Annotated in this window: 117 protein-coding genes, 3 tRNA genes, 1 other RNA gene and 1 riboswitch (2 of these 122 cut by a window edge); of the genes, 82 read left to right on the plus strand and 39 right to left on the minus strand. The window is 62.2% G+C overall.

From position 1 onward, the window contains the following. Window positions 1-283: the beginning of a nitrite/sulfite reductase gene (locus GN300_RS27245; RefSeq protein ID WP_063316224.1), read on the minus strand. Its footprint begins 1,445 nt before the window's first position; 283 of the gene's 1,728 nt are visible here — the first part of the coding sequence; the start codon lies at window positions 281-283; its stop codon lies off the left edge, out of view. Window positions 284-785: 502 nt separating this feature from the next. Here GN300_RS27245 and hemW point away from each other — a divergent pair. Continuing rightward, entirely contained in the window at window positions 786-2,012 is a 1,227-nt protein-coding gene (gene hemW / locus GN300_RS27250) for a radical SAM family heme chaperone HemW (protein WP_042450186.1), read from the plus strand. A gap of 35 nt (window positions 2,013-2,047) precedes the next feature. Beyond that, entirely contained in the window at window positions 2,048-2,668 is a 621-nt protein-coding gene (locus tag GN300_RS27255; protein WP_054187696.1) for a hypothetical protein, read from the plus strand. A gap of 26 nt (window positions 2,669-2,694) precedes the next feature. Here GN300_RS27255 and GN300_RS27260 read toward each other — a convergent pair whose 3' ends face one another. Further along, window positions 2,695-3,018, minus strand: coding sequence for a type II toxin-antitoxin system VapB family antitoxin (locus GN300_RS27260; RefSeq protein ID WP_003944521.1), 324 nt, complete (start codon window positions 3,016-3,018; stop codon window positions 2,695-2,697). A gap of 157 nt (window positions 3,019-3,175) precedes the next feature. On the opposite strand from GN300_RS27260, the gene hrcA reads away from it, so the two are divergent. The 5 genes from hrcA to GN300_RS27285 all read left to right on the plus strand — a co-directional run bounded on the left by hrcA (window position 3,176) and on the right by GN300_RS27285 (window position 8,368). Then, window positions 3,176-4,219, plus strand: coding sequence for a heat-inducible transcriptional repressor HrcA (gene hrcA / locus GN300_RS27265; RefSeq protein ID WP_003944583.1), 1,044 nt, complete (start codon window positions 3,176-3,178; stop codon window positions 4,217-4,219). Window positions 4,220-4,299: 80 nt separating this feature from the next. Continuing rightward, window positions 4,300-5,451, plus strand: coding sequence for a molecular chaperone DnaJ (gene dnaJ, locus GN300_RS27270; protein WP_003944460.1), 1,152 nt, complete (start codon window positions 4,300-4,302; stop codon window positions 5,449-5,451). Between the two features lie 2 nt (window positions 5,452-5,453). Continuing rightward, window positions 5,454-6,215, plus strand: coding sequence for a 16S rRNA (uracil(1498)-N(3))-methyltransferase (locus GN300_RS27275; protein ID WP_003944495.1), 762 nt, complete (start codon window positions 5,454-5,456; stop codon window positions 6,213-6,215). A 123-nt stretch (window positions 6,216-6,338) separates the two neighbouring features. Beyond that, window positions 6,339-7,577 carry an Ig-like domain-containing protein gene (locus tag GN300_RS27280; protein ID WP_003944568.1) on the plus strand — a complete coding sequence of 413 codons (1,239 nt, stop codon included), beginning with the start codon at window positions 6,339-6,341 and terminating at the stop codon, window positions 7,575-7,577. A gap of 14 nt (window positions 7,578-7,591) precedes the next feature. Beyond that, window positions 7,592-8,368: a S9 family peptidase gene (locus GN300_RS27285; RefSeq protein WP_063316223.1), complete on the plus strand. Its 777-nt coding sequence runs from the start codon at window positions 7,592-7,594 to the stop codon at window positions 8,366-8,368. On the opposite strand, the gene GN300_RS27290 is transcribed toward GN300_RS27285, so the two are convergent. Next, window positions 8,360-9,964: an MFS transporter gene (locus GN300_RS27290; protein WP_063316222.1), complete on the minus strand. Its 1,605-nt coding sequence runs from the start codon at window positions 9,962-9,964 to the stop codon at window positions 8,360-8,362. The two genes, GN300_RS27285 and GN300_RS27290, sit on opposite strands and share 9 nt — an antisense overlap. Before the next feature lie 128 nt (window positions 9,965-10,092). Between GN300_RS27290 and GN300_RS27295 the strand changes: the two genes are divergently transcribed. The 5 genes from GN300_RS27295 (at window position 10,093) to era (ending at window position 14,848) form a co-directional block, all read left to right on the plus strand. Continuing rightward, window positions 10,093-10,788, plus strand: a complete 696-nt coding sequence (locus tag GN300_RS27295; protein WP_007731067.1) for a TetR/AcrR family transcriptional regulator — start codon at window positions 10,093-10,095, stop codon at window positions 10,786-10,788. 112 nt (window positions 10,789-10,900) lie between these two features. After that, entirely contained in the window at window positions 10,901-11,989 is a 1,089-nt protein-coding gene (locus GN300_RS27300) for a PhoH family protein (RefSeq protein ID WP_003944580.1), read from the plus strand. Between the two features lie 48 nt (window positions 11,990-12,037). Next, window positions 12,038-12,580, plus strand: coding sequence for an rRNA maturation RNase YbeY (ybeY, locus tag GN300_RS27305; RefSeq protein WP_003944525.1), 543 nt, complete (start codon window positions 12,038-12,040; stop codon window positions 12,578-12,580). A gap of 21 nt (window positions 12,581-12,601) precedes the next feature. Continuing rightward, window positions 12,602-13,906, plus strand: a complete 1,305-nt coding sequence (locus GN300_RS27310) for a hemolysin family protein (RefSeq protein WP_003944509.1) — start codon at window positions 12,602-12,604, stop codon at window positions 13,904-13,906. 24 nt (window positions 13,907-13,930) lie between these two features. Further along, a complete protein-coding gene (era, locus tag GN300_RS27315) occupies window positions 13,931-14,848 on the plus strand; it encodes a GTPase Era (RefSeq protein ID WP_003944451.1) in 918 nt (305 codons plus the stop codon). On the opposite strand, the gene GN300_RS27320 is transcribed toward era, so the two are convergent. Next, complete coding sequence (locus tag GN300_RS27320; protein WP_030536607.1) at window positions 14,845-15,396, minus strand: TetR/AcrR family transcriptional regulator; 552 nt, start codon at window positions 15,394-15,396, stop codon at window positions 14,845-14,847. The genes era and GN300_RS27320 overlap by 4 nt on opposite strands. 4 nt (window positions 15,397-15,400) lie before the next feature. Next, window positions 15,401-16,819 (minus strand): amidase, encoded by a 1,419-nt coding sequence (locus GN300_RS27325; RefSeq protein WP_063316221.1) that lies wholly within the window; start codon window positions 16,817-16,819, stop codon window positions 15,401-15,403. A 329-nt stretch (window positions 16,820-17,148) separates the two neighbouring features. Between GN300_RS27325 and kdpF the strand changes: the two genes are divergently transcribed. From kdpF to GN300_RS27355, 6 genes are read left to right on the plus strand one after another with little or no spacing between them, the layout of a single operon-like run. Beyond that, a complete protein-coding gene (gene kdpF, locus GN300_RS27330; RefSeq protein ID WP_007731078.1) occupies window positions 17,149-17,247 on the plus strand; it encodes a K(+)-transporting ATPase subunit F in 99 nt (32 codons plus the stop codon). Further along, the gene (kdpA, locus tag GN300_RS27335) at window positions 17,247-18,932 is read left to right on the plus strand and encodes a potassium-transporting ATPase subunit KdpA (protein WP_063316220.1); all 1,686 of its coding nucleotides are present in this window, start codon (window positions 17,247-17,249) and stop codon (window positions 18,930-18,932) included. The genes kdpF and kdpA overlap by 1 nt, the downstream gene beginning before the upstream one ends. Next, complete coding sequence (gene kdpB, locus GN300_RS27340; protein ID WP_063316219.1) at window positions 18,929-21,034, plus strand: potassium-transporting ATPase subunit KdpB; 2,106 nt, start codon at window positions 18,929-18,931, stop codon at window positions 21,032-21,034. Before kdpA ends, kdpB begins: the two co-directional genes overlap by 4 nt. A gap of 6 nt (window positions 21,035-21,040) precedes the next feature. After that, window positions 21,041-21,691, plus strand: coding sequence for a potassium-transporting ATPase subunit C (locus tag GN300_RS27345; protein ID WP_063316218.1), 651 nt, complete (start codon window positions 21,041-21,043; stop codon window positions 21,689-21,691). Between the two features lie 7 nt (window positions 21,692-21,698). After that, complete coding sequence (locus GN300_RS27350; protein ID WP_063316293.1) at window positions 21,699-24,239, plus strand: sensor histidine kinase KdpD; 2,541 nt, start codon at window positions 21,699-21,701, stop codon at window positions 24,237-24,239. After that, the gene (locus tag GN300_RS27355; protein WP_003944545.1) at window positions 24,236-24,916 is read left to right on the plus strand and encodes a response regulator; all 681 of its coding nucleotides are present in this window, start codon (window positions 24,236-24,238) and stop codon (window positions 24,914-24,916) included. The genes GN300_RS27350 and GN300_RS27355 overlap by 4 nt, the downstream gene beginning before the upstream one ends. Before the next feature lie 9 nt (window positions 24,917-24,925). Here the strand turns inward: GN300_RS27355 and GN300_RS27360 are convergent, their stop codons facing one another. After that, window positions 24,926-25,906, minus strand: coding sequence for a zinc-binding alcohol dehydrogenase family protein (locus GN300_RS27360; protein ID WP_063316217.1), 981 nt, complete (start codon window positions 25,904-25,906; stop codon window positions 24,926-24,928). Continuing rightward, window positions 25,903-26,364, minus strand: coding sequence for a MarR family winged helix-turn-helix transcriptional regulator (locus GN300_RS27365; RefSeq protein ID WP_063316216.1), 462 nt, complete (start codon window positions 26,362-26,364; stop codon window positions 25,903-25,905). The genes GN300_RS27360 and GN300_RS27365 overlap by 4 nt, the downstream gene beginning before the upstream one ends. Before the next feature lie 121 nt (window positions 26,365-26,485). On the opposite strand from GN300_RS27365, the gene dinB reads away from it, so the two are divergent. After that, window positions 26,486-27,784, plus strand: a complete 1,299-nt coding sequence (dinB, locus tag GN300_RS27370; RefSeq protein WP_007731083.1) for a DNA polymerase IV — start codon at window positions 26,486-26,488, stop codon at window positions 27,782-27,784. On the opposite strand, the gene GN300_RS27375 is transcribed toward dinB, so the two are convergent. Both GN300_RS27375 and GN300_RS27380 read right to left on the minus strand, forming a co-directional pair. Further along, on the minus strand, window positions 27,781-29,061 hold the full coding sequence (locus GN300_RS27375; protein WP_058039414.1) for an LLM class flavin-dependent oxidoreductase: 1,281 nt from the start codon (window positions 29,059-29,061) through the stop codon (window positions 27,781-27,783). The genes dinB and GN300_RS27375 overlap by 4 nt on opposite strands. Further along, window positions 29,061-29,852: a 3-oxoacyl-ACP reductase gene (locus GN300_RS27380; protein WP_063316292.1), complete on the minus strand. Its 792-nt coding sequence runs from the start codon at window positions 29,850-29,852 to the stop codon at window positions 29,061-29,063. The genes GN300_RS27375 and GN300_RS27380 overlap by 1 nt, the downstream gene beginning before the upstream one ends. Further along, window positions 29,843-29,936, minus strand: a riboswitch (TPP riboswitch). Its footprint overlaps the gene before it by 10 nt. 138 nt (window positions 29,937-30,074) lie before the next feature. Here GN300_RS27380 and GN300_RS27385 point away from each other — a divergent pair. Next, window positions 30,075-30,515 carry a DoxX family protein gene (locus GN300_RS27385; RefSeq protein WP_003944516.1) on the plus strand — a complete coding sequence of 147 codons (441 nt, stop codon included), beginning with the start codon at window positions 30,075-30,077 and terminating at the stop codon, window positions 30,513-30,515. Window positions 30,516-30,618: 103 nt separating this feature from the next. Then, complete coding sequence (locus GN300_RS27390; RefSeq protein ID WP_003944493.1) at window positions 30,619-31,608, plus strand: diiron oxygenase; 990 nt, start codon at window positions 30,619-30,621, stop codon at window positions 31,606-31,608. On the opposite strand, the gene GN300_RS27395 is transcribed toward GN300_RS27390, so the two are convergent. Beyond that, on the minus strand, window positions 31,605-32,354 hold the full coding sequence (locus GN300_RS27395) for a TetR/AcrR family transcriptional regulator (protein WP_007731095.1): 750 nt from the start codon (window positions 32,352-32,354) through the stop codon (window positions 31,605-31,607). The two genes, GN300_RS27390 and GN300_RS27395, sit on opposite strands and share 4 nt — an antisense overlap. 97 nt (window positions 32,355-32,451) lie before the next feature. Between GN300_RS27395 and recO the strand changes: the two genes are divergently transcribed. The 3 genes from recO to GN300_RS27410 are packed head-to-tail and all read left to right on the plus strand — an operon-like array spanning window position 32,452 to window position 34,461. After that, the gene (gene recO / locus GN300_RS27400; protein WP_029255636.1) at window positions 32,452-33,267 is read left to right on the plus strand and encodes a DNA repair protein RecO; all 816 of its coding nucleotides are present in this window, start codon (window positions 32,452-32,454) and stop codon (window positions 33,265-33,267) included. Continuing rightward, a complete protein-coding gene (locus tag GN300_RS27405; protein WP_003944543.1) occupies window positions 33,224-34,042 on the plus strand; it encodes an isoprenyl transferase in 819 nt (272 codons plus the stop codon). Before recO ends, GN300_RS27405 begins: the two co-directional genes overlap by 44 nt. After that, window positions 34,039-34,461 (plus strand): YbjN domain-containing protein, encoded by a 423-nt coding sequence (locus GN300_RS27410; protein WP_019749000.1) that lies wholly within the window; start codon window positions 34,039-34,041, stop codon window positions 34,459-34,461. The genes GN300_RS27405 and GN300_RS27410 overlap by 4 nt, the downstream gene beginning before the upstream one ends. Before the next feature lie 5 nt (window positions 34,462-34,466). Here the strand turns inward: GN300_RS27410 and GN300_RS27415 are convergent, their stop codons facing one another. Continuing rightward, window positions 34,467-34,898 (minus strand): Fur family transcriptional regulator, encoded by a 432-nt coding sequence (locus tag GN300_RS27415; RefSeq protein ID WP_003944514.1) that lies wholly within the window; start codon window positions 34,896-34,898, stop codon window positions 34,467-34,469. 11 nt (window positions 34,899-34,909) lie between these two features. Next, window positions 34,910-35,293: a metalloregulator ArsR/SmtB family transcription factor gene (locus tag GN300_RS27420; protein ID WP_003944457.1), complete on the minus strand. Its 384-nt coding sequence runs from the start codon at window positions 35,291-35,293 to the stop codon at window positions 34,910-34,912. Between the two features lie 198 nt (window positions 35,294-35,491). On the opposite strand from GN300_RS27420, the gene GN300_RS27425 reads away from it, so the two are divergent. Together GN300_RS27425 and GN300_RS27430 are read left to right on the plus strand one after the other, a co-directional pair. Beyond that, on the plus strand, window positions 35,492-36,883 hold the full coding sequence (locus tag GN300_RS27425; protein ID WP_003944491.1) for a glycine--tRNA ligase: 1,392 nt from the start codon (window positions 35,492-35,494) through the stop codon (window positions 36,881-36,883). Window positions 36,884-36,977: 94 nt separating this feature from the next. Further along, the gene (locus GN300_RS27430; RefSeq protein WP_030536596.1) at window positions 36,978-37,559 is read left to right on the plus strand and encodes a dihydrofolate reductase family protein; all 582 of its coding nucleotides are present in this window, start codon (window positions 36,978-36,980) and stop codon (window positions 37,557-37,559) included. Here GN300_RS27430 and GN300_RS27435 read toward each other — a convergent pair. Together GN300_RS27435 and GN300_RS27440 are read right to left on the minus strand one after the other, a co-directional pair. Beyond that, window positions 37,534-38,025: a MepB family protein gene (locus GN300_RS27435; protein ID WP_054187671.1), complete on the minus strand. Its 492-nt coding sequence runs from the start codon at window positions 38,023-38,025 to the stop codon at window positions 37,534-37,536. The genes GN300_RS27430 and GN300_RS27435 overlap by 26 nt on opposite strands. A gap of 48 nt (window positions 38,026-38,073) precedes the next feature. After that, window positions 38,074-38,439 (minus strand): nuclear transport factor 2 family protein, encoded by a 366-nt coding sequence (locus GN300_RS27440; protein WP_054781579.1) that lies wholly within the window; start codon window positions 38,437-38,439, stop codon window positions 38,074-38,076. Window positions 38,440-38,577: 138 nt separating this feature from the next. Between GN300_RS27440 and GN300_RS27445 the strand changes: the two genes are divergently transcribed. Next, window positions 38,578-39,384, plus strand: coding sequence for a helix-turn-helix domain-containing protein (locus tag GN300_RS27445; protein ID WP_042924110.1), 807 nt, complete (start codon window positions 38,578-38,580; stop codon window positions 39,382-39,384). Here GN300_RS27445 and GN300_RS27450 read toward each other — a convergent pair. Both GN300_RS27450 and GN300_RS27455 read right to left on the minus strand, forming a co-directional pair. Further along, on the minus strand, window positions 39,359-40,096 hold the full coding sequence (locus tag GN300_RS27450) for a polyprenol monophosphomannose synthase (protein WP_003944487.1): 738 nt from the start codon (window positions 40,094-40,096) through the stop codon (window positions 39,359-39,361). The two genes, GN300_RS27445 and GN300_RS27450, sit on opposite strands and share 26 nt — an antisense overlap. A 99-nt stretch (window positions 40,097-40,195) precedes the next feature. Then, on the minus strand, window positions 40,196-42,262 hold the full coding sequence (locus GN300_RS27455; RefSeq protein WP_063316215.1) for a TPM domain-containing protein: 2,067 nt from the start codon (window positions 42,260-42,262) through the stop codon (window positions 40,196-40,198). A gap of 180 nt (window positions 42,263-42,442) precedes the next feature. On the opposite strand from GN300_RS27455, the gene GN300_RS27460 reads away from it, so the two are divergent. Next, window positions 42,443-43,021, plus strand: a complete 579-nt coding sequence (locus GN300_RS27460; RefSeq protein ID WP_128638009.1) for a YdcF family protein — start codon at window positions 42,443-42,445, stop codon at window positions 43,019-43,021. 5 nt (window positions 43,022-43,026) lie between these two features. After that, entirely contained in the window at window positions 43,027-44,325 is a 1,299-nt protein-coding gene (locus tag GN300_RS27465) for a deoxyguanosinetriphosphate triphosphohydrolase (protein ID WP_063316214.1), read from the plus strand. Between the two features lie 13 nt (window positions 44,326-44,338). Here the strand turns inward: GN300_RS27465 and GN300_RS27470 are convergent, their stop codons facing one another. Next, complete coding sequence (locus GN300_RS27470; protein ID WP_063316213.1) at window positions 44,339-45,889, minus strand: serine/threonine-protein kinase; 1,551 nt, start codon at window positions 45,887-45,889, stop codon at window positions 44,339-44,341. A 72-nt stretch (window positions 45,890-45,961) separates the two neighbouring features. On the opposite strand from GN300_RS27470, the gene dnaG reads away from it, so the two are divergent. After that, window positions 45,962-47,881, plus strand: a complete 1,920-nt coding sequence (dnaG, locus tag GN300_RS27475; RefSeq protein ID WP_030536590.1) for a DNA primase — start codon at window positions 45,962-45,964, stop codon at window positions 47,879-47,881. A 1-nt stretch (window position 47,882) separates the two neighbouring features. On the opposite strand, the gene GN300_RS27480 is transcribed toward dnaG, so the two are convergent. After that, entirely contained in the window at window positions 47,883-48,134 is a 252-nt protein-coding gene (locus GN300_RS27480; protein ID WP_003941570.1) for a hypothetical protein, read from the minus strand. A gap of 136 nt (window positions 48,135-48,270) precedes the next feature. Between GN300_RS27480 and GN300_RS27485 the strand changes: the two genes are divergently transcribed. Continuing rightward, a tRNA-Asn gene (locus GN300_RS27485) sits at window positions 48,271-48,343 on the plus strand. Window positions 48,344-48,447: 104 nt separating this feature from the next. On the opposite strand, the gene GN300_RS27490 is transcribed toward GN300_RS27485, so the two are convergent. Next, the gene (locus tag GN300_RS27490; RefSeq protein ID WP_233405712.1) at window positions 48,448-49,071 is read right to left on the minus strand and encodes an HAD-IA family hydrolase; all 624 of its coding nucleotides are present in this window, start codon (window positions 49,069-49,071) and stop codon (window positions 48,448-48,450) included. 131 nt (window positions 49,072-49,202) lie between these two features. Then, a complete protein-coding gene (locus GN300_RS27495) occupies window positions 49,203-49,400 on the minus strand; it encodes a hypothetical protein (protein WP_223304512.1) in 198 nt (65 codons plus the stop codon). 177 nt (window positions 49,401-49,577) lie between these two features. Between GN300_RS27495 and GN300_RS27500 the strand changes: the two genes are divergently transcribed. Next, window positions 49,578-49,651 (plus strand) — tRNA-Ile (locus GN300_RS27500). Between the two features lie 44 nt (window positions 49,652-49,695). Here the strand turns inward: GN300_RS27500 and GN300_RS27505 are convergent. Together GN300_RS27505 and GN300_RS27510 are read right to left on the minus strand one after the other, a co-directional pair. Continuing rightward, the gene (locus GN300_RS27505) at window positions 49,696-50,871 is read right to left on the minus strand and encodes a site-specific integrase (RefSeq protein WP_063316211.1); all 1,176 of its coding nucleotides are present in this window, start codon (window positions 50,869-50,871) and stop codon (window positions 49,696-49,698) included. Window positions 50,872-50,880: 9 nt separating this feature from the next. After that, on the minus strand, window positions 50,881-51,522 hold the full coding sequence (locus GN300_RS27510; RefSeq protein ID WP_156511748.1) for a hypothetical protein: 642 nt from the start codon (window positions 51,520-51,522) through the stop codon (window positions 50,881-50,883). A gap of 64 nt (window positions 51,523-51,586) precedes the next feature. Here GN300_RS27510 and GN300_RS27515 point away from each other — a divergent pair, with 64 nt between their 5' ends. The 16 genes from GN300_RS27515 to GN300_RS27590 all read left to right on the plus strand — a co-directional run bounded on the left by GN300_RS27515 (window position 51,587) and on the right by GN300_RS27590 (window position 63,846). Beyond that, complete coding sequence (locus tag GN300_RS27515; protein WP_063316209.1) at window positions 51,587-51,793, plus strand: AlpA family transcriptional regulator; 207 nt, start codon at window positions 51,587-51,589, stop codon at window positions 51,791-51,793. Further along, window positions 51,786-52,136 (plus strand): hypothetical protein, encoded by a 351-nt coding sequence (locus GN300_RS27520; RefSeq protein WP_156511747.1) that lies wholly within the window; start codon window positions 51,786-51,788, stop codon window positions 52,134-52,136. The genes GN300_RS27515 and GN300_RS27520 overlap by 8 nt, the downstream gene beginning before the upstream one ends. Then, window positions 52,136-52,465 carry a hypothetical protein gene (locus tag GN300_RS27525; RefSeq protein WP_063316208.1) on the plus strand — a complete coding sequence of 110 codons (330 nt, stop codon included), beginning with the start codon at window positions 52,136-52,138 and terminating at the stop codon, window positions 52,463-52,465. The genes GN300_RS27520 and GN300_RS27525 overlap by 1 nt, the downstream gene beginning before the upstream one ends. Then, window positions 52,462-52,827 (plus strand): hypothetical protein, encoded by a 366-nt coding sequence (locus GN300_RS27530; RefSeq protein WP_063316207.1) that lies wholly within the window; start codon window positions 52,462-52,464, stop codon window positions 52,825-52,827. The genes GN300_RS27525 and GN300_RS27530 overlap by 4 nt, the downstream gene beginning before the upstream one ends. Window positions 52,828-52,970: 143 nt before the next feature. Then, window positions 52,971-53,291 carry a hypothetical protein gene (locus GN300_RS27535; RefSeq protein ID WP_156511746.1) on the plus strand — a complete coding sequence of 107 codons (321 nt, stop codon included), beginning with the start codon at window positions 52,971-52,973 and terminating at the stop codon, window positions 53,289-53,291. Next, entirely contained in the window at window positions 53,288-53,788 is a 501-nt protein-coding gene (locus tag GN300_RS27540) for a DnaB-like helicase N-terminal domain-containing protein (protein WP_082845761.1), read from the plus strand. The genes GN300_RS27535 and GN300_RS27540 overlap by 4 nt, the downstream gene beginning before the upstream one ends. After that, window positions 53,785-55,545: a hypothetical protein gene (locus GN300_RS27545; protein WP_063316204.1), complete on the plus strand. Its 1,761-nt coding sequence runs from the start codon at window positions 53,785-53,787 to the stop codon at window positions 55,543-55,545. The genes GN300_RS27540 and GN300_RS27545 overlap by 4 nt, the downstream gene beginning before the upstream one ends. Window positions 55,546-55,811: 266 nt before the next feature. Next, window positions 55,812-55,997 carry a hypothetical protein gene (locus tag GN300_RS27550; RefSeq protein WP_063316202.1) on the plus strand — a complete coding sequence of 62 codons (186 nt, stop codon included), beginning with the start codon at window positions 55,812-55,814 and terminating at the stop codon, window positions 55,995-55,997. Next, the gene (locus tag GN300_RS27555) at window positions 55,990-56,367 is read left to right on the plus strand and encodes a hypothetical protein (RefSeq protein WP_063316201.1); all 378 of its coding nucleotides are present in this window, start codon (window positions 55,990-55,992) and stop codon (window positions 56,365-56,367) included. The genes GN300_RS27550 and GN300_RS27555 overlap by 8 nt, the downstream gene beginning before the upstream one ends. Next, window positions 56,364-56,798 (plus strand): helix-turn-helix domain-containing protein, encoded by a 435-nt coding sequence (locus GN300_RS27560; RefSeq protein WP_063316200.1) that lies wholly within the window; start codon window positions 56,364-56,366, stop codon window positions 56,796-56,798. The genes GN300_RS27555 and GN300_RS27560 overlap by 4 nt, the downstream gene beginning before the upstream one ends. Then, window positions 56,798-57,055 (plus strand): hypothetical protein, encoded by a 258-nt coding sequence (locus GN300_RS27565; protein WP_063316199.1) that lies wholly within the window; start codon window positions 56,798-56,800, stop codon window positions 57,053-57,055. The genes GN300_RS27560 and GN300_RS27565 overlap by 1 nt, the downstream gene beginning before the upstream one ends. Before the next feature lie 17 nt (window positions 57,056-57,072). After that, window positions 57,073-57,582 carry a hypothetical protein gene (locus tag GN300_RS27570; RefSeq protein ID WP_063316198.1) on the plus strand — a complete coding sequence of 170 codons (510 nt, stop codon included), beginning with the start codon at window positions 57,073-57,075 and terminating at the stop codon, window positions 57,580-57,582. Between the two features lie 47 nt (window positions 57,583-57,629). Next, a complete protein-coding gene (locus GN300_RS27575) occupies window positions 57,630-62,354 on the plus strand; it encodes a phage tail tape measure protein (RefSeq protein ID WP_063316197.1) in 4,725 nt (1,574 codons plus the stop codon). Window positions 62,355-62,793: 439 nt separating this feature from the next. Continuing rightward, window positions 62,794-63,177: a hypothetical protein gene (locus GN300_RS27580; protein WP_197487730.1), complete on the plus strand. Its 384-nt coding sequence runs from the start codon at window positions 62,794-62,796 to the stop codon at window positions 63,175-63,177. Next, complete coding sequence (locus tag GN300_RS27585) at window positions 63,174-63,515, plus strand: hypothetical protein (protein ID WP_063316196.1); 342 nt, start codon at window positions 63,174-63,176, stop codon at window positions 63,513-63,515. Before GN300_RS27580 ends, GN300_RS27585 begins: the two co-directional genes overlap by 4 nt. 151 nt (window positions 63,516-63,666) lie before the next feature. Beyond that, window positions 63,667-63,846, plus strand: coding sequence for a hypothetical protein (locus GN300_RS27590; RefSeq protein WP_156511745.1), 180 nt, complete (start codon window positions 63,667-63,669; stop codon window positions 63,844-63,846). A 299-nt stretch (window positions 63,847-64,145) separates the two neighbouring features. Here GN300_RS27590 and GN300_RS27595 read toward each other — a convergent pair whose 3' ends face one another. Further along, window positions 64,146-64,313 (minus strand): hypothetical protein, encoded by a 168-nt coding sequence (locus GN300_RS27595; protein WP_156511744.1) that lies wholly within the window; start codon window positions 64,311-64,313, stop codon window positions 64,146-64,148. Between the two features lie 168 nt (window positions 64,314-64,481). Here GN300_RS27595 and GN300_RS27600 point away from each other — a divergent pair, with 168 nt between their 5' ends. From GN300_RS27600 to GN300_RS27635, 8 genes are all read left to right on the plus strand, one after another. Beyond that, window positions 64,482-64,664, plus strand: a complete 183-nt coding sequence (locus GN300_RS27600) for a hypothetical protein (protein WP_063316193.1) — start codon at window positions 64,482-64,484, stop codon at window positions 64,662-64,664. Between the two features lie 430 nt (window positions 64,665-65,094). Further along, complete coding sequence (locus tag GN300_RS27605) at window positions 65,095-65,949, plus strand: hypothetical protein (RefSeq protein ID WP_063316192.1); 855 nt, start codon at window positions 65,095-65,097, stop codon at window positions 65,947-65,949. 113 nt (window positions 65,950-66,062) lie between these two features. Continuing rightward, on the plus strand, window positions 66,063-66,239 hold the full coding sequence (locus GN300_RS27610) for a hypothetical protein (RefSeq protein ID WP_156511743.1): 177 nt from the start codon (window positions 66,063-66,065) through the stop codon (window positions 66,237-66,239). Between the two features lie 39 nt (window positions 66,240-66,278). After that, window positions 66,279-66,470 (plus strand): helix-turn-helix domain-containing protein, encoded by a 192-nt coding sequence (locus GN300_RS27615; protein ID WP_063316190.1) that lies wholly within the window; start codon window positions 66,279-66,281, stop codon window positions 66,468-66,470. A gap of 348 nt (window positions 66,471-66,818) precedes the next feature. After that, entirely contained in the window at window positions 66,819-67,064 is a 246-nt protein-coding gene (locus tag GN300_RS27620) for a hypothetical protein (RefSeq protein ID WP_156511742.1), read from the plus strand. Window positions 67,065-68,261: 1,197 nt separating this feature from the next. Further along, complete coding sequence (locus GN300_RS27625) at window positions 68,262-68,675, plus strand: DUF732 domain-containing protein (protein WP_063316188.1); 414 nt, start codon at window positions 68,262-68,264, stop codon at window positions 68,673-68,675. Between the two features lie 1,108 nt (window positions 68,676-69,783). Continuing rightward, complete coding sequence (locus tag GN300_RS27630) at window positions 69,784-70,188, plus strand: hypothetical protein (protein WP_233405713.1); 405 nt, start codon at window positions 69,784-69,786, stop codon at window positions 70,186-70,188. A gap of 710 nt (window positions 70,189-70,898) precedes the next feature. Next, a complete protein-coding gene (locus GN300_RS27635) occupies window positions 70,899-71,417 on the plus strand; it encodes a DinB family protein (RefSeq protein WP_063316290.1) in 519 nt (172 codons plus the stop codon). Here GN300_RS27635 and GN300_RS27640 read toward each other — a convergent pair whose 3' ends face one another. Both GN300_RS27640 and GN300_RS27645 read right to left on the minus strand, forming a co-directional pair. Further along, complete coding sequence (locus GN300_RS27640; protein ID WP_063316185.1) at window positions 71,418-72,890, minus strand: mannitol dehydrogenase family protein; 1,473 nt, start codon at window positions 72,888-72,890, stop codon at window positions 71,418-71,420. It abuts the gene before it with no gap. Between the two features lie 7 nt (window positions 72,891-72,897). Next, window positions 72,898-73,908: an NAD(P)-dependent alcohol dehydrogenase gene (locus tag GN300_RS27645; protein WP_063316289.1), complete on the minus strand. Its 1,011-nt coding sequence runs from the start codon at window positions 73,906-73,908 to the stop codon at window positions 72,898-72,900. 139 nt (window positions 73,909-74,047) lie between these two features. Here GN300_RS27645 and GN300_RS27650 point away from each other — a divergent pair, with 139 nt between their 5' ends. From GN300_RS27650 to GN300_RS27710, 13 genes are all read left to right on the plus strand, one after another. Then, window positions 74,048-75,046, plus strand: a complete 999-nt coding sequence (locus GN300_RS27650) for a sugar-binding transcriptional regulator (protein WP_054827191.1) — start codon at window positions 74,048-74,050, stop codon at window positions 75,044-75,046. Between the two features lie 63 nt (window positions 75,047-75,109). Continuing rightward, a complete protein-coding gene (locus tag GN300_RS27655; RefSeq protein ID WP_058227204.1) occupies window positions 75,110-76,462 on the plus strand; it encodes a sugar ABC transporter substrate-binding protein in 1,353 nt (450 codons plus the stop codon). Then, the gene (locus GN300_RS27660; protein WP_058227205.1) at window positions 76,459-77,409 is read left to right on the plus strand and encodes a carbohydrate ABC transporter permease; all 951 of its coding nucleotides are present in this window, start codon (window positions 76,459-76,461) and stop codon (window positions 77,407-77,409) included. The genes GN300_RS27655 and GN300_RS27660 overlap by 4 nt, the downstream gene beginning before the upstream one ends. Further along, a complete protein-coding gene (locus GN300_RS27665) occupies window positions 77,409-78,275 on the plus strand; it encodes a carbohydrate ABC transporter permease (protein WP_050657016.1) in 867 nt (288 codons plus the stop codon). Before GN300_RS27660 ends, GN300_RS27665 begins: the two co-directional genes overlap by 1 nt. A gap of 27 nt (window positions 78,276-78,302) precedes the next feature. After that, window positions 78,303-79,397 (plus strand): ABC transporter ATP-binding protein, encoded by a 1,095-nt coding sequence (locus GN300_RS27670; protein ID WP_063316184.1) that lies wholly within the window; start codon window positions 78,303-78,305, stop codon window positions 79,395-79,397. A 47-nt stretch (window positions 79,398-79,444) separates the two neighbouring features. Then, window positions 79,445-80,362: a carbohydrate kinase gene (locus tag GN300_RS27675; RefSeq protein WP_007731141.1), complete on the plus strand. Its 918-nt coding sequence runs from the start codon at window positions 79,445-79,447 to the stop codon at window positions 80,360-80,362. Window positions 80,363-80,457: 95 nt separating this feature from the next. Continuing rightward, window positions 80,458-82,674 carry an MMPL family transporter gene (locus GN300_RS27680; RefSeq protein WP_063316183.1) on the plus strand — a complete coding sequence of 739 codons (2,217 nt, stop codon included), beginning with the start codon at window positions 80,458-80,460 and terminating at the stop codon, window positions 82,672-82,674. Between the two features lie 18 nt (window positions 82,675-82,692). Further along, window positions 82,693-83,898, plus strand: a complete 1,206-nt coding sequence (locus GN300_RS27685) for a sensor histidine kinase (RefSeq protein ID WP_063316182.1) — start codon at window positions 82,693-82,695, stop codon at window positions 83,896-83,898. Next, window positions 83,895-84,569 carry a response regulator transcription factor gene (locus tag GN300_RS27690; RefSeq protein WP_063316181.1) on the plus strand — a complete coding sequence of 225 codons (675 nt, stop codon included), beginning with the start codon at window positions 83,895-83,897 and terminating at the stop codon, window positions 84,567-84,569. Before GN300_RS27685 ends, GN300_RS27690 begins: the two co-directional genes overlap by 4 nt. A 66-nt stretch (window positions 84,570-84,635) precedes the next feature. Continuing rightward, complete coding sequence (locus GN300_RS27695) at window positions 84,636-85,952, plus strand: HNH endonuclease signature motif containing protein (RefSeq protein WP_063316180.1); 1,317 nt, start codon at window positions 84,636-84,638, stop codon at window positions 85,950-85,952. A gap of 308 nt (window positions 85,953-86,260) precedes the next feature. Beyond that, the gene (locus tag GN300_RS27700; protein WP_003941638.1) at window positions 86,261-87,388 is read left to right on the plus strand and encodes an NDMA-dependent alcohol dehydrogenase; all 1,128 of its coding nucleotides are present in this window, start codon (window positions 86,261-86,263) and stop codon (window positions 87,386-87,388) included. Window positions 87,389-87,424: 36 nt separating this feature from the next. After that, the gene (locus GN300_RS27705) at window positions 87,425-88,264 is read left to right on the plus strand and encodes a serine hydrolase (protein WP_007735479.1); all 840 of its coding nucleotides are present in this window, start codon (window positions 87,425-87,427) and stop codon (window positions 88,262-88,264) included. Window positions 88,265-88,392: 128 nt separating this feature from the next. Next, complete coding sequence (locus tag GN300_RS27710) at window positions 88,393-88,902, plus strand: DUF3145 domain-containing protein (RefSeq protein WP_042445731.1); 510 nt, start codon at window positions 88,393-88,395, stop codon at window positions 88,900-88,902. A 110-nt stretch (window positions 88,903-89,012) separates the two neighbouring features. On the opposite strand, the gene GN300_RS27715 is transcribed toward GN300_RS27710, so the two are convergent. The 6 genes from GN300_RS27715 to aceE all read right to left on the minus strand — a co-directional run bounded on the left by GN300_RS27715 (window position 89,013) and on the right by aceE (window position 97,493). Then, complete coding sequence (locus tag GN300_RS27715; protein ID WP_003941597.1) at window positions 89,013-90,446, minus strand: acyl-CoA carboxylase subunit beta; 1,434 nt, start codon at window positions 90,444-90,446, stop codon at window positions 89,013-89,015. Window positions 90,447-90,554: 108 nt separating this feature from the next. Next, window positions 90,555-91,805 carry a KasA/KasB family beta-ketoacyl-ACP synthase gene (locus tag GN300_RS27720; RefSeq protein ID WP_063316179.1) on the minus strand — a complete coding sequence of 417 codons (1,251 nt, stop codon included), beginning with the start codon at window positions 91,803-91,805 and terminating at the stop codon, window positions 90,555-90,557. 7 nt (window positions 91,806-91,812) lie between these two features. After that, a complete protein-coding gene (gene acpM / locus GN300_RS27725; protein WP_003941649.1) occupies window positions 91,813-92,088 on the minus strand; it encodes a meromycolate extension acyl carrier protein AcpM in 276 nt (91 codons plus the stop codon). A gap of 85 nt (window positions 92,089-92,173) precedes the next feature. Next, entirely contained in the window at window positions 92,174-93,082 is a 909-nt protein-coding gene (locus GN300_RS27730) for an ACP S-malonyltransferase (RefSeq protein ID WP_082845760.1), read from the minus strand. Between the two features lie 127 nt (window positions 93,083-93,209). Continuing rightward, on the minus strand, window positions 93,210-94,538 hold the full coding sequence (locus tag GN300_RS27735; RefSeq protein ID WP_003941635.1) for a CdaR family transcriptional regulator: 1,329 nt from the start codon (window positions 94,536-94,538) through the stop codon (window positions 93,210-93,212). 99 nt (window positions 94,539-94,637) lie between these two features. Further along, window positions 94,638-97,493, minus strand: coding sequence for a pyruvate dehydrogenase (acetyl-transferring), homodimeric type (gene aceE / locus GN300_RS27740; protein ID WP_063316177.1), 2,856 nt, complete (start codon window positions 97,491-97,493; stop codon window positions 94,638-94,640). 311 nt (window positions 97,494-97,804) lie between these two features. On the opposite strand from aceE, the gene GN300_RS27745 reads away from it, so the two are divergent. The 6 genes from GN300_RS27745 (at window position 97,805) to GN300_RS27770 (ending at window position 100,895) form a co-directional block, all read left to right on the plus strand. Next, window positions 97,805-98,287 carry a hypothetical protein gene (locus GN300_RS27745; RefSeq protein WP_233405714.1) on the plus strand — a complete coding sequence of 161 codons (483 nt, stop codon included), beginning with the start codon at window positions 97,805-97,807 and terminating at the stop codon, window positions 98,285-98,287. 177 nt (window positions 98,288-98,464) lie between these two features. Next, a complete protein-coding gene (locus tag GN300_RS27750; protein WP_003941575.1) occupies window positions 98,465-98,890 on the plus strand; it encodes a DUF3052 domain-containing protein in 426 nt (141 codons plus the stop codon). A 35-nt stretch (window positions 98,891-98,925) separates the two neighbouring features. Further along, a complete protein-coding gene (locus tag GN300_RS27755) occupies window positions 98,926-99,390 on the plus strand; it encodes a peroxiredoxin (protein ID WP_003941619.1) in 465 nt (154 codons plus the stop codon). A gap of 32 nt (window positions 99,391-99,422) precedes the next feature. Further along, window positions 99,423-99,494, plus strand: a tRNA-Val gene (locus tag GN300_RS27760). Window positions 99,495-99,585: 91 nt separating this feature from the next. Next, window positions 99,586-99,810 (plus strand): hypothetical protein, encoded by a 225-nt coding sequence (locus GN300_RS27765; RefSeq protein WP_050656439.1) that lies wholly within the window; start codon window positions 99,586-99,588, stop codon window positions 99,808-99,810. Window positions 99,811-99,875: 65 nt separating this feature from the next. Next, the gene (locus GN300_RS27770; RefSeq protein ID WP_082845769.1) at window positions 99,876-100,895 is read left to right on the plus strand and encodes a cobalamin biosynthesis protein; all 1,020 of its coding nucleotides are present in this window, start codon (window positions 99,876-99,878) and stop codon (window positions 100,893-100,895) included. Here GN300_RS27770 and GN300_RS27775 read toward each other — a convergent pair. From GN300_RS27775 to GN300_RS27785, 3 genes are read right to left on the minus strand one after another with little or no spacing between them, the layout of a single operon-like run. Beyond that, complete coding sequence (locus GN300_RS27775) at window positions 100,836-101,774, minus strand: SURF1 family protein (RefSeq protein ID WP_042445745.1); 939 nt, start codon at window positions 101,772-101,774, stop codon at window positions 100,836-100,838. The two genes, GN300_RS27770 and GN300_RS27775, sit on opposite strands and share 60 nt — an antisense overlap. 48 nt (window positions 101,775-101,822) lie before the next feature. Then, window positions 101,823-102,314 (minus strand): low molecular weight protein-tyrosine-phosphatase, encoded by a 492-nt coding sequence (locus GN300_RS27780; protein ID WP_007735468.1) that lies wholly within the window; start codon window positions 102,312-102,314, stop codon window positions 101,823-101,825. Then, window positions 102,301-102,996: an HAD hydrolase-like protein gene (locus GN300_RS27785; protein ID WP_042445748.1), complete on the minus strand. Its 696-nt coding sequence runs from the start codon at window positions 102,994-102,996 to the stop codon at window positions 102,301-102,303. The genes GN300_RS27780 and GN300_RS27785 overlap by 14 nt, the downstream gene beginning before the upstream one ends. Before the next feature lie 56 nt (window positions 102,997-103,052). Between GN300_RS27785 and cobC the strand changes: the two genes are divergently transcribed. From cobC to GN300_RS27805, 4 genes are all read left to right on the plus strand, one after another. Continuing rightward, the gene (cobC, locus tag GN300_RS27790; protein ID WP_063316176.1) at window positions 103,053-104,087 is read left to right on the plus strand and encodes an Rv2231c family pyridoxal phosphate-dependent protein CobC; all 1,035 of its coding nucleotides are present in this window, start codon (window positions 103,053-103,055) and stop codon (window positions 104,085-104,087) included. Continuing rightward, the gene (locus tag GN300_RS27795; protein ID WP_030537562.1) at window positions 104,084-105,217 is read left to right on the plus strand and encodes a Nif3-like dinuclear metal center hexameric protein; all 1,134 of its coding nucleotides are present in this window, start codon (window positions 104,084-104,086) and stop codon (window positions 105,215-105,217) included. Before cobC ends, GN300_RS27795 begins: the two co-directional genes overlap by 4 nt. A 108-nt stretch (window positions 105,218-105,325) precedes the next feature. Continuing rightward, on the plus strand, window positions 105,326-106,063 hold the full coding sequence (locus GN300_RS27800) for a zinc ribbon domain-containing protein (RefSeq protein WP_019748955.1): 738 nt from the start codon (window positions 105,326-105,328) through the stop codon (window positions 106,061-106,063). After that, window positions 106,060-107,199: a bifunctional RNase H/acid phosphatase gene (locus GN300_RS27805; protein WP_030537561.1), complete on the plus strand. Its 1,140-nt coding sequence runs from the start codon at window positions 106,060-106,062 to the stop codon at window positions 107,197-107,199. The genes GN300_RS27800 and GN300_RS27805 overlap by 4 nt, the downstream gene beginning before the upstream one ends. Window positions 107,200-107,228: 29 nt before the next feature. Here the strand turns inward: GN300_RS27805 and GN300_RS27810 are convergent, their stop codons facing one another. Both GN300_RS27810 and GN300_RS27815 read right to left on the minus strand, forming a co-directional pair. Further along, complete coding sequence (locus GN300_RS27810) at window positions 107,229-108,464, minus strand: SLC13 family permease (protein ID WP_007735459.1); 1,236 nt, start codon at window positions 108,462-108,464, stop codon at window positions 107,229-107,231. Between the two features lie 28 nt (window positions 108,465-108,492). Continuing rightward, entirely contained in the window at window positions 108,493-109,020 is a 528-nt protein-coding gene (locus GN300_RS27815; protein ID WP_007735458.1) for a DUF1697 domain-containing protein, read from the minus strand. A gap of 54 nt (window positions 109,021-109,074) precedes the next feature. Here GN300_RS27815 and rnpB point away from each other — a divergent pair. From rnpB to GN300_RS27830, 3 genes are all read left to right on the plus strand, one after another. After that, window positions 109,075-109,489, plus strand: an RNA gene (rnpB, locus tag GN300_RS27820) — RNase P RNA component class A. Window positions 109,490-109,809: 320 nt separating this feature from the next. After that, entirely contained in the window at window positions 109,810-109,995 is a 186-nt protein-coding gene (locus tag GN300_RS27825) for a hypothetical protein (protein WP_007735457.1), read from the plus strand. 108 nt (window positions 109,996-110,103) lie between these two features. Next, window positions 110,104-111,513, plus strand: a complete 1,410-nt coding sequence (locus GN300_RS27830; protein WP_007735456.1) for an RNB domain-containing ribonuclease — start codon at window positions 110,104-110,106, stop codon at window positions 111,511-111,513. A 4-nt stretch (window positions 111,514-111,517) separates the two neighbouring features. Here the strand turns inward: GN300_RS27830 and pip are convergent, their stop codons facing one another. The 3 genes in view from pip to panB are tightly spaced (at most 51 nt apart) and all read right to left on the minus strand, a layout consistent with a single transcriptional unit that may run on beyond the window. Then, the gene (pip, locus tag GN300_RS27835; protein WP_063316175.1) at window positions 111,518-112,510 is read right to left on the minus strand and encodes a prolyl aminopeptidase; all 993 of its coding nucleotides are present in this window, start codon (window positions 112,508-112,510) and stop codon (window positions 111,518-111,520) included. Next, entirely contained in the window at window positions 112,510-112,947 is a 438-nt protein-coding gene (locus GN300_RS27840) for a hypothetical protein (protein WP_063316287.1), read from the minus strand. Before GN300_RS27840 ends, pip begins: the two co-directional genes overlap by 1 nt. 51 nt (window positions 112,948-112,998) lie before the next feature. Next, on the minus strand, window positions 112,999-113,785 hold the 3' portion of the coding sequence (panB, locus tag GN300_RS27845; RefSeq protein WP_007735454.1) for a 3-methyl-2-oxobutanoate hydroxymethyltransferase. It continues 83 nt past the right edge of the window; only the last 787 of its 870 coding nucleotides appear in the window; its start codon lies beyond the right edge, outside the window; its stop codon occupies window positions 112,999-113,001.

Consider the following 113,785-nt stretch of genomic DNA (forward strand, 5'->3'; position numbering starts at 1 on the left):
CTTCTTCGCGCTGGGTGTAGAGACCCCACCAGCGGAAGCGGCCGCGAAGGTCGCCCTTGTCGATGCTGTCGAAGCCCTGCTTGGAGTAGATGTTCTCGATGCGGGCCCGAACGTTGAGCGGGTTGTCGTCCTTCTTGGCCTGCTCGTTGGCGTTGAGAGGCTCGCGGTAACCGAGGGCCCACTGACCTTCGGCGCGACGCTTGGCGGGACGCGCAGCGCGTGCAGGCCGGGCTTCGGCAGCTGCCGAATCGGCGGGTGTGGCGGCGTCGGTGGTCGACGTCATCGATGAACTCCTGGATCTGGGCGGTTGATCGGCACGCGGCACGCACTATCGATGAACTGTGGCGGTGTCTGATCGGGACGCACCGGTCCGTGTCGGAAATCGAGGGGGCTGTCCTCGGTCTCGGAAAGCTCGCGGCCGGCAGGTGTGCTCACGAAAACGAACAGCTGGAGAAGCTGCGTCCCTGAAAAGGCATTTCTCTGCAGAGAGTGTTTCGGTGAAGCAGATGGAGATGAGCGGGAAAGGCTGGAAGATCAGTGAAAGATCAACAGCTACACAGGTGCAGACACGACGAGCTGCACACACGCTTGAAGTCGACATGGCGACGCGCCACAAGTCGCACTCCGAGTCCGGTCATGCGGACCATTGTGCCACGTCAACTCGATAATTCCGACTCGGGTGCGTATTTCCACGAAAAACGGGGGAAATATCGAGTTCAAGCCGTACGCCGACCTGCATCGCAGGCTGAATAGGTGTGCGTTCCGGATGCTGGGACACTGGAGGCGTGAATGCCACCAGCACGACTCCCACTCGACAGAGCGAGGCGACGCCCTTCGCCTTGCCCGCGCGATCGCTCGAGGGTGTCGGGAAACGGCCGTTCGGGATCTACATCCACGTCCCGTTCTGTGCCACCAGGTGTGGGTACTGCGATTTCAACACCTACACGGCCGGAGAGCTCGGAACTTCCGCCTCGCCGCAATCGTGGTTGGAAGGTCTGCGGCGCGAACTCGATCTCGCGGCCGAGATGACGGGCGCCCCGGCGGCGGAGACCGTGTTCGTGGGCGGTGGAACGCCGTCGCTGCTCGGTGGTGACGGATTGTCCGACGTGCTGTCGGCGGTGCGGAGCAGCTTCGGCCTGGCGTCCGGCGCCGAAGTGACCACGGAATCGAACCCCGAATCGACGTCGCCGGAGTTCTTCGGTGCTCTCCGCAGCGCTGGATTCACCCGGATTTCCCTCGGCATGCAGTCGGCCGCCCAGCACGTTCTGAAGATCCTCGACCGCACGCACACCCCCGGTCGCGCCGTCGCTGCCGCGAAAGAGGCTCGCGCAGCTGGTTTTTCGCACGTGAATCTCGATTTGATCTATGGAACCCCGGGGGAGCGCGATCAAGACCTGGACGCCTCACTCGATGCGGTCCTTTCCGCCGATGTCGATCACGTCTCGGCCTACGCGTTGATCGTCGAGGACGGCACCGCCATGGCTCGCAAGGTCAGGCGCGGCGAGCTGCCCGCCCCGGACGACGACGTGCTGGCCTCGCGGTACGAACGAATCGATTCACGCCTGTCCGAGGCAGGCTTGCGGTGGTACGAGGTCTCCAACTGGGCAAAGGCGGAAACCGCGGACTCCGGTGACACCCGGTGTCGTCACAACCTCGGCTACTGGGACGGCGGTGACTGGTGGGGTGCCGGTCCGGGCGCGCACAGCCACGTCGGCGGAGTGCGGTGGTGGAACGTCAAGCACCCGGCGCGGTACGCGGAACAGTTGGCGCTCGGCGAACTTCCCGTCGGCGGCAGCGAAGAACTGACCGCCGAGGACGAACACATGGAGCGAGTCATGCTGACCGCACGGTTGCGTACGGGACTTCCGTTGTCGGAACTGTCTGCATCCGAACGTCTTTCGGCCGAACAGGTGGTAGTCGACGGGTTGGCCGTGATCGAGAACGATCACGTGGTTCTCACCGACCGTGGTCGCCTGCTCGCCGATGCGGTGATTCGCACGATCCTGACCTGACGCGCAACCATCCTTCGCCGCGTAATGTGGCCGTGGTGGCCATCATTCATCGTGCGCAGCTGAATCCGTCCAAGAACGACCTGCTCCGAGCGTGGGTGCCCAAGCAGCCGTGGCTCGGGTCGGTCGACTGTTCGACGCTCGAACGCGTCGACGCCTATCGTTTCGACGACCCGGACGGTGAGGTCGGAATCGAGACGCACCTGATGCGCTCTGCCGACGGTCGAATTCTTCAGGTCCCGCTCACTTATCGTGGTGCTCCGCTGGACGGGGCGGAGACCGCGCTGATCGCGACCATGGATCATTCGGTACTCGGCGAACGGTGGGTGTACGACGCATGCTGTGATCCGGTCTACGTCAGCGCGGTGGCGACCGCGATTCTGACGGGTGGGGCCGGAGTCGAACTGGTCTTCGCGGACACCGCCGATCACATCCCCGTGACGGCTCACGTAGTAGGCAGCGGTACGGCCGGCGCTTCCGTACCGGCAGTGGAATCCGTGACCTGCTCGACAGTCGGCACCGACACGATCATCCGCGCGGGAAGCCTGGAACTGACTGTGGCGAGAGTGATCGACGCAGATCGAGTGTCAGGCTCGGCAACGCTCACCGGAACCTGGCCGGGGCAGACGAATCCCGCACTGCTCGCGTTCGTCGGTTGAGTCTCGGTACCCGAGTCGCGTGAGCGTCAGCGGACTCCCTCGATGACACCGGGCATCGCGTCGAAGTCGAAGACACGCGCGTGCAGCACGACGCGGTTTCGCAGGGCCGAACGAACCGCTCGGTGCAGACCGTCCTCGAGGTAGAGAGTGCCGCGCCACTGCACTGCGTGCGGGAACAGATCGCCGTAGAAGGTCGAGTCCTCCGACAGCAGGCGATCGAGTTCGAGGACCTTCGTGGTGGTCACGATCTCGTCGAGTCGAACCTGACGTGGAGGGAACTTCGACCAGTCGCGTAGAGACAGTCCGTGATCGGGATACGGTTTGCCGTCCATCACGCCTTTGAAGATCATGTGCCGCCTTGTCCATGGTTGTGCGATCGACCTTTCGCCGATCTCACTCCACAGTAAGGGCAACAGCCGTCTCTGGCGCTCGGGCGATTAGACTGCCAGTGGAAACCGATGTGTAAATGTCGGTGTTCGTTCTTTTCAGGAAACGGAGGTGGCAACGATGTCGAGTACCGACGACAGGCGTTTCGAGGTCTTACGTGCAATCGTGGCCGATTACGTCTCCACCCAGGACCCGGTGGGATCCAAGGCACTGGTCGAGCGTCACAACCTCGGAGTGTCGAGCGCCACTGTGCGCAACGACATGGCATTCCTCGAGGCCGAGGGCTACATCGCCCAACCGCACACCAGTTCCGGCCGCGTCCCCACCGACAAGGGATACCGCGAATTCGTCGATCGCATCGCCGACGTCAAGCCCATGTCCGGGCCCGAGCGTCGAGCGATCCTCGAGTTCTTGGAGTCGGGTGTCGATCTCGACGACGTTCTGCGTCGTGGTGTGCGACTGCTCGCGCAACTGACCCGTCAGGTCGCGGTTGTCCAGTACCCGTCGCTGTCCGCGTCGTCGGTTCGCCACCTCGAGGTGGTCGCGTTGACGCCGGCGCGCCTGCTTCTCGTTCTCATCACCGATTCCGGCCGCGTCGATCAGCGAATCGTCGAACTCGGAGACGTCCTCGAAGACGAAGACCTTTCCCGGTTGCGCACGCTTCTCGGCGGAGCACTGGAAGGCAAGCGCCTGGCCGCCGCGTCGATTGCCGTGGCGGAACTGGCCGACGAGTCTCCGGCCGACCTTCGCGACGCCGTGATCCGCTCGGCAACGGTGCTGGTCGAGACCCTGGTCGAACATCCGGAAGATCGCCTCGTTCTGGGCGGAACCTCGAATCTCACGCGCAACGCCGCCGATTTCTCCGGTCTGGCCGGCTTCCCCGGTTCGCTGCGCGCAGTGCTCGAAGCACTGGAAGAGCAGGTAGTGGTCCTCAAACTGCTCGCTGCGACGCAGAACTCCGGCACGGTCACCGTTCAGATCGGTGAAGAGACGCAGGTCGAACAGATGCGCGGAACCTCCGTGATTTCGACTGGCTACGGCGCGGCCGGTACCGTTTTCGGTGGTGTCGGTGTGCTCGGACCCACTCGGATGGACTATCCGGGAACAATTGCATCGGTTGCCGCCGTTGCCAGATACATCGGCGAAGTTCTCTCCGAGCGATGACGGACGTCGACATTCGTCGGCACGCCTCCTCGCGAGGACTGAGGAAAACCTAGAAGTAAGAGAAGGACGAGAGACTCAACGTGGCACGGGATTACTACGGATTGCTCGGCGTCGACAAGAACGCGACAGACCAGGAGCTCAAGCGCGCTTACCGCAAGCTGGCACGCGAACTGCACCCGGACGTCAACCCTGACGAGGCGGCGCAGGCCAAGTTCAAGGAGATCTCGACGGCCTACGAGGTCCTGACCGACCCGGAGAAGCGTCGCATCGTCGATCTCGGCGGAGACCCGCTCGAGTCCGGTGGTGGCGGCGGTGGTGGCTTCGGCGGCGGATTCGGTGGCGGCGGCCTCGGCGACGTCTTCGAAGCATTCTTCGGCGGCGGTGGCGGCGCAGGTCGTGGGCCGCGCGGTCGCGTTCAGCCCGGAGCCGACTCGTTGCTTCGCACCAAGCTGACCCTCGCAGAATGTGCGACGGGAGTCAGCAAGCACGTGACCGTCGAGACGGCCATTCTGTGCGACAGCTGCACCGGAGCCGGAACCAACGGCGACTCCAAGCCTGTCCGCTGTGAGACCTGCAACGGTGCCGGCGAAGTTCAATCCATCCAGCGCTCGTTCCTCGGTCAGGTCATGACCTCGCGTCCCTGCCCGACGTGCCGCGGTGCCGGTGAGACCATCCCGGATCCCTGCCACAAGTGTGGCGGCGACGGCCGAGTTCGGGCCAAGCGTGACATCACCGTGAAGGTTCCCGCGGGCGTCGCCGGTGGCATGCGCATCCGTTTGACCGCGCAGGGTGAAGTGGGCCCGGGCGGCGGACACCCCGGCGACCTCTACGTCGAGATCGTCGAGCAGCAGCACGACGTCTTCGTTCGAGACGGTGAAGACCTGCACTGCACGATCCGCGTTCCGATGGTCGACGCAGCGCTCGGTACGACTGTCACCGTCGACACCATCATCGACGGCCCCAAGGAAATCACCATCGAGCCAGGCACCCAGCCCGGACACGTTGCTGTTCTTCGCGGTCATGGCATGCCGAAACTGCGGTCGGGAGTGCGCGGCGACGTGCACGCTCACCTCGAGGTGGTCATCCCGAGCCGTCTCGATCACAAGCAGTCCAAGCTGCTCAAGGAATTCAAGCTGCTCCGCGATCGTGACGAGGCCGAGGTTGTCTCGACGGCCTCGCAGAACAGCGGTGGATTGTTCTCGCGTCTTCGCGAAGCATTCAGCGGCCGCTGACGGTGGCCGCGACGGTCTTCTTTCTCGACCCGGTTCCCGGCGTCGGTGAAATCGCAGTTCTGGACGGACAGGAGGGTCGCCACGCGGCCACTGTCCGCCGGATCGGCGTCGGCGAGCGATTGGTGTTGGCCGACGGCCGTGGCCGGGTAGCCGACGCCGAGGTGACGAGCGTCGGCAAGGACCGCCTGGAACTGTTGGTCAGTGACGTTCAGGTTCTCGAGCAGCCCAAGCCGTTGGTGACCCTCGTTCAGGCACTTCCCAAGGCCGAGCGTTCCGAGTTGGCCGTCGAACTGGCGACCGAGGCGGGGATCGACGCGGTGATCCCGTGGCAGTCCTTGCGTTGTGTCGCCAAGTGGGAGGGCCCCAAGCTCGCCAAGGGCGTCGCACGCTGGCGAAGTGCGGCAGTGTCTGCGGCAAAGCAGTCCAGACGCGCGTTCGTCCCGGAAATTGCGGAACTGCACAAGACGCCGGCGGTGATCGCGTTGGTTCGTGACGCCGTTGCCCGTGGCGCTGTGGTTGCGGTGCTTCACGAATCGGCGACGACGCCGTTGGCCGGTTTGCCGCTGGCGAGCGCAGACGAGGTATTTCTGGTTGTCGGTCCCGAAGGTGGGCTGGACGATTCGGAGATCAGCGCGTTGTCGGAGGCCGGGGCCACTCCGGTGCTTCTCGGCCCGACGGTCCTGCGCACGTCGACCGCCGGGGCTGTTGCTCTGGGCGCGATCGGAGTGCTGACCGATCGCTGGGGACCACGGCCACTGCACTGATCTTGTTGTGATCCCGAGCTGAATCGGATCCGGCGCTCAGCGAAGTGTCAGATTTGCGCACTATCGTAAGGACGTCGGGGGTCGCCTTCGGCGTGAGTTGGTTCGGGGATTTCAGGAGGCCAGATGTTGTCACGTGCGCATATGCGAATCGTTGGAGCGGTGTGTGCCGCGGCGGCGTTGATGCTCGTCGCGGGGTGCACGGTCTCCACCGGAGACAACACGGGTTCCTCCAGCAGCGCCGTCACCACTACCCCGACCAGCGAGGCTCTCGTCACCGTCACCCCGGCGGACGGCGGAACTCCGGTGAGTCCACTCGACCCCATCGAGGTCCAGGTCGCGAAGGGAACACTGACGACCGTCGCGCTGACCAACCCCGAGGGTAAGGAAGTCGCCGGTATCACCACGCCGGACAAGACGTCCTGGAAACCGAGCGAACCACTCGGATACGGCAAGACCTACAAGCTGGTCGTCGACGCCGTCGACGCGAATGGTGTTGCCACGACCAAGAACACGACGCTGACCACCGTCGCGCCGAGTAACCAGACCCGGGCGTACATCAACACCACCGGTGGCGCCTCGATATCGGACGGTGGCACGTACGGTGTCGGCACCGTCGTCGCCGTTCATTTCGACGAGTTGATCGGTGACAAGGCCGCGGCCGAGAAGTCTCTGCTGGTCACAACCAATCCGCCCGTACAGGGATCGTGGTACTGGGTCGACGGTCAGAACGTTCACTGGCGACCGCAGAACTACTACGCACCAGGCACGACGGTCTCGGTGAACGCGAACATCTACGGCAAGCAGCTCGGCAACGGACTGTACGGCCAGCAGGACGACACCGTGTCCTTCAAGATCGGCGACTCCCACGTCTCGGTCGCCGACGACAACACCAAGATGGTGACCGTCTACGAAAACGGTCAGGTGATCAAGGAAATGCCGACCTCGATGGGAATGGGCGGCACCGAGACGATCGGCGGCACGACGCTCTCGTTCTGGACCCAGCCCGGCACGTATACCGTGATGGACAAGGCCAATCCCGTCATCATGGATTCGTCGACCTACGGTCTGCCGATCAACTCGCGCCTGGGCTACAAGGAATCCATCAACTGGGCCACCCGCATCAGCACGGACGGTATCTATCTTCACGAGTTGGAGAGCACCGTCTGGGCGCAGGGAAACACCGACACCTCGCACGGTTGCCTCAATCTCAGTGCGGCCAATGCCAAATGGTTCTTCGATTTCTCGCAGCCGGGAGATGTCGTCGAGATCAAGAACACCGGCGGCGCTCCGCTGGAGGTGTGGCAGAACGGCGACTGGACCCTTTCCTGGGCAGACTGGGCCGCAGGCAGCGCCCTCGCCTGAGATAGATTTCCTCGGTGCCTCGATTCAAGATTCCGTACGGCCGACACGAGCAGCAGTTCGGGCATCTCTACGTTCCCGACGGAGTCGCTGACGGCCCGATCCCGGTCGTCATGCAGATCCACGGCGGCTTCTGGAGCGGGCAGTACGGATTGACTCTGGGCACCGCATTTGCCGTCGAACTCGCGCGGCACGGCGTCGCGGTGTGGAACATCGAATACCGCCGTCTCGGGGCGGGCGGTCGTTGGCCGGAGATGTCCGCCGACGTGAAAGCCGCGTACGACGAAATCCCCGGACTGGTTGCCGGGAAGTCCTCGGCCGAATTGGATCTGAATCAGATTCGCTTGCTCGGGCATTCGGCCGGAGGACATCTTGCAGTGTGGCTGGCGGGGGAGAAGGACACGTTCACCCGGCCTGAACGGGTCATCGCACAGGCGGCCGCACTCGATCTGGCGTCGGCAGGCGAGCGTGGACGACGGATCAGCTTCATCGAGGATCTGTTCGGCGTTCCGTTCGACGCGGACCCGGATCTGTATCGCAGTGCGTCGCCGCAGCATCGATTGCCGATCGGCGTCCCCGTTGTGTGCGTCACGGGTGCGGAGGACCTGCAGGTGCCGGCCAAGGTGAGCTCCCGGTACGCGAAAGCCGCGGAAGCGGCTGGTGATCCCGTGGCACTGCGTGTGATCGAGGGCGAAGGACACGACGCATTTCTCTCACCCTCGACCGAGTCGTGGCGGGTCTCCCGCGAGTTGGTTCTCGCCGAAGACCCGCTGGCTCCGAGCACGTCAGACTGACGCGGGGTCCACTTCCACAGGGGCCTTCTTGCCCGGCAGGATGAACGCCACGACAACTGCCCCCACGAACAGTGCAAGACCGCCCGCCCAACTGGCCGCCGAAATCGCGTCGGCGTAGGCACTGCCTGCGGCGTCGAGCAACGGCCCTGCCTGAGCTGCAGCCAACGGGTTGCCTGCCATCTCTTCGGCGACCAACGAAGCGCCGCCGACGGATTCGCCCGACACCTCCATCGCGTACGCGGCCTGTTGTGCAAGTTCGCCCGTCAACTGCGGAACCTGCATTCCATCGATGAATCCGGCAATCGAATCCTTGTAGCTCGCAGCGAGGATCGAGCCGAGGATCGCGATACCCAGCGAGCCGCCGAGTTCGATGGCGGTGTCGTTGAGGCCACCCGCAGCACCGAGATCGTCCTCGGAGAAGTTGTCCATGATGGCGTCGGTGGCCGGCGGTTCGCTGAGACCGATGCCCAGGCCGAGCAGGATCAGTGGGACTGCGAACATCCAGTAGCCCGAATCGCCGTCGACCTGCGTGAGAATCAGAACGCCGATCGCGGCGACCACCATGCCGCCGAAGATGGATGCCCGGACGCCGATCAGCGGAGTGATCCGCCCACTGACAACGGCGCCGATCGAGACGGCAATTGCCAAGGGCAGCAGACGAACACCGGTTTCGAGTGCGCCGTAGCCGAGGATGAACTGGAACTGCTGTGAGATGAAGTAGATGGCGCCGAAGGCGGCCAGGAACAGCAGAAGTACGGCGAGCGTCGCGCCGCCGACCATGCGCTGGCCGAGCTTACGGACGTCGAGCAGTGGCTGCGGGTGACGCAGTTCCCAGACGACGAACGAGACGAGGCCGATCGCAGCGAGTACGGCGGCACCGATGGGTCCGCCGGTCCACCCGAAGTGGAATCCGTTGATGATCGAGTACACGAGCGAGCCAATGGTGACCACCGAGAGTGCGCCGCCGATCCAGTCGATCCGGCCCAGGTGCTCGGCCTTGCTCGGCGGCACCAGAATTACGGCGGCGACGGCAGCGACTGCGGCGATCGGGACGTTGATCAGGAAAGTGATGCTCCAGGAATGACTGTCGAGAATCCATCCGGCCAACAGCGGACCGAGTGCAATCGCGAGACCCGATGTCGCCGCCCACGCCGCGATGGCGCGTGATCGCTCCGCTTTGGGAAAGGTAGCGACCAGAAGCGAAAGCGTCGCGGGCATGATGATCGCGGCGCCGACGCCCATGATCATTCGTGCCGCGATGACGGCGTTGGTGGTGTCCGCGATGCTGCCGAAGACGGCGCCGCCGGCGAACACGGCGAGTCCGGCGAGAAGTGCGCCGCGGCGACTGTACTTGTCACCGATCACGCCGAACAGCAGCATCAATGCGGCGTAGGGAACGGTGTAGCCGTCGATGACCCATTGAAGTTGCGTGCTGGTGAGGCCGAGGTCTCTGGTCATGTCCGGCGCCGCGACGATCAGCGCGGTATTCGCCATCACGACGATCAGCAGACTCAGGCACAACACCCCGAGCGCGGCCCACCGCCGTGAGTACGGCTGGTCCATCTCCGAGACAGGTTTGCTCATGAGTGTCGTCATGACGCGACTCCGTTCCTGATGATCGAAGACACTCCTCGATCTATTTGCACACTGATGTGTAAGTTAATAACTTGCACACCGATGTGCAACTATGATTGACCTAGATCACAGTTGGGCAGTCGAAAGAGGTGGAACGCGCGTTGACGCATTCGGGCACAGTCGTTTCGGGAACTGCCGAATCGGGCGGACGGCAGCGTCGTAGTCAGGCCGCGGCCAATCGCAATCGCATCATCGAGGCGGCGATCACGGCGTTCGCTGCTGATCCGGATGCGAGCATGGACGACGTCGCAAAGGCCGCCGGTGTGGTCAGGCGAACCGTGTACGCGCATTTCGACAGCCGAGAGGCGCTGATCAACGGCATCGTGGACGAGGCGTCGACCGATCTCGTAGCTGCGCTGAGCCAAGCCGGCGAGCCGCCCGAGCGCCCGGATCTGGCGACTGCCGTACTGGCATTGCTGTCATGGCCGGTCGGTGATCGCTTCCGGATGCTGCTCAGCTTTGCTCGCAAAGAGTTGGGGGAGCAGCGGATTCTCGATCTGATGGAGCCCGCGCGCGCCGTGAGTATCAGCGTCGTCGAGCGCGGTCAGCGTGACGGAACCTTCTCGAAATACCTGCCGGCCGAGACTCTGGTAGCGATGACCGAGGCGATCACGATCACTTTGTTCGATCAGGCCAACAGTGGGCTGATCACGGACTCGGGCGAATCCTTTGCCGCCGTGTGCCTGGTCATCGCGGGTATCAGTCCGGACAGAAGCTCCGAGATCGTCGCCGAAGCGTCGGAATGGATCCGCGAATCGCTGCCGTCCGGTCGCCGCGAGGATTAGGCCGGGACGATTAACAAGTGGGCCGTGTCCGACTCTGGCGCTAGACTTCGAAGTATCGAGGCTCACGAGTCGAGTGGGCTGATCGGACCAGAAAGCAGGCCATATTCACCACGTGAGTGAACACAGTGAACTCGACGGGAACCGTGTAACCACCATCACCGAGCGCGCTCTGCCCGCAGAGCGCACCGTCCGTTCGAGTATGGATCTGGCGCCGGAGACCGTGCGTCAAATCCTGGGGGCGACGGACGAGAATCTCACCGCGATCGAACGTGAGCTTCGTGCCGACATTCATGTACGTGGCGGAACCATCTCCTTGTCGGGGACGGCTGCAGACGTGGCGCTGGCAGAACGTGTGTTCAGTGAATTGGCGTCGCTGGCCGGTCGGGGGCAGCCCATTGCCCCGGACGCTGTTCGACGAACCATCGGCATGCTCACCAACGAGGTCGGCGAGTCTCCGGCCGAGGTGCTCTCCCTGGACATTCTTTCGCGTCGGGGCAAGACGATTCGGCCGAAGACCCTCAACCAGAAACGCTACGTCGACGCCATCGACGAGAACACCATCGTGTTCGGAGTCGGCCCGGCCGGTACCGGCAAGACCTACCTCGCCATGGCCAAGGCCGTTCAGGCGTTGCAGGCCAAGCAGGTCTCTCGGATCATCTTGACCAGGCCGGCAGTCGAGGCCGGGGAGCGACTGGGCTTTCTGCCCGGCACGCTGCACGAGAAGATCGATCCGTATCTCCGCCCGCTGCACGACGCATTGCACGACATGATGGATCCCGAGGCGATTCCGAAGTTGATGCAGGCCGGAGTCATCGAGGTAGCTCCGCTCGCCTACATGCGTGGCCGGACGCTCAACGACGCCTTCATCATCTTGGACGAAGCGCAGAACACCACGGCCGAGCAGATGAAGATGTTCCTGACCCGCCTCGGGTTCGGTTCCAAGATCGTGGTCACCGGAGACGTGACCCAGGTCGATCTGCCGGGCGGGGCCCGTTCGGGTCTGCGCGCGGCATCCGAAATCCTCACCGGGATCGACGATATTCATTTCGCCACTCTCGACAGCAGCGACGTCGTACGTCATCGGCTGGTCTCTCACATCGTCGACGCTTACGAGCGTCACGAATCGGATCGGTCCGGCGAGTTGGCGGTCGGAAACCGGGCGCAGCGCCGCGCTGCACATGCTCATTCACCGCGACGGTAGGCTGAGCGACGCATCAACCCCTACTTTTCCCAGGAAAGAGCGTCGCACATGAGCATCGAGGTCTCGAACGAATCGGGCATGGACATCTCCGAACCGGAGTTGATCAGCGTTGCCCGTTTCGTGATCGCTCGGATGGATGTCCATCCGGCGGCCGAGCTGTCGATGGTTCTCGTCGACTCCGCGACGATGGCGGATCTGCACGTTCGCTGGATGGACCTGCCGGGCCCGACCGACGTCATGTCGTTCCCGATGGACGAACTCGAGCCTGGTGGCCGTCCCGATTCCCCCGAGCCGGGGCCGTCGATGCTCGGCGACATCGTGCTGTGTCCGTCTTTTGCCGCGGATCAGGCTGACAAGGCCGGGCATTCACTGGCTCACGAACTTGCCCTCCTGACCGTCCACGGTGTGTTGCACCTTCTCGGCTACGACCATGCGGAGCCGGAGGAGGAGAAGGAGATGTTCGGCTTGCAGAACAGCCTCCTCGAAGAGTGGTACGAAGACCTTCGCCGTATCGACCGCGAAGCAGCACTGGCCGAACGCGATCAGAAGCTGCTCGGTAAGACCGGTTTCGTCGACGGAGTGGACCGATAACAGTTATCCGGGGGTTCTGTAGTGAGTAGCGCCATAGCGCTCTTTGTTCTGGCGATTGCTCTTGTCCCGGTCGGTGGTGTGTTCGCGGCCGTCGACTCGGCGCTCAACACCATTTCGTCGGCGCGGATCGACGAGATGGCAAAGGAAGAGCGAGCCGGCGCCGCGCGAGTGCAACGCATCCTGACCGATCGTCCGCGATACGTGAATCTGATGGTCCTGCTTCGCATTTTGTGCGAGATCACGGCCACCGTCGTACTCGTGGGCGGCCTGATCGACGTCCTCTCGCTGGGCTGGGCACTGACCGTCACCGCGGTGATCATGGTTCTCGTCTCGTACGTGGTCATCGGCGTCGGACCGAGAACGCTTGGGCGCCAACATGCGTACTCCATCGCGATGGCCGCGTCGCTGCCACTGCTGTGGATCGGGGTTCTGCTCGGGCCGATCAGTCGCGTCCTGATCCTCGTGGGTAACGCATTGACCCCGGGTAAGGGCTTCCGCAACGGCCCGTTCGCGTCGGAAATCGAGTTGCGTGAACTCGTGGACATGGCGCAGGAACGTGGCGTCGTGGCCGACGAAGAACGCCGAATGATCCAGTCCGTCTTCGAGCTCGGAGACACGTCGGCACGCGAGGTGATGGTGCCGCGCACCGACATGGTGTGGATCGAGAACGACAAGAATGCCGGGCAGGCGACGTCGTTGGCCGTCCGCAGTGGTCACTCGCGCCTGCCGGTCATCGGGGAGAACGTCGACGACGTGCTCGGTGTCGTCTACCTCAAGGATCTGGTCAAGCAGACCTACCACCTGCCCGACGGCGGCCGGAACGTCAACGTCTGCGACGTCATGCGGCCCGCCGTCTTCGTTCCCGACTCGAAGCCGCTCGACAGCTTGCTGGCCGAGATGCAGCGCGACCGCAACCACATGGCGATACTCGTCGACGAGTACGGCGGGATCGCCGGGCTCGTCACGATCGAGGACGTCATCGAAGAGATCGTCGGTGAGATCGCCGACGAGTACGACGAGGACGAGACGCCGCCCATCGAGGATCTCGGTGACGGAATGTTCCGCGTATCCGCGAGACTTCCCATCGAAGACCTCGGTGAATTGTTCGATCTCGAACTCGAACTCGACGAGGTGGAGACCGTCGGCGGGCTGATCGGATACGTACTCGGCCGAGTGCCACTTCCCGGTTCCGAAGTGGAGTACGACGGTTTGATCCTGCGCGGCGAGGGAACCAATACGGGCCGAGGCCGGGTACGCATCAGCACGGTGTTCGTGCAGCGCATCCCGCCGTCCGAAGACGAAGAGACAGAAGACACCGATGACTGAGCGAGAGTTCAGCGAGGAGCAGTTATGAGCAAGAACGAATTCCGGTCAGGCTTCGTGTGTTTCGTGGGTCGACCCAATACGGGCAAGTCCACGCTGACCAACGCGTTGGTCGGCAGCAAGATCGCGATCACGTCCTCGCGCCCGCAGACGACGCGCCACACGATTCGCGGCATCGTTCACCGCGAGCATGCGCAGCTGATCCTGGTGGACACCCCTGGACTGCACAAGCCCCGCACTTTGCTCGGGCAGCGCCTCAATGACCTGGTTCGCGACACGTACTCCGAGGTCGACGTCATCTGCCTGTGCATCCCGGCTGACGAGGCCATCGGGCCCGGAGACCGCTGGATCGTGCAGCAGGTCCGTCAGATGGCGCCCAAGACCAAGCTTGTCGGCATCGTGACCAAGATCGACAAGGTCAGCCGCGACGCCGTCGGAAAGCAGTTGCTCGCGCTGTCCACCCTGCTCGGCCCCGAATCCGAGGTCGTTCCGGTGTCCGCGAAGTCGGGTGAACAGGTCGAGATCCTGGTCGACGTCCTCGCCGGTCTGATGGACGAGGGCCCGGCCTTCTACCCGGACGGGGAACTGACGGACGAGCCCGAAGAGGTGCTCATGGCCGAACTGATCCGTGAGGCTGCGCTCGAGGGGCTCGGCGAAGAATTGCCGCACTCCCTGGCTGTGGTGATCGAGGAGGTCATCCCGCGTGAGGGACGCACCGAGAAGCAGGGCGAGATGCTCGACGTGCATGCACTGCTCTACGTCGAGCGGCCCAGTCAGAAGGGCATCGTCATCGGTAAGGGCGGAGCGCGTCTGCGGGAAGTCGGTACCAGTGCGCGCCTGCAGATCGAGAAGCTGCTCGGTGTGCGGATCTTCCTGGAGCTGCACGTCAAGGTCGCCAAGGACTGGCAGCGCGACCCGAAGCAGCTCGGCCGGCTGGGCTTCTAGGGCCGGAGGACCCTGAGGATCGCCGCGCCGATGTCCTGCTCGTCGACGCCGGTGGCCAGGCGTCGGAGTTGGAGGCCGGTGATGACGGCGACGAGCGTCGATGCAATCGACTCCGGATCAGGTACACCGAGTGCCGTCAGAATCGTGACGGTCAAATCGTCGTAGGCGGCGAAGCATTCGACGGCGACTTCGTGGAGTTCGTGGTCGCGCCCGGCGGCGATGTACATCTCGAACGGCGCGATCCGCTCGGCCGAGAACGAAAGATCTCGCGTCACCTTTTCGGCTATTGCCGCGGCGTCCTCGACGCTCAGACCTTTGTCGCGGTACTCCTCGGCCAAGGCGCGCAGGCGCGTCGTCTCGTCTGTCACGAAACGAGACAGAGCAGCGCGGAGCATGTCCGACTGGCTCGCGAAGTGATACGTGATCGATCCGAGTGAGACGCCGGCCTGCGCGGCGATGCGCCGGTTGCTCACACCCGGGATGCCGTCGGTACCGACGACGTGCAGAACGGCGTCGAGTATTCGCTCGCGGACGTCCCGGTTACTCATCGGGTCACCACCACGGCTCGGGGCGGATCTGATCCCAACGCAGGACCGATTCCAATTGTGAAGCGAGGGAGACCAACAGAGGTTCGGTGTTCTCGTTGCCCATCAACTGCGCACCGATAGGCAGGCCGGCCTTGCTGAATCCGGCCGGCACGTTGACCGAGGGCCAGCCGAGGACGTTCCACGGCCACGCGTAGGGGCAGGCGCCGGTCATGACCTTGTCGGTGTCCCAGCCACCGATGCCGTCGATCGCGGTCGCCATGATCGGTGGAGTTGCCGTCGTGGGTCCCAGGACGACGTCGTAGGTGTCGAAGATCGCTCCGATCCGCTTTCGCATCCGCGGCTCGGCCGCGCGGGCCGCGCGCAGAGGTGCGCCGCGAAGTAGCTTGCCGTTCTGGGCATTTCCGCGTGTTCTGGCATCGACCAGTTTCGGGTCGGGAACGCGTCCGAGCCAGTCGTGGACCCCGACGAGCGAGCGGGGCAGAAAGTTCAGGCCGAAGATCAGGCCGTATGCGGGATCGTCGACGACGACATGGTGTCCGAGTTCCCGCAGCGTGTCGGCGATCGAATGCACGGCCAGGCGCACTTCCGGGTCCAGCTTCACGGGAGTGGCGGTGAACGGATTGCGAAGGGAAAGCGCGATTTTCAGTTTTCCGGGGTCGCGTCCCACCGCGTCGCTGACGGTGACCGGTGTCGGCTTGTGGAGGTCGCCGTCATGGTTGCCGGCAGCGACGTCGAGCAGCAGTGCCGCGTCGGCGACGGTGCGAGCGAGCGGTCCGTTGACCGTCAGGCCGTAGAACGCTTCGGCGTCGGGCCAGGTGGAGATGCGCCCGCGCTGCGGTTTGATTCCGACGAGGTTGGTCCAGGCCGCAGGGATTCGGATGGAACCGGCACCGTCGGAACCGATTCCGGCGCTGACCAATCCGGCGGCGACGGCCGCGGCGGTGCCGCCAGACGATCCGCCTGGAGTGTGGTGACGCGACCACGGATTGCGCGTGTAACCGAAGGCTGAACCGCTCGTGAGCGGCCACTGGCCCAATTCCGGACTGTTGGTCTTGCCCACGATCACTGCGCCGGCGTCGCGGAGGCGTCGAATCATCTCCGAGTCCTCGGTCTTGGCCGGGAAATCGCCAGGGCAACCGAAGGCCGTGGGTTCGCCGGTGATGTCGACGTCGTCCTTCACTGCGATCGGCACACCGAGCAGCGGCAGACGCTCGCCGAGTGCGAGACGTCTGTCGGCCTCGGCAGCTTCCTCGAGTGCCTTCTCTCCCCGCACGATCTTGAACGCATTGAGGTGAGGCTGAGTGGCCTCGATCCGGCTCAGCGTTGCCTCGGTGGCCGCGACGGACGAGGTAGCGCCCGAGGCCAGACTCGCAACCTGGTCGACAAGACCGGGGGCGAGATCGTGGTCGGTTCGAGAAGTCATCAGGTTCCCTTCGCAAAACTGTTCGTTCGAACGAACAGTAACTTGTTTCAGTATTAGTGAACTTCGGTTTCGCGTCAAGATCGCGTCAAGACGCCAGGTCAGTGCGTAAGCGGATCGTCAGAGACGCGGAATCGGCCTTTCCGGAGGTCGAAGCTGAGAGAGCGCATCCGGTCGAGGGCGACCGCGCGTCATGGCTGCGATGTACAGCAGCACGGCAAAAGATTTCGAAGAGGGAAGCTCATGGCCGATCTGGCCTACGTTGCTCTGATTCTCGGCGGTTTTCTCGTGTGCGCGCTGGTACTGCGCGCCCTACAGGCGAGCGCTCCCAAATGACGGTTGCCGGTGTGGTCAGCGTGGTTCTGATCGCCGTCGCCGCGGCATTGGTCATTTACCTGCTCGTTGCACTCGTAGATCCTGAGAGGTTCTGATGTCGCCCGCTCTTGCAGCCGGCCTGCAGATCGCTTTTGTCCTCGTCGTTCTGGCAATCGCCTACGTCCCGGTGGGCGACTACATGGCGCGTGTTTACTCGTCGACGCGAGATCTTCGGGTCGAGAGTGTGATCTACCGTGTCGGTCGGATCGACTCCAGGGCCGAGCAGACGTGGTACGGCTACGCCGCAAGCGTTCTCGGATTCTCGCTGGCCAGCGCATTGTTCCTGTACTTCCTGCAACGGATTCAGGGATTACTGCCGCTGAGTGACGGTCTGTCCGGGGTCAGTCCCGCCGTAGCGTTCAACACCGCGATTTCGTTTGTGGCGAACACCAACTGGCAGTCGTACACGCCGGAAACGACGATGAGCAACTTCGTTCAGCCCGTCGGTCTGGCGGTGCAGAACTTCGTCTCGGCAGCGGTCGGCATGGCGGTGGCCATCGCATTGGTTCGCGGCTTCATTCGGGTGGCCAGGGGCGGCGAGATCGGCAACTTCTGGGTCGATCTGACGCGTGGTTCTCTGCGCATCCTCCTTCCGTTCTCCTTCGTGATCGCCCTGATCCTGTTGAGCCAGGGTGTGATCCAGTCGTTCCACAGCGGTTTCGCCTCCACCGGCCTCGACGGCAATGCGGTGACCAATGCACTGGCCCCCGTCGCGTCCCAGGAAGCGATCAAGGAACTCGGCACCAACGGTGGCGGGATCTTGGCTGCCAACTCGGCGCACCCGTTCGAGAACCCCACCCCGTTGAGCAATGTCGTCGAGATTCTGGCGATCCTGTTGATTCCGGTCTGCCTCACCCGAACGTTCGGAACTCTCGTCGGGGATCGTAGGCAAGGCCTCACCCTGCTGGCAGTGATGGGAATCCTGTGGAGCGGGCTGCTCGCAGTCACGCTCGCTGCCGAATCCGGCGCACGCGGTGTTGCCGCCACAGCAGCTGGTTCGATGATGGAGGGCAAGGAAGTTCGCTTCGGAATCCCCGGATCGGCGTTGTTCGCGGTGGCGACCACGGGAACGTCGACGGGCGCGGTGAACTCGGCCCACGACAGCATGTCACCCCTCGGCGGCGGCGCGGTCCTGCTCAACATGTTGCTCGGCGAAATTGCGCCAGGTGGAGTCGGAACCGGCCTCTACGGGATTCTTGTGCTGGCGTTGATCGCAGTGTTCGTCGGCGGACTGCTGGTCGGTCGCACGCCCGAATATCTCGGCAAGAAGTTGGGTCGACGCGAGATCACCCTTGCGGCGCTGTCGATTCTGGTCATGCCCGCGCTGGTCTTGATCGGTACCGCCATCACCGTCATCCTCGGTTCGACCACCGGTTATCAAGGCAATGGGGGAGATCCGGGCACGCCGGGATCGATCCACGGGTTCAGTGAGGTGCTTTACGCCTTCGCCTCCGCCTCCAACAACAACGGCAGCGCCTTCGGCGGTCTGACGGTCACCAGCGACTGGTTCCAGTCGTCTCTCGGAATCTGCATGCTTCTCGGCCGATTCCTGCCGATCATCTTCGTTCTCGCTTTGGCCGGTGCTCTTGCCTCGCAGAAGAAGGTGGCGCCGACGGCCGGCACCCTCCCGACGTCCGGACCGATGTTCACCGGTTTGTTGACCGGCACCGTCGTTCTTGTTGCTGCACTTACATTCTTCCCGGCCCTCGCGCTGGGCCCGCTAGCGGAGGCTCTTCAATGACCGTGCGTATCAGTGAGAAACCCGTGGTAGCGCAAGACGCCGCCGACAAGGCTGATCCAGGGCAGTCCCGTCAAGTACACGCAGGCGTTTTCAACCCGCGGCAGATGATCACCGCGTTGCCGGGGGCCGTGCGCAAACTCGACCCACGCCACCTCGCCCGCAACCCGGTCATGTTCGTGGTGTTCGTCGGTTCCGTCATCACCACTGTCATGGCGATCGCCGATCCCTCGGTGTTCTCCTGGGTGATCACCCTGTGGCTCTGGTTCACGGTGATCTTCGCGAACCTCGCCGAATCCGTGGCCGAAGGGCGCGGCAAGGCGCAGGCGGCGAGCCTGCGAAAGGTGAAGCAGGACACCACAGCACATCGGATCACGATGAGCGGTGCGATCGAATCGGTTTCCGGCACCGAACTGGTGGTCGGCGATCGGGTGATAGTGGTTGCCGGCGAGGTCATCCCCGGCGACGGCGACGTGGTCGAGGGTATTGCCTCCGTAGACGAATCGGCGATCACCGGTGAATCCGCGCCGGTGGTCCGTGAATCCGGTGGTGACCGGTGCGCCGTCACCGGTGGTACGACGGTTCTCTCGGACCGCATCGTCGTGGAAATCACCGCAGCACCGGGCAGTTCGTTCGTGGACCGGATGATCGCGCTCGTCGAGGGTGCTTCACGTCAGAAGACACCCAACGAGATTGCGCTCAACATCCTGCTCGCGTCGTTGACCGTCATCTTCCTCCTCGCCGTCGTAGCCATCGGCCCGATGGGCTTGTACGCGGGGCACGAGCAGGATCCGATCAAGCTGATCGCACTTCTCGTCTGCCTGATCCCGACGACCATCGGAGCGCTGCTCTCGGCGATCGGTATCGCGGGCATGGACCGCCTCGTCCAGCGCAACGTTCTCGCGATGTCGGGACGCGCGGTGGAAGCTGCGGGCGACATCGACACCCTGTTGATGGACAAGACCGGAACCATCACTTTCGGTAACCGCCGGGCCACCGCACTCCATCCGGCGCCCGGTGTATCCGCCGACGATCTTGCTGCGGCAGCTCGCTTGTCGAGCCTTGCCGACGGAACTCCCGAGGGACGGAGCATCGTCGAGCTGTGCGCAGCGGAGTTCGGTCTCGCTGACGAGCCGACGCTGGACGAGGAACGCGCAGAGTTCGTTCCGTTCACGGCACAAACCCGGATGAGCGGACTCGACCACTCCGGACGCCAAATCCGAAAGGGTGCAGCAGATGCGGTGATGAACTGGGTCGTCAGTGGCGGTGGACACGCGGAGAGCGCGGTGACCGACACCGTGGGCGACATCGCCCAAGCGGGCGGAACGCCGCTGGTAGTTGCCGTCAAGCATGGTGAGAGTACCTCGCTCCTCGGCGTGATCGCGTTGTCCGACGTCGTCAAGCCGGGAATGGCTGACAGGTTCGCCGAACTCCGGGCGATGGGTATTCGCACGATCATGATCACCGGCGACAATCCGTTGACCGCGAAGGCGATTGCCGACGAGGCGGGCGTCGACGACTTCATGGCGGAGGCCACCCCGGAAGACAAACTGGCCCTGATCCGGAAGGAACAGGAAGGCGGACGTCTCGTCGCGATGACCGGTGACGGGACCAATGATGCTCCCGCCCTTGCCCAGGCCGATGTCGGGGTCGCGATGAACACGGGAACCTCGGCAGCCAAAGAGGCCGGGAACATGGTCGATCTCGACTCCGATCCCACCAAGCTGATCGAGGTGGTGGAAATCGGCAAGCAATTGCTGATCACCCGCGGCGCGTTGACCACATTCTCGTTGGCGAACGACCTGGCGAAGTATTTCGCAATCCTGCCGGCCTTGTTCAGCGGCATCTACCCGCAGCTGGACGCGTTGAACATCATGCGTCTCGCCACCCCCGAATCGGCGATCGTCTCGGCCGTGATCTTCAACGCCTTGGTGATCATCGGTTTGATTCCGTTGGCACTCAAGGGTGTTCGATACCGACCGTCGACGGCATCGCAGTTGCTCGGACGTAACTTGCTCGTCTACGGTCTCGGCGGTGTGATCACACCGTTCGTCGGTATCTGGTTGATCGATCTCGTCGTACGTTTGATTCCTGGAATTGGGTGACCTGACATGCGTTTCACTATCGGTTTTGCCAAACAGGTGTGGGCGGGTTTGCTCGTATTGCTCGCGCTCACCGTCGTTCTCGGTGTGGTCTATCCCGCCGCGGTGTGGGGTGTCAGCCGGATCAGCTCCGGATCTGCCGAAGGCTCACCGGTCACCGATGCCGCCGGTTGCGTGGTCGGCAGTGCCTGGGTGGGTGTCGATCCGCAGGTCGCCGAAGGGCAGCAGGACCCGTTCGTCCACAATCGTGTTGTCGGATCCGTTTCGGACGAGGATCCGTTTGCCACCGGTGATCCCGCTGCGGCACTGCCGTCCAACCAGGGGCCGAGCAGCGAGATTCTGGCCGGATTCGTCATCGAGCGCCGGGCAGCCATCGCGGCACGTGAAGGTGTCGACCCGGCATCGGTTCCCGTCGACGCAGTCACCGGTTCGGGCTCGGGTATCGATCCCCACATCAGTCCGGCGTACGCCGAACTGCAGGTCGCGAGGGTGGCGGCGAACAACGGCATCTCGGAAGACCAGGTGCGGGACTTGGTGGCCGAGCACACCGACGGTCGGCAACTCGGATTTCTCGGAGCCGAGCGAGTCAACGTCCTGGAATTGAACCTGGCACTCGGATTGACGGCACCTACGTGTGCTGCACCGACGACTGGTGGATGATTGTCACGTGAGTTCTTCGGAGAAGATCGGTCAATCTTTCGGTAGGGCACGCAAACGTGGTGAATTGCGTATCTACCTCGGCGCTGCGCCTGGCGTCGGAAAGACCTTCGCGATGCTCGGTGAGGCTCATCGGCGTCGAGATCGTGGCTGTGACGTGGTCGCGGCCGTCGTGGAGACACACGGCCGCGCCCGCACCGCGGCGCAGATCGGAGACCTCGAAACAGTGCCGCCCAAGCTGGTGGATTATCGCGGAACACGGATGCCGGAACTGGACGTCGAGGCCGTGTTGGCTCGGCGTCCGGCCCTTGTCCTGGTGGACGAGTTGGCACATACCAACACGCCAGGGAGCAAGAATCACAAGCGCTGGCAGGACGTACAGGAACTGCTCGAAGCCGGGATCGACGTTCTGTCCACGGTCAACGTGCAACACCTCGAAAGCCTCAACGACGTTGTCGCGCACATCACCGGCGTGGTTCAGCAGGAGACGGTTCCGGACGCGGTAGTGCGTAGTGCGGCGCAGGTCGAGCTGGTCGACATCACCCCGGAGGCGCTGCGCCGCAGACTTTCTCACGGAAACGTGTATTCACCGGAACGGGTCGATGCGGCCTTGGGCAATTACTTCAGACGCGGAAACCTCACGGCGCTACGCGAACTGGCTCTGCTGTGGGTGGCCGATCAGGTGGACGCCGCACTGGCGAAATACCGGGCCGAGAACAAGATCACCGATACCTGGGAAGCGCGCGAGCGTGTCGTCGTTGCCGTGACCGGGGGACCGGAGTCGGAAACCCTGGTACGACGCGCATCTCGAATCGCGTCGAAGTCGAGCGCCGAGCTGATGGTGGTCCACGTCGTACGCGGTGACGGACTCACCGGCGTCTCGGCCCCAGAGATGGGCAAGGTGCGCGCGTTGGCTGTCGGAGTCGGCGCCACGCTTCACACCGTTGTCGGTGACGACGTACCGTCGACGCTCCTCGAGTTCGCGCGTGAGGAGAACGCCACACAGTTGGTGCTGGGAACGTCGCGGCGTTCCCGCCTGGCTCGCATCCTCGACGAGGGGATCGGCGCTGCGGTGGTTCAGCAGTCCGGTGGTATCGACGTTCACATGGTCACGCACGAGGAAGCGACGGCGCGACGACGCATTTCGGTGCTGGGGCGCTCGGAGCGCCGGGTCCTGTCGTGGATTGCGGCGATCGTCGTGCCTTCGCTCGCGGCCGCGATCATGGGTCTCGTCGACCGAATCTCCGGGGTCAACGGCGAGAACGCGCTGTTCTTCGTCGTGGTCGTTCTGGTCGCCCTCCTCGGCGGCGTCGGCCCGGCGATATTGTCGGCCCTGATCTCGGGACTGCTGCTCAATTACTTCTTCACCGATCCGCGGTACAGCTTCACCATCGCCGAACCTGACAACTTCATCACCACTGTCGTGCTGTTGATCGTGGCTGTGGCAGTTGCCGTTCTGGTCGACGCCGCAGCAAAGCGCGCCCGCGAGGCGAAGCGCGCATCCGAGGAAGCCGAACTGCTCACACTGTTCGCGGGATCAGTTCTCCGCGGAGCGGATCTGTCGACACTTCTGGCGAAGGCACTCGAAATCTATCGCCAGCGAGGGGTTTCCGTCATTCATCACGACGACGGAGTCATCGCCGCCGTGGGTACGCAGCCGCCGACCACGGACGACGAAGCGGATACGGTCTGTGAGGTCAACGACGGGGAATACGCGCTGTTGTTGGCTGGGCCCGACCTGAGTGCGCGGGATCGACGAGTGCTGACGGTGGTGGCTCACCAAGCAGTTGGGATGATCCGCCAGGAGAAACTGACAGTCGAGGCGAGCAAGGCTGCCGCGCTCACCGAGGCTGATCAACTGCGTCGAGCCCTGCTGTCAGCGGTAAGCCATGACCTGCGAACGCCTCTCGCCGGAGTGAAGGCGGCGGTGTCGAGTCTGCGCAGCGACGACATCGAGTTCTCGCCCGAAGACACCGCTGAATTGTTGGCAACCATCGAGGAGTCGGCGGATCAGTTGACGGCGCTGGTCGGGAACTTGCTCGACTCGTCCCGACTTGCCGCCGGGGTGGTGAAACCCACGCTGCGGCCGGTGTATCTGGACGAGGTGGTTCACCGCGCGTTGCTGGGCCTCGGCATCGGTGGACGCTCGGATTCGCGGGCTCGAAGTGTAGTCGTCGACGTGGGTACCGTTGCAGTGCAGGCAGATCAAGGTCTGCTCGAGCGGGTGATTGCGAACATCGTCGACAACGCTCTGCGCTACGGGGGAGAAACCCCGGTGCGCGTCGGGGCGGCGCAACTCGGTGATCGTGTGGTGATCAGTGTTGCCGATACGGGCCCAGGTGTTCCGCGAGGTGAGGCCGAAACGATGTTCCAGCCGTTCCAACGGATGGGAGATCGCGACAACACCGGCGGAGTGGGCCTCGGACTTTCCGTGGTGCTCGGATTTGTCGATGCGATGGGCGGAACGGTCAGCGCCACAGACACACCTGGTGGGGGATTGACGATGATCGTGGAGTTGGCTGCGGCCGGTACGAATGGGAATGGATCATGAGTCGAATCCTGGTAGTGGACGACGAACCGCAGATTCTGCGAGCTCTGCGTATCAATCTTTCGGTGCGCGGGTACGAGGTGGTGACCGCGTCGACGGGCGCCGGTGCCTTGCGGGCTGCTGCCGAGCGTCCACCGGACGTCGTGGTACTCGATCTCGGACTGCCCGACATGGACGGCACCGAAGTGCTTGCCGGCCTGCGTGGCTGGTGCACGGCGCCGGTCATCGTGCTGTCGGCGCGCACGGATTCCGCGGACAAGGTCGAGGCTCTCGACGCCGGTGCGGACGACTACGTCACCAAGCCCTTCGGGATGGACGAGTTTCTGGCCCGTGTGCGCGCTGCGGCGAGGCGGGGAACCTCCGCGGCGGACACTTCGGAACCGTCGGTCGAGACCGCGTCCTTCACGGTGGACTTGGCTGCGAAAACAGTGAGTCGGCGCGGTGAACAGGTGCACCTGACTCCGACCGAGTGGGGCATGCTCGAGATGCTTGTGCGCAACCGCGGAAAGCTGGTCGGGCAGAAGGAGTTGCTTCGGGAAGTGTGGGGACCGGCGTACGACACCGAGACCCACTATCTACGTGTCTACCTGGCTCAACTTCGTCGGAAGCTCGAGGATGACCCGGCGAACCCCAAGCATCTGATCACCGAGGCAGGAATGGGTTATCGATTCGTGGTGTGAGAAGCCAGGTCAGAGCACAACTACCAATTTGCCACGTGCCGTACCGGCTTCCATCTTGGCATGTGCTCGCGCGATGTCCTCGAACGCGAACACCTCGTCGATCGGTACCACCGCCTCGCCTGACGCCAGAGCGGAGAGGAAGTCTTGCAGTACGTCGGCAGGCAGGTCGGACGCGTCCCCACCGTACGAGGTCAATCGCACTCCGCGTGGAATGTAGTCGATCGGATAAAAGTCTTTGACTGTCCACTCGTTGGACAGCATTCCCGTGAAACACACGGTGCCGTGAACGCGGGTCGCGCGCAACGTGTCGGGAAGTGTTGGTGTTCCGACCAATTCGAGGGCCAGATCAACACCGCCCGGGAGGATGTCTCGAACCTGGCCGGCCACAGCACCGTCGTCGACGATAACGTGGTCAACCCCGATCGCGGTCAACGACGACGCTTTGTTCGCATCTCGGGTGGTCGCAAGGACAGTGAGTCCCCACTGCTTCGCCAGGACTGCGGTTGCCATGCCGACCGAGGAGGTTCCTCCCCGGATCAACAGGGATTGACCGGATTTCGCGTCCAGTCCTACCGTCAGCGAGCCGTAGGACGTTTGCAGCATCTCGGGAACAGCTCCCACTGTCGACCAGTCCAGTTCGCTCGAGAAGGGAACGACCTGACTGACGGGAACGCACGTGTACTCGGCATAACCGCCGTCGAACGTCCTCCCCATCCCGCCCATCATGGCGGCGACTTGCCGGCCTTCGGTGAGCTCCCCGCCGGGGCAGTTCACCACTTCGCCGACGGCCTCGATGCCCAGCACCCTCGGGAATGTCACGCCTTCGGCGAGGCCGAGGCGGGTGTGAAGTTCGGATCGATTGAGGCCGAATGCCTTCACCCGGACCAGTACCCAGCCCGCAATCGGCACGGGTATCGGAATCACTCTGATAGTCAATGCTTCTGGCGGGCCGGGGGCGTCGAGCACGATTGCGCGCATTGTGTCGGTCATGCTTTTTCCTTCGTGGTCGGTGTCAGGTTTCGATTGGCTTCACGCAGCGTGGCCAGTGTGGCGCCGAATCGATCGAGAGCGTCGGGCGTCAGCACGGAACCGAGACGGCGCTCCAATTCGCCGTCGAACGTTGCCTTCGCCCGCCGCAACAGCTCATTGCCCTCGGGAGTCAACTCGATGAGTGAGGATCGTTTGTCGGTGGGATTGGATTTTCGACGGCAGTGTCCAGCCGCTTCGATTCGATCCACCAGCTTGCTCGTGCCACCGACGGTGATCGCGAGGGCCTCGGCGATGTCGAAGACCCGACAGGAGCCGAGCCTGTCGATGATCTGCATCGGCTCGAATCGACTCAGTAGCAGGTCGTGCTCGATTCGGAGTCGCTGGTCGACGGCCGTCCACAGTTCGGTTTCGAAGCGGACGAGGTTGTCGAAGTGCCTGCTCAGGGCTGATCTGGTCACGAGCAGACTCCGAACCGATATGCATTCCGTGGAATCATTCTCTCACCGTACGCCCGATTCGTGATTAATTCCATGGAATCTATTTGCGGCCTTTCATTGTGTCGGTGGCGCATGGGAACATATGTTCGTGTCGCATGAACCGCTGGATCAAGAAACGCCAGGTAATCACCCTGGCGGTGCTCGTTCCGGCGGTAATCATTCTGGCGGTAGTCGGTCCACAGGTGACGCAACAATCCTGCATGCGGACCTCGATTCGTTCTACGCATCAGTCGAGCAACGCGACGACCCGACTCTGGCCGGCAGGCCGGTCATCGTCGGTGGTGGGGTGGTCTTGGCGGCAAGCTACGAGGCCAAGGCGTTCGGGGTTCGCACAGCCATGAGCGGTGGTCAGGCCCGATCACTGTGTCCTCAGGCGATAGTTGTCCCTCCGCGAATGTCGGCGTACTCGCAGGCGAGCAAAGACGTGTTCGACGTCTTTCACGACACGTCGCCGCTGGTCGAAGGAATCTCCATAGACGAGGCCTTTCTCGAGGTCGGCGGGCTCGCCAAGATCGTGGGAAACCCGCTGCAGATCGGAGCCAACCTCAGACGCGATGTGGCCGAGCAGGTCGGACTACCGATCACGGTCGGAATCGCACGCACCAAGTTCCTGGCCAAGGTCGCCAGTGCATTCGCGAAACCCGACGGATTGCTGCGAGTGCCGCCGGAGGGCGAGACCGAGTTCCTGCATCCCTTGCCGGTCGAGAAGCTGTGGGGCGTCGGCAAGATCACGGCCCAGAAGCTGCGAAACTTCGACATCGTGACGGTGGGTGACATCGCTCGGCACGACGAATCCTCGATCGTCTCGATTCTCGGGGGCGGCGCCGGTCGCCATCTCTACGCACTCTCACACAATCGAGATCCGCGCCCCGTCCGCGCCTATCGTGGCCGCAGTTCGATGGGTGCTCAGCATGCGCTGGGTCGCGGATCCCATCCCCGCGCAGAACTCGATGCGTCGTTGATGTCCCTTGTCGACCGTGTCAGTCGACGCATGCGTTCGGCGCAGCGGACGGGGCGCACGGTCACGCTCCGGCTCCGCTTCGCGGATTTCACGCGGGCAACTCGATCTCACACGCTGCGCCGGTCCACCGCCGACACAGCGGAATTGCTGAGCGCCTCGATGGTGCTGCTGGACGAAGCGATACCGATGATCGCGGACAAGGGCATCACGTTGATCGGTGTCGCTGTCTCCAACCTGGATCGGGACGGCGCCGAACAACTCGAATTGCCCTTCGACGGTCCAGGATTCGCGGGTCCGGACACTGCCGCCCTCGACTCGGCAATGGACAGTGTCCGGAAGAAGTTCGGCTCCGCGGCCCTTACGAGGGGAGTGCTCCTGGGACGCGATCCGGACCTGTCGGTGCCGCTACTGCCGGACTAGGTGAGGTTTTCTCGCAGAGTCGCTCCCTCGTATTCGCGACGGAACAACCCACGCGCCTGCAGCACCGGAATCACGTGATCGACAAAATCTTCCAGACCCCGCGGATAGGTTGGCGGCATCAGATTGAAACCGTCGGCACCGCGGCCGTTCAACCAGGATCCCATCTCGTCGGCAATCGACTCCGGTGTTCCGATCATCGTTGCGTGACCACCACCCGCAGCGAGCGTCCCGAGGAGCTCCCGCACAGTCGGTGCGTCCTTCTCGACGATCCGCAAAATAGTGGCGTAGCGTCCCTGCGGCCCTGTGAACGCTTCGAGTGGAGGCAACGGGGGCACGGGCCCGTCGAGATCCCAGTTCTCGCAATCCTGTCCGGTGAACAACGAGAGTTGGCGTATCGACTGTTCGGTGGGCAGCAGGAGATCGAGTTCGGCCTTCTTCGCCCTGGCCTCGGCGACGGTGCTGCCGACGTAGGTGACCAGTCCCGGCATCACGGCGACAGAGTTCGAATCCCGGCCGGCTCGCTCGATTCTCGATTTCACGTCCGCGTAGTAGGCCTGTGCGCTGGGTAAGTCGTAGGCAACCGAATAGATTGCCTCGGCGCGACGCGCCGCCAGATCGCGACCCTGCTCGGACGCCCCGGCCTGGAACAACACCGGCCGGCCTTGCGGGGAGCGCGGAACCGTCAACGGCCCGTCCACCCGAAAATGTTTGCCGTCGTGATCGATTCGAGAAATCCTGTTTGCATCGGCAAAACGCCCCGACCGGTCGAGAATCAGCGCGTCTTCCGACCATGAATCCCACAATGCGAGGGCCACTTCGACAAATTCGTCGGCTCGTTCGTATCGGGATGCATGATCGGGCATCGCCTCGAGTCCGTGGTTGCGCGCCTCCTGGTCGAACATCGAGGTCACGACGTTCCAGCCGGCCCGTCCGCCGCTGATGTGGTCGAGCGAGGCCAACAGTCGCGCCGCGTGAAACGGCGTGTAGAAAGTGGTGGAAATGGTGGTCACCAGGCCGATGTCCGCTGTCGCTCGTGCCATGGCAGTCAATGCGGTGATCGGCTCGAGAAACCACGACGCACCCGACTCGGGTTCGCGAACACTGTGACCGTCAGCGAAGAAGACGGCGTCCAGCTTGCCGCGTTCGGCGATCTGGGCGAGCGACTCGTAATACGTTATGTCGCCGAGACTTTCGACCGGTGAGTCGCGATGACGCCATGCCGCACTGTGATGTCCGCAACCGAGCAGGAACGCACCTATCCGCAGCTGTGCGCCCATCAGTTCTTGACGAGTCCGCCGTCGACAACCAGGTTCTGGCCGGTCACGGCCCGCGACCATGGGGAGGCGAAAAAGAGTGCAGCGTCGGCAAATTCGTCCGGCGTGGTGACTCGGCGCAGGGGAGTGCTTGCCGCGATCATGTCGAACACGGCTTCCGGTGTTGCGGCGCTCGCATCGGTGGTGCGGAGCAAGCCGCCCGAGACCATGTTGACTGTGATCCCGTCCGGACCGAGGTCGGCGGACAGCGTCCGTGTCAGTGCCAACAGTGCGGCCTTGGCAGCGGTGTAGTCGTGGTACGGAACTACCGGATTCTGGACCAGATTGGTTCCGACAGTGATGATTCGGCCGAAGCCGAGTTCGCGCATGCCTGGTAGCGCTGCCTGGGTGGTATTGAGTGTTCCGGCAACAGCTCCGCGTAGTTGAGAGTCGAAGTCGGTCCAGGTGATCGTGTCCGCGTTCGGCCGTGCATCGCCGTTGAACGAGAAGTCGACCAGTGCATTGTCGACCACGGTCGAGATCGGTGCGTCGAATCTCTCGCGTGCAGCGGAGAACAACTGGTCGACGGAACTGCGGTCCGTCACGTCCGCCTGGACTGCGAAGGTGCGATCCTCACCCAGTTCGGCGACCAGGGCCTCGGCGGCATCGCGGCTCTTGTTGTAGTTCACGATTACGCGGGCGCCCGAGCGGGAGAATGCTCGGCTCAGTGCGGCGCCGAGCCCGCGGGCGCCACCGGTGATCAGAACGATCTGCTCGTCCAGGCTGAGTGCGCGCTGAAATTGCTGTTCGGTCATGTCGACATCCCTCCGCCAGTGCTAACTGGTCAGGTTCATCGGGTCTGATCTCAGCCGACTTTTTCGGCACCCCGTGTCACCGTCCATCAGACCACGTGAGGTGAATCGTCCTGAACGCCGGGTGCGTTGTAACGGCCGGCGCGATGAGTTTTCGATCGCTCGGGAGTCGTAATTGCAAGCGAAGTGGCAACCGGCCGCTCGCCTTCGCCCCAGGAGATTCCGATGACCACCCAGCCCGTCCACAACGAAACTGTTTCCGGTAACGCCACGACGACGACACCTTCGGCCACGGCTCGCAAGCTCGGATACGTCCTGAGTGGGCTGTTCGTCGTTTTCATGCTCTTCGACGGCATCATTCACATTCTCAACCTTCAGACAGTCAAGGATGCGTCGGCTGAACTTGGGTTGCCGGACTCGCTGGCATTGACGGCTGGGGTGGTGCAACTGATCTGCCTTGCGCTGTACGTGATTCCGCGAACGTCGATACTCGGCGCGATTCTGCTCACCGGTTACCTGGGGGGAGCGGTGTTGACCAACCTTCGAGCTGAACAGCCTCTGCTGAGCACGACCCTGTTTGCCGTCTACACCGGAATCGTCATGTGGGCGGGACTGTATCTCCGGGACGAGAAGGTTCGCGAGATCATCCCGCTGCGTCGGGCCTGAAATAGGCCCCCGAGGGGGTTGCGTGGGACGCGGTGTCCCATTATGTTTGACCTCATTCAAGTCCGTCGACTGCAATCGACGGACTGGCCGTGAGGAGACACCGATGGCTCGGTCAGCGTCGATCGAAGTGGAAAAGCCGTACCACCAGGTACTGCAGACTTTGTCCGAGGGCTCAGTTGCCCGCAGTTTCGATCCCTATCTCGACATCGACTGGGATTCACCAGAGTTCGCGATCGATCCGCATGATCCGAGATGGGTGCTCTCGTCCGTGTCGGACCCCCTCGGGGCGACGCAGTGGTACCAGGATCAGTCGTTGGAGCGTCGAATCGCCATGGGAATGTGGCGTCAGGCGAACGTGACCAAGGTGGGTTCGGCCTTCGAGAGCATCTTGATCCGGGGAATGCTGCAATACATCATGGCGCTACCCAACCAGTCGCCTGAGTTCCGGTACTGCCTGCACGAGATGACCGAAGAGTGCAATCACATCCAGATGTTCCAGGAACTCGTCAATCGCATGGACATCGACGTGCCGGGTATGCGTCCGATGTTCCGGCGGCTGTCGCCGATCATCGGAGTGCTGGGAGCAAAGTTCCCGGTCATCTTCTTCATCGGCATTCTGGCTGGTGAAGAACCGATCGACCACTTCCAGAAGGATCTCATCCGTGAGGGTAAGGACACGCCGCCGGCGATGCTCCGCACCATGGAGATTCACATCGCCGAAGAAGCGAGACACATCTCGTTTGCTCACGAGTTCCTGCGCAATCACGTCCCCAGACTCAGTCGTACGAGTCGAGCCATCACATCGGTCGCCTTCCCCGGCGCGATGCGTTGGCTTGCGGGTGAAATCATGTCACCGCCAAAGGAATTCGCCGAAGAATTTGGAATCCCGGACGAGGTGATGAAGAGCGCCTTCTGGGGGAGCCCGCATTCACGCCGCATCCTGGGTAACTACTTCGGCGAAATGCGAGCCCTGGCAGACGAACTCGGATTGATGAATCCGGTGTCGAAGCGTGCGTGGCGAAAGCTGCGCATCGACGGCGACTACGCCCGCTACCGCGGCGAGCCGAAGCGTTCCGACAAGACCCGGATCTAGTCCGGCCGCGAAGTTCCTCCGTCGGAGGACACCAGCTCGGCTATGAGCGTGGACAATTCGACATGGGGATCGATCTGTAGTCCGCTCGAGCGGGCAACGCCGTCGAACATGTACCAGGTGTATTTCGCGAGGTCGGCGACGATCTCTTCGCGGCTCGGCTTCGGATCGGTGCTTCGGACCCAGTGGGTGAGCGTGCCCTCGACCATTGTCACCACTGCGAACGGTAGTGAATCGAAGGGTGAGGAGTCGATCCCCACGGATCGACCGACTTCGGTGATAGTGGTGCGGGCGGAGTCGGCGATTGTGGCCTTCAGACTGCTGATCGCGTCGATGCTCTCGTCGTCGTAGTCGGTGGGGCCGGTACCCATGAACTCGTGAATCCGCGGATGCTCGGTGATCCACTCGGCGACGGCGCTGATGGTTCGGGTCAGGATCTGGTCGAGAGTGCCTACCGAAATGCTCATCGACGCGTCCAGGGCCGCCGCAAATTGTCCGAGCACAAACGCTCGGACTCGTCGATCGAGGTCGTCTCGGCCGCTGAATTGGCGGTACACCACCGACTTGGCGAGGCCGGCACGATCGGCGATCTGCTGGACGGACACCTCGGCACCTGCCGCACGCTCTTCGATCAGTTCGACCGCCGAGGTGAGTATCCGTTTCTGACGCTCGGAGTTGTGTCGCTCCCACCGCGCTTCGCGACCGGTCAACTCTGCAGTGACAGGTTGCGCAATTGCGTCGCTCGGCATCGCGCCAGTCTATCCGGACGGACCTGCCGTGTTTCCGACTTGATCATCGGGCGCGGCATCGGGATCGGTCGTCGGTACAACGTGGGACACTGGTCGAGTGAGGTTGTATCGAGACACGGCAGTGGTGCTGCGCCTGCACAAACTGGGCGAAGCCGACCACATCGTCACGTTGCTCACCCGTCAGTTCGGGTTGGTACGTGCCGTGGCCAAAGGTGTCCGCCGAACCACCTCCAAATTCGGTGCCAGACTCGAACCGTTTGCTCACATCGACGTGCAACTACTTCCGGGCAAGAATCTCGACATCATCACTCAGGTGCAGACGGTTGACGCATTCGCCACCGACATCGTCGACGACTACAGCCGGTACACCACGGCCTGCGCCGTACTCGAAACTGCCGAGCGGTTGGCCGGCGAGGAACGCGCGCCGGCCCCGCAGCTTCAGCGATTGACGGTGGGAGCGCTGCGTGCGATTGCCGAGCAGGCACGACCGGTCGAGTTCGTGCTCGACGCGTTCTTGTTGAGAGCCATGGGCTATGCGGGTTGGGCGCCTGCCCTCGAAGAGTGCGCCCGCTGCAGTGCTCCTGGACCGCACCGGGCCTTTCATGTCGCCGCAGGCGGAGCCGTGTGTACCTATTGCCGCCCGGCGGGTGCTGCGACGCCGTCGCCCGGAGTGCTCGACTTGATGGAAGCCCTGCTCCGAGGGGAGTGGGAGGGTACCGATTCGGCGCCCGCGACGCTGCGGACGCAAGCCAGCGGACTGGTCGCGGCACACCTGCAGTGGCATCTCGAGCGCCAATTGCGGACGTTGCCGCTGATCGAGCGTTCGAGGCCGCATGCAGCCGTCGAGGTCGACTTGCCCGTGAGGCAGGATGGAACACGTGATTCGACGACGCGAACCGCGAACTCCGCTTGATTCTGCTGCTGACCGGGTGATCCGACCACCGGACCCACATCCGTCCGGGGCAACCCCGCCGATCCTGCAAACCGAACTGATCCCGCGCCACGTCGCTTTGGTGATGGACGGCAACGGACGATGGGCGCAGGAGCGCGGTCTGCCCCGAACCGCCGGGCACGAACGCGGCGAAGCTGTCCTGATGGACACCGTCTGCGGGTGCATCGAGATGGGTGTCGAGTGGCTCTCCGCTTACGCCTTCTCCACCGAGAACTGGAAGCGGAGTCCCGACGAGGTTCGATTCCTGATGGGCTTCAACCGTGATGTCATCCGCCGCCGACGCGACGAGATGAACGAAATGGGTGTGCGTGTTCGGTGGGCCGGTCGTAAGCCGCGCCTGTGGGCCAGCGTGATCAAGGAACTCGAGATCGCCGAAGAACTGACCAAGAACAACACCGTCATGAACTTGACCATGTGTGTGAACTACGGCGGCCGGGCCGAAATTGCCGATGCGGTAAAGGAAATCGCGAAGCGTGTCGCGGCCGGTGAGATCAATCCGGACAAGATCACCGAGGCGACGGTTGCCAAGTACCTCGACGAACCCGACATGCCCGACGTCGACCTCTTCCTGCGTCCGTCGGGGGAACAGCGGACGTCCAATTTCTTGATCTGGCAATCCGCCTACGCCGAAATGGTGTACCAGGAGAAGCTGTTTCCCGATTTCGACCGCCGCGACCTTTGGGCCGCCTGCGTCGAGTACGCCTCACGCGACCGTAGATTCGGTGGCGTCAAATGACAGGGGAGAACATGACCGACACCACCGACGAAGCAGCCCGCCTACAAGAACGCGCGGCCGCCTCGCTGGCGCATTTCGTGACGGTCGATGTTGCTGCCGACGGATCACTGGGTTTCCAATACTCCGGCGCGCTGTGTTCCATCCAGGCGATGAATCTGTCCGAGGGTCTGGACGTGCTGTCCATGACGTGCGTTCTCGCATGGGACCGACCGGTGAGCGCGGCACTGCATCGCAAGGTGGCCGAGCGGAATCGCACCATCCAATTCGGCTCCATCGCGGTGTTCGGCCACGGCAGTCTGGCGGACGTCATCCTGCGTTACACGTTCCCTGCCGCCGGACTGGACGACGAGGCACTGACCACGATGTTGCTACTGGCGCTCACCGGTGCCGATACCGCCCGGCAGGGTTTGATTCCCTGACGCTCTCAGGCGGCGGCGCAGTCGCGGCAGGTGCCGAAGATCTCGACGGTGTGACTCACTTCGGTGAAACCGTTGTCCTCGGCGATGGTCTGTGACCACTGCTCGACCGTCGGGCCCTCGACCTCGACGGTGAATCCGCAGTTGCGGCACACCAGGTGATGGTGGTGCCCGGAGGAGCAGCGTCGGTAGACGGACTCACCTGTGTCGGTGCGTAGGACGTCGATGGTTCCGGCGTCGGAGAGTGCCTGCAGCGTGCGGTAGACGGTGGTCAGGCCGATGCCTTCACCTCGCTTGCGCAGTTCGTCGTGCAATTCCTGTGCCGACTTGAATTCGTCGATGTCGTCGAGCAAGGCGGAGATGGCGCTGCGCTGTTTCGTGGAACGAACGCCGACTGTGGCCGGTCCACGTTTCGAGGTCGTACTGCCCGGGGTGTTCATGCGGTGGAATCTCATCCTTCTTCGGCGTGGGCGACAGCGTCGACGACGATGTGTGCGAGGTGATCGTCGACGAGTCGATAGAGAACTTCTCGTCCGTTGCGCTCGCCGCGGACGACGCCCGCTGCTTTGAGTACGCGCAGATGCTGGCTGATGAGTGGCTGAGTGACACCGAGAGCTCCGACGAGTTCGTGAACGCAACGCTCCGACTCGTGCAACTGAAGCACGATCGCGATCCGAACGGGTGCAGCGAGCGCCCGCAGAATTTCGCCGGCTGCCGCCAGGGTTTCCTTGGGCGGCACGGGCGCGGGCGGTGCGGCTTCGAACGGGTCGTGCGTGTGTCCGAGGTCGGAATGATCATGGCTTTTGTGGAGATCGCCGGTATCCGCAATGCTCACAGCGAGGCTCCTTCGAGGGGTAGATCATGATGTCCGGGCATAGCCATCTCACCACATTATTGCAAATCACTTTCATTTTGATATGCACAAGTATGCATGTCAACCTTGGACGGAAGTGCGTGGCAGCCGCCAGATAGGCTGATGGTGCGAAAAGCGCACGAAAATCATGCATCTATTACCCAGATGGAGAGCAATCGAGTGGCACCCAAGTCCAAGATCGAAGCCGTTGTCAATCTCGCCAAGCGGCGAGGCCTGGTCTACCCGTGCGGTGAGATCTACGGCGGTACCAAGTCCGCATGGGACTACGGCCCATTGGGAGTCGAGCTCAAGGAGAACATCAAGCGCCAGTGGTGGCGCAACATGGTCACCAGCCGCGAGGACGTCGTCGGCCTCGACTCGTCGGTGATTCTGCCCCGCGAGGTGTGGGTCGCGTCCGGTCACGTCGGTGTCTTCAACGACCCGCTCGTCGAGTGCCTCAACTGTCACAAGCGTCACCGTCAGGATCACCTGCAGGAGGCGTACGCGGAGAAGAAGAAGCTCGACAACCCGGACGACGTCTCGATGGATGTCATCGGTTGCCCCGATTGCGGCACCGTCGGCCAGTGGACCGAGCCGCGCGACTTCAACATGATGCTCAAGACGTACCTCGGCCCCGTCGAGAGCGAAGAGGGCATGCACTACCTTCGCCCCGAGACCGCACAGGGCATCTTCGTGAACTTCGCCAACGTGCTGACCACCTCGCGTAAGAAGCCGCCGTTCGGCATCGGCCAGATCGGCAAGAGCTTCCGCAACGAGATCACCCCCGGCAACTTCATCTTCCGCACCCGTGAGTTCGAGCAGATGGAGATGGAATTCTTCGTCAAGCCGGGCGAGGACGAGCAGTGGCATCAGTACTGGATCGACTACCGCCTTGACTGGTACACCGGCCTCGGTATCAACAAGGACAACCTGCGTCTGTACGAGCATGCGCCGGAAAAGCTTTCGCACTACTCGAAGGGCACGACGGACATCGAGTACCGCTTCCACTTCCAGGGCAGCGAATGGGGCGAGCTCGAAGGTATCGCGAACCGTACCGACTTCGATCTCTCGACGCACTCCAAGCACTCGGGCACCGAGCTGAACTACTACGACCAGACGACGGGCGAGCGGTACACGCCGTACGTCATCGAGCCGGCGGCCGGTCTCACGCGTTCGCTGATGGCCTTCCTGGTCGACGCCTACACCGAGGACGAGGCGCCCAACTCCAAGGGCGGCGTCGACAAGCGAACAGTGCTCCGCCTGGATCGTCGACTCGCTCCCGTCAAGGCTGCCGTTCTGCCGCTCTCGCGTAACGCGGACCTGACGCCGAAGGCCAAAGATCTTGCAGCGCAGCTGCGTCAGAATTGGAACGTCGAGTTCGACGACGCCGGCGCCATCGGTCGTCGTTACCGTCGCCAGGACGAGATCGGCACACCGTTCTGCATCACGGTCGACTTCGACACTCTTGAAGACCAGGCTGTGACGGTGCGTGAGCGTGACTCCATGGCGCAGGAACGCGTCGCCCTCGATCAGGTGGAAAGCTACCTGGCCGCACGGCTGATCGGCTCCTGATTCTCGTTCGAAGCTGACGGGCGGTCCTTCTCAATCGAGAAGGACCGCCCGTTTTCTCTTTCCCCGATGGTCCTTCAGGCGCAGGATCGAAGTTATGAGAAAACTCAGCGTGACCAACAGCGTGACTCTCGACGGTGTCATGCAGGCACCTGGTGGGCCGGACGAGGACCGTCGTGGCGGATTCGAGCACGGTGGGTGGGCAGCACCCTTCAACGATTCCGTCATGGCGCAGAAGATGGGGGAGGGGATGGCGAAGAAATCGGCGTTGCTGTTCGGACGCAAAACCTACGAAAACTTCGCCTCGTACTGGCCGTTTCAGACCGACAATCCGTTTACCGAGGTGCTCGACAACACGCAGAAGTACGTAGCGTCAAGGACTTTGGGTGAACCGCTGCCGTGGAAGAACTCGACCTTGTTGAAAGGTGATGCCGCCGACGCGGTCGCCACGCTCAAGGAAAGTGAGGGCCCGGATCTGGTGATTCTGGGCAGCGGCGACTTGATCACGTCCTTGGCCGCGCGACGTCTCGTCGACACCTACACTCTGCTGATACATCCGCTGGTTCTCGGAACCGGGCGCAGATTGTTCCCCGACGGAGCTGCGCTCGCTCAGTTCACCCTCACCGACAGCGTCCCTACGACAACAGGCGTCATCATCGCGACGTATCAGTTGAGCTGAACGCAGTTGAGCTGAACACAGTCGAGCTGAGTACATCAGGGAACTCGCCGAAATGCCGGATCTGCCAGCGCTGAGTTCTGACTGCTTGCGCGCTGGTCGGCGTAACCCAGGGCGCATAGACCCGGACAGCGCGCTTACCACCGGAGAAGTTCGTCGAGACGATGTCGTGTTCGACGAGGGTTTCGACGGGAAAGACGAAGTGCCCCGAATGCTCTTCGTCGTATACCTTCACCACGAACAGCATCACGCGGTCGCCGATGTCGAAGGGGCGGATGGGCCCGGCCTCGGAACGGCGCCACAGTGTGACGAACTGACCGAGCTTGGTCGGCGTCGTCTTGGCGGTTCGATAGACGGTGGGAAGGCCGTTGACGGTCAGCGTGTGAGCGTCGTACTCAGCACCCTCGGACTCGGGAATCGGTGTGGACCAGGTAAATCCGTCGGCGTTCATCGGCACCGATGATGCCACGAACCACCGACAACCTTCGTGACGAACGCTGTCGGTGGTAGTCCCGATTCAGGCCGAAGGCACCTTGTCGAGAAACCCGAGGACAAGCGTCACCCGGCCGTCGTCGTCGCGTTCGAGTACGTCGAATCCGTCGATCAGTGACTCGGCCCCCGACGGGCCGAGAGCCCAACCGAATCGGGCCTGTCGGTGATGCGCGTCCACCGGTCCGACGAGGGTGAAGTGCATGCCCGGAAATTGTTGCTGCACAGCGTTGATCATCGCGTCGATCTGATCGTGTCCGGTGACGTCCGCGAGCGGATCGGTGTAGCGACCGCCGGGTGCGAACAATTGCTCGACCCGTGCTTTACGGGCGGTGGTATCGGTTTCGTTCCACATGTCGATGTAGGCGTCGGCGATTGCGTCGAAGTCGCTCATGGTCGCTCCCTTGATCAGTTTCCGGTGGTGAATGTCCGGCGGCCTCGCCGGCTGAGACCACTGTTCCTCCGAAACTGCTTCGGGTCGATTACCTCTGAGGTCATGGCCTCGGCTACCTCGGGTCGCTAACTTGAAAGAATGACCTTCGAGACGATGGACGTGGGCTCCGAACTCAAGCGGTGGCGGGAGCGGCGAAGGCTCACTCAGTTGGGTCTCTCGGCCGCGGCAGGAGTGTCGACCAGGCATCTGAGCTTCATCGAAACCGGCCGCTCCAAGCCGAGCCGGGACATGATTCTTCACCTGTCCGAATGTCTGGATGTTCCTCTACGACAACAGAACACGCTTCTGCTGGCAAGTGGCCACGCGCCGGAGTACTCGCAGAAGTCGTTGGCAGAAGCGCCGATGTCAGCGGTCAGTGAGGCCATCGATCGCATCATCGACGCGCATGACCCGTATCCGGCCGTGGTGGTCGATCAGCAGTGGGAGATGGTCGCCGGGAACCAGGCCGTGGGAATTTTGACCGCGGGCGCCGCTGATTTCCTCCTGGAACCACCGGTGAACGTATTGCGTCTGAGCTTGCATCCCGAGGGCATGGCGCCGCGGATCGTGAACCTCGCGCAGTGGCGGGCCCACCTGCTCACAAGGCTGGCTCGGGAAGTGGAGGTCAGTGCGGATGCGCAGCTATCGTCGTTGCTCGACGAGCTGCGCGCCTATCCCAGCGGCGGAGACTGGCACGACGACCGCGCGAATTCCCTGCTGGTTCCGTTGCGTCTACGCGTCGGCGATACCGAACTGGCGATGTTCAGCACCACCACAGTGTTCGGTACGCCGCGCGACGTCACGCTCGCAGAGATTGCGATCGAATCGTTCTACCCGTCGGACACGCAGACGGCCGACTACTTTCGATCGGCCGCCGAGGTCACAGGGACTTCTTGCCGAACTTGAGCTTCCACGGCACCAGTGCAGACTCCAACTGAACCGAGAGACTCATCTTGGAGACGCCTTCGGTGCGCTCCTCGAAGCGGATGGGCGTTTCGGCGATCTTCATGCCGCGCTGAACAACTCGGTAGTTCATCTCGACCTGGAACGCGTAGCCGTTGCTCTGCACCGATTCGACGTCGATGTCGCGCAAGGTCTTTGCATGCCACGCCTTGAAGCCGGCGGTCGCATCCTTGACGTGCAGTCGCAGAATGGCGTTGACGTAGAAGTTCGCCCAGGCGGACAAAGCCTTGCGGTGCCACGGCCAGTCGCCGGCGACTGCGCCGCCTTCGACATAGCGGGAGCCGAGAACGACTGCCGCATCGGTAGTGGTGAGGATCTCGATCATGGCGGGGATCGCCTCGGACGGGTGCGAGAGATCTGCGTCCATCTGAATGACGATGTCTGCGTTCTCCGCCAGAGCCCGGCTCATGCCCGCGACGTAAGCACGGCCGAGACCGTCCTTGACCGTGCGGTGAAGCACTCCGACCGGGATGGGACCGTCGATACCCAACTTGTCCGCAACCTCACCCGTGCCGTCGGGGGAGTTGTCATCCACCACGAGGACGTGCAGGTTCGGGATCTTCAACGCGGCGAGGCGATCGACGAGCTTTGGCAGGTTCTCACGCTCGTTGTATGTAGGTACAACGACGGTTATCTGCGGGGCGACGCTTTCCATAACACCTTCGTATGATCTGTGATCCCGACTTGCCGGATGAAGCGTACGACGAGTGCGGTCGTGAACAAAGTAGGGATTTTACTACCTCGACGGGATCGGTCAGAACCGGCCGCCGCCGCCTCGACTGGTTCGGCCGCCGCCCCCGCCGCCGAAACCACCGCCGCCGCCACCGCGACCGGAGCGTCCGCTGCTGCTCGGTCCGCCGTACGAGCGGGGCCCGCCGCCACCTCGCAGAATGCTGTTGATCAGGATGCCGCCGAGGATCGCTCCCGTCGCATCGCCGCCGCCACCGCGGGGTCGTTGGTTTGCTTCCCAGGTGTTGACGTCGTTCTGCGCGGCGCGAAGTGAGTGCGTCGCCAAGGTGGTCGCGGCCTGGGCGTGTTGCAGTGCCTTCGACGGATCCGAGGCCTGCAATTGCTGGGCCGCCTGCAGGTGCCGCTGAGCCTCGGCGTAGCGAGTGCGCGCCTCCGCCCCGATCGCGCCGCGCCTGGTTCCGAGGAAGTCGCCTGCAGCGGTCACCTGAGCCTGTGCGGCCAGAATGTCCTGGGCGAGGCGCTGCTGTGCACGTTCGAGCTGCTGCTTCTGCTCCTGAGCGTCGGCAAGAAGCGCGTCGAGTTGGGCGTCGGCTGCGACGATCTGGTTGAAGGCTGTCAGCGGATCGCTGTCCTTCGACGTCTGAGCATTCGCCAACGCTGCCTGCGCTGCGGCCTTCGCGTCCGCCAACTTCTGCCCGCCTTGCGCCAGGTAAGCGTCCGCAGCGGTGATGCCCTGTTGGACGTCGTCCATCGCGGACGGAAGTGTCGCGATGGCGTTTCGGATGTCGTCGGCGGCGTGATCGACGCCGTCGAGTAGCTTGCGTGCCTGATCGAGGGCGGCTTCGGCCGTGCGAATCGCAGTGACGGCAGCGCCTTGCTTACCGGCCGGCAGCGCGGTGGCATCGCGGCCTTCCTCGATCGACTTCTCGGCGAGCGTCAGGCGTTCACTGGCCATCGTGACGTTGTTCACGACAGATGCCAGCGTCGGCGCGGGGAATTGATCCTTCAATTTGGTCAGAATCGCCTCGGATTCGGGCAAGCGCACGCTGAGAGAAACAACACTCTGCGTCAACGCATCGAGACGTGCGGGGGCGTTGATGAGAAGGTCGCGAAGCCCGTCGAACTCCTCGACGCGAGCTTCGAGTTCTTGGTCGGCTCGACCGCACGAGGAAATGATGTCGATCAGCATCTGTCGGCGTTGATCGGGAGTTTCCGGGATGGCGTCGTCGAGTCGCTGCCTGATCGCGAAGGCTTCGGCGAGGGTGGCCTTGGCCTTGTCGAATGCTGCCGAGAAGGGTGCGACGGCGGAATCTCCGAACTCGCTGCGGGCCAGATCGAGCTCCTCCTGGCTGCCGGCGATCGCGTTGTCCGTCTCGACGAGGATCTCCTTCGCGCGTTCGTCGAGCGTCGGCAGCGGGAGTGCGTTGAGGCTGGCGATGTCGTCGGGGGAGATGTTCTTCGCGGCTTCGACGCTTGCCTTGTTCTTGTCGTTCTTGCGCTTACGTGAGTACAGGACCACACCGCCCGTCCCGACCACCACAGCGCCGCCCGCGATGAGGAGTGTTCCGACTCCCATTCCGCCGCTCGTGTTGTTCGCGTCGCCGAGTGCGCCGGCTGCGGCAATTGCCGCGCCGGTCCAATCATCCTCGGCGAGAGCCGGTTCCACCGCGTCGGTATTGATCGATTCGATGTCGGAATCCGTGATGTTGCTCAGCTCAGCGGGCACATCGAGGTAGTAAGCACGCTCCGCCGTGGCAACTGCAAGCAGGACGGACTTCGTGCTCAGCGTCGACTTCGTGGCTGTCTGCTGTGCCCACGCCTGGCCACCCAGGTTGTTGAAATCGGGGACGAACGCGACCCACAGATCGATCTGGTGGTCCTCGCCGAGTTGATCGATCGCGGCTTGTATATCGCTGCGTTGCCCGGCCTCGAGGACCCCGGAGGTGTCGGTGATGTGATTCGGCAACACCATCGGGGCGTCCGCCGAGGCGAGCGCAGGACTGAAGACGAGCGCCAGCAAAGCGAAAATCGCAGCGACGGCGGCGGCGCTTCCCCGACGCCGAACGGGTCGGGTGGTTGTCCGACTCTGCTCTACCGAGGACAACTGCGCGAAGTGTGGTGCGAGGGCCATGACGCAAATCTATCCGTTGTGGCGCGTCGGCATCGGAGGTGATCGCTGCGAACTGGCAGAATTGCGGGAGTGAAACCTGCTTTCGGTAACCGCCCCCACGACCCATCACCCTCGCGGGCGGGCGGCTTCGGGGCAGGATTGGCTCGCTGGACGCGCCGACTGATCGCCGGTGCCGTGTTGATGGCCGTGGTTCTGGTCGGGGGTACTGCGTTCCGGGTGTGGCAGGTGGCGCGCATCGACGACACGCGGCCGGCCGACGCGATAGTCGTTCTGGGCGCGGCTCAGTATTCCGGCACTCCGTCGTCCGTCTTCGAGGCCCGACTCGAGCAGGCGTACAAGCTGTACAAGCGCGGAGTGGCGCCGCAGATCATCACTGTCGGCGGCAAACAAGAAGGTGACGAGTACACCGAAGCGGCGTCGGGAAAGATGTATCTGACCGATCGCGGAATTCCTTCGAGTGCGATCACCGCGGTGGAGACCGGTTCGGACACACTGCTCAGTATCGACGCGGTGAGCGCCGAGATGTCCTCGCAGGGAATCAATTCCGCTGTCCTGGTCAGTGACCCGTGGCACTCCTTGCGAACGCGGACGATGGCCCGCGACACAGGACTCCAGGCGTGGACCGCACCTACTCGTCAGGGCCCGGCTGTCTTCACCCGCGAATCCCAGTTGCACGGAATCGCTCGCGAAACCGGCGCGCTGCTCTGGTATCAGCTCACGCACTTCTCGGCAGACTTCCCCTACACGGCAGGGCAATAGAGACCATGACAGCTCACACCACCTACGGAGGCGGCACCTACTCCGAACACGACCTCGAACGTCGTGTCGTCGAGGCGCCGAAGCGAGCGGGGTTGGCGGGTTCGCAGATCGCAGCGGCGCAGCATCGTTCGGACTTCTCGCGAGATCGGGCGCGTGTCCAACACTCCGCGGCTTTGCGGCGCTTGGCCGACAAGACCCAGGTTGTCGGCCCGCGCGACGGTGACACACCTCGCACGCGGTTGACGCACTCGATGGAGGTCGCACAGATCGGGCGAGGGATCGCCGACGGACTCGGTTGCGATCCGGACCTGGTGGACCTCGCCGGTCTCGCGCACGACATCGGGCACCCACCGTACGGTCACAACGGCGAGAAGGCCCTCGACGAAGTCGCCAAGGACTGCGGAGGTTTCGAGGGCAATGCGCAGAATCTGCGGATCTTGACCAGCCTCGAACCCAAGATCCTGCGCCCCGACGGTCTGAGCGCAGGCCTCAATCTCACCAGGGCGTCACTCGACGCAGCCATCAAGTATCCCTGGACCCGCCCTGAGCCCGGCGCGAAGTTCGGGGCATACGACGACGACGCAGAGGTGCTCGCCTGGGTTCGCGAGGGAGCGCCCGAGCGACGGCAATGCCTGGAAGCTCAGGTCATGGACTGGGCCGACGACATCGCCTATTCCGTGCACGACGTGGAGGACGGGGTGATCGCAGGCCGGATCGACCTTCGCTCGCTTGCTGATCCGTCCGAGCAGCGCGCACTGGCAGAACTGGGGGCCTCCGAGTTCCGCGGCTTGGTAGTCGACGATCTGATCGAAGCCGCTCAGCGGTTGTCCGAACTCCCCGTCGTACGCGGAGTCGGAAGTTTCGACGGGACGCTGGGAAGTTCCGTCGCGTTGAAGAACCTGACAAGTGAATTGGTGGGACGCTTCGCCACGGCCGCGATCGCCAGCACTCGGCTCACAAACGGCAACCGACCCCTCTCGCGCTATCAAGCCGACCTCGACATACCCGAGGCCGTCGCATCCGAGGTCGCGTTGCTCAAGACCGTGGCGCTCTACTACGTGATGTCCGACGCCGGGCACAAGGCGCGTCAGGATCGGCAACGTGATCGTGTTCATCGCGTCGCGGAATGGTTGTTGGCCACGGCGCCCGCCGGGCTCGATCCGATCTTGCTGCCCGCATGGGAGCGCGCCGCGGACGACGGTGCTCGGGTCCGCGTGGTGGTGGATCAGATCGCGTCGTACACGGAAAGTCGGCTGGAGCGGGTGGACAAGGCAAGCCTGGGCGCGCAGGCCAGTTGGGGCTGAGCCGGCCGCGCTCTCAGCAGGTCATTCGCGTCGACGGATCGGTAGTGGTGTCGAGCCACTTGCCGTAAGCGTCGCCTCCTGCTGCGCGGACGTCCTTGCAGATCTTCGACTCGCTGTTTCCGGATTCGCGATACACGGTGTAGATCGCAGTCCCGGAATCCGAGACTTGACGCAGTGACGGGCAGGACTGGTCTGTGCGTAGGTATTTCGAGCCGGGGAACGCGTCGAGGTAGTTCTGGATCTCGCTGGCGTACGTTGCCGGATCGGTGGCATTGGCCAACACCACGATTCCGGTTCCTTTGCATGAGGGGACGGTGATCGGCTTGCTCACCCCGAGATCGCCGTTCTTCGTGGCGGGGTTCGGCGCCCGCGTGGTGGTGGTTGCCTGCTGTCCGGCGGTGGGTAGCGGCTCGAGCTTCGGCGTTCTGACCGGATCCTGAATGGGTGCCAGTGCCGACGTGGCGGTGGAAGCTGCTACAGCGGTTGGTGATTCGGGGCCCGAATTCCCCAGCGTCACCCAGGCCGCCGTGCCTCCTGCGGCCAGAACGAGTGCAACTCCAGCCGCACCGATCGCGATCGGTGCTCGGTTTCGCTTGGTCTTTGTCACGATGTGCGTGTAGTTCCCGTGAGCGGGATTCGCCGTGGTGTAGGTGGGCTGCCCGACGATCGTGGGTTGCAATCCGCCGGCGGCACCGGGGGTGTGGGTCGTCGAGAGGGCCTGCCGCGCTTGGAGTGCGAGCGCTCCCGTAGTCGGATAGCGGTGTGCGGGATCCTTTGCCATGCCGCGAGCCACGGTGGCGTCAAGGCCTTGCGGGAGCGACGGAACCGCCAGTGTGGGGCGTGGCGGCGGAGCGTTCAGGTGCGAATTGACCAGATGCTCGATGCTTGTGGTGTTGAAAGGTGTTGTTCCGGTGAGTGATTGGTAGAGGACACAAGCCAGGGAATAGACATCCGCTGCGGCCGTCGGCGTTTCGATTCCGAACCGCTCCGGCGCCATGTATGCATACGAACCGACTGCGCTTCCCTCGGTGGTGATCTTCGTGTCCGTCTGTGAGTATGCGATTCCGAAGTCGACGAGGTAGGCGAAGCCGTTGTTCGTGAGAATGATGTTGTCTGGTTTGACGTCACGATGGATGAGCCCGCGGGCATGGGCGGCGTCCAACGCCGACGCGATTTGCGAGACGATGTCGACGGCTCGTACAGGCGTGAGTCGGCCGAATTCGGTCAACTCGGCTCGCAATGTGTGGCCTTCGACCAAACGCATGTCGATGAAGAGGACTCCGTCGATTTCGCCCCAGTCATGCACCGGGATCACGTGCGGTTCGTTCAGGGCGGCGGTGGCGCGAGATTCTCGGCGGAAACGAGCTTGGAATGACGGGTCGGCCGCAAGCTCTCGATGGAGCAACTTGAGTGCGACCAGGCGATCCTTCGAGGTGTCGTACGCCTCGTACACTTCACCCATTCCGCCTCGGCCGAGGAGGCTACGCAACTCGTACACGCCGAATCGGGTTCCTGATCGCCCTTCGTGCGAGCTCGAGGCGTTTTCAGTCATCGTCGGTCCCATCGCTGCGGTGCAGAGTCGGCCATCAACATATCGTTGTCAGGAGGTGCCGGGGGACCGCCTAGACTGATGTACGTGGCGGGCCGAATTTCTGACAGAGACATCGCGGCCATTCGCGAACGCACTCGCATCGAGGACATCGTCGGTGAATACGTTTCACTCAAGCGTGCCGGTGGCGATTCGATCAAAGGTCTGTGTCCCTTTCACGACGAGAAGTCGCCGTCGTTCCATGTGCGACCCAACCACGGCCTCTACCACTGCTTCGGCTGCGGTGAGGGTGGTGACGTGTACTCGTTCCTGCAGAAGATGGATCACATCAGCTTCGTAGAGGCCGTCGAGCAGTTGGCGGATCGACTCAGCTACACGATTTCGTACGAGGGCGGCGGACCGTCCGTTCAGCGCGATCGCGGCACCCGCGCACGCTTGATCGCAGCAAACGCGGCGGCTCAGGAGTTCTACGCCGCTCGTCTGCGCGAACCCGATGCCCAGGCGGCTCGCGACTACCTCACCGAGAGAAACTTCGACGGTGCAGCGGCCCTGCAGTTCGGGTGTGGATACGCGCCAGAAGGTTGGGACACTCTCACAAAACACTTGATGTCCAAAGGTTTCGAGTTCAAAGAACTAGAAGCAGCCGGGCTGTCCAAAGAAGGCCGGCGAGGTCCGATCGACCGGTTCCATCGCCGACTTCTGTGGCCGATCCGCAGCGTCGCCGGTGACGTCATCGGCTTCGGTGCCCGCAAGCTCTTCGACGACGACACCATGCCGGGTAAGTACGTCAACACGCCGGAAACGATTCTCTACAAGAAGTCTCAGGTCTTGTTCGGCTTGGACCTCGCCAAGCGCGACATCGCCAAGGGACACCAGGCGGTAGTCGTCGAGGGCTACACCGACGTCATGGCGATGCATTTGGCCGGCGTCAAGACCGCCGTCGCTTCGTGCGGAACCGCCTTCGGTGAGGAGCACCTTGCGATGCTCCGTCGACTCCTGATGGACGACAGCTACTTTCGCGGTGAAATCATCTACACCTTCGACGGTGATGCCGCGGGGCAGGCCGCTGCGATGAAGGCGTTCGAGGGTGATCAAAAGATGGCCGGGCAGACGTTCGTCGCCGTCGCGCCCGACGGAATGGACCCGTGCGATCTGCGACTGAAGTCTGGTGACGCCGCCGTTCGCGACCTCGTGGCACGGCGCACTCCGATGTTCGAGTTCGTGGTGAAGTCCATCCTCACCGAACACGATCTGGAGACCGCTGAAGGTCGTGTCGAGGCACTGCGTCGTACCGTGCCCGTCGTTGCGCAGATCAAGGAATCAACTCTGCGCGACAGCTACGCGAATCTGTTGTGCGGATGGGTCGGTTGGGACGATCTTCCGTCGGTTCGACGACGCGTGCGTGACGAAGCTCGCAAACGGGCGTCGACGCGTGGATCGTCACCGGCGCCCAAGCGTCGTCAGGTTGTCGACCAACCTGCTGCCGATGCGCTTGCGCTGCCGATCGGAATCTCCAGGCCCCGGCCCAACGATCCCGCGCTCTCGACGCAGCGAGCTGTCCTCAAGGCCGCATTGCAGCACCCTGGCATCGCCGGCAGTGTCTTCGACTCGTTGCCGCCCGAGACGTTCACCCACCCCGCCTACGTTGTCATCAGACAGGCAATGGCTGACGCCGGTGGAACGAGCAAGGGACTCGGCGGCGCCGAGTGGATCGAAGTCGTTACCAAGGGCGTCGAAGACATGACGGTGGCCTCGGTTGTATCTGAGCTGGCCGTCGAACCGATGCCGTGTGACGAAGACACGGTTCCGCGCTACATCAACGGAGTGCTCGCACGACTGCAGGAAGCGTGGGTGGGCGAGCAGGTTGCCGACCTCAAATCCAAGCTTCAGCGCGTTTCACCTGCTGCAGCCCCCGAGGAGTACAACTCACTGTTCGGCGACCTCGTGGCGCTCGAGCAGTATCGCCGACAGCTGCGTGAGCAGGCTGTCGGCGACCAAAGCGTCTGACCTAACGGTTTTTCTTCAACTGGTCGTGGGGGACCAGAATCGTAGTCTCCTCGTTGATCGGCTTCATCGGCTCGAGCTTGGGCTGAGTACTCAGTGAGTCGGCCAGCTTCTGCCGTGACGCGTCCAACACCTTCTTGGTGGCCGGACTGGTGGCCACCGCCTTCGCGGCTCGGCTGATCTGCTCGTATCGTGCGCGGCCCGCTTTGGTTCCCAGGACGTACCCAGCTGCAACACCGATCAACAAACGCATCATTCCTGCTTCCCTCCAGCACCGATCGTCCTGACTCCATCCTGCCTGATGACTCGCTGGGCAGGCGATTTGGTACTTCGGTGAAGGATTCGCTACAGTTTCTCAGGCAACGCCGGAACGGGCGAAGCGAGCAAGACAATCCCCTGTAGCTCAATTGGCAGAGCTTCCGACTGTTAATCGGACGGTTGCTGGTTCGAGTCCAGCCGGGGGAGCAGCAAAGCCCCTCACCTGAGAAATCGGGTGGGGGGCTTTCTTGTTGTGGTCTGATCTTGTTTTTGTCTGACCGCGTTTTGGTCAGACCTTGTTTTTGTCTGACCTAGTGCGCTCGCAGCAGACCCACCGATCGAAGTGCCGATTCGACGTCTGCCGCCTTGTTTGCTTGTTCGCCGCGAATTCCCAGCCGTCGAGCGCTGAGGACGTTCACCGGGTTGTCGTCGACGAAGGAGGTCTGCTGTGGACGCGCATCGAGCAACTCCAGCGCAGCCAGGAAGGCCGCAGGTTCGGGTTTGGTAGCTCCGAGCATGCAGGAGAAAACATGCTCGTCGATTGCCGATGGAGTTACGACACTCTCGATGGCGGCCAAGAGAACAGGTCCGTTGTCGGAGAGTGTGGCGACCACGACCCCCTCGCTTCGAAGCGCGATTGCGAGATCGATGACCGCGCGGTCCGGGATGAAGGCCTTGGCCCAGGCTCGGCGTAGCTCGTCGCGGTCACCAGGAAACCCGAGCCGTCGAAAGCGTTCCAGGATCGCGGTTTCGGAGTGAATGCCGAGATCGCATTCCTGGTCGAACCCGGACGCGAACACGAGGGCATGAATCTCGTCTTCCGTGACGCCGATGGCCGCAGCCAGTTCTGCGGCGCGACGGTCAGGCTCGAATCGACACAGCACGCCACCCAAGTCGAACAACACGAGTTCAGGTGGTCCGCTGTCGTTCGCCATGTCGCAGAGGATAGGCGGCATCAGCATCAGTGAACGCGAAGCGAAGATGATGGCGGCGGAGATGCGAAAAGCCCGACGCAATACCTGCGTCGGGCTTTCGGCGGAACCGTCGAACTGTTCGGCCGGTGCGCCTACTTCGCTGCGCGATCCGACGGCTCGAACAGTCGGACGATGTGGCTGGGGTTGATGTAGTAGACACCATTCGGAGAATTGAGAACGAGAGTGTCTTCGGTGAAATCGGTGACGGTGCCGTTCAGCTTCGCGCCGTCGGACATGATGATCCGGATCGTGGCCTTCGAGTTCTTGAATTCGGTCAGTGCAAGCTTCATGTGGTGATCCTGTTCCGTGGGGTGTGCACTCCCACGGTATCGGCTCATCGCGCCTGTGCCGACCAACCTTGGAAGACTCGACTCGAAAGAGTGCAACGCGTCACCGCCTGCCCGATTGTGATCCGCGTCGGATGTGCCGGTAACATTCGGATTCGCCGCGATGCATCGCATCCGGATGGGGCGGTAGCTCAGTCGGTTAGAGCCGTGGACTCATAATCCATTGGTCGCGGGTTCGAGCCCCGCCCGCCCCACGTGAGAGGCCCTTTTTCGAAACTCAGGAGAAGGCATCCATCGTTTATTCATCCTTTATGGCAACCGCTTTGTCCAGCAGTTTCGCAACCTCTGAGTGCTGACGCCCACGTGTCATGTACTTGTCCTGAGTCATCGAGATATTTCGGTGCCCGAGATGGTCGGCCCCTACGCGTGCGGACAGGCCCTCGTCGTCGATGAGGGTGGCCACCGACTTGCGGAACGTGTGAGACGTACTGTCGGCGACCCCGAGTTCATCGCGAACCTTGCGCCATTGCTTGCCGAAGTTGTTCGGGTCTCGCAACGTGCCTACAGCCGAAGGGAAGATGACATCGAGTGCGCCGGAACGCGGTTGCTTCGCTCGCTTCTTCAGCATCTCGAGTGCGAACAGGGGGAGCGGGATGGTGCGTAGTCCGGCGGCAGTCTTCGTCTCGTCGACACGCTTCAGGCCCACCCCCTTCTCTCTGACGACCTTGCCGGTAATAGCTACGGTGCCGGAGTCCAGGTCGATGTCCTGACGACGAATCGCCAGCAGCTCGGAACGCCGTACCCCTGTGGCAATCAAGAGGGTGATCGGATCCACGAGATCGTTCGCTTGGCAGTAGTCCGACTCTCCGAGTGCGACCAGGAGAGTTCCAAGCTGGTCGCCCGTAAGTGCTTTCGCACCCGCCGGCGGATTCTTGGCCCGGATCCTCGACACGTCATTGACCGGATTCGAACTCAACGCCCCAACAAGGACCGCCATCGCCAACGCACCGCGGAGGATGGTCTTCGCTTGGCGCGCCATGGTCGGTCCGTGTTGCTTCGACATTGCCCGCAGTGCCGTGTCGATCCGGCCGGCAGATGCCTCACTCAGGCGGAGGCCGCCAATCTTCAAGTCGAGTTTCTTCAAAGCGAACTCGTAGGTCGACATCGTGTTCGATGCCCTGCCCTCCTCTTCGAGCCTGGCTAGGTAGGTCTTGCATAGAGCGGAAATCAATGTGTCAGAGTCAATTTCATCCTCGGAAGGCGTTCGCCGTGCAGCCAGGGCGTCGAGGAGTTCTTCTTCGGCGATCTTGCCGTGCTGGTCTCGAACATCGACCGGTGTGCGCCGCTCGACAACGCGCACAATGCCGTCATCGTCGCGGTAACGGCAGCGGGCAAGGTACGCGTCGCCGCCGAGGGGAATTCGAGCGATCTTGCCGTGCTGGCCAATGCGGAGGGGTGGTCTACCGCGTGACATTTTCGCTACTCACTCTTGTGCCTTCTGGATCAGGCGTTCTACCGGATCTCCGATGAAGTCTTCCGAAAGTTTCCGGTGTTCATCGCTGAGAATTCCGCGCTTGCGTGCTGCGTTGACCCATTTTGAAGTAGTTGGGCGGGGAATTCCGTACTGGCGATTTAGTTCGCCAGTCGGTTTTTGTCCGGTTGACTGACAAAATGCATAGAACTCAGCAATATGCTCCAGTGCCTCATCCGTCATTCCATTAACGGCAAAGTCTTTGGGCGGAGCTTCGTATCCACCGATTGTCCATGCGTTCCCCATCTTCCGGCTGAATTGGAAAATCCCGCCGAGTGCCGCTGCCGCGGCCACGAATTCGCCGACGGGTATTCGCCTCAGAAGCTCGGAGGTGACAGGTTTTCCGCCTGGGACCATTCGTGCTGTCAGCTCCGTGCATACGAGCCGGCCTTCTGAGATGTCCAGGGTCATCGTCACCTCGTAGGGGATGGGGTTCGGGTCGTCGGAATCGGGACGATACGTAGCAGTTGCAGGAACCTTTGCGTGAATGCGTCCTCCATACAGGGACCATCCGCCCCGTTTTGCAGGGGTGGGCTCAAGGAAGGGCATGCCTTCATCTAAGCGGTCGTGAATCATCTCGTCAAACTGTTGCACGTCTCATTGCGTTGTGCTAGAACTTGGAAGCAACACTTCGACAAAGTGTTTCCAGGAAGGTTTGATGAAGATGACAACGGATTACTGGCTCTCGCGCCAAGAGGTAGCGGATCGGCTGAAACTTCCGGCGAAGACGCTTACTCAGTGGGCTTTTCTCGGCAAGGGCCCGCGCTACGCGAAGATGGGCAAATTTTGTCGCTACAAGTTGAGTGACGTTATCGCCTGGGAGGAAGAACAGTTTCCGCGTCGAGCGGAGCTTGTCAATGATTGAAATTGCAAACGACGCTAGTCAAGCGGTTGCACCCGCACATATGACTAGCGCCGTTCAGAACCCCATCCTCGAAGAAGGAGTTTTTTCTATGCGCTCTATTGTACGTCCCCACGTGTTCGGAAGTGAAGTGAGAGTCGGCTCACATCGAGACCGTCTAGGCAATGAGCAGGCGGTTTCCGTGGGCGTCACTGAATCCGGCGGCATCGAGATAACGCTTCCCGGAGGCGGGAAGCCTCCGCTCCGGCTCTCGTTCGACGAGGCTGAGGAGCTGGCCACGGTACTTGCTGACAGCGCACTCATTGTTCGTTTTTCTCACGGTGCCGGATTCACGGAGGTGGCGTGATGGCTTCGAGCTTTCTCAGTGACCGACTGGATCGTCTTTCTCCGCTTGTGTATCCAGTCGAAGGCGATGTTTCGGACGCCAAGATGTCAATTCCGGTGCCGCTCGCAGAAGCGCACGAGAACGGGGTGACGGCCGGACTTCAGGTCGGCGTATTCCGTTGGGGCGATCAGACTTCGGTTGATCGATTGGTGAGTGTGGGTGAGGTCAACAATGACTGGCGGATCGTAGGACAACTCTGCTACCTCACGCCGGCGATGGCCTTGCAGCTCGCTGCAGACCTCACTGCCGCCGCGTTCCAGATGATCGAAGACGGGCAGGCGCCGAAATGACGATCATCTTGAATGCGCCGACGAGTGAGCAAGTTCAGTCATCCCTGAGTTTCAACGATGCATCTCGGACGATCCTTGCGGAGGTGGTGAAGCATCCCTTCGCGGCGCAGGTGTCACGCTGGGATGCCAACGACCATGGAGATCTCTACGGCGATCCCCCTCGCATCGAGATTGATTGCTCGAAGCAGGACGGGGGAGACATGTTCTTCGACCTCACGATCTTGCCGGACTACGTGGAGACGTTCGCGGAAGTAGTGAACGAGATCGTCTCCGACTACCGGGCAATCGTCAGCCGGGTCAAGTCCCTCGTTCGCGATGAATCCGAAATCCGCGTGGCGGCTGAAATCCGAGAGTCGCTCTGATGCGGCCGAATCCAGCACACGGACCCTAACCATCTTCGATCTGTCACCAACGCCTGGCGCGGCATTCCTGGTCGACACACGAAACGGGGCTGGTCCTCCAGCGCGGAAGGCCAGCCCCGTTTCACCCTCGAGAAAGACACCCAATGCCTCCACGTAATTCTATCCCCTACGGGCCTGATAATGCTTTGCTCGCAGCGCATCCCGATCTCTGGCCGCTTGCCTTGCAACGGTTGGACGGAATGCCCGTTGGCACCGAGTTCACCGCCGCGCAACTCGCGGAAGATCTACCTGGCTACGCAGACGACAAGCCGTCGCGTCTCGGCGCCCTGATCCGCGAGCTCAACCGCAAGGGGTACGTCGAATTTTATTCCTACGGGCCCCGAGCCGTCCCCGGGGACTGGGACTCCCCGGCTCGCGTCTGGCGGCGCACGGCAAAGCCTGCCGTGAAAGGCGGCGTTTCATGAGCACACCAACGATTCGCCCAGTGGGCGTTCAGAATCCGACTGCTGAAGTTCTGCTGATCGGCTCGCTACTCTGGGCCTCTGCAGAAGATGTCGCCGGCGCAGTGCAGTGGATCGAACCTGACGACCTCGAATCGGCAGCACTGCAGGAGATTCTGGCCGCAATGAAACGACTATCGGAGTCCGGCAGTGCCACCAACACGACGGTGGTCCACGACGAGCTCCGGCGCTGTGGCGGACTCTCCGGTCACCGCGGCCAGCTGGTGAACAAGGCGCTCGCTGATGCCACGACCTCGGGTGCATCCGATCTGATGGTTCGCCCGTACGCCGCAGCTGTCGTGGCCGAAGCGTATCGACGTCGCTACCGATCACTCGCAGAGAGCCTGATCGAATTCGCCGACACCCTCCCTGAGGTGGAACTCATGCCTTATCTCACTGATATCGGCACCAAGTGCCGTAAACACTCCGAACGTCTCGCAGCACTGCGAGGTGAACGATGAGTGAAACGCACATGTCGACGATCGACGAGTTCTTCAATGCCACAGCCGAACTGCAAACCATCCGACAGTGGGCTCGAGCTCGCTACGCCGCCGAGTGGGCGGTATTCGGTGGCGTCCTTCTTCGTGTCGCCGCTACCACCGGCCCCGAAGTTCAGTTGCCTGGTGTCATCGGCGGACGAGCTTCACTGAACCTGCTGTGCGCGTTCGTCGCTCCATCAGGTGGCGGTAAGGGAATCTCGGACAAGGTGGCCCGTCTCGCATGGCCGGCACCCATCGTCGAGCGCCCGATCGGATCGGGTGAGGGTATCGCTGCAACATTCGTACCGCCGAAGAGGGAAGGCATAGAACCGATCACCAAGGCGATCATCAACGTGCCGGAGATTGACACCCTTGCTGGCATCGCGTCACGGCAGGGCTCGATCTTGTTGGCGCAGCTGAAGTCGGCAGCGATGGGTGAACAACTCGGGCAGGCGAACTCCAGCGAGGCAACCACCCGCATCGTCCCTCCGCACACCTACAGGCTGTGCATGAGCGTCGGCGCACAGCCTGCCCACACTGGGGTGCTGTTCAACGACACGACGGGTGGAACGCCGCAGCGGTTTCTTTGGTTCCTCACCACAGATCCCGATATGCCCGCCGACGTCACTCCAGACCCCGAGCCACTCAATACACGCCTGCCGTTCTGGCGACCGGACGCCGACGGTGTTATTGAGGTCGTCTACGGCCCACCCGAGATCACCGAGATGATCATCGGCGCGCACATTGCACGGCAGCGTGGCCAGGAAGATGCGCTCGACGGACACGCCATGCTCACCCGACTGAAGGTCGCAGCTTGCCTCGCGATTCTGCATCACCGCGGTGTTGTCTCCGAACTCGATTGGCAACTGTCGGGTGTGGTGATGGAGGTGTCGAACCGGACTCGCGATTGGGTGGTAGCGGAATCCAGGAAGGCTGACCGTAGGAAGATCCGAGACCGCGCGATCGGTCGGGCTATGGGTGACGAGGTGGTGGAAGATCGACGCCTCGATCGTGCGAAGGAAGGCGTTCTGCGGTGGCTCGAACGCCAGGGCGAGCTTCCAGCCAACAAGCTTCGTACGAATCTCAAGGCAAACCTGCGCGACTACTGCGGGGCTGCTCTCGCCGAGCTCGTTGACGCTGGTCAAGTCGTCCAGATCGAGGTGGAGAGGGGGACGCGTTATCGCTTACCGGAAAGTACAGGGTGTACCGAGGTACAGGGTCTAAAACCGCAGCTAGGAGACGGTGTACCCCCGGTACAGGGTGTACCTTTACCTGCTCTTCATGCTGTAACCGACGCCCCAGGTGAAACCTCGCAGAAGACAGCGCGTCAATGGATAGACGCGTACGTCTCCAGGATCCTCGATAACGGCGTGGATACCGTCGAGTCGGCAAAGGTTTACGAGGCGGGTCAGGTTGCCGGATACAAGATCGACAACCTTCGGCAGGCCGCGAAGAGCTCAGATCTGATCTCGGTCGCTGCCCGCAAGGGGTCGGTGACGGTATGGAATCTCGGCGCCGGCGGTGAGAACACTGTCGTCTCGGCCGAGGAGTGGCTGACCGGATGGCTGCGATCTACCGGTGGATGGGTGAAGGCAGCTGATGCTTACGCGGCAGGCCTCGTAGCCGGGTACGGGCGAGACACCGTCAAGTCGGCCAGTGTCCGCGCTGAGGTCGACAAGCGGGGGCAGTCCATAGCGACTGAATGGTCTGTCGCCACTGTCGTTGAGCGGGGTGCGTGATGGCGGAGCAAGAAACCCCGAGGCGTCGGTCCGGCTCGCGGAAAGACCCAGGAGAACTGGCGCTCCTTGCAGAGATTCTTGACGGCCGGCCCAATCTCCCGCAGGCCAGGTGCCGAACGAATGCCGAGTTGTTCGACGACATTGTGGACGGCAAAGCATCCCGTGACGACAAGAACTATGCGCGTGGGTTGTGCCGGAGGTGCGTGCACTCTGCCGAGTGCCCTGACTCGCTCTCCCGTCCCGAAATCGCAAAGGCGGGCTGACTGATGGCAAGGCTCGTCTTGGACGTCGAGGGTGGGCTCACCGTGGCCCGCAACAGCAACAAGCGGATCCGTCTCGATCTCGGACGCACCGGAATCGGCGTCGTACTGACCCCGCGACAAGCAATTCGACTGGCAAATCAGCTAGTCGACGCCACAGAAGAACCGACCGAAGGTAGGAAAAATGACTGACAACACCAAGCCCGACACTCGCTTCCACATTGGTGACGACGGCCTCCCCGACGGCGTGACAAACTTCGATCAGGTTCGGGCCGATGCTTGGGAGTTGTTTCAGGACATCCTCGACGCCACACAAGACCCGAACAAGGTGGCCGCGCACCTGAATGCGGCCGAAAAGAAGGTCGGCACTGTGCAGTGGAGCGCGACCGCAAGTCACGTGATCGCGTTGATAATGCACTTCGGCTTCGACCCTCTTGTCCGGAAATTGAACGACATGGGTCAGTCTCCGAGCCAAATTGTCGACGTTATCGACTCGAACGTGAAAGCCGCGGCCTTCGACTACATGCGCCGAGACGTCACGGATCAGGAGGCCCAACGATGAATCCTCCTGGGCCGCAGGCTGCCCCAGCGGTCCAGGTGCTCGGTGCAAGTCTCCTTCTGCGAGGTTCTGCCGTGATGAATACTCAGCGTGCCGTCCGGTCGCTGATCGCGGCACATCGGCGCGAAGGGATTGCGCCGCCTCCTGAGATCGCGGCACTTCTGCGGGCGTGCGACGACGCTGCACGAGAGCTCCTGGCTATGTCCGGAACCGGACAACGCGACACGACATCGACAGCGGTTCAACCACACTCGGATCTAGACAACATCGGGACACGAGAGGTGGCGAAGATCTTGCGGATATCACAGCGACAGGCACAACGCTTGTCTGCAACGCTCGACGCCCGCCAACTCGCTTCGCGTCAATGGATGTTCGATCGCACTGCAGTCCTCGCATACCAGCAGGCGCAACGGGAGTCCGGAAGGGCAGCGTAATGAACCAGTACAACGTCAAGTCAGCATGTGTCTACATCTCCGCAACGCGGACACGTGACGGCGCGATGTTGTACCGCGGATACCCTGTGCCGCAGTGGTGCCCACCCGATCTGGTGGACCACTTCATCGAGAACGAGCTCGTTGAGCGATCGAATTCCGTCCCCGCTCCAGTTGTGGAGCTCCTCTCCATGACTGGAGCGGGTGGCGCCGATGACGCCTCAGCAGTCGACGCGCTTCGCGTCGGCGCAGAACTCTGACTCGAAGGAACCGCGACATGGCTCTCATCACCATCGGCTCCCTGGTCCAGCCCGGCCAGGTCGCCGAAATCGATCCTTACTCACCGACTGCACTCGAAGACGAGTACAAGTCGATCAATTCGAATGTGTACTCGCTAGCCCTTCGCGACGTCGGTCCCGCGCCGAAGATGTTTCTCGCCGGCACTTCCTCGCTACCCGAGTTCACCGCATCCGGGATCGCACCGGAATCGCTGCTCAAACTCCCATATCGCGTCCGGCACGCTGCGGCGGCGGACCCTGACCGTAGCTCGGTGCAACGCCTGTTCGAAACCTACGCGGACTGGCCGGACGCCACGCTCGAATGCCCGGGTCTTCGAGAAGCTGTCGGCCGAGTTCAATCGTGGCTCAGCAGCCCGCCAAAGTCTGCGGCTCCCTCGGAGTCGGATGGCGAAGACACCTGGAATGCGATCTTCGGCGACAACGGCTCTGGAGCTTCAACCGCTCCCCAGCCCTCGGCTGAAGGCTACCTCCGCCGGCGGGGGTTCTGACGTGAACTCTCATCAGAATCAACCCCTGACGTTTGCGAGGTAATGCCATGGCAGGCGGAAGAATTGATGTCGAGGTTGCAGCAGACCTCGGACCATTCAACGAGGAGTTCGAGAGCGGTCTCGAGTCAGCAGGTGAGGCCGCCTCGAGCTTCGCCGGCAAGCTGGCTGGAGTGGCCGCAGTTGCCGGCGTAGCCATCAGTTTCCAATCGGTGGTCGATACAGGCGTCGAGTTCACACGGACACTGAACGAGATGTCAGGTGTCTCCCAGGCCACCGGCGCGCAGATGGATGCCGTCAAAAACAAGGCCATGGAACTCGGTAACGACATCGAGTTGTCCGGCACTTCCGCTAACGATGCCGCCGCTGCAATGACTGAGTTGTCCAAAGGTGGCCTCTCCGTTGAGCAATCGATGGACGCCGCAAAGGGTAGCCTCGCACTCGCCGCAGCCGCGCAGATCGAAGCAGCCGAGGCTTCAGAGATCCAGTCCCAGGCCCTGAACACCTTCGGCCTCGAAGCCAAGGACGCCACACTCGTAGCCGACACCCTCGCAAATGTCTCCAATGCCGCCAGCGGTGAAATCACCGACTTCGCTATGGGGCTCTCGCAGTCGGGGCTCGTCGCACACAGCCTCGGAATCTCCCTGCAGGACACCTCCACTGCACTCGGCTTGTTCGCCAACAACGGCATGGCCGGCAGTGACGCCGGAACCTCTCTGAAGACGATGCTCGTTTCACTGGCCTCGCCGAGCAAGGTCCAGGCCGGAGCCCTCGAAGACCTGGGTATCAGCGCATTCGACGCCGCAGGAAACTTTGTCGGACTTCGCACCATCACTGAGCAGCTCGCTGACGCTCAGCAGAACATGACGCAGGAGCAGTTCGCCTCCGCCGCGGCAACGGCATTCGGCACAGACGCTGTGCGCGCTGCCTCGGCAATGGCGTCCGAGGGTGCCGGCAACTGGGACACCATGGCCGAGTCGGTCGGTCGAGCCGGCGGAGCACTTGAACTCGCAGGAGCCCAGAATCAGGGATTGCCTGGAGTATTCGAGCGCGCTGGCAATGCATCGGAGCGCTTCCAGCTCCAACTCTTTGACCTCATCGACGGGCCTCTGACCAGCTTCGGCAACACGGTCGTCGGAATCGCTGATGGCGCCATGGATCAGTTCGCTATCGCGCTCGACAATTCGGGCGGCGTTCTCGTCGGAATGAACGAGGTCATCGGCGGATCCCTGACCAACCTGCCGATGCTCGAAGGCGCCTTTAACAACGTCGTCAGCACAGGACGATCCCTCGCCGAGATGGGCGTCAGTGTCGGAAACGGCCTGAAATCCATCGCCGAAGGCGCATTGGAATCGGGCAGCGTCGTCGACACCCTGCAGGGAACCCTTAGTCTCACCACTGGTGTCATCTCGACCACCTTCAACGCTATCCAACCTCTGGTTAGCGTGGTCGCCACAGCAGCCGGAGCGTTCGGAGCTCTCCCCGGCCCTATTCAGTCCGTAGCCGTCGGGCTCGTAGCCCTCAAGGTGGCGTCGATGGCGACCTCAGCCTTCATGGCCCGCGGTGTTGGAGACATGGGCCGGATGGCAACCGCCGCACACGGACTCGGAACTCGAATCCAGGGACTTCCCGGCACGGTTCGAAATCTGGGTACCTCACTGCAGACTGCGGGTGGAAACTTCCGAGCCTTCACCACGCTATCGGGTCAGGCGGGTGCTGGAGTTGGGCGGTTTGCCGGTTCGATGCAGGTGCTCTCGACCGGATCGGGAAGTCTCTCACGCATCGGGCAATCGTTCGTGACAGCCTCCACTGGAGCTCAGCGATTCGGCACAGCGATCGGCACACTGGCTGCGGCGGGAACCGGCCTCAAGACCATGGGCGGAAACCTGCTGAATGCCGTTGGTGGTCCATGGATGATCGGCATCGGCGCAGCGATCGCGGCGTTCTCTCTCTACTCGGCGGCGCAGCGCAAGGCGGCGGAGCACAATCGGATGCTCACCGAGTCCGCCAAGGAACTCGGCGAAGCGCTCTACAAGTCCAACGGGACCCTGAACGCGACAACACAGCGCGCAGCGGCTAACGCACTCGAGTCTGCCAAGCTCGCCGGGACGGGGCGATCGTTGGTCGAATACCTCGAAAGGGTCGGAGTCTCAGGTACGACGGCGGCAAAGGGATTGGCTGGATCTCGTTCCGAGATGAAGGCCACCTTGGCAGTCCTCGAAGAGCAGGCTCGGCTCGAAGCTCAGGTCAACAAAGAGCGAGTCGGCCAGGGTTCGGAAGGGTTCGCCTCCACTGCACTCGGTGGAATGTTCAACGTCGGCGGTGCTCGCGACAAGGCCAATGAAGCGGCGAATGCTTTGGCGGACTATAAAAAGTTGGACGAGGAAGCCCGCAAGCTGGCTGAGTCCCAGAAGCGCATAGACCTGGCAGCCGGATTCATTGACGCGAGCGGCACCTCAACTGCGCTCGGGACGGTCACGGCGACCATGAAGGCGTTCGCGGATTCAACCGGTGGCGCGGCGGACAAGATCGACATTCTCAACGGCGGTCTGGCGAAGCTTCGCGGTGATCAGATGAGTGCGGAGGATGCTCAACAGCAAGTCAATGATGCCATGAGGTCATTCGGCGAAGCGGCGCGAGCAGCCGGCAGCAGCGTCGACGAAGCAACGGGAAAGATCGATACCACAACGGCGGCCGGATCCCGACTACGCGACGAGATGAAGAATGTCCGCACAGCATTCGACAATGCAGGTGCGACGGCTCGTCAATCTGCTAGCCAGCAACAGCTCGGCGCTAGCGAGTCGGCGGCAGCGGTTGAAGCAGCAGGACAGCGCATCCGCGATGATTTCATTCGGCAGGCGATGGAGGCAGGGTATTCACAGGCCGCAGCCGAATCGCTGGCAAATGCCTACGGTCTGCTTCCGAAGGAACTTGTCACTCACGTGCAACTGACCGGTACGGCCGAGGCGCAATCGGCGATCGAGCAGTTCATTGCAGCCAACTCGGATCGAAAGATAATCGTCGACATCGTTCAGAATGTCGTCAATCCGAACTACAACCCCGCGCCGATGCCGACCAGCCTTGAAGGAATGTTCGGCACCCGCGCATTCGGCGGATCCATCGAAGGCGGTATCCCCGGCAAGGACTCGGTGCCGATCCTCGCAATGCCGGGTGAGCACGTTCTCACCACCGAGGACGTCGACAACCTTGGTGGCCAGCCAGGTGTGTACCGCTTCCGAGAAGCGTTGTCTCAAGGCAAAGTCGGCAAGTACGCAGACGGCGGAGCAGTCGGTGCCGACGGGCTGGATCGGATGATCGAATATGCTCGGGCCAAGGCGGGGATTGGATACAACTACGGGCCGTGGGACTGCTCGATGTACATGTCCCACATCGCCGCAACGGGCATGGGGCAGCAGCCTCGTCGACTGTGGACGACGTACTCGATCCTGGGCGGCGACCTGCAGGGCATGCAACCTGGCGGCAGTGAGGGCCACTTCCGGATCGGTGTCAGCCAGGAGCATATGGCCGGCACCTTGTTCCTGAAGGACGGCTCTCGGGTCGATGTCGAGAACGGCGGCAGTAACTCCGGATCGACATTCGGCGGCAATGCGGCTGGATATGACGACGGTCAGTTCCCGAATCAGTTCCATCTTCCCGACGCCATGCTCAATCCAGCACTGCAGATGGCACTCACCGGTGGGGCCTCGTACACAGCAGGAGCGTCGAGCAATCCCTGGACCGAGAAGGATGCACTCGCACTCGAGTCCGCAAGGGTGTCAATCATCCAGGCTCAGGAGGACCGAGATGCCGTCTATGCCAATGACAAGAAGACTGAGGCCGATCGGCAACAGGCGGACCTGAAAGTCCAACGCGCAGAACTGAAGGTCAAGGAACTCGAACAGAAGCGTGACGGTGCCGGATCGGCAACGTCGATCACTCCGGCTCCCGCTCTCACTGGAGCTATGACCGAGGATGCAATCGGCATCCGCAATGCGGAGATCGCTGTACTCGACGCCCAACTGTCCCGAGACAAGACGTACGCCGACACCACGTCCACATCACTGGACAAGGAGAAGGCCGACATCGCCGTGTACTCGGCACAGAACCGACTCGAACAGGCGCGCAAGGATGCGACCGAAGCCAAGGATGGTAAGACGTTCTCGCTCAATGATCGCTTCAAGCAGTTCGGTTCCGACGTCGGTGGCATCATCGCCGGCGCCCTGGTCGAACAGCTACCCGAGTCCGTCTCGAACTCCCATTGGTTCACCACCGACTGGGAAGGGTTGATGGGAACGAAGACGACACCCATCGCTGCCGCCGCGACTCCGACCTTCAGCACTGCGGAGATTCAGGCACAACTTCCCGTGACTCCGGGAATTCCTAATTGGGAATCCATGATTTCTAAAATCGGCGGAGATGATTGGCAGAAGCGAGTGGCCGAAGCACTCCGGTTGCCGACCGTCCTGCGCGACGGTGGTGGACCGGTCCCTCATGGCACTGCGGCACTGAACCTGTCGGGCGCCGAGGAGTGGATGCTCACGGCGGACGAGCGGCTGAATCTCAGTCGCGACTTCGCGCTGATGCGTGGCGCCAAGGGTGGCGATGGCGGTAGTGCGGACATCAGTGCCTTGACTGCTCAGGTTGATCGGCTGATGACTGTGGCCAGCAAACCATCCAGCGTCTACAACATCACCACCCGCGACGTTGAAGAGAACGCACGCCGCATCCGTCAGATCGAGAACACCAGAGCACTCGGTGCAGGGTCTCGGTTCTGATCATGCGCCTCAAGGTCCTGCGTGACCATGGACAGCCACTCTCCGCGAACCCGGAGGGTGGTTGTCGATCACGACCGACGAGTGACGAAGGGCATCTGGGATGGTCTCCTCGTTCACTGCGATGCAATCGGGTGCATGGTCAAAATGACCTCACACGATTCGGGTGCCGGCCAACCGACAGTGGGGCACCGGCGGTCGGCCGCAAGCCAATCCGAGACGACGAGACTTTCAACTCCAAAGTCCCCTTTCATTCAATGTCAGTCAATGCCCTGACCTGCGGCGATGCAACTCGTTCGACCTGCGAACGATCCCTCTGACCTGCGCAAACGCACGGGGTGGGGGTCATCCCCAAACGGGGGAAAACGTCCCGCCGCGGGGGAGGTGAGAAGCAGGTTTGTGTACCGAACAACTCGAACGAACCCACGAGAAAGGGCCCCTGATGCCTCCTCAGAAGAACTGGACCAAGCCCAACAGTCGAGCGCACCGTCGACCCAATACAGGCGCTCAGCGTGCCGCTCTGGTCGTCTTACCGAGCCAGGGGTGTGAGCTCCCGGTACCCACCATTTCCGCCGGCCGTGAGTGGTCCGACAACGAGAAGGCTCGATGGACGGAACTCTGGGAGTCTCCTCAGGCGACCCAGTGGGACGAGACTGCAACCGGAACTGTGGCCTTGCTCGTTGCGTACGAGTCGATGCTGCTCAAAGGCGAGGGCACTGCGTGGATCGCCCAGGAGGCCAGACATGCATCCGATGCGCTGGGACTGACTCCCAAAGCGATGGCCGCGCTCGGCTGGGCTGTCGAGCAGTCTGGTGGTCAGCCATGAGTGAGCGTCGCCGAGCCCGGGCCGGCGCCCATGCAGTTGGGGCCGCGGGAGCTGTTCCTCCCGAACTGCTCGGAACATTCGAAGAGCATGAGGTCTGGTTCGACCGAGAAGCGTCTCTGCGATGGTTCACACGACACCACCTCAAACCGTGGCCCACGCCCGATGCATACGGCCGGGACAACCCGCCTGGTCGACGGGACTACGCGGTGCATCAGTGGGCACTGGGCAAAGGAATCGAGTCCTCCCGCTGGCCCGGCAGTATCGACCATGTCCGTTTACGGGCTCTCGGAATCACCGAACGAACACGCGGATCGAGGCGCCTGCGGCACATGACTTAAACACGACTGGGACTCGGACTTGTTTCCGACTGCTCGGCCCCCTATCGCCCGATGACGGTTGGGCGAGCCTGACGTGCTAAAGGCTGGAAACGTCGAGCGACCTGTGCCGTGAGATTTGCATTCGTTCCCAGCTCAGACAAACGTGTTCAGCATGACTCAGCAAAACGAATGCGCCGTTAAGAACTGCACCGAATCTGCGACAAGAAAGCTCGGAGGCGAGGCGAGGGGCATCCGCCTGTTCGGACAGGTCGAACTGCCGGAAGCCTCGGTGGAGATATGGCTGTGCGCCGACCACGAATTGAGCGACGCCGGTTGGGAGTGGATTTCCTGATAGGCCCGAATGATCCCACCTGAGCTAGTGGGATCATTCGGCATGCTCAGCGGGCTAGGTGCTACCTAAATTCCGCGCTGTGCAATCTCATTGCGGCACTCCTGAATTTCTGTCTCAAGGCCTGAGATGAGCGAGGAACCCAGACCCTCGGCTATCGCGGTTCGTTGCGCATTCTCCAATCCTCTCAAGCGTGGGTAAAGTTCGTCGTCGTCCATATCAATTGGGGATTTCATGCACCCATCGTTCCCGGCCGCTCCGCAATTTCCTAACGTTTAGCGTCTGACCTCAATCGGTAGTCGTCACCTGATCCCATAAGGGTTGCTCTTGTTCCTGTCCATATGGGCCTCGATGAACTTGAATTCTTCCTCGATCCCCGCGATCACTTCAGGATCTGCGCCGCGCTCCTTCGCGTCATTGAGAGTTTCCCTCAACTTCAGGTTGCGCTTGAACGCTTCGTCGTACGTCATCTGCAAAATTTCACGCTTCTTATACGGTTCCATACGAGAGTTGTATCTGTTCGCCATGTTCCGCGCTACTGAGACGTGCACGTCGTGTTTGACCCGTCTCGAATTGCTCGCTCCGCACCTGGCTAAATCTCAAGACACGGGGCGGGGCCGGCACATAGAGTCTCGCGCATGAACAATCTGAAATGCGCCACATGCACTGGCCAGCAGGCCGACTCGGTTGTCAAGAAGTTCGGGCACACGAAGGGCGCAGTTCATCAGCGGAGCACCGTCTATGAATGCGACGAAGGGCACTACACCACGGAGGGCGGGATGCCTGTCGAGTCCAGTGATGTAGTGATGGCCGAGTCGTAGCACCAAACCCTGCTTAGAACTGCTCACTACCACCGCCCGACGACAAAGCCCCCACCTCCTAGTGCGGTGGGGGCTCCTTAGTCATTTGTACGGGGCCGAGCTGGTCTTCCCTTACCCTCCGACCCCGCTGATGCGACGGTACCACCCCATCGAACAGGTGTGCGAAACTTTCGATATGCCGTCCACCGAACGATCTCCGAGCAAGTGCCCGAACGGGCATCTGTTGGCGGCGAACACATGCCTCGTCGGGTGGGAAGTCTGCGGCTGCACAACCGCCCACAATGGTGGGCATCGGACGCACTACTGCCGGCGATGCGGTGAGACGATCCGGACTCCAGAGTGCGCCGGCGCGGAACCACAGAAGTCTCGGTGGACTAATGGGTCGGCACAACCTTGAGGCGACGTTGGCAGCGCTCGTTAATCTACTGTCGTGACCACTTTCAAGCTGTCTCGCAGTCCGGATGACGTCAGTCCATCGCCAATCCTCGACACCTTTAGTGAACTAAGCAATCGAGCAAACCAGGGAATTGAGGATCTTGCGCAGCTATCGGTCGCCGACGACTCGCTCGTTGCCGCTGACGATGCGGTCATGACAGCCAAGTCCTACCGCGAATCGGTATCGCTACTGATCTCAAGCGCTTACGACCACCTCCGACTAACGGCAGTGTCGGTCGTGACACTACGGGGAGTGCTGCCGTTCGCAATGGCCACGCCAATCAGAACCAGCCTCACTGCGTCGTCAACAGCTTTGTGGCTCATGGGGCCAACCGCCGAGGATCGCCGACTTCGAATGCTTCAGTATTGGTTGCTCGACAATCGGCGATTTATGGAGTTCGTGAAGAACGGCCATCCATCCGGCGAAGGGGAAGTGGTGGAGCGAAATCTCACGTCTGCCATTGCTGAGGTCGAGGCTCGAGGATCGCGCTTTCTCGCGAACGGCACCGCCCTCGAATTCTCCGAAAGAGCGATGAAGAAAGAAGCGGCGACAGACACTGAGATGGTCTCCGCGGCCGGCGAGTGGCTCGACAGCGACGGGTTCGATGGATTCGACCCTAAAATCGAGGTGGCGCGTCAATGGCGATTGCTAAGCGGGCATGCGCATGGATTTAGATGGCCCCACGCAGCCAGTGAGACCATCACCGAAGCTGACGAGAATGATTGGGCCCAAGTCACTTTCAGCTCCAATGCGGGCGATTTGCTGTCGAGCGCATTGATCGCTCTGCGACTCACGGATGCAGCTCGTGCCCGTTTCCAGGAGTTAGCGTCGACTCCCAAAAATGCTTAACACCTCTCACCTTGGCAACCCTGCCGGCTCTCGGTTCAATCGAGACCAGGTTCAGTTGTGTCGAGTTTCGACACGCCGCGCCGTGGCCCACATCGGAAGTGCAGACTCTCGACATGCGAACTCCATCCCTGCCGAAGCGTGGCCGTTGGACCGAAGAGGATGCAGCACATCTCGAGAAGGTGCTGGCGACCTTCCCTCCATGGAACTCCGAGCAGATCGCAGTGGCTCGACGGACTTTCGGCGCTGCGCAGGCTCGTATCGAGGCCGAGGAAGCACCAAGACACCGATAGCTCAGCGGCCGTGGTCGGGTGACCATAAAGTGCAGAAGCATGACTGAGAACATCGATACCCCCTGGATGGACGTGAACGAGGCCGCGGCGTACATGCGCCGGCATCCCGTCACTGTCCGCAAGGATCTTGAGTCCGAGCGCCTCCTCGGGTACCAGCGCAAAGCGCCGAACGGCCACTGGCGAATCCATCGCGACGACTGCGATCGATTCCTCCGTGGCGAAGTGAGCTGAGTCGTGTTGGTATCAACACGACTGGCTTGAGAGTGACATCGTGTCACTCTCCGTGTCACGCTCGGACAGTTGGCCAGGTCTCACTGTCGGACTCAGAATCCGAGAGTGGGGACTTACAACGTGTCAGCCCCCTCATTGGAGACCTTCATCGTGAAGGCCTCCCGCGCAAGAAGAACGTGCCAGTCAAGGTGAGTTGCTTCGGGTAACTCTCCGCCTACTGGGCGGAGGGTCGACGACCAAACTCTCTTAGCAATCTTGTCTGCTCTCGGTTCAGCCGATACCAGATCCATGTATAGCGAAATTGCCATCCATCATCGCGCCGGCCCCGTATGCGTGCATGCTCTGCGCATGAGAACCCCATCGCTCCCCAAGGCTGGCCCATGGACCGAAGACGATGAGGCTCACCTTCAAAAGGTGTTCGCCACATTCCCTGTCTGGAACTCCGAGCAGATCGCAGTGGCTCGTCGCGCCTTCCAGTCCGCTATCGACAGGCGGGCAGCGCTCGACGCAGAGGAGCAGGGCAACACGCCCGTAGGCGTTCTGCCCACGACTGGGGGTTGCCATCATTACGACCCCTGCTCTCAGTTCAACTGACATCAGGTCCAACCGTGGTCAAAATGACTACGCATGAGGCATGGCAGCTGTGTCGAATTTCGACACGGACCAGTTGTGACGAATTTCGACACAACTGGTTTGCGCGGTTCTCACTATCCGACGCTTCGTCCCCCACTTGAGGGGCCGACAGGTTGTGCGCGGGGATGGGCTCGATGGTGTCAACCTCGAGGCCGTCGAAGGTACGGATCATGGCTCCTCCTTGCGAGACGGGCCCCCTCCTGGGTCTTGCCGCCTCAGGTAGATTCCGTCAATGACTTTGGACTGGAGTTTGTTCTTTTCTGTGGTGGCAGCTGGCGCATCGGTCTGGGGACTGACGGTCATGAAGAGCCAACTTCGCGTCGCACGGGATGCCGCTGGTGGTAGAGGCATTGAAGTGTTTACGTACCCAGACGGAACGCAGACCGTGGTCAACAACGAAGAACTTCCGCACAGGTACTTCCTGCAGGTCAAGTTGATCGGTCCAGGCATTCGACACGGCGTCGCAATCCACCTGGAAGGCGCTTCGTCGACTAAAGCCGAACAACGCCCGCGAATGGACTGCGACTCGGAACCTCTCGTAAATTCAGCACGCCTCACTGACGATGAAGCAACGAGTTGCTGGTGGATAATCAGTTGGCTGGATGCATCCGGGGAGGGAATCAGGACCGGAGCGATTCGCTCGCGCCCGGATGGCTCCAAACTGGAAGTATGGAAGTGGAAGTTCGGATACAGGGCCCGCCGCTTTTTCCAGAATTTGGTTGGCCGGCCAAAACCGCTAGGCAAATGGAAGCCCCGCCCTGAGCCATCCCTAAAGCCAGGGCAAGGACCTATAAGTTCAGTCCGAGCTGAGATGGCCGCTAATGAGCGTGAGTTGCCTGTAGCAAATCCGCGAGCCATGACACCCTCCGTGGCCGAGAGCGGGAAATCGCCGGAAATTCAGGACTCCCCTGCCTGATCCAATCCGCCACACCCTCTTCGAGGAATCGGAACCACTGACCGGTTCGACGAGGCAAGGACTTCAGGGCGCCAGTGTTCGCGGCTCCACGAACCCAGTTCTCGCCACGACGTGAAACATTCTGCACTTCACTCACGGTCATCACCTTTGGCATTTCCATGACTGGCGATGCTAGGTGTGCCCGCCGACGTCAATCTCGCCATGCGAGCGTTACAGTCTGACCGGTCTGGTATGCATTGCTGATGAACAAGACACTCGTGGCTGTACTCGGTGCCGGCGCTCTACTTCTCGCAGGATGTGGGAGCGATGACAAGGCGGACGTCGCCGCGGCCACAACCACACCTGCACCGATCACGACGACCAAGGTTGTGACGAAGGGGGAGAAGTTCGCTACTCAACTGAAGGCGTACGGCATCTTTCCAACCGCTGAGCAATTGCCGCTACTGATTCCGGCGGCGACGGGAAACTGCGACTCTCTCGTCTCGATGACAATCCCGAACGAGCAGAAGTTCGACAAGTTGACTGACATCGCGGTCCAACTCGCCACGATGCAAGGGACTACTTGGATGCAGGAACGGCCGGCAGCAGAGGCGTTCATCCGTGCATCGGTCGAGGCGTACTGCCCTGAGAATGAGGGACTACTACCCGCACGCTGATCCATCGTTTATTCATGGTTTATGAGTGAGATGCGACGCGATTCAACGAGAGATGATGAGTGGTCGTATTCCATCAATTCTACTGGCGGAGAGAGGCTATCGAGATAGCTTGAGAGCTGACGCGACCAATGTATCGAGAATCCATTGGTCGCGGGTTCGAGCCCCGCCCGCCCCACGTTCAGTTGCCGTGAGCCCGCAGGTCAGACCCAATGACGTTTGTCGAAAGTCATGCTGCCGACGATCGCAACGGCGACAAGTGCGCAGAGTGCAATCAACAGGGCAGTTGCCCACAGGTAGTTGGTGCAGTTGCCCACACGTAGTTGGTATTGAATCGCACGCAACGCGCATGCGGGTACGGCTGAGTTGATCCTTCGTGGCTACACAAGTAAATGTCGTACCGCGATCGTCGATCTCGGACGAGGTGAAAGTCTCGGATCCGGATACCCAATCCTCGACAAGTATCGGGAGCGCAGTGCAATTGGGCGCAACCGAGCGAGCGACGTGCCGGACGTGAAGGAAAAGTAGGTACCTATCCGGGTATTTCAGCGTATGTGCTCGACGTACAGAAGTGTCACGCTTTAGACGTGCCTACCGGTGTAGGTACAAGGCAGTCGAGCCGTCCCCCCCCGCGGCTCGGCTGCACCCAAATGTTGACGCGCTGACCGGCAGCCGACTGTCGGAAACGACTCTACGCAAGGAACGGCAACGATAGTGGGCCCCGCAACTGCGGGGCCCTTTCCCTGTCTGAAAAGCGCTGTCGGACTTGGGTCATCACCATTGAGGACTTCGTGCTCGATCACTGGAAATGAGAGCCAACGAGGGCTGTCTCGCCGTCCTTGTCTGCGTCGGATCCATTTTGCCGAGCTTCGTGAATTGCAGAATCCGCAGCCCGCGAGAGCTCAGTAGTTGCCTCGATCGGGTGCAAAACCGGGCAATCGGAACAAAACACTTGTCGATGCGTTACAAATATTGTTAAAGTGTAACGACGAACTGCAAGTGAACAGCAACTTCAAGGTCTCGCTACCGGAAGCCGATGGGCGCCGGGGGAGATTCGTCTGCTGTCGATGGACGCGACGCCGTTGGGCGGCACGGATAAAGGCTCTGCGAATTGCGCCGGGTCGCACCCCTGATCAACCTGACAGACCAACGTAACGGAGAACATACTGTGACAATCAAGAACTCGATCGGGCCTGGTGTCGAAGCCGATCATGGAAACAGGCTGTTCGGCAACACTATTCGATCAGCTGAAGGTGAGGAACTGGTCCAGCGGCTGAATGCCATGTTCGAGCGAGCGAACAGCGCAGGTCAGGTGGTGAATCAACGAGAACTCTCGACCGTCCTTTCTGTGCGGAGATCCGAGGGTTCGCCGGGCGACCGGTCGATTCCGGCGCCTGACAGGCTGATCCATGCGATCGAGGGACTCTCGTACGAATCCCTTTCCCTGTTGATTTGTGCGGCCGAGCATTTACTGCGTTCGGAAGGGGTACATGTCGACTCGACGCCCTTCACGTGAGGGGCGACGAGACCCGTCGAGGAAATCGAAGTGATCGGTCCGTCGCCGACGAACGAGTATTTTGTCACGATCGGAATGATGTAGTTACGTCGTCGTTTGTAATTCTGTTGTGCGACCGGCGAATCAGGCCTCCGGCGTTGCTCGGTCGCACGATCCCGATTCCGCTGCTTCGAAGGCTTCTTGGTGCGCTCACGCGCCTCAGCGTCGAATCCTCTCCAGTCGTCGTGCGGCCCGCTCGTGTCATCGCGGACTCGATCGATCGGCGACGTGGAATCAGTCGGAGTATGTCCAGTTCTTCGGCCGATCCGAGTATCGACCGGCAAATCTTGTCGACGGAGTCAGATGCCGGATACCGGCACCGAAATACGGATCAACATTCACCTCGGGAAGCCGCATGAAGTGAATTGACTATCGCAGTCTGCTGTTGTGGTGTGAACGCTGCCCAGGCGCTGGCGGAACCCGCGAGTTCAGGGACATCGTTCCATCCAGGGCTCTGTAGCCGGGCCAACGCCGCCTCGACCGTCCCGAAAACTTCGAGGTACGCATGTGCGTTGTCGCATGTGAAGGCGAGTTCGTGTGGTTCGGCGTCGCCCCCGTCCCCGCCACACGAAGTAAGCATCAGCACGAATGGAATCGCAATACCGACCATGATGCGCTTCATCGGCCAATCGAAGCAGACCGACTCCGCTCCCGCGGACTATTCTCGATGCATGCCGATCACCCCGGATACAAAGAACTGGACCTGGGTCCTCGAACGCCCATGCTGCGAGTGCGGGTTTGATTCGTCCGCTGTGGCGTTCGCGGATATTCCAGATCTTGTGCGTAGCAATGCCATCTCGTGGGCCGAGGTACTGGAGCGCGAAAATGTGACGGAGCGACCGGACAGCGACACATGGTCAGCGCTGGAGTATTCCGCCCACGTACGCGACGTGTTCCGGATCTTCAAGGTGCGGTTGGAACAGATGCTCGAATTCGACGATCCGAGATTCGAGAACTGGGATCAAGACGCAACAGCTGAGACCGAGCGGTACAACGACCAGGATCCGGCGACGGTGGCATCGGAATTGTCCGACGCCGCGGCGGAGGTCGCGAATGCCTTCGAAACCGTGCCAGAGGGCAGCCGCCAACGACGGGGTCTCCGCAGTGACGGATCGGCGTTCACCGTCGAATCGTTGGCGGCCTACTTCATTCACGATCCGATCCATCACCTGCACGACGTCTCGGTGTAGTCAGAGCCCGCGCACCTCCTCGAGGGTTCTTCTGGCTCCGACGGAGTGCAATGAGTCGAGGGTCTTTCGGAAGCTTGCGACAAATCGGCGATCGTCCACGAGATCGCCGAACACTTGTCGGAACCCGATGAAGGCCAACGGGTCGCTCGACTGTTTCTGGGCGAGCGGCACCAGAGTGTCCGACAGCTGATCGACGACGGTGATGGGATCTCCGTTCTCGTCTGTGCCCTCGGCGTAGCGGGCCCAGCTGGCGACAATTGCGGTGGACAGGTTGATCGACCCACCGGTGTCGAGTTGGGTCCGGATGACGGGCAACAGCCACTTGGGAATTCGATCGGACGACTCGGCGCACAGACGTGCAATCGTGTCGCGGATCTGGGGGTTCGAGAATCGTTCGATGAGGGTCTTCTTGTACTGATCGAGGTCGACGCCGGGTACCGGGTCAAGGGTCGGCGTCGCTTCGAGATTCATGTAGTCGAGCAGGAACCCCGACAAGAGTTCGTCCTGGCATGCCTCGTGGACCAGGCGGTATCCGGCAAGGTAGCCGAAGTACGCGATGCCTTGATGGCCGGCATTGAGAAGGCGCAGTTTCATCAGTTCGTACGGGCGAACATCCGGCACGAGATTGACGCCGGCATTCTCCAGAGGTGGCCTGCCTGAGGTGAACTCGTCCTCGAGGAACCACGCGGTGAACGGCTCAGCCGCGACCGGCCACTGATCTTCCACGCCAAACGTCTCGGCGATCTCGGTGGTCACCTCGGCTGTCGTGACGGGTGTGATCCGGTCGACCATGGAGTTGGGGAAGGCGCCGTTCTCGTCGATCCACTCCGCAAGTTCGGGATCCTTCAGGGCGGCGAACGCTCCGACTGCCGTCCTGGCGACCGATCCGTTGCCTTCGATGTTGTCGCAACTCATGATCGTGAACGGGGCGAGGCCCCGGTCGCGACGGAGTGCGAGTGCCGCACAAATCAGACCGAAGGTGGTGTGGGGGAGTGTTCCCGGCTCGAGATCGTGCATTACATCGGGATCGGACGCGTCGAACTCACCCGTAGTGTGCGAGATGTTGTATCCGCCCTCGGTGATGGTGAGAGATACGATTTTCGTCGATTCGGATGCCATCTTTTCGATCACCGCCTCCGGATCCTCCGGAGCGAACAGGTACTCGACGATCGACCCGATGACCCGGGCCTCGAGGGTTCCGTCAGAATGCTTGAGCGCCAGCGTGTAGAGGCAGTCCTGCGCGCGGAGAGCGTCTTTCATCCGCTTGTCCGACGGCATCACTCCCACTCCGCAGATTCCCCAGTCGAAGCCCTCACCGCGTCGCAGGAGATCATCGATGTACATGGCCTGGTGTGCACGGTGAAAGCCTCCGACACCGAAATGCACTATGCCAGTAGTGACTTTGCTCCGGTCGTAGTTCGGCACTTCGAGTGCAGCATCGAAGTCGAACAGGGTCTTCGTATTGAGTTCCATGAAAGTACTAGTCTCCTTCGGCGACGATGACTACGGCTTTGATGCTGCCGAGAATGCGATCGGCCACCAGGGCCTCTTGCGACTGTTCGAGTGAAAAGCGTGCTGTGACCATCGAGTCCAGATCGACGCGCCCGGCAGCGACCAATGCGGCGGCGATCGGCCACGTGTTGGCGTACCGGAACACTCCGGTCAGCATCAGTTCGCGATTCTGAATGATCGGGACCGGCAACGGTATCTCGTCGGCACCCATTCCGACCAGAACGACGGTTCCAGCGGGCCGAACTGCGTGAATCCCGTCGATCACTGCGGCCGTGGCACCCGACGCGTCGATGAATGCGTCGACGGCCAGCGAGCGTACGTCGCTCTCACGTGGATCAACGACGGTTGTTGCGCCGAATTTCAGTGCCACATCACGCCGGGCCGCGTCGATGTCCGAGACGATGACTTCCGTCGCGCCGAATGCCTTGGCCACCTGCGTCGTCACGATTCCTACCGGGCCGGCGCCGGCGATCAACACCCGAGAGCCGGCAGTGATCCCCGCCTTCTGGGCTGAGGCGATCCCTACGGAAAGTGGCTCGAACAGCGCAGCTGCCTCGTAGGACACGGAATCTGCGATGGGATGGGCGAAGTCGGCACCGATCGTGACGTAGTCGGTCAGCGCACCGTCGATCGGCGGCGTCGCGAAGAACTCCATATGAGGGCAGAGGTTGTATCTGCCTGCCTTGGATTCGGGACTTGTCGGATCGGGCTTCTGAGGCTCGATGGAGACACGCTGCCCGATGCGTCTTGGGTCGACGCCGTCACCGACCGCAGCGATGCGTCCCGATGCTTCGTGTCCGAGAACGAGCGGTGAGTTGACTACGTAAGGGCCGATGCGACCTTCGTGAAAGTAGTGCGCGTCCGACCCGCACACGCCCACGGCATGGATGCGAACGAGGACTTCACCCGCCTTCGGGAACGGTCGTGGTCTCTCGACCATCTGCATCTTTCCGGTCTCGACGAGGACATTTGCCCGAATTGTCGCAGGTAGATCGACGGATTCTCCGGAAACTGTTGTGTGCGTCACAACGTAGATGTTAGCTTAATGAGCATAAGAACATCTAGTGAGCATTTGCTCACGATCGAGAAACTTTGAACCTGATGCACAAGGAGACCGTGTGAACCAGTCGGCTCAGCCCACAGGACTCAAGACGTCGAAGTTGCCCGCTTCCGAAGATGTGCGGCTCGCCTTGCGGGCAGCGACCATGTATCACCTCGAAGGTGCCACTCAGGCTGAGATTGCAGCGAAGTTGGGCGTCTCGCGGCCGACAGCCGGGCGACTGTTGGCCAGGGCGCGGACGCAAGGTTTGGTCAGGGTCGAGATTTTGGTACCGCCGGAGCTCGAAGGTTCGGTGAACACGGAGTTGGAATCGAAGCTGGAGAAGCACTTCGGGTTGGCCGAAGTGTTGATCGTCCCCGAAGCGATTTCGGATGCGGACGACCCGGACTTCGACGCACTCGGTCGAAGAGCAGCGGAAGTTCTGGTTCGTCGTCTGCAGCCGTCGAGCGTTCTCGGGTTTACCTGGGGTCCGGAAACCGTTGCGGTAGCAGGATCTTTGCCAGACAAGGCCGCGAAGTGCTCGGCTGTGGTACAACTTGACGGCTCCATGACGGTGACCGACTACCAGACCGGTGTCGACTTCACCATCGGCCGATGTGCACAACAGTTGCAGGCCAATCCTATTCGTCTCAACGCTCCGCTGTATGCCGACCCGGCGACTGTGGAGTCGATGCGAAACGACTCGGTGATCTCGAAGGCGCTGCAAGCCGGAACTGATTCCGACATCATGGTTTTCGGAGTTGGTGCCGTCTCGACTGCCACGACCTTGTTTGCCGGTAGCTTCGTCGACTCGACCATGCTGGACGAGTTGGAAAGTCGAGGCGCTGTCGGTGAAATCGGCGGCCGTTTCTACACGATCGACGGCAATCCAGTGGAGGGGCCACTGCCTGAGCGAACGGTCTCCGTATCGCTCGACGCAGTGAAATCCTGCGATCAGACGATTCTGATTTCGGGGGGAACACACAAACGCCAGGCCGTTCTGGGCGCATTGCGCGGAGGTTTGGCAAACGTACTCGTCACCGACGTCGAGTGCGCCCAGTGGCTGCTCGAAGGCTAGCGATCTCACGAGTTTCGCGGTCCGAGCGCGCGACTGACACGCAAGTGTGAAGGAAGGTAATCCGTGAAAACAGGAAGACGAGTGTGGGGCGCTGCCGCGGTGGCGCTCTGCCTCCTGGTGTCGGGATGTGCGGGCGCTGGTGCGCTCGGTGGTTCCGGCGAACGAACAGTCACCATCGCGATGGTGTCGAACTCGCAGATGCAGGACGCCATCAAACTGGCGCCGGCTTTCGAAGCCGAGAACCCTGGCATCGACCTCAAATTCGTCAGCCTTTCCGAGAACCAGGCGCGCGCCAAGATCACAGCGTCGACGGCAACCGGCGGCGGTGAGTTCGACGTCGTGATGATCAGCAACTACGAGACACCTCAGTGGGCCGCAAACGGTTGGCTCACGAACCTGTCCGACTATGCAGACACGACGCCCGGTTACGACGAGGACGACTTCGTACCGTCGATCAAGACTTCTCTGTCGTACGAGGACAGTTTGTACGCGGTCCCCTTCTATGGGGAGTCGTCGTTCCTGATGTACCGCAAGGATCTGTTCGATCAGGCGGGGATTACAGTTCCCGAAGACCCGACGTGGCAAGAAGTTGCAGGTTGGGCAGCACAGTTCGACAACCCGGACGCCAAGATGGCGGGAATCTGCTTGCGCGGAAAGCCTGGCTGGGGTGAGGTACTCGCACCGCTGAACACCGTGATCAACACCTTCGGTGGACGCTGGTACGACGAGAATTGGAATGCGCAGTTGACCAGTCCGCAGGTCGAGGATGCGGTTCAGTTCTACGTGGACACTGTCAAGGAGCACGGTCAGCCGGGTCCTGCCACAAGCGGATTCGGTGAATGTGCAACACAATTCGCGCAAGGCAACACGGCGATGTGGTACGACGCGACCTCGGCTGTGTCGGTGCTCGAAGATCCCGCCTCGTCGAAGGTGGTCGGCAACATCGGATATGCGAAGGCCCCGAAGGTCGAGAAGTCCGATCCTGGTTGGCTCTACACGTGGGCGCTCGGAATCCCGGAGTCGGCACAGAACAAAGATGACGCCTGGAAGTTCATTTCCTGGATGACGAACAAGGACTACATCCAGAAGGTCGGAACCGAACTCGGCTGGTCGAGAGTTCCTCCGGGAAGTCGCCTTTCGACCTACGAGATTCCGGAATATCAAGAGGCTGCTCAGGCATTCGGTCCGATCACCCTCGAATCGATCAACAATGCAGATCCGAAAAACCCGACAGTGCAACCGGTTCCGTACACCGGCGTCCAGTTCCTCACCATCCCTGAGTTTCAGGACCTGGGCACTCGCGTCAGCCAGCAGATCAGTGCGGCCATCGCGGGTCAGAAGAGCGTGAAAGAAGCACTCGAACAATCCCAGCAGTATGCCGAGGTGGTCGGCAAGACCTATCAGGAGAACCGATGACTACGGTTGCCGAGCCCAGAACTACGGTGGACGACGCGCCACCGGTCCGTGTCGAAAAGAAGATCTCCCGCGCCGAGGGTTGGCGTCGTAGAGGTCCCCTGTTGCCGGCGTTGATCTTCTCGATCGTCGTCACTCAGATTCCGTTTCTGTTCACCCTCTACTACTCGACGCAGTCGTGGAACCTTGTCCGGCCGGGATCGCGGCACTTCAACGGGTTCGACAACTACATAGAGGTTTTCAAGGACAGTCAGTTTCGGGAAGTCGCGGTCAACACGGTCATCATGATCGTGGGTACGGTCATCGTTTCGGTGATCCTCGGACTCGCGCTGGCGCTGCTGCTCGACCGCGCATTCCTTGGTCGGGGCATCGTCCGGACACTGCTGATCACGCCGTTTCTCATCACTCCCGTCGCCGGCGCATTGCTGTGGAAGACAACAATGTTCGACCCGGTGTTCGGTATCGTGAACTTCGTACTCCAGCCTTTCGGCGTCGGCCAGGTCGACTGGGTCAGTAAGTTTCCGCTCGCCGCCGTCATGATCAATCTGATCTGGCAGTGGACGCCCTTCATGATGCTGCTCATTCTGGCCGGTTTGCAGTCCATGCCCCGAGACGTTCTCGAAGCCGCACGGGTGGACGGAGCCAAGCCGTTTGCGATGTTCCGCGAACTGACGTTGCCGCACCTGCGCCGCTTCATCGAACTCGGTGCAGTTCTGGGTGCGATCTACCTCGTGAACACTTTTGACGCGGTGTACATGATGACCTCGGGTGGGCCCGGCGTGGCCAGCTCGAACCTGCCGTTCTACATCTACCAGCGCGCGTTCCTCGGCTTCGACGTAGGTCAAGCTGCGGCGATGGGTGTCGTGACAGTGATCGCGACGATCATCGTGTCGACACTTGCGCTCCGATTGATCTTCAAGAGCTTCACCGGCAACGAGGAGGCGGCGTGATGACTGCCGTAGAGACGACAAGCGCGACGACCGACAAACCCGTCGTCAAGAAAAAGAAGAGCAGCAAGTTCAGTCCGTGGTCGGTTGTGGCGTGGATCGCCGCTCTCGGATTCTTCTTCCCGGTCTTCTGGATGGTCCTCACCGCGTTCAAGACCGAGGCAGACGCCTACACGGATCCGCCGAAGCTGTTCTTCACTCCCACCCTCGAACAGTTCCGTGCCGTCCTCGACTCCGGTCTCGGCACGACGCTGGCAAACTCCGCATTTGCGACGGCCATGTCGACGATTCTTGTTCTGCTACTGGGTGTTCCGGCTGCGTTTGCATTGTCGCTTCGCCCGGTAGCCAAGACTCAGGACGTTCTGTTCTTTTTCATCAGTACCAAGATGCTCCCAGTCGTCGCTGCAATCGTGCCGCTGTACGTGATCGTCAACGACATCGGATTGCTCGACAACATCTGGGCGCTGGTCATCTTGTACACATCGATGAATCTGCCGATCGCAGTGTGGATGATGCGTTCGTTCTTTCTCGAAGTCCCCGGCGAACTTCTCGAAGCTGCCAGCATGGACGGCGCGAGTTTGTGGACCTCGGTTCGCGAGGTGATCCTCCCGCTGATCTCGCCCGGAATTGCTGCGACTGCGCTGATCTGCGTGATCTTCTCGTGGAACGAATTCTTCTTCGCCGTCAACCTGACAGCTGTTCAAGCACAGACGATTCCGGTCTTCCTGGTCGGGTTCATCACCGGCGAGGGCCTGTACTGGGCTCGGCTCTCCGCGGCAGCGACCATGGCGGCATTGCCCGTCATCCTGGCCGGTTGGTTCGCCCAGAACAAACTGGTGCGCGGCCTGTCCTTCGGTGCAATCAAATAATTCTCCTCACCCTCTCAGGAGTTCGTCATGGCTGAAATCTCGTACCAGAAAGCGTCTTGCATCTACGAAGGTGCCGGGACCCTCGCTGTAGATTCACTCGATCTCGACATCAAGGACGGGGAGTTCATCGTGCTCGTCGGTCCGTCAGGTTCCGGAAAGTCCACGGCCCTGCGCATGTTGGCAGGGCTCGAGGACATCGATTCCGGTGCGATCACCATCAACGGCAAGGACATGACCGATGTCCCGTCGAAGGATCGCGACATCGCAATGGTCTTCCAGAATTACGCGCTGTACCCCAATAAAACCGTCGGCGAAAATATGGGGTTCGCGTTGAAGATGCGCGGTGTGCCCGTCGAGGAGCGTAAGAAGAAAGTTGCCGAAGCGGCCAAACTGCTTGACCTGACGGAATACCTCGACCGCAAACCGGCCAAGCTTTCCGGTGGTCAACGGCAGCGAGTTGCCATGGGCCGAGCTATCGTTCGTGAACCGCAAGTGTTCTGCATGGACGAGCCGCTCTCCAACCTCGACGCAAAGCTACGCGTCCAGACCCGCACGCAGATCGCGGCGTTGCAGCGTCGTCTCGGAACCACCACCGTCTACGTCACGCACGATCAGGTGGAAGCGATGACGATGGGTGATCGCGTGGCAGTGCTCAAGGGCGGCAAGTTGCAACAATTCGCTTCTCCGACCGAACTTTACGATCGGCCGGCCAATGCGTTTGTTGCCGGCTTCATCGGATCTCCAGGTATGAACTTGGTAACGGCGCCGGTCAGTTCGGGTGGGGTGCGTTTCGGCGACGTCGAGGTTCCGCTGGACCGCGAGCAGATGGCGGCAATCGCCGCGGCCGGTCTGGCTTCGGTCACAGTGGGAATTCGGCCCGAGCAATTCCAGGTGGTTGCTGCCGGAGACGGAATCGCAGCTCAGATCGACCTGGTAGAGGAACTGGGCAACGAGTCGTACATCTACGCACACGTGCCTGGTACCGAAGCCGACCCGATCTCGCTCGTTGCACGCACCGGCGGTCGATCGAAGCTGCAGTACGGCCAGACGCTGGGCTTCGAGCGGGTGGACGGCCTCGTTCACCTCTTCGACCCGGCTACGGGCGAGCGTGTGGGTAGCTGAATCCCATCACATCCATCTTCGACTGGTGAGAAGGTTAGGGTCTACCGATGAGTGATACACGCGAACGATCCGTCGTGGTGTGTGGTGAGGGACTGGTTGATCTGGTTCCGGTGGGGGAGAACTTCTCACCCAAGTTGGGCGGTGGACCGTTCAACGTTGCGATTGCACTGGGTCGACTCGGATCCGACGTGGGATTCGTCTCTCGCTTGTCCACAGACGCTTTCGGAGATCGGATGATCGACTCGCTGGCCGCGTCCAATGTCGACACAACTGGGGTCGAACGTGGGCCCGAGCCGACAACTCTGGCCGTCGTGAACCTTGCAGCGGACGGAGGTGCGCGGTATTCCTTCTACCTCGAGGGAACGGCGGATCGACAGTTCGCGCTGCCGAAACTTCCCTCTGCCCGGGCATTCTCGTTCGGAACGCTGTCGCTGGTGCTCGAGCCCGGGGCCTCTGCCTACGAAGCTTTGCTGCACGAAGCACACGCCCGCGGTCGACTCACCATGGTCGACCCCAACATTCGTCCGGCGGTGATCTCCGACCCGGACGCGTATCGACGACGGTTTCGTTCGTGGTTGCCCGCCATCGATATTCTCAAAGTGAGCGACGACGACGCGAAGTGGTTGGGTTCGGTCGACGGCGCCGAGTGGCTCCACGAAGGCGTCGGCGCCGTCCTGCTCACCCGTGGTGGTGACGGGTTGCGGTTGATCACCGAGGAACTTGATGTTTCGGTGCCGGCGCCCGCGGTCGACGTCGCGGACACGATCGGTGCGGGCGATACCGTTCACGGAGCCCTGTTGGCCTACCTTGATCGTCACGACGCACTCGACGTCGCTGTTGTGCGTGCGTTCACCGAGGCAGATTGGTCGGCCGCGTTGACCTTTGCCGCACGCGCGGCAGCCGTCACCGTGTCACGTCCCGGGGCGGATCCGCCGTGGTCAAGGGAGTTGGGCCTGCCCGTCTAGCACTGGGGACCACCGCCCTACTGCGAGCGCAGTACGTCGAACTGCCTACCTGTGCACGATGTGCGACGGGGTCGTGTATCGGCACAGTGACACGCATGTCGATATTCCTGTACAAACTCTCGCGACTCGCGTTTCGGCGCCGTTGGGCAATGGTGGGCTTCTGGGTCGTCCTGCTGGTGGCGGGCGGAGTAGGCGCAGCAACGCTGTCCGGTCCGACCGTCAATACGTTGTCGATTCCGGGCACCGAATCACAAGCGGCGCAAGATCTTCTGGCTGAAAGATATCCGCAGTCGTCCACCGACGGAGCCAGTGCTCGCATCGTCTTCGAATCTCCGGCGGGCACGACGCTCACCGATCCGGCGATTCGACAATCCGTCAGTGACTTGGTCTCTGCGCTCGGGAAGGACCCCGAGGTTGCAGCGGTATCGGATCCGTATGCCTCCGGCGGAGTGTCGCCGACTGGGACGATCGGATACATGCAGGTCTCCTATACCGCCGACTCGATGGACTTACCGGACAGTTCGAAAGAACTGCTCGAGTCCGCCGTCCACGACGCCGCGGATTCAGGGCTGGCAGTCGATGTTGCCGGCAACGTGCTGATGGAAAGCAGCGCCGAATCGATGGGAGAGGTGATCGGAGTCGCGATCGCCGCGGTGGTGCTGACCGTCACCTTCGGTTCCTTGGTTGCGGCGGGGCTTCCCTTGATCAGCGCGTTGATCGGCATCGGCATCGCGATCTGCACGATCACAATCGCAACTGGTTTCATCGAATTAGGTTCGAGCACAACCGTCCTGGCAATGATGCTGGGGCTCGCCGTGGCGATCGACTATTCGCTCTTCATCGTCTCGCGCTACCGCTCCGAACTACGTGACGGACATGATCCAGAAATTGCTGCGGGCCGCGCAGCGGGGACTGCGGGTTCGGCCGTAGTGTTCGCGGGGTTGACGGTGCTCATCGCATTGGCAGGACTGTTCGTCGTGAACATCCCGTTCCTGACGAGCATGGGTCTGGCTGCAGCATTCGCAGTTGCTGTTGCAGTGGTGATTTCACTGACGCTGCTGCCCGCCACACTCGGATTTGCAGGGTCGCGCGTCATGAGTCGGTCTGATCGTCGACTGCTGGCGTCCGGCGGTGAACTGACACACCGGAAACAGTCGGAGGGGGCGGGCTCGCGATGGGCCAAGTTCGTGATCCGGCGTCGAGTTCCGGTTTTGCTCGCGTCAGTCCTCGGGCTGGGATTGCTGGCGATCCCCACATTCGGAATCAACCTGAGTTTGGCGAGCCCACCAGTGCCCGACACAACTGCCGCCAGGGCTACCGACCGACTATCCGAGGGGTTCGGTGCCGGGTTCAGCGGTCCGCTCATGGTGGTCGTCGACGTTGCCGACGCCGCAGATCCGGCAGCGGCATTGAGCGGCGCCCAGGAAAAGCTCGGCGCTCTGCCCGACGTAGCGGCAGTGACGCCGCCAGCACTCAATCAGGCCGGCGATACAGCAGTCATCACGGTGGTTCCCTCGAGTGGCCCGGAAACCGAGGCAACAAAGGCGCTCGTCGCAGATATACGTGAGGTCGCCGGATCACTGACCGACGAGACCGGAGCCACGATGTCGGTCACCGGTCAGACAGCGTTGACGATCGACGTTTCGGATCGCCTGGCCGACGCCCTGGTTCCCTACCTCGCATTGGTCGTCGGCCTCGCCTTCATCCTCCTGATGTTGGTGTTCCGCTCGATCTTGGTACCACTCAAGGCAACTCTCGGATTTCTGCTCTCGATCGGTGCGACGTTCGGTGTGCTGGTCGCGATCTTCCAGTGGGGTTGGTTCGCCGGCATTCTCGGAATCGAAGGTCAAACCGGATCAGTTGTGGCGATGTTGCCGATCTTCATGATCGGCATCGTCTTCGGGTTGGCGATGGACTACCAGGTGTTCCTGGTGACCAGAATGCGTGAAGCGTTCGTCCACGGTGAGGGACCGGATGAAGCAGTCGTGAAGGGCTTCGACCAGGGCGCGCGAGTGGTCACGGCCGCGGCGCTGATCATGATCGCCGTTTTCGCGGGCTTCATCTTCGGCGGCGACGCCTTCATCATGCAGATCGGACTCGGACTCTCGTTCGCGGTTCTGTTCGACGCCTTCGTGATCCGTATGACCGTCGTACCGGCCGTCATGTCCCTGTTGGGCTCGAGGGCATGGTGGTTCCCCTCATGGCTGGACCGGTTGGTCCCGAACGTCGATGTCGAGGGGGAGCAGTTGACTGCGCTGCTCGCAGATTCGAAGGAATCCAGTGAACCCACGAGCGACAAGTTGTCGGTGTGACCCGGATACGGTAGATCGATGACTTCGACATCGACGTGGGGTCGATGGTGTGCGGAACACCCGCGCACCATCGACCTGGCACTGGCGATTCTCGTGCTCCTTGCCACGTGGACGGCGCACCGCATCGCGCTCGACGGCAATGACACCCGCGAGGTCACGGTTGTGGGAGTGCTTGTAACAGCGATCGCAGCGGCAACCATCGTGTTCCGAAGGCGCTATCCGTTCTCGGCACTGGCGGTGGCAGTACTCCTCGGCGTATTGATGATTGCACTGTCAGCGCCGCCGAATGCCGGCACAGGTTCCGCAGCGATGGTGTGCCTCTACTACGTTGCCAGCACGAGTGACCGCCGGAGGACCTTCTTCGCAGCGGCGAGCACAGTCAGCTCGCTGATGCTCGTCACGATCTTCCTGGGAGTGGGGAACAATCTCCTGCAGGAGGCACTGGGGTTGTTGGCTTGGTTGCTGATGGCAAGTTTTGCCGGCGCCGAGGTCCGTTCTCGCCGAGCCTATCTGGAGTCCGTCGAGGCGCGCGCGGTGCAAGCGGAAAGAATGCGCGAGGACGAGGCCCGACACCGCGTCGTCGAAGAAAGGATGCGGATTGCGCGAGACCTGCACGACGTTGTCGCGCACCACATTGCCTTGGTCAACCTGCAAGTCGGGGTCGCGTCGCACTTGATCGGGAAAGACCCGGAGAAGGCGACGACTGCACTACGCGGAGTGGAGGAAACGTCCAAGGCGGCACTCGATGAAATTCGGGCCACGGTCGGAGTTCTCCGTGATGCTCAGGACGGTGATCGCTCGATGAAGCCGGCTCCGGGGCTTTCGGATCTACCGGCACTGGTGGATCAATTCGTCAGTGCGGGAATGGAAATCGAAGTGCGCGCTGTGGGTTCTGTGCGCCCACTCGGACCCGCAGTAGATCTCACGGCGTATCGAATTATCCAGGAGGCACTCGTGAATGCGAGCAAGCATGCGCTGCCAGGAGCCGTCACCGTGTCGTTGTCGTACGAAGCTGAGGTTCTGGTGCTGACAGTCGAAAACTCCGGAACAGCAGTGCCTTCGACGTCGCCACCCGGGTACGGTCTGCTCGGAATGAAAGAGAGGGCTCAGGCAATGGGAGGCGAAGTGTCAGCAGGATTCCGCGCGGACGGGGGATTTCTTGTGGACGCGCAACTTCCGCTTGTGCCAGTGTCGAGCGGTTCTCTGCGTGGGGAATCGCTGTGACTGTTCGGGTGGTAGTGGCGGACGATCAGGCGCTCTTTCGGCAAACGCTTGCACTGCTCATCGGTTCTGAAGACGACATGGAGGTGGTCGCCGAGGCGGCGGACGGAGAGCAGGCATTCCAGGCAGCGCTCGAACACCGACCTGACGTTGTACTCATGGATATTCGAATGCCGGGCACCAGCGGTGTCGAAGCAACCGCCATGATCGCCGATCATCCGGATTTGTCCGACGTACACGTGTTGATCCTGACGACATTCGAGGTGGATGAGCATGTGGCACAGGCGATCCGGGCGGGTGCCAGCGGCTTTATCGGCAAAGGGATCCGGGCTGAAGATCTGCTGGATGCTGTTCGGACGGTCGCAGGTGGCAACTCGTTGTTGTCGCCGATTGCGACCAGTGCGTTGATTACTCGATTCCTTTCCATCCCGTCGCGGGCAGACTCGACTTCTGGGATCTTCGGTCAATTGACGCCGCGTGAACTCGAGGTGGTAGCTCTCGTTGCTATGGGGATGTCCAACGACGAGATCGCCGCGGAGTTGGTGATCAGCGCTGTCACGGCAAAAACACACGTGAACCGGGCGATGGCAAAACTTGATGTCCGTGACCGCGCACAGTTGGTGGTTCTGGCCTATCAATGCGGTCTGGTGGTTCCGGGACGCTCGGTGGATTGATTCGATAAACCCTCTTGACTCGAACGGGTGTTCGAGTATCCTTTGGGGAGGGGATCGGGGGATTCAATGAGTGTCTTGTTGTCGGATGTGGTGTCTGGTTCTGCGGTGGGGTTACGCGGACGGTTGTGGCAGTTGTCTGCTGCTGAGTTGCGTGAGGCTGCGGTGTCGTCGAGTGCGGAGATTCTGCGTCTCGAGGCTGTGCGTGTGGCGGTGGTGGACGAGTTGTCGTTGCGCCCGGATGATCAGGTGATTGCCAGCCGCGGGGTGGGTGCGTGGGTGGCGGCGAACACGATGCTGCAGGTTCGGGACGGGAAGAAGATCGCCGCGTTGGGTGCGGCTTTGCGGCCGTTTCCGGCGGTGGCGGCTCGGTTCGATGGCGGGGATTGCTCGTTCGAGCATGCCGTGTTGATCGTGGCGTTCTGTGAATCACCACCGAAAGGCATGCCGGAGGAGGCGCTACCTCGCTGTATCGATTTGTTGTTGGCTGCTGCGTCGGGTGTGGAAGCGACGACCACGAAGGTGCGGAACGTGATCGCGACCTTGGAGCGAATCTTCGAATCCGATGAAATTCCACCCGCCGAAGACGTCGACCGGAATGAGCTGCGGATCGCGTCGACATTGAATGGTCGAGTGGTGGCGCGCGGGGATTTCGACGCCCTCACCGGGGAAATGTTGTTGTCGGCGTTGTCGAATCTGACGATGCCGACCCCGGCACCCGATGGAACCCCGGATTCTCGGTCGGCGGCGAAACGCACGGCGGACGGGTTCACCGAACTGATCCGCCGTTACCTGGACTGCGCGAAGACCGGTACCGATGGTGGTCAGCGTCCGCATGTGAACGTGCACATCAATGCTCGGGATCTGGCGGAGCATCGGGATTGCGCCGCGTCGCCTTCTGATGTGGACGACGAAGGCTCACCCGATCTGGACTTGTCGGATCTTGATGTCGGGCACATGCCCTGGCTCGGACCGCTGTCCGTGTCGCAGAGCAGGCTTCTCGGGTGTGATTGTTTCCTGTCCACTGTTCTGCTCGACGGTCACGGCGCGCCGTTGGATGCGAGACCAGGAAAGAGGTTGGTCACCGCCGAACAGCGAGTGGCGTTGATCGCCCGGGACAAGGGCTGCGCGTTCCCGGGCTGCACATGTGTGCCCGCCTGGACGGATGCGCACCATATCCGGCACTGGGCGAACGGTGGGCCGACGGTGATGAACAACCTGGTCCTGCTGTGCCGTTCACATCATCGGTTGATGCACCGCAAATCCGGGTTCGTCGGGAAATGGGCGATCCGCATCGGCGCCGACAACAAACCCTGGTTCATTCCGCCGCCCTCGATCGACCCCGGCCAGCAACCGCGGCCGGCGAACACCACCTTCAAAACCTGAGGACGAACCTCAGATGCACCAGAACATGCCCAGGTCTGTTTCAGACCCGCTGCTCTGTGTCCGACCGATTGGTGGGGGGTGGAGTCGAATGGTTGCGTGCTTTCGGGGCGGCTCTACTTTCGGGTGCCCGTGTGGCCTGTCCCACTCAGTGGGTCATTATTCCGTTGTTGCCGCGCCGGTTGTGCCAGGTCATTTGGACGTCTGACCTGCAGTGCAAAATCTTTCGTTAGAACACGTTCCAATTTCGCAGATTTGTGGCTATGGTCACAGAGATAGATGCGGGTGTGCGAATGAAAGGGTGAAGTGACGTGAAGACCAAGGGTGCAATCCTGTGGGGCCTCAACGAGAAGTGGTCCGTCGAGGAGATCGAGATCGGCGAGCCGGTAGCCGGCGAAGTTCAGATTCGCATGGAAGCGGCCGGAATGTGCCACTCCGATCACCACATCGTCACCGGCGCGACCCCGATGCCGTCGTTCCCCGTCATGGGTGGGCACGAGGGTTCGGGCGTCATCACCAAGCTCGGCCCGGAGGTCAAGGGTCTGGAGGTCGGCGACCACGTCGTTCTGTCCTTCATTCCGGCTTGTGGAACCTGTCCGGCGTGTTCGGCCGGTCATCAGAACCTGTGTGACCTCGGGATGGGCCTCCTCAGCGGCCAGGCCATCAGTGACGGCACGTACCGGATCCAGGCTCGCGGCGAAAACGTGATCCCGATGTGCCTGCTAGGGACGTTCTCGCCCTACATGGTCGTGAACCAGTCGTCAGTGGTGAAGATCGACAAGGACATTCCGTTCGAGGTTGCCGCACTCGTCGGTTGCGGCGTCCCGACCGGTTGGGGATCGGCAACCCACATCGCCGATGTGAAGCCCGGCGAAGACGTTGTGATCATGGGTGTCGGCGGCGTCGGTATCAGTGCGCTACAGGGTGCAGTTGCATCGGGCGCCCGGTACATCTTTGCCATCGACCCCGTGCCGTGGAAGCGTGAGCAGGCTCTGAAGTTCGGCGCAACGCACGCTTTCGAAAGCGCTGCCGCTGCCATTCAGCCGATCATCGACGCTACGTATGGCCGCATGGCACAGAAGACGATCATCACCGTCGGCGAAATGAAGGGTGAGTACGTCGAAGAAGCGATGATTCTGACGGCAAAGGCCGGCCGTTGTGTCGTCACCGCAATGGGGCACCTGACGGACATGGATGTGAAGCTGAACCTGTTCCTGATGGCGATGCTTCAGAAGGACCTTCAGGGCAACATTTTCGGCGGTGGCAACGCTCGCCAGGACGTGCCGAACCTCCTCGCGATGTACAAGGCAGGCAAGCTGAACCTCGACGACATGGTCACTCGGACCTACACGCTCGAAGGCGTGAACGACGGCTACCAGGACATGTTGGATGGCAAGAACATCCGCGGCGTCATCCGCTACACCGAAGCTGACTGGTGATCGGAAGCGCAACTCTTGTGCCAGTAGTCTGATCGGGTGCCCAGTACTCACAGTCTCGACGTAATCCAGCAGTGGCCGGTCGACAATGCGGCAGCGGTCGTCCTCTCCGGGAAGAATCCCGGTGAGGGCGACCGCATTCGTGGTTTCAGTGGCGACCAGGCGCATGTTTTCCCCCTGGCTTCGGTGACAAAACTGTTGTGCGCCTACGCGATTCTCGTGGCAGTGGAGGAGGGGGCGGTCGAGTTGGATGGGCCGGCCGGGCCTGAGGGGTCGACCGTTCGTCATCTCCTCGCACATGCTTCGGGATTGGCATTCGCCGAACGTGTTGTTCAGGCGCCGGTGGCGTCGAAGCGGATCTACTCGAGTGCGGGGTTCGAGGTGCTTGCCGAGTTGGTTTCCCGGGAGACCGAGATCGAATTTGCCGACTATCTGGCCGAGGCGGTGTTCGCGCCGTTGGCGATGACCAGCGCGGCTCTTGTCGGTCCGGCCGGTCACGGTGCGCAGGCATCGGCAGACGACTTGGCCAAGTTCGCGGCTGAACTGCTCTCGCCGACTCTGGTCTCGGCGCAGACGTTCGCAGAGGCGACAACTGTGCAGTTCCCGGGGCTCAACGGAATTCTTCCGGGTTACGGCTCTCAGCGCCCCAACGACTGGGGGCTCGGATTCGAAATTCGGGGCGACAAGCGTCCGCATTGGACGGGTCTCGAGAACTCGGCCGCTACCTTCGGTCATTTCGGCCAGTCCGGGACGTTCCTGTGGGTCGATCCCACGATCGATACTGCGTGCGTCGTGCTTACCGATCGCGATTTCGGTGATTGGGCCAAGCCTTTGTGGACCGAATTGTCGGATGGCGTGGTCGGTGAAGTTTCGCGGTAGAGCACAAATTTCTCTCCTTCCACTGGCGCAACACGGGTAACACAAGGCACACTGTTCAATCGAGCGTGCTGCACGAACTCGACAGAGGTCGTTGGGGAAGACGTCCCTCGTCGAAGCAGGAGGCTCGAGTGCGCGAAATGAATCAATTCGCGGACGTGACGACTGGTGTGGTTTACATCCACTCGTCGCCCGCGGCGCTGTGCCCGCACGTGGATTGGGCTCTGTCCGCCACGTTGGACAGCCCTGCCAAGCTCAGATGGACCTCACAGCCTGCCTACGACGGGCTTCTGCGTGCGACGACGGACTGGACGGGTCCCGTCGGAACCTGTGCCCGCCTGGTCGACTCGCTACGCGCGTGGCCGATGTTGCGGTTCGAGGTCACCGAGGACCCGAGTCATGGCGTCGACGGCGAACGGTACAGCCATGTGCCCGGTCTGGGCCTGTGGCGCGGATCCACCAGTGCGAACGGTGATGTCGTCGTAGGGGAGATGAAACTGCGGTCCATCATGAATTCCGGTGGAGACATCGCCGCGGAAATCGATCGGGCGATAGGTACACCGTGGGACGAGGAACTCGAACCCTTCCGGAGTTCAGGCGAAGGTGCCGAAGTGACATGGCTGCGAAGGCGTGTCAGCTGACCGAGGTCCATCCTGAACCCGGAGTGCTCTCGCGGCTTGAACGACAAAGACTTGAATGACAAAGGTGGGCCCCGCCGTATCGGCGAGGCCCACCTTGCTGTCCAGGGTTGTCAGAGCGGAATGTTCTTGTGCCGCGCGCGGACAGATGGTGCAGACGCGAGGGCAGCGGTCACGATGCTGCGAGTCTTCGCCGGGTCGATTTCCTCGTCGACGACGCCGATTTCGACCGCGCGGTCGACGCCGCCCGCGATTGCCTCGTGCTCGGCAGCGAGTCGGTCGTGCAATGCTTCACGCTCGTCGTCCGGTGCAGCTGCGAGGGCCCGCTTGTGCAGGATGCCGACAGCAGCCTTCGCACCCATCACGGCTACTTCGGAGTTGGGCCAAGCGAATACGGCCGTGGCTCCCAGTGCTCGCGAGTTCATCGCGATGTAGGCGCCGCCGTAGATCTTTCGAGTGACGACGGTGACGCGGGGGACCGTTGCCTCGGCGAAGGCGTGAAGTAACTTCGCTCCGCGTCGGACAACGCCTTCCCACTCCATCGAGACGCCCGGCAAATACCCGGGAACATCGACGACGACCACGAGCGGCACGCCGAATGCGTTGCACAGTCGCACGAATCGAGCGGCCTTCTCTGCACTTTCGGAGTTCAGGCACCCCCCGAGTCGCAGTGGGTTGTTCGCAATGACGCCAACGGTGCGTCCGGCCATCCGGCCGAAACCGGTGACGATGCTCCGAGCGTAATTGCCTTGCAGTTCTTCGAAACTCGACTCGCCTTCGACGTTGTCGAGCATTTCGTGAACGATGGGACGAACGTCGTATGCACGTTTTGCGGACGCAGGCATCATGGCGCGCAGATCGCTGTCGCCGAGTTCCGCTGCCCGCTGATCGAATTCGCCCTGCTCGCACATCATCGAGACCAGGCGTCGTGCGCGGTGCAATGCGTCGGCCTCGTCGTGTGCGGCGATGTGCGCGACACCCGACTTCTTGGTGTGTGTGTCCGGACCGCCGAGTGACACCATGTCGACCTGTTCGCCGGTGACACTACGAACTACGTCTGGCCCGGTGACGAACACTCGGCCTTCCGGCGCCATGATCACGACATCGGTGAGGGCTGGACCGTATGCGGCTCCACCAGCCGCGAAGCCGAGCACGACGGAAATTTGAGGTATGAGACCCGACGCGCGGACCATGGCCTCGAAGACCAGTCCGACGGCGTGGAGTGCCTCGACGCCTTCAGCCAGACGCGCGCCACCGGAGTGCCAGAGGCCCACGATGGGGGACTCTTCCTCGATAGCGGTATCGATGGCTTTGACGAGGTGTTTGCAACCGTCGACGCCCATGGCGCCACCCATGACAGTGGCGTCGGAGCAGTATGCGATGGTGCGGACGCCGTCGATGTTTCCGGACGCGGCGAGCACACCGGACTTGTCACGGGCGTGGAGCGGCACTGTTGTGCCGGGGTCGAACAGATTTTCCAGGCGCGCAAGAGGATCGCGCGGGTCTGTCGATGATTCGGACTTTGTCACGGGGGCCAGGATGGTCATCGCGTCCTCCTTCAGTACGAGCCTTGGGTGGAACGAAAGGTCGGTGTTGTCCGCGGGTGACGTTGTGTTGCAACGACACCCGCGGACAGGTGCAAACCGCGGTTCGGGCTAGGCCCGACCGAAGGCGAGCGCGACATTGTGCCCACCGAAACCGAACGAGTTGTTCAGTGCGAAATCGAAAGAGCCGGCTCGGGGTTCGCCCTTGACGACATCGAGATCGATTTCTGGATCCTGGCTGTCAACATTGAGCGTGGGCGGGATGATCCCGTCACGCACTGCCAGAACCGTGAGGACTGATTCGAGGGCGCCGACAGCGCCGATCGAGTGTCCCAGCGCGGATTTCGGGCCGTACACCGCAGCGTGATTGCCGACCGCTGCGTTGATTGCCTTTGCCTCTGCGATGTCACCGATCGGCGTCGCAGTGGCGTGGGCGTTGATGTGCTTGATGTCGGACTTCGTCAGTCCGGCCATCTCGATTGCTCGGGTCATGGCTCGCGCCGCGCCCAGGCCTTCCGGATGCGGTGCCACGATGTGGTACCCGTCCGAAGTGATTCCGGAACCAAGCAGGCGGGCGTGAATCGTTGCCCCGCGTGCCTTGGCGTGCTCCTCGGTTTCGAGGATCATCAGGGCGCCGGCTTCGCCGAAGACAAATCCGTCGCGGTCCTTGTCGAAAGGACGTGAAGCTGCGGCCGGATTGTCGTTGTTGGTGCTCATCGCACGCATCATGGCGAAGCTCGCGATCGGAACGGCGTCGATGAAGCTCTCGACTCCACCAGCCACAACCATGTCCGCGTCACCCATGACAAGCATGCGGTGAGCGTGAGCAATTGCCTCGGAACCTGATGAACATGCCGACACCGGAGTGATGACGCCACCGCGGGCCCCGAGTTCGAGTCCGACCGTTGCGGCCGGTCCGTTGGGCATGACCATCTGCACCGAGAACGGGGACACCTTGCGGTATCCGCCGCCACGGAGCTTGTCGACGGCGTCGATGAGCGTGTCGCCGCCGCCGAGTCCGGTGCCGATGACAACGGCCAGGCGGTCCTGATCGACTTCAGGGCTGCCGGCGTTGCTCCAGACCGTGCGACTCAACGTGAGGGCAAGGCGTTCCACCCAGCTCATCCGTCGAATTTCGACGCGGGACAAGCCCTCGTCCGGTGAAACCTTCAGGTGCCCGCCGATGCGAATGGGAAGGTCGAACTCGTCGATGAACGGGTCATCGAGGATTCCGATGCCGCTTTCGCCGGCGAGTAGCGCCTTCCACGTGCCATCCACATCACCAGCCACCGAGGTCGACGTCGCGAGGCTCGTGACGACGATGTCGGGGAATTTCCCTTTGCGGGTAGAAGCGGAAGTCACGGTCGGCTCACTCTGCGTTCTTGGCTTCGGCGCCTTCGGCTTCGAGCTTCTGGATGTACGCGACGATGTCGCCGACGGTGCGCAGACCTGCAAGATCCTCGTCGGGGACCTTCACGCCGTACTTGTCTTCGGTCTGAACGGCGATCTCGACCATGGACAGGGAGTCGATATCGAGGTCGTCCACGAAGGACTTGTCAACGGTGACCTCGGAAGGCTCGATACCGGTGACCTCCTCCACGATCTGGCCGAGTTCCGCGATGATTTCTTCCTGAGTGTGGGCCACTGGTGTGGCTCCCTTCTTGATCGATTGAGGTGGGGTGAAACGTCCGGCCGCCGTTCGGGCTGATCGGCCGGGTGGGCGTCCGAGCTTAGGTCAGCTCGGACAGTGCGGAGATATCCTCCGGGTTCTTGAGGGCCACCGTCGGTGTGCCACGCATTTCACGCTTGGCAATTCCGACGAGGGTTCCGGCCGGCGGGAGTTCCACGATCGCGCTGACTTCTGCTGCCCGCAACGACGCGGAGCAGAGGTCCCAACGAACGGGGCGGGTTACCTGCGCGGCAAGCTTGGTGAGGGCGTCGGCGCCCGAGGAGACGGGTGCGCCATCCGAGTTGGAAAGCAGCGTGCGCGTCGGATCGGAAGGGGTGATCTTGGCGGCAGCAGCTGCGACGGCGTCCTGCGCCGGCGCCATGAAGCGGGTGTGGAAAGCTCCGGCGACGGGTAGTGCGCGGACTCGGGCCTTTTCGGGTGCGTTTGCTGCGAGTTCTTCGAGCGCGGTGAGCAGTCCGGCCGCCACGATCTGGCCGGCCGCATTGCGGTTGGCTGCTTCCAGCCCGAGTTCTTCGATTCGTGCGAGCACTTCGGCTTCGTCTCCACCGAGAACGGCTGACATGCCCGTGGGCTCGAGCGAACAAGCCTTGGCCATCTCGGCGCCACGGAGGGCGGCAAGCGCGACCGCGTCGTCAGCAGAGATAACACCGGCGACCGCAGCAGCGGCAAGCTCACCCACCGAATGGCCGGCAGCGATGACGTCGGCGCCGAGGAGCCCACGTGATTCGATTTCCTCGTATGCCAGCAGAGCAGCGGCAACGACGAGGGGCTGGGTTACCGAGGTGTCGGTGATTTCTTCGGCGGTCGCGGTCGTGCCGAGTCGGACCAGGTCCAGGCCGGCTGCCTTCGACCACACTTCGAGGCGGTCTTGTGCTCCGGGCAGTGCCAGCCAGGGGCTGAGCATGCCGGGTGTCTGAGAGCCCTGTCCCGGGGCGAGCAACGAAATCACTTATTAAGAGAACACCGCCGCGAGCGACCTGCGAGATGTCGGTCGCGATGAACTCTGGCGAAGTGTTTTGTAGAGTTCCCACAAAATCCCACGTCGCGCTCGGCCATCGAAATTGGACGCTCAGGGGTTACAGGTTTGTTTGTCCGGATGTTAAGGATGTGACTGAAGTAACCGAATTGTTCGATTTGAGATCGATTTGTGTCAATCGGCCCACGGTAGCGGCGATCCGTAGTACATACGCGTCGCGTGGATTCGTTGGATCCCGGCCGGTAACTTCGGCGATTCGCTTCAAGCGGTACCGAACGGTATTTGGATGAACAAACAGAAGACGTGCACAAGTCTCGACCGCACCTCCACAGTCGAGATAACTGTCTAAAGTATCGGTCAAGACTGTGCCGGATTCAGCTAAAGGTGCGACGAGGAAATCGCGAAGAGCCTTCACGGCAGCGGCGTCTCCCAGTAGTGCCCGTTCCGGGAGCAGTTCAGTCGCGAAAACGGGACGAGGTGCGCCGCGCCACCCGGCAACAGCCTTGATTCCCGCCAGAGCTTCGGACGCACTGAAGTGCGCTGCGCTCAACGAGGGTGTCGTCGGGCCGATCACCACCGGCTCGTCGGCGAAACTCATGAGCAGGTCTTGAAGGAATTGGCTGCCTTCCGTCTTACTGCTCAGCTCGCCGCTGACGATCATCACCAGTCGCGGACCCTGCACCACGGCGAGAACAGCGCGCCCGTGCGCGGCGGCAGTCGCGTGGACGGTGCCGGCAACCGAGACCCGCTCGTCCGGCGGGGGAGACCCGACGATGACGGTGGCCGGAGCCGTGGCATCCCAGTTCAAGGTGGCGGCGCGAGAGAGCATGTCCGAGCCGGTGTCTCCCTGCACGACGGCGTCGACGACGAGCGCTTCCAGTCGCGTGTCCAGGGCACCCCGCGACTCGGCAGCGCTTGCATACACCGTCGCTGCTGCGAAACCGAGTTCACGCCCGTAGCGCAGGACGGCTTCTGTCAGCGCGATCAGCTGCTGATCGTTGCGGGCGAGAGCCGGCAGCCATTTCTCGAAGAACTCCATCGCCACCCGGACCATGTCGACGGTCTGGCGCAGCGTGAGCTGTCGAGCAAGATCCTGAGGGATGACCGGAAACGACTCGTATCCGAAGCTGATCTCCGAGTCGAGTTGCCGCAGCCATTCCAGGAAATTCACCACCGACGTCTGCACCAACAGTTGAACGTCGGCGCGTTGCGAAGCGTCGAGACTGTCGAAGAACGGAAGCTGCTCCTCCATCACGGTCACGGCCTCGGTGGAGAGCCGGCCGGAGAACTGTTTGACGCGGCGGAGCAAGGCTTCTGGAAGTGGATCGCGAACCTGACGACGGCGGGCGAGTACAGCCTGCAACCCGGACGACTGTGGTCGAGTGCGGCGTACGCCCTCTTCGGGTTTCTCGGGATCAGGTTCGGGCATGAGAAAAACCTACGCCCATCGCCGCAGCGGATGTCGAGATGACACCCGCGGCGATGGGCGTAGGTCTGTTTTCGATCGCTGGGACTGTTGCCCTACGACTTAGGCGCTACCGGTGTCCCCGGTCTGCTCGGGAGCAGCATTCACGTCGTCGATGCGGTATCGGCTCGCTGCTTCGACGGCCTTCGACCGCTCGATCGATCCTTCCTTCGCCAAACCGATCAGCACGGCAACGACGATGGATTCGGCATCGACGTTGAAGTAGCGACGCGCAGCGGTGCGGGTGTCGGAGAACCCGAACCCGTCCGTGCCGAGCGTGGTGTAGTCGCCGGGAACCCACTGACGGATCTGGTCCGAGACCGCCCGCATCCAGTCCGAAGCCGCGACGACGGGGCCTTGGGCCGACGACAACGCCGTGGTGACGAAGGGAACCGGAGCATCCTCGGACGGATTGAGCAGCGCCTGACGTTCGCATTCGACGCCTTCGCGGCGCAGCTCACCCCAGGAGGTGACCGACCAGACGTCGGCCGAGACGCCCCATTCGTCGGCGAGCAGCTTCTGCGCGCGCAGCCCCTCGGGCATCGCGACACCGGAGACGAGGATCTGTGCCTTCGGGCCCGATGCTTCGGACGTCTTGTAGAGGTAGATGCCCTTGAGCAAGCCCTCGACGTCGAGACCTTCGGGCTCGGCCGGCTGAACGTACGGCTCGTTGTAGATGGTCAGGTAGTAGAAGATGTTCTCGCCACCGAAACCGTTTACGCCCTCGGTGCCGCCGTACATGCGGCGCAAGCCGTCCTTGACGATGTGCGCCAACTCGTACGAGAACGCGGCGTCGTACGTGACAGCTGCGGGGTTGGTGGATGCCAGGAGCAGGGAGTGTCCGTCGGCGTGCTGGAGACCTTCACCGGTCAGAGTGGTACGACCGGCGGTTGCGCCGAGAACGAATCCCCGAGCCATCTGGTCGGCAGCCGCCCACAGGCCGTCGCCGGTGCGCTGGAAACCGAACATCGAGTAGAAGATGTACAGCGGAATCATCGGTTCACCGTGGGTGGCGTACGACGTGCCGACTGCGGTGAACGAAGCCGTCGAACCGGCCTCGTTGATGCCCTCGTGCAGGATCTGGCCGATCGGGCTCTCCTTGTAGGCGAGCATGAGTTCGGCGTCGACGGACGTGTAGAGCTGCCCGTTGCGGTTGTAGATCTTCAGCGACGGGAACCACGAGTCCATACCGAACGTGCGAGCCTCGTCCGGGATGATCGGCACGATGCGCTTGCCGATTTCCTTGTCGCGCAACAGTTCCTTGAGGATGCGCACGATCGCCATGGTGGTGGCGACTTCCTGCTTGCCCGAACCCTTGCGGATGACGTCGTACGTCTTGTCCTCGGGGAGCTTGAGCGGCGCCGCATCGGTGTTGCGGGAAGGCAGGAACCCGCCCAGTGCTTTACGACGGTCGAGCATGTACTTGATCTCGGGTGCGTCGGCGCCCGGGTGGTAGTACGGAGGCAGGTACGGATCCTTCTCGAGCTCGGCGTCCGAGATCGGGATGTGCTGCATGTCGCGGAACGCCTTGAGATCGTCCAGCGTCAGCTTCTTCATCTGGTGCGTGGCGTTGCGGCCCTCGAAGTGCTTACCGAGGGTGTAGCCCTTGATGGTGTGCGCCAGGATGACCGTCGGCTGGCCCTTGTGTGCCATGGCCGCTGCGTAGGCGGCGTGGACCTTGCGGTAGTCGTGGCCACCGCGCTTGAGGTTCCAGATTTCCTGGTCTGTGAGGTCCTTGACCAGTTCCTTGGTGCGGGGGTCACGTCCGAAGAAGTGATCGCGTACGAACGCGCCGTCGTTGGCCTTGTACGTCTGGTAGTCACCGTCCGGCGTCACGTTCATCAGGTTGACCAGTGCGCCGTCGCGATCGGCGTGCAGCAGCGCATCCCACTCGCGACCCCAGACGACCTTGATGACGTTCCAGCCGGCACCGCGGAAGAACGATTCCAGTTCCTGGATGATCTTTCCGTTGCCGCGGACCGGGCCGTCGAGGCGTTGGAGGTTGCAGTTCACCACGAACGTGAGGTTGTCGAGGCCTTCGGTTGCCGCGACGTGAGCGAGGCCGCGTGACTCGGGCTCGTCCATTTCGCCGTCGCCGAGGAACGCCCACACGTGCTGATCGGTGGTGTCCTTGATGCCGCGGTCGTTGAGGTAGTGGTTGAACCGGGCCTGGTAGATGGCGTTCATCGGGCCGAGGCCCATCGAGACCGTCGGGAACTCCCAGAAGTCGGGAAGCAGCCGCGGGTGCGGGTAGGACGGCAGTGCGCCGCCGAAGTCGGCGTGGGACTTCTCCTGGCGGAATCCGTCGAGCTGTTCCGCGGGGATCCGGCCCTCGAGGAAGGCGCGCGCGTAGATGCCGGGGGAGGCGTGCCCCTGGATGAAGATGTGGTCGCCGCCGCCGGGATGGTCCTTGCCGCGGAAGAAGTGGTTGAAGCCGACCTCGTACAACGCTGCCGAGGATGCGTAGGTGGAGATGTGACCGCCGACGCCGACGCCCGGTCGCTGAGCGCGGTGGACCATGATCGCGGCGTTCCAACGGATCCAGGCGCGATAGCGGCGCTCGACCTCTTCGTCACCGGGGAACCACGGCTCGTTTTCGGTCGGAATCGTGTTGACGTAGTCGGTCGAAGTGAGCGCGGGGAGTGCGACGTGCTTCTCGCCGGCGCGTTCGAGCATGCGGAGCATGAGGTAGCGGGCACGCGTGGGTCCGGATCGATCCAGAAGTCCGTCGAATGATTCGAGCCATTCGGTGGTCTCGTCCGGATCGATGTCCGGCAGGTACGACGCAACACCTTCGCGAATGACGCGAACGCGACCGTCGGTTCCCCCCGGCGTATTCGACGCGGGCGAACCCGACTCGCCGGCGGCGCCGGAATCGGCGTTCTGCCCGGACGCGGGACCCTGGATCAGGTCAGACAACGTGTGCTCCTCATTGGTTTGGGGACGCGTGGTGGGGCGTCCTTACATAGGTGATCGAGGCCTTGTTAGGTCCGACGCACTTCCATCGTGAATATGGCGCGTACCTCATCTTTCACCATCCCGGTCGGTCCGGCACACCTCGCCTCTGGTTACTCTCGGGTAGCGTTTTTCGGCGTGACGCAGGGGTGTGATGGTTCCCCGTAGTCACAGGCTTGGGGGATCGATCGGAACGTATGAAGGGGTGGGAAAAAATAAACAAAGAAATCAATTACGGCAGGGTCGGGGCGTGGGTCTCGGTCGGATCGATCGCAGTGGGACTGTCGGTGATCGTGGGATGTTCGGCGGCGGTGACCGGATCGGCAGTACCCAATGAAGCGCACGTGGCTGCATACCAATCCGAGGTGAGTATTTCGATGGCCGCCGCATCCTCGTCGAAAGCGGCGGCAGATGCGGCAGAGGCGGCGTTCGCGATCTGTGAGGAAGCGGTCTCCCGATCGAAAAACGACGTGGTCGCGTTCAATGCCTACGTCGACGCCGGAAATCATGGTGAGACCGACCTGAGAGCCGAAGCAAGCGCTGCTGCTTCCTCGGCAAGGGAGACGGCCTCGTGGTTCGACTCGGTCTCGAGTGAACTTCCGACGCAACTTTCCGGACTGTTCGCCGAATTGGCCGCGAACCTACGTTCATCTGCTGTCGTGATCGAGAGTGATCATTCGGCCGATGAAATCAATTCGATCAGCGATACGAGCAATTCGATTCGCAGGTCGATCTTCGATGAATGTGGATCCCTGTGACCTGCGGTAATCCGCAGGCGTAAGGTTCGCCGTGTGTCAGAAGACGATCTTTGGTGAAAGTTTTCGGCGTGGTCGGCTTGCGCTAACGCCTCAGACCATGTTCGCTTTCCCTAATTGATCGTCAAACGGTAGGTGTGCGGGGTCGCCACACACCATCAACAAAAGGAGGACCCCACCGTGGTCGCCGCGGCGGATGCCCAGAACTACGCTCAGAAACTCGGGATTACCACTGACATGGTGGTGCAGGAACTGGGCTGGGATGAGGATACCGACGACGGCATTCGTGCCGCGGTTGAGGAAACCATCGGCGGGGAAATGCTCGACGAGGATTCCGACGAGGTCATCGACGTCGTGCTGCTGTGGTGGCGCGACGAGGACGGTGACCTGGTAGATGCCTTGATGGATGCCATCGGGCCCCTCGCCGACGAAGGCTTCGTGTGGGTTCTCACTCCCAAGACCGGTCTCGACGGACACGTCGAGCCCAGCGAGATCGCCGAATCGGCGCCGACTGCCGGCCTGACGCAGACATCGGCAGCCAACCTCGGTGACTGGTCGGGAAGTCGACTGGTTCAGCCGAAGGCTCGTCCGGCCAACAAGCGCTGACCCGGTCCTTTCCGCACTTTCCCAAGGAATCGCACATGCCTCTCGAAGTTGGTGCCCAGGCACCGGATTTCACCTTGAAGGACCAGAACAACCAGGAAGTCTCGCTAGCAGATTTCCGCGGTAAGAAGAACGTTCTGCTGGTCTTCTATCCGTTGGCCTTCACCGGGACTTGTCAGGGGGAACTCTGCAAGGTCCGTGACGAGCTTCCGAAGTTCGAAAACGACGACACCGCCATTCTCGCGATTTCTGTCGGTGCTTCGCCGACTCACAAGATCTGGTCAGCTGAGCAGGGATACACATTTCCCTTGCTGTCGGACTTCTGGCCGCACGGTGAGGTCGCTCAGAAGTACGAGGTGTTCAACGACAAGTTGGGCTTCGCGAATCGTGGCACCTTTGTCATCGACAAAGACGGAATCATTCGTTTTGCCGAGATGAACGGCCCCGGAGAAGCCCGTGACCACGGACTTTGGGCAAACGCGCTTGCCGCGCTAGAGTCTTAGAGCACTCCCGGTGAGGGTCTCACCGGGAGTTCGGGCGTGTAGCTCAGTGGTAGAGCTCTGGTTTTACACACCAGCGGTCGGGGGTTCGAAACCCTCCGCGCCCACCGAAGAATTCAAGCCCCGATCTGCGTCGACGCAGATCGGGGTTTTTTCATTTTCGGCAACGAATTGTCCGCAATACGCCATTCTGGACGCATGTCCAGTTCTGTGATCGAAGTAGCCGTCGACCCGACGCGCGTGCATCCCACCCGTCCGCACATACACATCGCCGAGATGCCCAGTCTCAGTGTTGCGTTGTTCGCGGGGCAGACGATCCGGGTTCGTTCCCAGAGCGACGCACTGGCGACCGGGATTGCCCGTGTCTGGGAAATCAACCGAATGCACCGCTTGATCTACCTGACGATCGACTGGGACGGGTAGAGATCGGCTCGTGCAGACACGTGACGGTTGGCCAGAGAACGAGCGTCGCTGCTACAACTACGCTCGTGCAGATTTCGGTTCGTTCGTCCCAATCTCGATTCAATGCGCGAGCTGCCGGGCTTCTCCTCGGCTTCGTTGCGGATCGGGCATTCGCCGATCCGGGGCGGTTCCATCCGGTTGCCGGCTTCGGAACCGCGGCTATCGCGCTGCAGAAGATGTCCTACCGGGACTCGCGAGCGGCCGGAACACTTCATGTCGCTGTGCTCTTGGCCGGCACCGCTGGACTTGGGCTCGCAGCCGAAGCAGCGTCGCGCCGGGCCGGTTGGGTGGCCGTCACGGGTACGACGGCGATAGCTACCTGGGCCGTGCTCGGCGGGACGTCGCTTGCACGCACCGGCATCGACATGGCCGCTCGATTGGAGGCGTCACAGGTCGATCGCGACCTGACGAAAGCGCGTGAGCTACTTCCTTCACTCTGTGGACGCGATCCATCGGTACTGGGCGAGGAGGGCCTCACGCGTGCAGCGCTGGAGTCGGTCGCCGAAAACACCTCGGATGCAAGCGTCGGTGCAATGTTCTGGGGTGCAATTGCGGGCGTGCCGGGTCTGTTCGTCTACCGCGCCGCCAACACCCTCGACGCGATGATCGGCTACCGCTCCGAGAAATACCGCAGATTCGGGTGGGCTGCGGCGAGGTTCGACGATCTGGTCAACATCGTCCCCGCTCGGCTGACCGGTGCGCTGACGGCTGCGTGTGCACCGGTGGTAGGCGGCTCGGTTCAGGAATCACTGGCAGCGTGGAAACGCGACGCAGCGGCTCATCCAAGCCCCAATGCGGGCGTCGCGGAAGCGTCGGCGGCAGGGGCGTTGGGCATTTCGTTGGGTGGTCGGACCGAGTACGCGCACGGGGTGGAGATGCGTCCCGTCCTCGGCCGCGGGCTTGTGCCGACGCCGAACGATCTGCGCCGCGCGTCGAGGCTTTCGTCGGCGGTGCAGATCAGTGCAGTTGTGGTGTCAGCGGGTATTTCAGCGGGTATTGCCGTATCGATCGGCAAGTTTGGCTTCCTGCGCCGTCAGCGGCACTGATTCCGGCTCCGGCTTCTTGCGACGGCTGAAGGTACGAGTCGGTTCGGCGGGGGGTGCGGCAGGCGCGGATACCGGCGCTTCCGGGGTCGTCTCGGTAGCGGCGTCGTCCGCTGCGAAGCCGTCGACAGCTGCTTGAGCTGCCTTCTCCTTGCGACGTTCGCGCCACTCCGCGCGAATGAAGTAGGCCAGTCCGAGCGGCGCCATGATGCCGAACGCCAGCCATTGGAACCCGTACGAGAGATAGGGGCCTGCATCGAGTTGGGGGAGAGGGATCGTCCCCAGGCCGCCGGGCTGGTCGGGTTCGAGTTGGATGTACGCGTCGATCAGGTCCGTTCCGATGAACTCGCCGATAGGTTGTGCGTCGATCGAGTAGACCTGTTTCGCGCCGTCCTCGAACATCGGAACTCGGCCGGGCGCGGTGCCTTCCGACAGACGCACGCGACCGTTGAGAGTGACCGGATCGGTCGGCGGCGCGGCGATGGGCGGTGCCTCGGCGCCGTTGATCGGCCGAACGTATCCGCGATTGACGAGGATCGTGCGGCCGTCGTCGAGAAGGAAAGGCGTCAGGATCTCGTACGACGGTGCGCCCTCGATGGACTGCAGTCGAACGAGGATGTCGGCGTCGGGCAGATAGGTGCCTGCCGCGGTGATGTTTCGCCATTCGTCGTCCGGTGCGATCGTCGAATCGGCGATGACGTCACCGATCGGCACGGTCTCCGCGTTGATCGAGTTCGAGATCAGATCATTGCGGTGCTCGGTCTTCGTGTTCTTGCCGAGTTGCCATGGGGCGAGCACGGTGAAGCACAGGTAGGCGAAGAGCCCGACCACAGCTGCCAGTACCAACCAACCGGGCCGCAACAGGAATTTCAGTCTTCGCACACGTCCACGGTATCCGTTGCCCGAACGGGAGTGAATTTTGCTCCGGGTTCAGGCTCGCTCGCGGATCCAGTCGAGTATGTCGGGAATGGCTGCTTCGATCTGGTCTCGCACCAGTTCGAAGTCCTCCTGATCCCCGTAGTACGGGTCCGGAACCGATTCTCCGTCCGCCTCGGGGTCGAACGATCGCAGTAGGCGCCGACGCTCGGTGGGCACGCCGAGATGAGCAAGCTCACGTTCATGGCCGGTGTCGAGGGCGACGACCAGATCGGCCGCGAGATGATCTGCATTGACCTGCGCGGCACTGTGGCCCGTCGGATATCCGGCCGCTCGGAGCACGACGTTGGTCCGCTCGTCGGCCTCGCTACCGGTGTGAAACCCCTCGGTACCGGCGCTGCTGACACGGACTCGGTCGGCGAGGCCTTCACGGTCCAGATGCGCGAGCAAGATCTTTTCGGCCATCGGTGACCGGCAGATATTGCCGGTGCACACAAACGTCACATGAAGTGGTTCAGTCACGTGGAGTGGTTCAGTGGCGGCCATCGAGAAGTCCTCCCAGTTCGGATGCCGACGATACGGAGCGAAACGCTTGCCGCGCTTCCTCGGCGGAACCGTAGCCCCATTCGACGACGACGGTGGGGATGCCGTACTTCGCGGCGCCGAGCACGTCGTGATCACGGTCGCCGATCATGAGAACGTCGGGGGTTCCGCCGTCGGATGCGAGGACGGGAGTGATCCCGAGTGAGGTCAGCGAATGCGCGATCACATCGGGTTTAGCCCGACGAGTTCCGTCGTCACTCGCGCCGCCGATGAACTCGAAGTGCTCGGCCAGGCCGAAATGTTCGAGGATTCGAATGGCGAATCGCTCCGACTTGGAGGTGGCGACGGCCAGTCGGGTGCCGCTCGCGCGAGCCTTACCCAGGACGACGTCCATGCCTTCGTACACCGAGTTCTCCTGCCACCCGGTCGCGTCGTAACGCTCGATGTACGCGGCGATCGCCCGATCCACGTCCGCCGGGGCCATACCGAGTGACCTGAAGGTGTCGACCATCGGCGGGCCGATCACCGATGCCAACATCGCTTCCGTCGGCTCCGGATGGCCGACAGTTGCCAACGCGTGTCGGAAGCCGCCGTGAATGCCGGGAGCGGAATCGGTGATGGTGCCGTCCAGATCGAACAGAACTACGGGAAAGCGGTCGAGCGGTGGTGTCGTCACGGCACTCATTGTCCCGGACGGCAGGGGTGATGTCCGCGCACGGTGCTCGACCGTAGGCTGACCGGGTGAGTACCGGAACGGTTGACCTGGAGAGCTTGCGACATCACGGCGATGTCGAAGCGGAGCCCGGGTTACTCGATTTTGCCGTCAACGTTCAAGGCTCCGGCCCGCCGAAGTGGTTGCGGGATCGGCTGGCCGCAGGGCTGGCGACGCTCGGTTCGTACCCGTCGGCCGCAGCGGAACTGAAGGCTCGCGAAACGGTCGCGCAGCGGCACGGGCGCCGGCCCGAAGAGGTGTTGTTGCTCTCGGGCGGTGCCGAGGGATTCGCGATGCTGCCGCGCCTGGGCGCTCGTTCGGCAGCGCTGATCCATCCGTCGTTCACCGAGCCGGAACTGGCACTGCGAGAGGCCGGTGTGCCGGTGACTCAAGTGATTCTGGAGCCGCCTTTCGAGCTTCGGACCGCGCAGGTACCCGAATCCGCGGACCTTGTCGTTCTGGGCAATCCGACCAACCCGACGTCCGTGCTTCACCCCAAGGCCGATGTGTTGGCATTGCGTCAGCCGGGCCGGATCCTGGTGGTGGACGAGGCCTTCGGCGACGCGGTCCCCGGCGAAACGGAGAGCATCGCCGGTGTCGAGTCGGCGGATGTACTGGTCCTTCGGAGCCTGACCAAGACGTGGGCGCTCGCCGGATTGCGGTGTGGATACGCGATCGGCTCTCCCGATCTTCTGGCTCGACTCAGTCACGGCCGAGCCCACTGGCCATTGGGCAGTCTGCAGATCGAGGCCATCACGGCGTGCTGCGAACCGTTTGCCGTCGAGCAGTCGAGGATCAAAGCCGACGCGATTGCCGTGGACCGCCGAGACATGTCGCGGCGACTGACCGAGATCGGGATTGCCGTGCACCAACCCGCTGCGGGGCCGTTCGTGCTCATCGACGTCCGTGACGGCGCCACGATGCGAGAGCACCTGCGTGCCCGCGGAATCGCCGTCCGCCGGTGCGACACCTTTCCCGGACTCGGCCCGGATCGGCTGCGCGTGGCCGTCCGTCCAGCCGGGCAGGTTGCGGTACTGATCGAAGCGATGAAGGAGATCTTGTGAGTGGCCCAACCCTTGCGGACGTCATAGCCGTGCTGGAATCCGCTTATCCGCCGGCCCTGGCGGAATCGTGGGACTCGGTCGGTCTGGTCTGCGGCGATCCGGCCGACGCTGTGACGAGAGTGGTTTTCGCGGTGGATCCGACCGAGGCAGTGGTCGACGACGCCATCGCCTCCGGTGCCGACCTTCTGGTCGTTCACCATCCACTTCTGCTGCGTGGGGTGGACACCGTCGGTGCTCACACACCCAAAGGTGCGTTGGTTCACAAGCTCATCAAGGCGGGATGCGCACTGTTCTCGGCGCACACCAATGCGGACTCGGCCGACCCCGGAGTGTCCGACGCGTTGGCGCAGGCTCTGGGCCTGACCGTGCTTCGCCCGATCGAACCCAAGCCGACGCAGCCGCTCGACAAGTGGGTCGTCATGGTTCCGGTGGAGAATGCATCGGCCGTGCAGGATGCACTTTTCGAGGCCGGGGCTGGGCGGATCGGTGACTACAGCCAGTGCAGTTGGACCGTCACCGGTACGGGTCAGTTCCTGCCCGCCGACGGAGCGAATCCGACGATCGGGACCGTCGGCGCTGTGGAGCAGGTTCGCGAGAATCGTGTGGAAGTGATTGCCCCTCGCGGAAAGCGAAGCGCAGTGCTGGGCGCATTGCGTGCCTCCCATCCGTACGAGGAACCGGCCTTCGATGTCTTCGAACTCGCAGCGTTCCCCAGTTCACTCGGACTGGGGCGGTTGGGTGAGCTCGACCACCCCGAAACCTTGCGGGAATTCACCGCGCGAGTGGCGCGCTCACTGCCCTCGACCGAGTGGGGTGTTCGCGCGGCCGGAGATCCAGACGCGACCGTTCGTACCGTGGCGGTGTGCGGCGGTTCCGGCGACTCGTATCTCGACGTGGTGGCGGCACTGGGCGCCGACGTCTACGTCACTGCGGACCTGCGGCATCATCCCGCGGACGAGCATCTACGCGCCGGTGGCCCGGCTCTGGTCGACGTCGCGCACTGGGCGAGTGAATACCCGTGGTGCGCACAGGCGAAATCGGTGCTCGACGCCGCGTTTGCCGACAATCCGGAGTGGGAAAGCCGGGTTTCGACAATTCGCACCGATCCGTGGTGTTTGAGTGCGCATTAGTGCAGCGCTCTGCAAGGTACGGTTGCACGAACAATTCAAGAGCAGTTCTTCGAGAGCCGTCCTTCGCGAGCACTGCCGACATCGGACTTACAGCAGGAGTTATACAGCGTGAACGTCGAACCACAGGTGCAATCCAAGCTTCTCGACCTCGCCGGGGTGGATGCTGAGCTCACTCGGATCACCCACCGACGCGGAGCGCTTCCCGAGCAGCAGGAAGTCGAACGTCTCGAGGCCGAGCGAATCAGCCGTAAAGACGCGTCCGTAGCCGTCGAAATCCAGATCGACGACATCGATCGCGACATTCGCAAGCTCGAAGGCGAGGTCGACGCGGTTCGTCAGCGTGAGGATCGTGACCGCACACTCTTGCAGAGCGGGTCGGTCGGGGCGAAGCAGCTCACCGAACTCGAACACGAACTCGGCAGCCTGGTCCGGCGTCAGGGGCTCCTCGAAGACGAGTTGCTCGAAGTGATGGAGCAGCGTGAGGCGTTGCAGGCCGATCACGATCACGCCGGTGCCCAGCTGTCCCAGGCCGAAGAAGAGCTGATCGACGCCAAGCGTCGCCGCGACGATGCCGTCGCTGATCTGGACAAGGCGCAGGAGCGTTGCGCCGCCGATCGTGAACGACTCGTCGGTGAATTCCCCGCCGATTTCCTTGCTGTCTACGAGAAGCAGCGCACCCTGGGCGGACCGGGCGCGGCGCTTCTGCAGGCACGCCGATGCGGCGCTTGCCGGATCGAGATCGACCGCGGCGAGATCTCGCGAATCGCCGCGACGCCGGCCGACGTCGTAGTTCGTTGCCCAGAGTGCAATGCAATCATGGTGCGTACCAAGGAGTCCGGTCTGTGACTCTCTCGCAGGTCATCGTCGAGGCCGACGGTGGATCGCGGGGCAATCCCGGTCCGGCCGGCTACGGAGCGGTGGTGTTCGACGCCTCGCGCTCGGTGTTGGCCGAACGCAAGGAAAGCATCGGTATCGCGACCAACAATGTCGCCGAGTACCGCGGACTGATCGCCGGGTTGACCGCTGCCGGTGAACTCGGCGCGTCGACGGTCGACGTCCGCATGGATTCCAAGTTGGTCGTCGAGCAGATGTCCGGGCGCTGGAAGGTCAAGCACCCGGACATGATTCCGCTGCAGCGGCGCGCTGCCGAGCTGGCGACGCAGTTCTCGCGAGTGACCTACACGTGGATTCCTCGCGGCGAGAACTCTCATGCCGATCGTCTTGCCAACGAGGCGATGGACGCGGCTGCCGGCATCGAAACCGGCCCAGTCGCACCTTCGGCCCCCGCACCTGCTGCACCTGCCGCGCCGTCCGAAGAGACGTCGGAGCCGCAGATCGCCGGCTCTCCGGGATGGATCGCCACCACCGGCAAGCCGACACGAATGTTGTTGCTACGTCACGGACAGACAGCGATGTCGGTCGATCGCCGGTACTCCGGACGCGGGAATCCGGAGCTCACGGAACTGGGCCGCGCGCAGGCTGCCGGCGCAGCCGGACGCTTCGGGAACCGAGGCGGTATCGACGCCATCGTCTGCTCACCCCTCGGCAGAACCCGTGAGACGGCAGAGGCATCGGCCCGCGTGCTCGGTTTACCCGTCGTCGAGCACAAGGGTTTGATCGAAACCGATTTCGGCGACTGGGACGGACTCACGTTCCGCGAGGCAGCCGAGCGTGACCCGGACCTGCATCGCGAATGGCTCTCGGACACTTCGGTGCGTCCACCGGGCGGCGAGAGTTTCGACGAGGTACGCGAACGAGTCGTCGCCGCGCGTGACGACCTGATCTCGACCTACGGCGGCGCGACGCTGTTGGTCGTCTCTCACGTCACCCCGATCAAGACTTTGGTGCAGCTGGCCCTCGATGCCGGGCCGTCGTTGCTGTATCGGTTGCATCTGGATCTGGCGTCGCTGAGTATCACCGAGTTCTATCCCGACGGGGGAGCCTCGGTCCGGTTGGTCAACGACACGTCACACCTTCGCTGAAAGAGCCCCGACGGCTGATCAGCCTCTGATCAGATCACCAACCACAGGGCACTCACGGCGGCGAGCAATGTCAGTGGCGTCGTGATGACCCCGAGCAGAGTGAATGTCGCCAGCGTGGGCGGTGCGCCCGCGCTGGTGGCGACTCGTCGCCAGAGCATCGTTGCCAGTGAGCCCACGTAGGTGAGGTTGGGGCCGAGGTTGACGCCGATCAACATTGCAAGCACCAGAGCTGGAGGTGCCGCCGTTCCGAGCGCTGCGATCATCAGCAAGGTTGCCGGCAGGTTGTTGACGAGATTGGACGCAACCGCCGCTACCGCGGCGACAAAGAGCAGTGAGCCGTAGCTGGTGTCGCCTGGCAGGATCTGCGCAATCCATTCACCCACCGGCCCGTTCGCGACTCCGGCGACGATGATTCCGAGAACCAGGACGAACGCGCAGAACCAGAGGTCGGCAGCGTAGAGCATCTTGGCGGCGGTCGTACGGTGCCGAGCCAGAGCGATCGCTCCCAGGACACTCGCACCCACCACCGCGATCCAGGCGGGCTCGATCCCGAAGAAACCCGAAACCGCGAAACCGAGCAGCGTCATTCCGATCACCGTCAGCGGCAGAATCGGCGCAGGCGCAGATCTGGCTGCCACCGGCGGTTCGGCGCTGTCGCCCCGCGCGAGTTCCGAACGGAAGAACAGTCGAAAAATCAGGTACTCGACAGCGATCGTCACGACCCACGGCAACGCCATCAATGCGGTGAAGTGCAAGAACGTCAAACCTGTTGCGGCAAACGCGATGAGGTTGGTCAGGTTGGACACCGGCAGCAGGGTCGACGCCGAATTCGACAGGTGCGCACTGGCATAGGAATGCGGCCGGGGACTTGCTCCGATGGATCGTGCGGCCGCGATCACCGCGGGTGTCAGCAGCACGACGGTGGCGTCGAGGCTCAGGACCGCCGTGGTCAGGGCGGCGGCGCCGAACACATAGATCAGCAACCGGTGTGGATCGGCGAGGGATTTTTGCTGCAGGATCTGGCTGACCCAGCGAAAGACGCCGAGAGCATCGGCGGCATGAGCGAGAACCAGCACGGCAACCAGGAAGACGACGGTGGGTGCCATGCTCGCCAGTTCGTCGCGGGCTTCGTCGAGAGTTACGACGCCGGTCAGGAGAACGACGACAGCTGCCGGCCCGGCGATGACGATCTCGGGAAGCCCGCGTGGACGCACTATCGCGAAGACGAGGACGAGGGCGACGAGCAGGATCGGTAGAAGAGTCACGCGATGGTGCTCCGTGTCGGGGCGAGCGTCATTTGAGCAGTTTGTAGAGCGTGTTCAGGTTTCGGGTTGTGGTGAACGCCTTGAACTTCGGTTTTCCGGTGTTCCTGCCGAACGCGCTCTTGACGGTCTGCCCCTTCTCGACCTCCCAGTACAGGACTCCGTCGCCTGCCGCCACACGCTCGACCGAGGCATCGAGTTGCGCTGCTGCAGTGCTCAATTCCTCCAGGATTTCCGGCTCGGAGGCAACCATCGCATAAGCATGCCAACCCTCGCGTTCGCGCTCGAACGGGTAGTTGTCCACGATCGCCTGCAGTGTCGGAAGGTCGAGGACGAACACCCAAGCCTCGTAGCCGAACTCGCGGGCAAGGGCGGATTCGATCTGTTTCTTCAGCGTCGGGATGTCGGTGCTCGGACTGTCGAACAGAACGTTGCCTGAGGCCAACACGGTTTTCACCCCTTGGAATCCGAGGTCACCGAAGACTCTCGCCAGGTCCGCCATCTTGATGTTGATGCCGCCCACGTTGATACCGCGTAGCAGGGCCACGTACCGAGTCATACGGTGACCATAGTGCCGGCCACCGACAGGCGCCCGGTAGCATACGGGGGCGGACGAGTTGGCCGGGCGGCCGCGGCTTCTGGAACCAGCGCGTATCGCGCACAGGCCTGGGGCCGAGGAAAGTCCGGACTCCACAGAGCAGGGCGGTTGTTAACGGCAACCCGAGGCAACTCGCGGGACAGTGCCACAGAAAACAGACCGCCTGCCTTTCGAGGCAGGTAAGGGTGAAACGGTGCGGTAAGAGCGCACCAGCACCTCGGGTGACCGGGGTGGCTAGGTAAACCCCGCCCGGAGCAAGGTTGAAGGTCGCATCGCTCGCGGTGCGGCTGCGCAGGTGTTCGAGGGCTGCTCGCCCGAGCCTGCGGGTGAACCGCTCGAGGCACCCGGCGACGGTGTGCCCAGATGGATGGTCGCCACTCGGCACTTCGGTGCCGCAGGACAGGATCCGGCTTACACGCCGACTCGTCCGCCCGCGATCTGCAAGAGAGCACAAAGAAGACCCCCACCGGATCGGTGGGGGTCTTCTCTATGGTCGAAAGCTGTCAGACAGGCTTGATGACCAGCAGCGTAGCCCAGTACGTTGCCGCGTCATGGCCCATGAGCGGGAGGAGGTAATCGTAAAGAATTGCGGACATGCGCACTCCATTTTCTGTTCGTAGCTTGTGTTGGGCATTCAAGCAGAACTCACCGTTCGAATGTCCGGTTCTCACCTGCCAGGCCAAGTAGAAAGAATATCAGTCTCACAGCGATCTACAAGCTTCTATCTCACTCTGATGTCACACTGTGGATATGACTGATGAAGATCGACTCTGGTACTTCGACGTGTCCGACGGTTCCGTCACGCAGGGAAAGGGTGCGTCCTCGCTGACGAGGATGGGGCCGTACCCTGATCGGGACTCTGCCGAGCATGCATTGAAGATCGCTGCCGAACGCAACAAAGCCGCCGATCGGGCAGACGAAGACTGGAACAACTGAGCCTTGGAATAACTGAGCCTTGGAACAGCCGGGACTCGAACAACTGGGACCGGTACTGCTGCTACACCGGCCCGAACCGATCATGGAGGATGCGTGCCCGCAAGTCGAATGATGGTGCAGGGAATCGACTTCGGAGTGGTTCGGGCGGAGTTCGACTTGCCAGGAGCATTCTCGGCTGCGGCGCAGGCCGAGGCCGAGAATGCCGTGGATCGTTTCGGTGCCGGGCGTGTCGACGAAACGGGTATCGCCTTCGTGACCATCGACCCTCCCGGATCGATGGACCTCGACCAGGCAGTGCACATCGAGAAGATCTCGACCGGGTACGTCGTGCACTACGCGATCGCCGACGTCGCGGCGGTGGTGACGCCGGGTGGCGCTCTCGACATCGAAACCCGCAAGCGGGGCCAAACCTTCTATCTCCCGGACGGTTCCGTCCCGCTGCATCCCCGAGCGTTGTCGGAGGGATCGGCGAGTCTGCTGCCGGACGTGGTTCGTCCCGCCGCGCTGTGGCGGATCGAACTCGACGCGCAGGCCGAGCCGACGTCGTGGCAGGTGAGACGCGCTCTGGTGAAATCGGTGGCACGTCTGGACTATTCGACCGTGCAGCGCGATGCCGACGCGGGAACCTTGCATCCGTCCATCGCCGCACTACCGGAGTTCGGACGATTGCGCAGTGTCTCGGCGGTTGCCAGGGGTGCCATCGAGCTGAAACTGCCCGAGCAGTCAGTGGTTCGGGATCAGCCGGAGGACGAGTCCTCGGCTCGCTGGCGGATCGAACTGGAGCCACGCACCGAAGCGGACGACTGGAACGCAGAAGTGTCGCTGCTGACCGGGATGTGTGCCGGCCGCATGATGATCGACGCAGGTATCGGGTTGCTTCGCACGCTGCCGCCGGCCGAGGAGTCCGCGGTTCGGACCTTGCGGAGAACTGCAGTGGCGCTGGGTATCACGTGGCCGGAGGGGCAAAGCGTCGGGCAGATTCTTGCCGGACTCGATTCCAACGAGCCGTCGACTATGGCGCTGATGTCGGTTGCGCCGTCGTTGCTGCGCGGGGCAGACTACGCGGCCTTCGACGGCCGACTACCGGAGTTGACGGTGCATGCGGGGATCGGAGCGCCCTACGCTCACGTGACTGCTCCGCTGCGCCGGCTGTCCGACCGCTTCAGCACCGAGGTGTGTCTGGCGATCACAGCTGGTACGCCGGTACCGGAATGGGCGCGCACTGCCCTTCCCGAGCTGCCCGACATCATGAGTGGGTCCGACTCGCTGGCGAACAAGGTCGACCGTGCGTGCATCGATCTGACCGAGTCCACGCTGCTCGACGGCCGGGTCGGCGAGGTCTTCGACGCAGTGGTGATGCGCGCCAAGGACGGAAAGCGCTCGGCGGAAGTGTTTGTCCCGTCGGTCGCGGTGATTGCGAAATGCGTCGGAACGCCCGACGACGGTGAGCGCGCAAAGGTGCGACTCACCGCCGTCGACACCGTCAAACGGACGGTGGAGTTCACGTTCCCGGCGTAGCGAGCTACCGGTACGAATCGGTGGCTTCCACCAAGTGATGTGCGATGCCGGGCTCCATGGCGGAGTGTCCGGCGTCGTCGACGATCACGAGCTTGGATTCGGGCCACGCCTTGTGCAGCGCCCACGCGCTGGTGGCGGGGCAGACGACGTCGTAGCGGCCCTGGACGATCGTCCCCGGAATGCCGTGCAGTGCGGAGCTTTTGCGTAGGAGTTGACCCTCGTCGAAGAATCCGCCGTTGACGAAGTAGTGGTTCTCAATACGAGCGAAGGCCAAGGCGAACCTGGTCTCGGAGTTCTGTTCGATCTTGTCCGCCTGTGGGTACAGGTAGCTCGTCGATCCTTCCCAGGCCGACCAGGCGATGGCTGCCCGGGCTGCGACGGCGGGGTCTTCGGAATGGAGCAGTTGGTGATAGACCGCGACGAGGTCTTCGCCGCGCTGCGCCTCGGGTACCGGTTCGAGGAATTTGTCCCAGCGCTCCGGGAAGATGTTTCCCGCGCCGCCGTTGTAGTACCAGTCGATCTCGCTACGACGCAGGAGGAAGATCCCGCGCAGGACCAGCTCAGTGACGCGCGTAGGAAATGTTTCGGCGTAGGCGATGGACAGCGTGGAACCCCAGGACCCGCCGAAGACCATCCACTTGTCGATCGAAAGATGTTCACGCAGGGCTTCGATGTCGGCCAGCAGCTTGTCCGTCGTGTTCACCGACAGGTCGGCGCCGTCGGCAACGTGAGGGGTGGACCGCCCGCAGCCGCGCTGGTCGAGTAGAACGATGCGGTATGCGGCCGGATCGAAGAACTGGCGTACCGCCGGTTGCGCACCACCGCCGGGGCCACCGTGCAGGAACACCACCGGCTTGCCGTCCGGATTTCCGCTGACTTCCCAGTACATGCTCTGGCCGTCACCGACATCGAGGAAGCCGGTGACGAAAGGCTCGATCGGGGGATACAGACTCCGGAGAGTCGACGGCTGCCCTGAAGTGGCTGACGTGTCGGTCATCAGAAGCCCACCAGGCCGGAGGCGAGATCGGGGATCTCGAGTGCGGAAATCGCGCCGCTCCGGACGTCGGGGCACGCGGCTGAGGTTGCCGCGTCGATGCTTTCGCGGTTCTGAGCGAGATCGAGCAGGTTGATGCCGTTCTGCGTCGCCCACGTGATGACGATCGTGTTCAGTCCGCCCTTGCCGAGCGTCGGGGTGACGGTCCGCCAGTTCTGCAGCTGCCCTTCCATATCCGAGCACAACTGCTGGACCTGAGCGTCGGTGAACGTCGAACCGGACGCGGTTGTTGCCGGCGCCGTCGTGGTGGAACTCGCGGGCGTAGTGCTGCTGGGCGCGGGAGAGTTGGTGGACCCTCCCGCGCATCCGCTCAGCACCGTGACGAGAGCTGCCGCACCGACTGCAGCTGCGGCAGTAGAACTTCGACGGTTACCGATCATTGAACGCACCCCTGGCTGGTTGAGAGACAGGCGGCGTTCGCCGGTCTCGGATCAGAAACTGTGTTCTGCGGCCGGGAAAGCGCCAGTGCGAACTTCTGATGCGTAGGCTGCGGCTGCGGAACGCAGTTCGTCACCGACGTTACCGAAACGCTTGACGAACTTGGCGGTCTTACCACTCGTGTAACCCGCCATGTCCTGCCAGACGAGTACCTGAGCGTCGCATTCGGAACCGGCCCCGATGCCGACGGTGGGGATGGTGAGTTTGCGGCTGACCTGGCCCGCAATCTCGGCCGGAACCATTTCCATGACGACGGAGAACGCCCCGGCTTCCTGGACTGCAATGGCGTCCGCCACAAGTTGCTCGGCCGCGTCGCCACGACCCTGGACGCGGAATCCGCCGAGCGAGTTCACGCTCTGCGGGGTGAATCCGACGTGAGCCATGACGGGGATGCCGGCCGAGGTGATAGCCGCGATCTGCTTGCTCATCCGCTCACCGCCCTCGAGTTTGACGGCGTGCGCGAGGCCTTCCTTCATGAACCGTGTGGCAGTCGCCAGGGCCTGCTCGGCGGAACCCTCGTAGGTGCCGAAGGGGAGGTCGGCGACGACGAGTGCGTGCGGCGCGCCGCGAACCACGCCACGCACGAGCGGGAGCAGTTCGTCGACGGTGATCGGCACGGTGGTGTCGTAGCCGTAGACGACGTTGGCGGCAGAGTCGCCGACGAGCAGCACCGGGATGCCTGCGTCTTCGAAGATGCGTGCCGTGGAGTAGTCGTAAGCGGTGAGCATCGACCAGCGTTCGCCGTTCTGCTTCATCTCGGCGAGGTGGTGAATGCGCGTC

The sequence above is a fragment of the Rhodococcus sp. Ni2 genome, from assembly GCF_021352185.1.
Taxonomy (GTDB): domain Bacteria; phylum Actinomycetota; class Actinomycetes; order Mycobacteriales; family Mycobacteriaceae; genus Rhodococcus_F; species Rhodococcus_F qingshengii.

Coding starts and splice junctions, on each gene's coding strand:
- GN300_RS27260 (WP_003944521.1), bottom strand. CDS start 3,018: ATGATCTTCAAAGGCGTGATGGACGGCAAACCGTATCCCGATCACGGA.
- hrcA (WP_003944583.1), top strand. CDS start 3,176: ATGTCGAGTACCGACGACAGGCGTTTCGAGGTCTTACGTGCAATCGTG.
- GN300_RS27280 (WP_003944568.1), top strand. CDS start 6,339: ATGTTGTCACGTGCGCATATGCGAATCGTTGGAGCGGTGTGTGCCGCG.
- GN300_RS27290 (WP_063316222.1), bottom strand. CDS start 9,964: ATGACGACACTCATGAGCAAACCTGTCTCGGAGATGGACCAGCCGTAC.
- ybeY (WP_003944525.1), top strand. CDS start 12,038: ATGAGCATCGAGGTCTCGAACGAATCGGGCATGGACATCTCCGAACCG.
- era (WP_003944451.1), top strand. CDS start 13,931: ATGAGCAAGAACGAATTCCGGTCAGGCTTCGTGTGTTTCGTGGGTCGA.
- GN300_RS27320 (WP_030536607.1), bottom strand. CDS start 15,396: ATGAGTAACCGGGACGTCCGCGAGCGAATACTCGACGCCGTTCTGCAC.
- GN300_RS27325 (WP_063316221.1), bottom strand. CDS start 16,819: ATGACTTCTCGAACCGACCACGATCTCGCCCCCGGTCTTGTCGACCAG.
- kdpF (WP_007731078.1), top strand. CDS start 17,149: ATGACGGTTGCCGGTGTGGTCAGCGTGGTTCTGATCGCCGTCGCCGCG.
- kdpA (WP_063316220.1), top strand. CDS start 17,247: ATGTCGCCCGCTCTTGCAGCCGGCCTGCAGATCGCTTTTGTCCTCGTC.
- kdpB (WP_063316219.1), top strand. CDS start 18,929: ATGACCGTGCGTATCAGTGAGAAACCCGTGGTAGCGCAAGACGCCGCC.
- GN300_RS27345 (WP_063316218.1), top strand. CDS start 21,041: ATGCGTTTCACTATCGGTTTTGCCAAACAGGTGTGGGCGGGTTTGCTC.
- GN300_RS27355 (WP_003944545.1), top strand. CDS start 24,236: ATGAGTCGAATCCTGGTAGTGGACGACGAACCGCAGATTCTGCGAGCT.
- GN300_RS27360 (WP_063316217.1), bottom strand. CDS start 25,906: ATGACCGACACAATGCGCGCAATCGTGCTCGACGCCCCCGGCCCGCCA.
- dinB (WP_007731083.1), top strand. CDS start 26,486: ATGTTCGTGTCGCATGAACCGCTGGATCAAGAAACGCCAGGTAATCAC.
- GN300_RS27375 (WP_058039414.1), bottom strand. CDS start 29,061: ATGGGCGCACAGCTGCGGATAGGTGCGTTCCTGCTCGGTTGCGGACAT.
- GN300_RS27380 (WP_063316292.1), bottom strand. CDS start 29,852: ATGACCGAACAGCAATTTCAGCGCGCACTCAGCCTGGACGAGCAGATC.
- GN300_RS27385 (WP_003944516.1), top strand. CDS start 30,075: ATGACCACCCAGCCCGTCCACAACGAAACTGTTTCCGGTAACGCCACG.
- GN300_RS27390 (WP_003944493.1), top strand. CDS start 30,619: ATGGCTCGGTCAGCGTCGATCGAAGTGGAAAAGCCGTACCACCAGGTA.
- GN300_RS27395 (WP_007731095.1), bottom strand. CDS start 32,354: ATGCCGAGCGACGCAATTGCGCAACCTGTCACTGCAGAGTTGACCGGT.
- GN300_RS27405 (WP_003944543.1), top strand. CDS start 33,224: ATGGAACACGTGATTCGACGACGCGAACCGCGAACTCCGCTTGATTCT.
- GN300_RS27410 (WP_019749000.1), top strand. CDS start 34,039: ATGACAGGGGAGAACATGACCGACACCACCGACGAAGCAGCCCGCCTA.
- GN300_RS27415 (WP_003944514.1), bottom strand. CDS start 34,898: ATGAACACCCCGGGCAGTACGACCTCGAAACGTGGACCGGCCACAGTC.
- GN300_RS27430 (WP_030536596.1), top strand. CDS start 36,978: ATGAGAAAACTCAGCGTGACCAACAGCGTGACTCTCGACGGTGTCATG.
- GN300_RS27440 (WP_054781579.1), bottom strand. CDS start 38,439: ATGAGCGACTTCGACGCAATCGCCGACGCCTACATCGACATGTGGAAC.
- GN300_RS27445 (WP_042924110.1), top strand. CDS start 38,578: ATGACCTTCGAGACGATGGACGTGGGCTCCGAACTCAAGCGGTGGCGG.
- GN300_RS27450 (WP_003944487.1), bottom strand. CDS start 40,096: ATGGAAAGCGTCGCCCCGCAGATAACCGTCGTTGTACCTACATACAAC.
- GN300_RS27455 (WP_063316215.1), bottom strand. CDS start 42,262: ATGGCCCTCGCACCACACTTCGCGCAGTTGTCCTCGGTAGAGCAGAGT.
- GN300_RS27460 (WP_128638009.1), top strand. CDS start 42,443: ATGGCCGTGGTTCTGGTCGGGGGTACTGCGTTCCGGGTGTGGCAGGTG.
- GN300_RS27465 (WP_063316214.1), top strand. CDS start 43,027: ATGACAGCTCACACCACCTACGGAGGCGGCACCTACTCCGAACACGAC.
- GN300_RS27470 (WP_063316213.1), bottom strand. CDS start 45,889: ATGGGACCGACGATGACTGAAAACGCCTCGAGCTCGCACGAAGGGCGA.
- GN300_RS27480 (WP_003941570.1), bottom strand. CDS start 48,134: ATGATGCGTTTGTTGATCGGTGTTGCAGCTGGGTACGTCCTGGGAACC.
- GN300_RS27490 (WP_233405712.1), bottom strand. CDS start 49,071: ATGGCGAACGACAGCGGACCACCTGAACTCGTGTTGTTCGACTTGGGT.
- GN300_RS27495 (WP_223304512.1), bottom strand. CDS start 49,400: ATGAAGCTTGCACTGACCGAATTCAAGAACTCGAAGGCCACGATCCGG.
- GN300_RS27505 (WP_063316211.1), bottom strand. CDS start 50,871: ATGTCACGCGGTAGACCACCCCTCCGCATTGGCCAGCACGGCAAGATC.
- GN300_RS27515 (WP_063316209.1), top strand. CDS start 51,587: ATGAAGATGACAACGGATTACTGGCTCTCGCGCCAAGAGGTAGCGGAT.
- GN300_RS27520 (WP_156511747.1), top strand. CDS start 51,786: ATGATTGAAATTGCAAACGACGCTAGTCAAGCGGTTGCACCCGCACAT.
- GN300_RS27525 (WP_063316208.1), top strand. CDS start 52,136: ATGGCTTCGAGCTTTCTCAGTGACCGACTGGATCGTCTTTCTCCGCTT.
- GN300_RS27530 (WP_063316207.1), top strand. CDS start 52,462: ATGACGATCATCTTGAATGCGCCGACGAGTGAGCAAGTTCAGTCATCC.
- GN300_RS27535 (WP_156511746.1), top strand. CDS start 52,971: ATGCCTCCACGTAATTCTATCCCCTACGGGCCTGATAATGCTTTGCTC.
- GN300_RS27540 (WP_082845761.1), top strand. CDS start 53,288: ATGAGCACACCAACGATTCGCCCAGTGGGCGTTCAGAATCCGACTGCT.
- GN300_RS27545 (WP_063316204.1), top strand. CDS start 53,785: ATGAGTGAAACGCACATGTCGACGATCGACGAGTTCTTCAATGCCACA.
- GN300_RS27550 (WP_063316202.1), top strand. CDS start 55,812: ATGGCAAGGCTCGTCTTGGACGTCGAGGGTGGGCTCACCGTGGCCCGC.
- GN300_RS27555 (WP_063316201.1), top strand. CDS start 55,990: ATGACTGACAACACCAAGCCCGACACTCGCTTCCACATTGGTGACGAC.
- GN300_RS27560 (WP_063316200.1), top strand. CDS start 56,364: ATGAATCCTCCTGGGCCGCAGGCTGCCCCAGCGGTCCAGGTGCTCGGT.
- GN300_RS27565 (WP_063316199.1), top strand. CDS start 56,798: ATGAACCAGTACAACGTCAAGTCAGCATGTGTCTACATCTCCGCAACG.
- GN300_RS27570 (WP_063316198.1), top strand. CDS start 57,073: ATGGCTCTCATCACCATCGGCTCCCTGGTCCAGCCCGGCCAGGTCGCC.
- GN300_RS27575 (WP_063316197.1), top strand. CDS start 57,630: ATGGCAGGCGGAAGAATTGATGTCGAGGTTGCAGCAGACCTCGGACCA.
- GN300_RS27580 (WP_197487730.1), top strand. CDS start 62,794: ATGCCTCCTCAGAAGAACTGGACCAAGCCCAACAGTCGAGCGCACCGT.
- GN300_RS27585 (WP_063316196.1), top strand. CDS start 63,174: ATGAGTGAGCGTCGCCGAGCCCGGGCCGGCGCCCATGCAGTTGGGGCC.
- GN300_RS27590 (WP_156511745.1), top strand. CDS start 63,667: ATGACTCAGCAAAACGAATGCGCCGTTAAGAACTGCACCGAATCTGCG.
- GN300_RS27595 (WP_156511744.1), bottom strand. CDS start 64,313: ATGACGTACGACGAAGCGTTCAAGCGCAACCTGAAGTTGAGGGAAACT.
- GN300_RS27600 (WP_063316193.1), top strand. CDS start 64,482: ATGAACAATCTGAAATGCGCCACATGCACTGGCCAGCAGGCCGACTCG.
- GN300_RS27610 (WP_156511743.1), top strand. CDS start 66,063: ATGCGAACTCCATCCCTGCCGAAGCGTGGCCGTTGGACCGAAGAGGAT.
- GN300_RS27615 (WP_063316190.1), top strand. CDS start 66,279: ATGACTGAGAACATCGATACCCCCTGGATGGACGTGAACGAGGCCGCG.
- GN300_RS27620 (WP_156511742.1), top strand. CDS start 66,819: ATGAGAACCCCATCGCTCCCCAAGGCTGGCCCATGGACCGAAGACGAT.
- GN300_RS27625 (WP_063316188.1), top strand. CDS start 68,262: ATGAACAAGACACTCGTGGCTGTACTCGGTGCCGGCGCTCTACTTCTC.
- GN300_RS27635 (WP_063316290.1), top strand. CDS start 70,899: ATGCCGATCACCCCGGATACAAAGAACTGGACCTGGGTCCTCGAACGC.
- GN300_RS27640 (WP_063316185.1), bottom strand. CDS start 72,890: ATGGAACTCAATACGAAGACCCTGTTCGACTTCGATGCTGCACTCGAA.
- GN300_RS27660 (WP_058227205.1), top strand. CDS start 76,459: ATGACTACGGTTGCCGAGCCCAGAACTACGGTGGACGACGCGCCACCG.
- GN300_RS27665 (WP_050657016.1), top strand. CDS start 77,409: ATGACTGCCGTAGAGACGACAAGCGCGACGACCGACAAACCCGTCGTC.
- GN300_RS27670 (WP_063316184.1), top strand. CDS start 78,303: ATGGCTGAAATCTCGTACCAGAAAGCGTCTTGCATCTACGAAGGTGCC.
- GN300_RS27675 (WP_007731141.1), top strand. CDS start 79,445: ATGAGTGATACACGCGAACGATCCGTCGTGGTGTGTGGTGAGGGACTG.
- GN300_RS27680 (WP_063316183.1), top strand. CDS start 80,458: ATGTCGATATTCCTGTACAAACTCTCGCGACTCGCGTTTCGGCGCCGT.
- GN300_RS27685 (WP_063316182.1), top strand. CDS start 82,693: ATGACTTCGACATCGACGTGGGGTCGATGGTGTGCGGAACACCCGCGC.
- GN300_RS27695 (WP_063316180.1), top strand. CDS start 84,636: ATGAGTGTCTTGTTGTCGGATGTGGTGTCTGGTTCTGCGGTGGGGTTA.
- GN300_RS27715 (WP_003941597.1), bottom strand. CDS start 90,446: ATGACCATCCTGGCCCCCGTGACAAAGTCCGAATCATCGACAGACCCG.
- GN300_RS27735 (WP_003941635.1), bottom strand. CDS start 94,538: ATGCCCGAACCTGATCCCGAGAAACCCGAAGAGGGCGTACGCCGCACT.
- GN300_RS27755 (WP_003941619.1), top strand. CDS start 98,926: ATGCCTCTCGAAGTTGGTGCCCAGGCACCGGATTTCACCTTGAAGGAC.
- GN300_RS27765 (WP_050656439.1), top strand. CDS start 99,586: ATGTCCAGTTCTGTGATCGAAGTAGCCGTCGACCCGACGCGCGTGCAT.
- GN300_RS27780 (WP_007735468.1), bottom strand. CDS start 102,314: ATGGCCGCCACTGAACCACTCCACGTGACTGAACCACTTCATGTGACG.
- GN300_RS27785 (WP_042445748.1), bottom strand. CDS start 102,996: ATGAGTGCCGTGACGACACCACCGCTCGACCGCTTTCCCGTAGTTCTG.
- GN300_RS27815 (WP_007735458.1), bottom strand. CDS start 109,020: ATGACTCGGTACGTGGCCCTGCTACGCGGTATCAACGTGGGCGGCATC.
- GN300_RS27825 (WP_007735457.1), top strand. CDS start 109,810: ATGACTGATGAAGATCGACTCTGGTACTTCGACGTGTCCGACGGTTCC.
- GN300_RS27830 (WP_007735456.1), top strand. CDS start 110,104: ATGATGGTGCAGGGAATCGACTTCGGAGTGGTTCGGGCGGAGTTCGAC.
- pip (WP_063316175.1), bottom strand. CDS start 112,510: ATGACCGACACGTCAGCCACTTCAGGGCAGCCGTCGACTCTCCGGAGT.
- GN300_RS27840 (WP_063316287.1), bottom strand. CDS start 112,947: ATGATCGGTAACCGTCGAAGTTCTACTGCCGCAGCTGCAGTCGGTGCG.